General features: G+C 72.9%; 94 protein-coding genes and 1 pseudogene. 42 read left to right on the top strand and 53 right to left on the bottom strand.

Annotated elements, in window-relative coordinates; translation table 11 throughout:
- Window positions 1-826: 826 nt before the first annotated feature.
- Window positions 827-1,078: a hypothetical protein gene (locus ACIPYS_RS26530; RefSeq protein WP_400750333.1), complete on the top strand. Its 252-nt coding sequence runs from the start codon at window positions 827-829 to the stop codon at window positions 1,076-1,078.
- Window positions 1,079-1,199: 121 nt separating this feature from the next.
- On the opposite strand, the gene ACIPYS_RS26525 is transcribed toward ACIPYS_RS26530, so the two are convergent.
- The gene (locus ACIPYS_RS26525) at window positions 1,200-4,706 is read right to left on the bottom strand and encodes a hypothetical protein (RefSeq protein WP_400750331.1); all 3,507 of its coding nucleotides are present in this window, start codon (window positions 4,704-4,706) and stop codon (window positions 1,200-1,202) included.
- Between the two features lie 162 nt (window positions 4,707-4,868).
- On the opposite strand from ACIPYS_RS26525, the gene ACIPYS_RS26520 reads away from it, so the two are divergent.
- From ACIPYS_RS26520 to ACIPYS_RS26510, 3 genes are all read left to right on the top strand, one after another.
- Window positions 4,869-5,006, top strand: coding sequence for a hypothetical protein (locus ACIPYS_RS26520; RefSeq protein ID WP_159425211.1), 138 nt, complete (start codon window positions 4,869-4,871; stop codon window positions 5,004-5,006).
- Between the two features lie 328 nt (window positions 5,007-5,334).
- Window positions 5,335-7,170 (top strand): glycoside hydrolase family 18 chitinase, encoded by a 1,836-nt coding sequence (locus ACIPYS_RS26515; protein WP_173862206.1) that lies wholly within the window; start codon window positions 5,335-5,337, stop codon window positions 7,168-7,170.
- Between the two features lie 579 nt (window positions 7,171-7,749).
- Window positions 7,750-8,076, top strand: a complete 327-nt coding sequence (locus ACIPYS_RS26510; RefSeq protein ID WP_400750471.1) for a beta/gamma crystallin domain-containing protein — start codon at window positions 7,750-7,752, stop codon at window positions 8,074-8,076.
- Window positions 8,077-8,193: 117 nt separating this feature from the next.
- Here ACIPYS_RS26510 and ACIPYS_RS26505 read toward each other — a convergent pair whose 3' ends face one another.
- The gene (locus ACIPYS_RS26505; RefSeq protein ID WP_093864204.1) at window positions 8,194-9,090 is read right to left on the bottom strand and encodes an NADP-dependent oxidoreductase; all 897 of its coding nucleotides are present in this window, start codon (window positions 9,088-9,090) and stop codon (window positions 8,194-8,196) included.
- 70 nt (window positions 9,091-9,160) lie between these two features.
- Between ACIPYS_RS26505 and ACIPYS_RS26500 the strand changes: the two genes are divergently transcribed.
- Together ACIPYS_RS26500 and ACIPYS_RS26495 are read left to right on the top strand one after the other, a co-directional pair.
- Window positions 9,161-9,802 carry a TetR/AcrR family transcriptional regulator gene (locus ACIPYS_RS26500; protein ID WP_400750328.1) on the top strand — a complete coding sequence of 214 codons (642 nt, stop codon included), beginning with the start codon at window positions 9,161-9,163 and terminating at the stop codon, window positions 9,800-9,802.
- A gap of 402 nt (window positions 9,803-10,204) precedes the next feature.
- Window positions 10,205-10,741 (top strand): HAD domain-containing protein, encoded by a 537-nt coding sequence (locus tag ACIPYS_RS26495; RefSeq protein WP_400750325.1) that lies wholly within the window; start codon window positions 10,205-10,207, stop codon window positions 10,739-10,741.
- Window positions 10,742-10,840: 99 nt separating this feature from the next.
- Here ACIPYS_RS26495 and ACIPYS_RS26490 read toward each other — a convergent pair whose 3' ends face one another.
- From ACIPYS_RS26490 to ACIPYS_RS26470, 5 genes are all read right to left on the bottom strand, one after another.
- Window positions 10,841-11,080, bottom strand: a complete 240-nt coding sequence (locus ACIPYS_RS26490; protein ID WP_093864207.1) for a hypothetical protein — start codon at window positions 11,078-11,080, stop codon at window positions 10,841-10,843.
- Window positions 11,073-11,324, bottom strand: coding sequence for a hypothetical protein (locus tag ACIPYS_RS26485; protein ID WP_400750321.1), 252 nt, complete (start codon window positions 11,322-11,324; stop codon window positions 11,073-11,075). Before ACIPYS_RS26485 ends, ACIPYS_RS26490 begins: the two co-directional genes overlap by 8 nt.
- 204 nt (window positions 11,325-11,528) lie before the next feature.
- Window positions 11,529-12,377 (bottom strand): helix-turn-helix domain-containing protein, encoded by an 849-nt coding sequence (locus ACIPYS_RS26480; RefSeq protein ID WP_400750318.1) that lies wholly within the window; start codon window positions 12,375-12,377, stop codon window positions 11,529-11,531.
- 24 nt (window positions 12,378-12,401) lie between these two features.
- A complete protein-coding gene (locus ACIPYS_RS26475; RefSeq protein WP_400750315.1) occupies window positions 12,402-12,926 on the bottom strand; it encodes a DUF6879 family protein in 525 nt (174 codons plus the stop codon).
- Complete coding sequence (locus ACIPYS_RS26470; protein WP_400750312.1) at window positions 12,850-13,161, bottom strand: hypothetical protein; 312 nt, start codon at window positions 13,159-13,161, stop codon at window positions 12,850-12,852. Before ACIPYS_RS26470 ends, ACIPYS_RS26475 begins: the two co-directional genes overlap by 77 nt.
- A 414-nt stretch (window positions 13,162-13,575) precedes the next feature.
- Here ACIPYS_RS26470 and ACIPYS_RS26465 point away from each other — a divergent pair, with 414 nt between their 5' ends.
- A complete protein-coding gene (locus ACIPYS_RS26465; protein WP_400750309.1) occupies window positions 13,576-14,922 on the top strand; it encodes a serine hydrolase domain-containing protein in 1,347 nt (448 codons plus the stop codon).
- 121 nt (window positions 14,923-15,043) lie between these two features.
- On the opposite strand, the gene ACIPYS_RS26460 is transcribed toward ACIPYS_RS26465, so the two are convergent.
- From ACIPYS_RS26460 to ACIPYS_RS26430, 7 genes are all read right to left on the bottom strand, one after another.
- Window positions 15,044-16,120 carry a hypothetical protein gene (locus tag ACIPYS_RS26460; protein WP_400750306.1) on the bottom strand — a complete coding sequence of 359 codons (1,077 nt, stop codon included), beginning with the start codon at window positions 16,118-16,120 and terminating at the stop codon, window positions 15,044-15,046.
- Window positions 16,121-16,169: 49 nt separating this feature from the next.
- Window positions 16,170-16,664, bottom strand: coding sequence for a hypothetical protein (locus tag ACIPYS_RS26455; protein WP_400750303.1), 495 nt, complete (start codon window positions 16,662-16,664; stop codon window positions 16,170-16,172).
- 35 nt (window positions 16,665-16,699) lie between these two features.
- Complete coding sequence (locus ACIPYS_RS26450) at window positions 16,700-17,089, bottom strand: hypothetical protein (RefSeq protein WP_400750300.1); 390 nt, start codon at window positions 17,087-17,089, stop codon at window positions 16,700-16,702.
- Between the two features lie 499 nt (window positions 17,090-17,588).
- The gene (locus ACIPYS_RS26445; protein ID WP_400750297.1) at window positions 17,589-18,428 is read right to left on the bottom strand and encodes a class II fructose-bisphosphate aldolase; all 840 of its coding nucleotides are present in this window, start codon (window positions 18,426-18,428) and stop codon (window positions 17,589-17,591) included.
- A 64-nt stretch (window positions 18,429-18,492) separates the two neighbouring features.
- Window positions 18,493-19,443 (bottom strand): SIS domain-containing protein, encoded by a 951-nt coding sequence (locus ACIPYS_RS26440; protein WP_400750294.1) that lies wholly within the window; start codon window positions 19,441-19,443, stop codon window positions 18,493-18,495.
- Window positions 19,444-19,603: 160 nt separating this feature from the next.
- Window positions 19,604-20,536, bottom strand: a complete 933-nt coding sequence (locus tag ACIPYS_RS26435; RefSeq protein WP_400750292.1) for a 1-phosphofructokinase family hexose kinase — start codon at window positions 20,534-20,536, stop codon at window positions 19,604-19,606.
- On the bottom strand, window positions 20,533-21,624 hold the full coding sequence (locus tag ACIPYS_RS26430; protein WP_093864215.1) for an ROK family protein: 1,092 nt from the start codon (window positions 21,622-21,624) through the stop codon (window positions 20,533-20,535). The genes ACIPYS_RS26435 and ACIPYS_RS26430 overlap by 4 nt, the downstream gene beginning before the upstream one ends.
- Window positions 21,625-21,917: 293 nt before the next feature.
- Here ACIPYS_RS26430 and ACIPYS_RS26425 point away from each other — a divergent pair, with 293 nt between their 5' ends.
- On the top strand, window positions 21,918-22,718 hold the full coding sequence (locus tag ACIPYS_RS26425) for a DeoR/GlpR family DNA-binding transcription regulator (protein WP_093864216.1): 801 nt from the start codon (window positions 21,918-21,920) through the stop codon (window positions 22,716-22,718).
- A gap of 137 nt (window positions 22,719-22,855) precedes the next feature.
- On the top strand, window positions 22,856-23,293 hold the full coding sequence (locus ACIPYS_RS26420; protein ID WP_093865450.1) for a glutaredoxin domain-containing protein: 438 nt from the start codon (window positions 22,856-22,858) through the stop codon (window positions 23,291-23,293).
- Window positions 23,294-23,345: 52 nt separating this feature from the next.
- Here ACIPYS_RS26420 and ACIPYS_RS26415 read toward each other — a convergent pair whose 3' ends face one another.
- Complete coding sequence (locus ACIPYS_RS26415; RefSeq protein ID WP_400750288.1) at window positions 23,346-24,329, bottom strand: GNAT family N-acetyltransferase; 984 nt, start codon at window positions 24,327-24,329, stop codon at window positions 23,346-23,348.
- Between the two features lie 246 nt (window positions 24,330-24,575).
- Here ACIPYS_RS26415 and ACIPYS_RS26410 point away from each other — a divergent pair, with 246 nt between their 5' ends.
- The 5 genes from ACIPYS_RS26410 to ACIPYS_RS26390 all read left to right on the top strand — a co-directional run bounded on the left by ACIPYS_RS26410 (window position 24,576) and on the right by ACIPYS_RS26390 (window position 31,550).
- Complete coding sequence (locus ACIPYS_RS26410) at window positions 24,576-25,091, top strand: RICIN domain-containing protein (protein WP_400750285.1); 516 nt, start codon at window positions 24,576-24,578, stop codon at window positions 25,089-25,091.
- A gap of 294 nt (window positions 25,092-25,385) precedes the next feature.
- Window positions 25,386-25,877, top strand: a complete 492-nt coding sequence (locus tag ACIPYS_RS26405; protein ID WP_400750283.1) for a DUF2975 domain-containing protein — start codon at window positions 25,386-25,388, stop codon at window positions 25,875-25,877.
- Window positions 25,877-26,179, top strand: coding sequence for a helix-turn-helix domain-containing protein (locus ACIPYS_RS26400; RefSeq protein ID WP_400750281.1), 303 nt, complete (start codon window positions 25,877-25,879; stop codon window positions 26,177-26,179). Before ACIPYS_RS26405 ends, ACIPYS_RS26400 begins: the two co-directional genes overlap by 1 nt.
- 219 nt (window positions 26,180-26,398) lie before the next feature.
- On the top strand, window positions 26,399-26,914 hold the full coding sequence (locus ACIPYS_RS26395; RefSeq protein WP_093864220.1) for an RICIN domain-containing protein: 516 nt from the start codon (window positions 26,399-26,401) through the stop codon (window positions 26,912-26,914).
- A gap of 367 nt (window positions 26,915-27,281) precedes the next feature.
- Window positions 27,282-31,550: a hypothetical protein gene (locus ACIPYS_RS26390; protein WP_400750276.1), complete on the top strand. Its 4,269-nt coding sequence runs from the start codon at window positions 27,282-27,284 to the stop codon at window positions 31,548-31,550.
- 113 nt (window positions 31,551-31,663) lie between these two features.
- On the opposite strand, the gene ACIPYS_RS26385 is transcribed toward ACIPYS_RS26390, so the two are convergent.
- Entirely contained in the window at window positions 31,664-32,908 is a 1,245-nt protein-coding gene (locus ACIPYS_RS26385; RefSeq protein WP_400750273.1) for a PP2C family protein-serine/threonine phosphatase, read from the bottom strand.
- Window positions 32,909-33,397: 489 nt separating this feature from the next.
- On the opposite strand from ACIPYS_RS26385, the gene ACIPYS_RS26380 reads away from it, so the two are divergent.
- Complete coding sequence (locus ACIPYS_RS26380; RefSeq protein ID WP_400750270.1) at window positions 33,398-34,642, top strand: alpha/beta hydrolase family protein; 1,245 nt, start codon at window positions 33,398-33,400, stop codon at window positions 34,640-34,642.
- A 179-nt stretch (window positions 34,643-34,821) separates the two neighbouring features.
- On the opposite strand, the gene ACIPYS_RS26375 is transcribed toward ACIPYS_RS26380, so the two are convergent.
- Window positions 34,822-35,478, bottom strand: a complete 657-nt coding sequence (locus ACIPYS_RS26375; RefSeq protein ID WP_400750267.1) for a winged helix-turn-helix transcriptional regulator — start codon at window positions 35,476-35,478, stop codon at window positions 34,822-34,824.
- 87 nt (window positions 35,479-35,565) lie between these two features.
- On the opposite strand from ACIPYS_RS26375, the gene ACIPYS_RS26370 reads away from it, so the two are divergent.
- Window positions 35,566-36,984: an MFS transporter gene (locus ACIPYS_RS26370; protein ID WP_400750264.1), complete on the top strand. Its 1,419-nt coding sequence runs from the start codon at window positions 35,566-35,568 to the stop codon at window positions 36,982-36,984.
- A gap of 216 nt (window positions 36,985-37,200) precedes the next feature.
- The gene (locus tag ACIPYS_RS26365; protein ID WP_400750469.1) at window positions 37,201-38,043 is read left to right on the top strand and encodes an undecaprenyl-diphosphate phosphatase; all 843 of its coding nucleotides are present in this window, start codon (window positions 37,201-37,203) and stop codon (window positions 38,041-38,043) included.
- Between the two features lie 142 nt (window positions 38,044-38,185).
- On the opposite strand, the gene ACIPYS_RS26360 is transcribed toward ACIPYS_RS26365, so the two are convergent.
- Both ACIPYS_RS26360 and ACIPYS_RS26355 read right to left on the bottom strand, forming a co-directional pair.
- The gene (locus ACIPYS_RS26360) at window positions 38,186-38,389 is read right to left on the bottom strand and encodes a DUF397 domain-containing protein (RefSeq protein ID WP_093864226.1); all 204 of its coding nucleotides are present in this window, start codon (window positions 38,387-38,389) and stop codon (window positions 38,186-38,188) included.
- Window positions 38,386-39,072, bottom strand: coding sequence for a DUF5753 domain-containing protein (locus tag ACIPYS_RS26355; RefSeq protein WP_400750260.1), 687 nt, complete (start codon window positions 39,070-39,072; stop codon window positions 38,386-38,388). The genes ACIPYS_RS26360 and ACIPYS_RS26355 overlap by 4 nt, the downstream gene beginning before the upstream one ends.
- Window positions 39,073-39,219: 147 nt before the next feature.
- Between ACIPYS_RS26355 and ACIPYS_RS26350 the strand changes: the two genes are divergently transcribed.
- Together ACIPYS_RS26350 and ACIPYS_RS26345 are read left to right on the top strand one after the other, a co-directional pair.
- Entirely contained in the window at window positions 39,220-39,345 is a 126-nt protein-coding gene (locus tag ACIPYS_RS26350; protein WP_286158608.1) for a hypothetical protein, read from the top strand.
- A gap of 585 nt (window positions 39,346-39,930) precedes the next feature.
- Window positions 39,931-40,719, top strand: coding sequence for a phosphotransferase (locus ACIPYS_RS26345; RefSeq protein ID WP_400750256.1), 789 nt, complete (start codon window positions 39,931-39,933; stop codon window positions 40,717-40,719).
- Window positions 40,720-41,378: 659 nt separating this feature from the next.
- On the opposite strand, the gene ACIPYS_RS26340 is transcribed toward ACIPYS_RS26345, so the two are convergent.
- The 4 genes from ACIPYS_RS26340 to ACIPYS_RS26325 all read right to left on the bottom strand — a co-directional run bounded on the left by ACIPYS_RS26340 (window position 41,379) and on the right by ACIPYS_RS26325 (window position 45,849).
- Window positions 41,379-42,644, bottom strand: coding sequence for a sensor histidine kinase (locus ACIPYS_RS26340; RefSeq protein ID WP_400750254.1), 1,266 nt, complete (start codon window positions 42,642-42,644; stop codon window positions 41,379-41,381).
- 4 nt (window positions 42,645-42,648) lie between these two features.
- Complete coding sequence (locus ACIPYS_RS26335; RefSeq protein WP_400750252.1) at window positions 42,649-43,545, bottom strand: response regulator transcription factor; 897 nt, start codon at window positions 43,543-43,545, stop codon at window positions 42,649-42,651.
- A gap of 88 nt (window positions 43,546-43,633) precedes the next feature.
- Window positions 43,634-44,737, bottom strand: a complete 1,104-nt coding sequence (locus ACIPYS_RS26330) for an endonuclease/exonuclease/phosphatase family protein (RefSeq protein ID WP_400750250.1) — start codon at window positions 44,735-44,737, stop codon at window positions 43,634-43,636.
- Window positions 44,734-45,849, bottom strand: a complete 1,116-nt coding sequence (locus ACIPYS_RS26325) for a D-alanyl-D-alanine carboxypeptidase family protein (protein ID WP_400750247.1) — start codon at window positions 45,847-45,849, stop codon at window positions 44,734-44,736. Before ACIPYS_RS26325 ends, ACIPYS_RS26330 begins: the two co-directional genes overlap by 4 nt.
- A 480-nt stretch (window positions 45,850-46,329) precedes the next feature.
- On the opposite strand from ACIPYS_RS26325, the gene ACIPYS_RS26320 reads away from it, so the two are divergent.
- Window positions 46,330-46,971: a sigma factor-like helix-turn-helix DNA-binding protein gene (locus tag ACIPYS_RS26320; RefSeq protein WP_400750244.1), complete on the top strand. Its 642-nt coding sequence runs from the start codon at window positions 46,330-46,332 to the stop codon at window positions 46,969-46,971.
- Window positions 46,968-47,738, top strand: coding sequence for a hypothetical protein (locus tag ACIPYS_RS26315; RefSeq protein WP_400750241.1), 771 nt, complete (start codon window positions 46,968-46,970; stop codon window positions 47,736-47,738). Before ACIPYS_RS26320 ends, ACIPYS_RS26315 begins: the two co-directional genes overlap by 4 nt.
- 182 nt (window positions 47,739-47,920) lie before the next feature.
- On the opposite strand, the gene ACIPYS_RS26310 is transcribed toward ACIPYS_RS26315, so the two are convergent.
- Entirely contained in the window at window positions 47,921-49,717 is a 1,797-nt protein-coding gene (locus ACIPYS_RS26310) for a hypothetical protein (RefSeq protein WP_400750238.1), read from the bottom strand.
- Window positions 49,714-50,463: an ABC transporter ATP-binding protein gene (locus ACIPYS_RS26305; protein ID WP_400750235.1), complete on the bottom strand. Its 750-nt coding sequence runs from the start codon at window positions 50,461-50,463 to the stop codon at window positions 49,714-49,716. The genes ACIPYS_RS26310 and ACIPYS_RS26305 overlap by 4 nt, the downstream gene beginning before the upstream one ends.
- A gap of 364 nt (window positions 50,464-50,827) precedes the next feature.
- On the opposite strand from ACIPYS_RS26305, the gene ACIPYS_RS26300 reads away from it, so the two are divergent.
- Entirely contained in the window at window positions 50,828-51,763 is a 936-nt protein-coding gene (locus ACIPYS_RS26300; protein WP_400750232.1) for a DMT family transporter, read from the top strand.
- Window positions 51,764-51,857: 94 nt separating this feature from the next.
- On the opposite strand, the gene ACIPYS_RS26295 is transcribed toward ACIPYS_RS26300, so the two are convergent.
- From ACIPYS_RS26295 to ACIPYS_RS26280, 4 genes are all read right to left on the bottom strand, one after another.
- On the bottom strand, window positions 51,858-52,427 hold the full coding sequence (locus tag ACIPYS_RS26295; protein ID WP_400750229.1) for an SMI1/KNR4 family protein: 570 nt from the start codon (window positions 52,425-52,427) through the stop codon (window positions 51,858-51,860).
- Window positions 52,428-52,699: 272 nt separating this feature from the next.
- Window positions 52,700-53,020 carry a hypothetical protein gene (locus ACIPYS_RS26290; protein WP_400750226.1) on the bottom strand — a complete coding sequence of 107 codons (321 nt, stop codon included), beginning with the start codon at window positions 53,018-53,020 and terminating at the stop codon, window positions 52,700-52,702.
- Window positions 53,021-53,096: 76 nt separating this feature from the next.
- Entirely contained in the window at window positions 53,097-53,681 is a 585-nt protein-coding gene (locus tag ACIPYS_RS26285) for a hypothetical protein (RefSeq protein ID WP_093864235.1), read from the bottom strand.
- 149 nt (window positions 53,682-53,830) lie between these two features.
- Entirely contained in the window at window positions 53,831-55,249 is a 1,419-nt protein-coding gene (locus ACIPYS_RS26280) for a PLP-dependent aminotransferase family protein (protein ID WP_400750222.1), read from the bottom strand.
- On the opposite strand from ACIPYS_RS26280, the gene ACIPYS_RS26275 reads away from it, so the two are divergent.
- Together ACIPYS_RS26275 and ACIPYS_RS26270 are read left to right on the top strand one after the other, a co-directional pair.
- Complete coding sequence (locus ACIPYS_RS26275; protein ID WP_400750219.1) at window positions 55,248-56,483, top strand: aminotransferase class V-fold PLP-dependent enzyme; 1,236 nt, start codon at window positions 55,248-55,250, stop codon at window positions 56,481-56,483. The genes ACIPYS_RS26280 and ACIPYS_RS26275 overlap by 2 nt on opposite strands.
- The gene (locus ACIPYS_RS26270; protein ID WP_400750216.1) at window positions 56,480-57,823 is read left to right on the top strand and encodes an MFS transporter; all 1,344 of its coding nucleotides are present in this window, start codon (window positions 56,480-56,482) and stop codon (window positions 57,821-57,823) included. Before ACIPYS_RS26275 ends, ACIPYS_RS26270 begins: the two co-directional genes overlap by 4 nt.
- A 27-nt stretch (window positions 57,824-57,850) precedes the next feature.
- Here the strand turns inward: ACIPYS_RS26270 and ACIPYS_RS26265 are convergent, their stop codons facing one another.
- From ACIPYS_RS26265 to ACIPYS_RS26220, 10 genes are all read right to left on the bottom strand, one after another.
- A complete protein-coding gene (locus ACIPYS_RS26265; protein ID WP_400750213.1) occupies window positions 57,851-58,321 on the bottom strand; it encodes a PH domain-containing protein in 471 nt (156 codons plus the stop codon).
- Between the two features lie 244 nt (window positions 58,322-58,565).
- On the bottom strand, window positions 58,566-61,568 hold the full coding sequence (locus tag ACIPYS_RS26260; RefSeq protein ID WP_400750210.1) for a polysaccharide lyase family 8 super-sandwich domain-containing protein: 3,003 nt from the start codon (window positions 61,566-61,568) through the stop codon (window positions 58,566-58,568).
- A 217-nt stretch (window positions 61,569-61,785) separates the two neighbouring features.
- Window positions 61,786-63,126 (bottom strand): MFS transporter, encoded by a 1,341-nt coding sequence (locus ACIPYS_RS26255; protein WP_400750207.1) that lies wholly within the window; start codon window positions 63,124-63,126, stop codon window positions 61,786-61,788.
- A complete protein-coding gene (locus tag ACIPYS_RS26250) occupies window positions 63,116-64,432 on the bottom strand; it encodes an ATP-grasp domain-containing protein (protein WP_400750204.1) in 1,317 nt (438 codons plus the stop codon). The genes ACIPYS_RS26255 and ACIPYS_RS26250 overlap by 11 nt, the downstream gene beginning before the upstream one ends.
- An 84-nt stretch (window positions 64,433-64,516) precedes the next feature.
- Window positions 64,517-66,121, bottom strand: coding sequence for a class I tRNA ligase family protein (locus tag ACIPYS_RS26245; RefSeq protein WP_400750201.1), 1,605 nt, complete (start codon window positions 66,119-66,121; stop codon window positions 64,517-64,519).
- A 105-nt stretch (window positions 66,122-66,226) separates the two neighbouring features.
- Window positions 66,227-67,378, bottom strand: coding sequence for an FAD-dependent oxidoreductase (locus ACIPYS_RS26240; protein ID WP_400750198.1), 1,152 nt, complete (start codon window positions 67,376-67,378; stop codon window positions 66,227-66,229).
- The gene (locus ACIPYS_RS26235) at window positions 67,375-68,193 is read right to left on the bottom strand and encodes a class I SAM-dependent methyltransferase (protein WP_400750195.1); all 819 of its coding nucleotides are present in this window, start codon (window positions 68,191-68,193) and stop codon (window positions 67,375-67,377) included. The genes ACIPYS_RS26240 and ACIPYS_RS26235 overlap by 4 nt, the downstream gene beginning before the upstream one ends.
- Window positions 68,190-69,527 (bottom strand): ATP-grasp domain-containing protein, encoded by a 1,338-nt coding sequence (locus tag ACIPYS_RS26230; RefSeq protein ID WP_400750192.1) that lies wholly within the window; start codon window positions 69,525-69,527, stop codon window positions 68,190-68,192. Before ACIPYS_RS26230 ends, ACIPYS_RS26235 begins: the two co-directional genes overlap by 4 nt.
- Window positions 69,524-69,865, bottom strand: a complete 342-nt coding sequence (locus tag ACIPYS_RS26225; protein ID WP_093864246.1) for a cupin domain-containing protein — start codon at window positions 69,863-69,865, stop codon at window positions 69,524-69,526. The genes ACIPYS_RS26230 and ACIPYS_RS26225 overlap by 4 nt, the downstream gene beginning before the upstream one ends.
- The gene (locus ACIPYS_RS26220; protein ID WP_400750188.1) at window positions 69,858-71,204 is read right to left on the bottom strand and encodes a lysine N(6)-hydroxylase/L-ornithine N(5)-oxygenase family protein; all 1,347 of its coding nucleotides are present in this window, start codon (window positions 71,202-71,204) and stop codon (window positions 69,858-69,860) included. The genes ACIPYS_RS26225 and ACIPYS_RS26220 overlap by 8 nt, the downstream gene beginning before the upstream one ends.
- Window positions 71,205-71,701: 497 nt before the next feature.
- Here ACIPYS_RS26220 and ACIPYS_RS26215 point away from each other — a divergent pair, with 497 nt between their 5' ends.
- From ACIPYS_RS26215 to ACIPYS_RS26185, 7 genes are all read left to right on the top strand, one after another.
- Window positions 71,702-71,899 carry a hypothetical protein gene (locus tag ACIPYS_RS26215; protein ID WP_093864248.1) on the top strand — a complete coding sequence of 66 codons (198 nt, stop codon included), beginning with the start codon at window positions 71,702-71,704 and terminating at the stop codon, window positions 71,897-71,899.
- Between the two features lie 157 nt (window positions 71,900-72,056).
- Window positions 72,057-73,967 carry a hypothetical protein gene (locus tag ACIPYS_RS26210; RefSeq protein WP_400750184.1) on the top strand — a complete coding sequence of 637 codons (1,911 nt, stop codon included), beginning with the start codon at window positions 72,057-72,059 and terminating at the stop codon, window positions 73,965-73,967.
- A gap of 344 nt (window positions 73,968-74,311) precedes the next feature.
- Complete coding sequence (locus tag ACIPYS_RS26205) at window positions 74,312-75,100, top strand: class I SAM-dependent methyltransferase (RefSeq protein WP_400750181.1); 789 nt, start codon at window positions 74,312-74,314, stop codon at window positions 75,098-75,100.
- Window positions 75,097-76,284, top strand: coding sequence for a hypothetical protein (locus ACIPYS_RS26200; protein ID WP_400750178.1), 1,188 nt, complete (start codon window positions 75,097-75,099; stop codon window positions 76,282-76,284). The genes ACIPYS_RS26205 and ACIPYS_RS26200 overlap by 4 nt, the downstream gene beginning before the upstream one ends.
- 117 nt (window positions 76,285-76,401) lie before the next feature.
- Window positions 76,402-76,761, top strand: a complete 360-nt coding sequence (locus tag ACIPYS_RS26195; RefSeq protein ID WP_400750175.1) for a hypothetical protein — start codon at window positions 76,402-76,404, stop codon at window positions 76,759-76,761.
- Between the two features lie 5 nt (window positions 76,762-76,766).
- On the top strand, window positions 76,767-77,303 hold the full coding sequence (locus tag ACIPYS_RS26190; RefSeq protein WP_400750172.1) for a pyridoxamine 5'-phosphate oxidase family protein: 537 nt from the start codon (window positions 76,767-76,769) through the stop codon (window positions 77,301-77,303).
- Window positions 77,304-77,452: 149 nt separating this feature from the next.
- The gene (locus tag ACIPYS_RS26185) at window positions 77,453-78,523 is read left to right on the top strand and encodes a helix-turn-helix domain-containing protein (protein WP_400750169.1); all 1,071 of its coding nucleotides are present in this window, start codon (window positions 77,453-77,455) and stop codon (window positions 78,521-78,523) included.
- Between the two features lie 62 nt (window positions 78,524-78,585).
- Here the strand turns inward: ACIPYS_RS26185 and ACIPYS_RS26180 are convergent, their stop codons facing one another.
- Window positions 78,586-79,092, bottom strand: coding sequence for a hypothetical protein (locus tag ACIPYS_RS26180; RefSeq protein ID WP_400750166.1), 507 nt, complete (start codon window positions 79,090-79,092; stop codon window positions 78,586-78,588).
- A gap of 181 nt (window positions 79,093-79,273) precedes the next feature.
- Window positions 79,274-80,740 (bottom strand): hypothetical protein, encoded by a 1,467-nt coding sequence (locus ACIPYS_RS26175; protein ID WP_400750163.1) that lies wholly within the window; start codon window positions 80,738-80,740, stop codon window positions 79,274-79,276.
- Between the two features lie 703 nt (window positions 80,741-81,443).
- On the opposite strand from ACIPYS_RS26175, the gene ACIPYS_RS26170 reads away from it, so the two are divergent.
- A complete protein-coding gene (locus tag ACIPYS_RS26170; RefSeq protein ID WP_400750160.1) occupies window positions 81,444-83,675 on the top strand; it encodes a hypothetical protein in 2,232 nt (743 codons plus the stop codon).
- A 634-nt stretch (window positions 83,676-84,309) separates the two neighbouring features.
- On the opposite strand, the gene ACIPYS_RS26165 is transcribed toward ACIPYS_RS26170, so the two are convergent.
- Window positions 84,310-85,416: a response regulator transcription factor gene (locus tag ACIPYS_RS26165; RefSeq protein ID WP_400750157.1), complete on the bottom strand. Its 1,107-nt coding sequence runs from the start codon at window positions 85,414-85,416 to the stop codon at window positions 84,310-84,312.
- A 338-nt stretch (window positions 85,417-85,754) separates the two neighbouring features.
- On the opposite strand from ACIPYS_RS26165, the gene ACIPYS_RS26160 reads away from it, so the two are divergent.
- Window positions 85,755-86,393 (top strand): hypothetical protein, encoded by a 639-nt coding sequence (locus tag ACIPYS_RS26160; RefSeq protein WP_093864259.1) that lies wholly within the window; start codon window positions 85,755-85,757, stop codon window positions 86,391-86,393.
- Window positions 86,394-86,428: 35 nt separating this feature from the next.
- Entirely contained in the window at window positions 86,429-87,040 is a 612-nt protein-coding gene (locus tag ACIPYS_RS26155) for an RICIN domain-containing protein (protein ID WP_093864260.1), read from the top strand.
- 161 nt (window positions 87,041-87,201) lie between these two features.
- Here the strand turns inward: ACIPYS_RS26155 and ACIPYS_RS26150 are convergent, their stop codons facing one another.
- Window positions 87,202-87,939, bottom strand: coding sequence for a DUF5995 family protein (locus ACIPYS_RS26150; protein ID WP_400750152.1), 738 nt, complete (start codon window positions 87,937-87,939; stop codon window positions 87,202-87,204).
- Window positions 87,940-88,278: 339 nt separating this feature from the next.
- Between ACIPYS_RS26150 and ACIPYS_RS26145 the strand changes: the two genes are divergently transcribed.
- Window positions 88,279-89,331 carry a M12 family metallopeptidase gene (locus ACIPYS_RS26145; RefSeq protein ID WP_400750149.1) on the top strand — a complete coding sequence of 351 codons (1,053 nt, stop codon included), beginning with the start codon at window positions 88,279-88,281 and terminating at the stop codon, window positions 89,329-89,331.
- Window positions 89,332-89,454: 123 nt separating this feature from the next.
- On the opposite strand, the gene ACIPYS_RS26140 is transcribed toward ACIPYS_RS26145, so the two are convergent.
- Window positions 89,455-90,051 carry a TetR/AcrR family transcriptional regulator C-terminal ligand-binding domain-containing protein gene (locus ACIPYS_RS26140; RefSeq protein WP_400750146.1) on the bottom strand — a complete coding sequence of 199 codons (597 nt, stop codon included), beginning with the start codon at window positions 90,049-90,051 and terminating at the stop codon, window positions 89,455-89,457.
- Window positions 90,052-90,151: 100 nt separating this feature from the next.
- Here ACIPYS_RS26140 and ACIPYS_RS26135 point away from each other — a divergent pair, with 100 nt between their 5' ends.
- Window positions 90,152-91,372, top strand: a complete 1,221-nt coding sequence (locus tag ACIPYS_RS26135) for an alpha/beta fold hydrolase (protein WP_400750143.1) — start codon at window positions 90,152-90,154, stop codon at window positions 91,370-91,372.
- Between the two features lie 146 nt (window positions 91,373-91,518).
- Here the strand turns inward: ACIPYS_RS26135 and ACIPYS_RS26130 are convergent, their stop codons facing one another.
- Window positions 91,519-92,865 (bottom strand): hypothetical protein, encoded by a 1,347-nt coding sequence (locus ACIPYS_RS26130; protein WP_400750140.1) that lies wholly within the window; start codon window positions 92,863-92,865, stop codon window positions 91,519-91,521.
- Window positions 92,866-93,144: 279 nt separating this feature from the next.
- Between ACIPYS_RS26130 and ACIPYS_RS26125 the strand changes: the two genes are divergently transcribed.
- Together ACIPYS_RS26125 and ACIPYS_RS26120 are read left to right on the top strand one after the other, a co-directional pair.
- Window positions 93,145-93,516: a PadR family transcriptional regulator gene (locus ACIPYS_RS26125; protein WP_093864265.1), complete on the top strand. Its 372-nt coding sequence runs from the start codon at window positions 93,145-93,147 to the stop codon at window positions 93,514-93,516.
- Entirely contained in the window at window positions 93,513-94,079 is a 567-nt protein-coding gene (locus tag ACIPYS_RS26120; protein ID WP_400750137.1) for a hypothetical protein, read from the top strand. The genes ACIPYS_RS26125 and ACIPYS_RS26120 overlap by 4 nt, the downstream gene beginning before the upstream one ends.
- 1,075 nt (window positions 94,080-95,154) lie before the next feature.
- On the opposite strand, the gene ACIPYS_RS26115 is transcribed toward ACIPYS_RS26120, so the two are convergent.
- The 5 genes from ACIPYS_RS26115 to ACIPYS_RS26095 all read right to left on the bottom strand — a co-directional run bounded on the left by ACIPYS_RS26115 (window position 95,155) and on the right by ACIPYS_RS26095 (window position 102,647).
- Window positions 95,155-96,603, bottom strand: a complete 1,449-nt coding sequence (locus ACIPYS_RS26115) for a leucyl aminopeptidase (protein WP_400750135.1) — start codon at window positions 96,601-96,603, stop codon at window positions 95,155-95,157.
- Window positions 96,600-99,230 carry a hypothetical protein gene (locus ACIPYS_RS26110; protein WP_400750132.1) on the bottom strand — a complete coding sequence of 877 codons (2,631 nt, stop codon included), beginning with the start codon at window positions 99,228-99,230 and terminating at the stop codon, window positions 96,600-96,602. Before ACIPYS_RS26110 ends, ACIPYS_RS26115 begins: the two co-directional genes overlap by 4 nt.
- 302 nt (window positions 99,231-99,532) lie before the next feature.
- On the bottom strand, window positions 99,533-100,636 hold the full coding sequence (locus ACIPYS_RS26105) for an aminotransferase class V-fold PLP-dependent enzyme (protein WP_400750130.1): 1,104 nt from the start codon (window positions 100,634-100,636) through the stop codon (window positions 99,533-99,535).
- 146 nt (window positions 100,637-100,782) lie between these two features.
- Window positions 100,783-102,024, bottom strand: coding sequence for an MFS transporter (locus ACIPYS_RS26100; protein ID WP_400750466.1), 1,242 nt, complete (start codon window positions 102,022-102,024; stop codon window positions 100,783-100,785).
- A 158-nt stretch (window positions 102,025-102,182) separates the two neighbouring features.
- The gene (locus ACIPYS_RS26095; RefSeq protein WP_400750127.1) at window positions 102,183-102,647 is read right to left on the bottom strand and encodes a hypothetical protein; all 465 of its coding nucleotides are present in this window, start codon (window positions 102,645-102,647) and stop codon (window positions 102,183-102,185) included.
- A 95-nt stretch (window positions 102,648-102,742) separates the two neighbouring features.
- Between ACIPYS_RS26095 and ACIPYS_RS26090 the strand changes: the two genes are divergently transcribed.
- Complete coding sequence (locus ACIPYS_RS26090) at window positions 102,743-103,102, top strand: MerR family transcriptional regulator (RefSeq protein ID WP_400750124.1); 360 nt, start codon at window positions 102,743-102,745, stop codon at window positions 103,100-103,102.
- Between the two features lie 98 nt (window positions 103,103-103,200).
- On the opposite strand, the gene ACIPYS_RS26085 is transcribed toward ACIPYS_RS26090, so the two are convergent.
- Both ACIPYS_RS26085 and ACIPYS_RS26080 read right to left on the bottom strand, forming a co-directional pair.
- Window positions 103,201-104,241 (bottom strand): hypothetical protein, encoded by a 1,041-nt coding sequence (locus tag ACIPYS_RS26085; RefSeq protein WP_400750121.1) that lies wholly within the window; start codon window positions 104,239-104,241, stop codon window positions 103,201-103,203.
- Window positions 104,241-104,654 carry a hypothetical protein gene (locus ACIPYS_RS26080; protein ID WP_400750118.1) on the bottom strand — a complete coding sequence of 138 codons (414 nt, stop codon included), beginning with the start codon at window positions 104,652-104,654 and terminating at the stop codon, window positions 104,241-104,243. The genes ACIPYS_RS26085 and ACIPYS_RS26080 overlap by 1 nt, the downstream gene beginning before the upstream one ends.
- Before the next feature lie 566 nt (window positions 104,655-105,220).
- Between ACIPYS_RS26080 and ACIPYS_RS26075 the strand changes: the two genes are divergently transcribed.
- Window positions 105,221-105,958: an ATP-grasp domain-containing protein gene (locus ACIPYS_RS26075; RefSeq protein WP_400750464.1), complete on the top strand. Its 738-nt coding sequence runs from the start codon at window positions 105,221-105,223 to the stop codon at window positions 105,956-105,958.
- Between the two features lie 183 nt (window positions 105,959-106,141).
- The gene (locus ACIPYS_RS26070; RefSeq protein WP_093864273.1) at window positions 106,142-106,711 is read left to right on the top strand and encodes an SMI1/KNR4 family protein; all 570 of its coding nucleotides are present in this window, start codon (window positions 106,142-106,144) and stop codon (window positions 106,709-106,711) included.
- Window positions 106,712-106,717: 6 nt separating this feature from the next.
- Here ACIPYS_RS26070 and ACIPYS_RS26065 read toward each other — a convergent pair.
- Window positions 106,718-107,057, bottom strand: a pseudogene (locus ACIPYS_RS26065) (transposase family protein); the annotation flags it as partial.
- Between the two features lie 45 nt (window positions 107,058-107,102).
- Here ACIPYS_RS26065 and ACIPYS_RS26060 point away from each other — a divergent pair.
- Complete coding sequence (locus tag ACIPYS_RS26060) at window positions 107,103-107,780, top strand: hypothetical protein (RefSeq protein WP_400750114.1); 678 nt, start codon at window positions 107,103-107,105, stop codon at window positions 107,778-107,780.
- The last annotated feature ends 254 nt before the right edge of the window (window positions 107,781-108,034 follow it).

Below are 108,034 nucleotides of genomic sequence, written 5' to 3'. Positions count from 1 at the left end.
CCAACTTCACCGACGCCCGCCCCCCCCGCCCACCGCAACGCCTACCCCCCCCCCCCCCCCGGCCCGTCGGGGGGCGGGCCCCCACACTTCCGGACCGGTGGATGTCAGCCTGCCGAGTGTCGGCGTTCGGCCCCGTCGGGCGGCCCCGTCCCGTTGACCGCCGGGCCCGCGCAGGTGCCGCCGGTGCGCCCACACGGGTGAATTCCTGTCACCACCGGGTGAGCCGGGCGTGCTTCGGGGGCGGTCGGAGGAGTTGGCTGGGGCCCACTCCTCGGGAAGGTTCGTCGTATGCGGTGTGCGCCCCGGCACTGGCACTCCGTGGTCCGGTGTGCCGTGACGGCGCTGCTGGGCGCCGCGCTGGTCCTGCTGGGCGGGGCGGATGCCGCCGAGGCCCGGCCGTGGGTGGCCGGTGCGCACTGCGTCACTGTCCAGGAGGCTCCCGTCGGGGGAGCGGATCCGCTGCCGCTGGTCGCCCCGAGCACCGACGAGTGCCCCGAACCCGCCGAGCGTCGTCGGAGCCACGGGACCGTCCCGGTGCACTCCGGTGCCCACCGCGCGGGACCGGCGTGCGTGGCGGGGTGCGGGCAGCCGCCGCTGCCTCCGGGTGAGGCGTTCGCGGGGCACGATCCTGCCCGGACCGCCTCGCCCACGACCAGGTGTTCCGGACGGACCGGGACCGAGGCCATCGGTGCACGAGGTGTGGTCCTGCGCTGCTGAGAGGGCCCGCCGGGCGACTTCGGCTCCACGCGCCGCGCGACACGGCGGTGCGGGGCCCGGCCCGGCTTCCTGCGTCCCCTCTTTCATGCCGTACCGCAGGAGATCCACCATGCCCTTCGACGTCTTCTCCGCCATCGGCGCCATCGTGCGCGCCGAAGCCACCCGGACCACCGAGCACGGTCCGTCGCACCCGTCCGACCTGTCCCACCCGTCGGGCGAGGGCGCTGCCGCCCACCCCGCCGAACTGCGGACGGCCGAGAACCCGGACCCGGAGGCGCTACAGGGGCCCGCCGCCGAACCCGTCCCCCAGGCCGGAGCCCTGCCCCCGGCTGCGCCCCTGCAGCCCGGTCTGACCGCCTGAACACCCTCGGGGTCGGGCGGGCCGGGCTCTCGCGGCCCGCCCGACCCCGAGGTGTCCGGCCGGACGGGGAGAGGGCGGGCGTGCTTCACCGGGCGGCGGGCCTTCGGAGCGCTCGGGTCCGTCACTCCGGTTCGCCGACGGCGCGGCGGAGGTGGTGGTACTGCCACCGGTAGCCCGGTTCCAGGTCGGGGACGGCGGCGCGGACGCACCACAGGACGTCCGAGATCTCCGGGGCGTTCAAGGCGGGGTCCAGGTCGCCGAGCCGGCGGAGCAGCAGCGGATCGGCGGTCAGCAGCAGGTCGAGGGCCGCCTCGTCGTGCTGTTGCCGGTGGTGCAGCAGCCGGACGCGCAGCGCTCCGCAGAGGACGGCGTCGAGGCGGCGGTTCCAACCGGCGCTGTCGATCCGGTCGAGCAGCCCCAGTGCGCCGTTGTCGTCGCCGGCTCGATGGAGGCGGCGGGCGAGCACATGGCGCGCGCCGAGGTCGCCGTCGTCGACGGCCTGCCGCAGTTCGTCGTCCGCGCGGTCCGGGCCGGCGAGTGCGTCGTAGTGGGCGGCGAGCGCGGTCCACATGCCCTGGGTCGATTCCTCCCAACCGGACGCGCGCTTGTCCTCCCAGCGCTCGTTGTGGATGAGCTCGCGGCAGACGGGCTCCATCGCCGGCAGCCGATGGAGCGCCATCAGGGCGGCGGTGACCTGTCCGCAGGGCGGTGGCGCGACCTCGCCGTGGCGGCGGACCAGTCCGATGGCCCGTTCGGTGTCCTCGGTGCGCCCGGTGTCGAGGAGCAGCCGGATCAGCCGGTTGACGGGGCGTCGGGGCGCGGTGCCGATGAGCCGGTGGAGCAGCCGCTGTGCCTGGGCGGGACCGTCGGGCCGGTGGAGGAGCGTCTCGGCCAGTACCGGGCCGAGCGACGACTCGCCCGCCTCGAAGGCGTGGCGTGCGACGGCCTCGGCCTCCGGCCACCGACCGAGCCGGACGTGTGCCAGGACGTGGTAGCCGAGTTCGAGGTGGGGCCACGGCACGATCGTCGGGAAGGGCCGGCAGCGGTCCAGCAGTTCGTGCCACCGGCCGGCCCGGCGGAAGTACTCCAGGACCGGCAGGTCGTGGCCGGTGCGTCGGGCTTCCTGCTCTGCCTCGGCCTCGGTGAAGTCGCGGGCGGCCGGCCCCGGATGCAACTCGTGGAACATCGCGGCCAGGTGCCGGTCGAGCTGTTCGGTGGGCCGTGGGTCGAGGTGCTCGGAGACATTCCCGAACTCCCGTGCGAGTGCGGGGGAGAAGTCCTCGCCGTCGTCGGGGACCGGTGGCAGCACGGGCGCGGCGATGCGGCGGGCGATCGCCCGCCGCCGCTCCAGGACGTCGGCGACTCCCATGGCCCCGTCGGCCAGCGCTTCGTGCAGCAGTGGTTCGAGTTCGTCGCGCCGTCCGTGGGAGGAGAGGAAGAACAGCAGGTGGCTCCAGCCGTACAGGGACCGGCCGTGGTCCCACTCGGCCGCCGACCGAACGAGGCGCTCCTTCTCGGAGGCGAACGGGTCCTGGGCGTCGAGCCGGCCCTCGGCATGCTCCGTCGCGGGCCGCCGGTGCGCCGGCTGGGACAGCGAGGCGATCCGTCGGCGCCACCACTGCCACGACGACGAGCCGTTGGGGGAGGTGTTGCGCAGCACGACAGCCGGGAAGGGGAGGGTGAGCCGCTGCCCGGGATCGCTCCAGCGGAGCCGTTTCACGGCCCGTAGCTCGGCATTCAGCGTTTGCCGGGCCGGGCCGTTCGAGTTCCGCGCGAGGAGCAGACGTTCCAGGTCGGTCCAGCGCGCGCACGCCGTCAGGGCCGCGAAGAGGCCGTCCGGCTCGCGGCGGGGCCCGGTGACGTCGGTGTCCGCGATCCAGCGGTCGAGGACCTCGTCGTACCGGCCGCAGTCGACCAGGTACGCGTTCAGGTCGTCCCGCCATCCGCTCGACCGTTCCGCCCGCCGCAGGACGGCCTCCGCCGGGGAAGCCTCACCCCGGTCCAGGTGGAGCCGGCCGAGCCGCCGCGCCGCGTCGGCGGCGACGTCGGCCACCTCGCTGTCCAGTGCCTTGCGCAGGGCGGCCTCCGCGGCGCTGCCGGCGAGCGCGTTCAGGGCCCGCTCGCCCAGGGTGAGCGCCGTCTCGGGGTCGGCCGCGGGGACCAGGGCGTGCCAGACCGCCTCCGGGACGGCCCGGCCGTGCTGGGCCTGGGCGTCGTCGACCAGGTAGTCGAACGCGCTCAGCGCGCGGCGGTCGTCGACGGAGGGGATCAGCAGTCGGCTGTAGCCGCGCCGGCGACGCGTCGACCAGGCGACGGCGGTGTCGAAGGACTCGGCCGTGACGTCGCCACGCAGTTCGGCGGGCACGTACTGGGGCACGAGCCCGCGCAGCAGTTCGACGGGGACCGGGCGGTTCCAGCCGGCGCGGACGCAGTCGACGGCGGCGTGGACGAGCGCGGCGCCGACGAACTGACCGTCCGCGTCGCCGGTGTGCGCCGCCAGCAGGTCCCGGAGCTCCGGTCCGGCGGCGAGGAGTTCGGCGAGGCCGAACCGGTTCGTCCCGGGAAGGGCGGTGGCGATGCGCGGGTCACCGTCGAGTCGCCCGGCGCGTCCGAGCTCGGCCGCAGTGAACAGCCGTTCCAGCACCACGGTGCGGGCGCGGCCCAGCAGGTCCTGGACCATCGGGAGGTCGCCCGCGGTGGCGACCGCGCGCTGCTGACCGTCGTGCGGTCCGGCCTCCTCGCCGTCGCCGCGCAGGGCGGCCCGCTCGCTGGACCTGATCGTGGCCAGGAGGACCGGGCGGCCCGGGTGGGCGAGCAGCCGGTCGAAGGCGTGCACGTGCGCGCCGCCCGGGCCGAGGTGCAGTTGGAGGTCGCTGAGCCACACCACGGTGCGGGACAGGTCGAACCGGGGATCGGCGAGCGGCGCGAGGTCCGCGGAGACGACGGGGATCAGCAGCTGCCAGCCCGGCAGGCAGCTCCACATGGCCTCCGCCGCCGCCCGGGACTTGCCGGCCGCGGACGGCCCCTGGAGGAGCACGAGTCCGCCGTGGTCGCGCGCACGGCCGAGCTCCGCGCGCAGCTCGAGGTCGCGGTCGCGCTCGACGTAGCTGGGCAGTTCGGGATCCAGGACCACGTCGCCGCGGTACCCGCGCACGGGCGGTGCGGGGTGGATGCGCAGCAGGGCACGGTCCCGGACCGATCCGACCGACGGCAGGTCACCGTCGGCCCCGAGGTGCGCGCGACCCCGCAGCAGCAGATGCCGCCGGGCCAGTTCGGCCGCCGACCGGTGGGTGCCGGTGACCTCGCGGCGTGCGGCGGCCTGCCGGTCGGCCTCCGCGGTCCGCGCCCGGTTCTGCTGGTCGGCGGCCTGCGCCCGGGAACGCATCGTCTGCCACGACCGGTCCGGTGCGATGTCGCAGGCCGTCAGGAGCTTGCCCAGGGTGCCGGTCGTAGGAGCCCGTATGCCCCGCAGCACTTCGCCGACCACCGTCTCGCCGAGTCCGGAGGCGGCGGCGAGCCCGGAGTTGGTCGGGAACCCCGCCGCCTCCGCGACCTCGCGCAACCGCAGCGCCAGCTCGCGCACCGCCGCAGGTGCGGCCGGGTCGACCGCGCGGCGTCGTCGTGGCATCGAGACCCCCGATTCCCCGTGCGGAGAATCCGGTTCCCCGCGTGGACCACCCGTGATTCTCCGCGTATTCCCCGCTCCGTGCCAAGCGGACCGGACGGGGAACGTCCGCGCGGCGAGGCTCCTTTCACGGCCGGACGTTCCTGCCGCGGAAGGGAAGCGAAGATGACCGTCCTCTCCGGACTCGCCCACGACCTGAGTGTGCTCCAGCCCGTGCTCACCCTCCTCCAGATCACCGTCGGCACGGCCAATGTCGTCCTGAGGCTCGTCGCTCTGCGGCGCACGCGGCGCGAGCAGGACTGACCCCCGCTCGGGCGGGTCGGCCCGGGGGCACCCCTCCGCAGGGGCGGGGTGCCCCACCCGGGTGAGTCGTGACCGCCTCCGCGGCCCCGCCCAAGTCGTCCGACGAGGACCCGGCATGACGACTCGTCGAATACGGGCACGTCATCGGGGCTCCGGTCCGGCGTGCCCGGTTTCGGCAAAGAGAAGGTAAAGGAAAAGTGGTCTGAACCTCTTGACTGGTTGGTCTGGACCTTTCTAGTCTCGCCGGAGCACCCTGCGGCGGACGTCGCGCAGTGTGCGGTCACGGACTCCCCCACCCCTGTCCGCCCCCACGTCGAGGAGCCCCCTCTTGCTGACTCGTTCCGTCCTGCCCACAAAGAGGTTGAGGGCCGCCGCAGCCGGCCTGACCGCGCTCGCCCTGCCGCTGGTCGCCGTCGTCGGCCTGTCCACCCCCGCCCAGGCCGCCGCCGCGGCCACCGCCACCTTCGCGAAGGGCTCCGACTGGGGCTCCGGGTTCGACGGCAAGTGGACGGTGAAGAACACCGGTACCACCACGCTCACGTCCTGGACGATCGAGTGGGACTTCCCCGCCGGCACGAGCGTCGCCTCCGCCTGGGACGCCACGGTCACCAGCACCGGCAACCACTGGACCGCCAAGGACAAGGGCTGGAACGGCACCCTCGCCCCCGGTGCCACCGTGACCTTCGGCTTCAACGGCGCGGGCCCCGGCGCGCCCAGCGGCTGCAAGCTCAACGGCGCCTCCTGCGACGGCACCGACCTGCCCGGCAACCAGGCGCCCTCCGCGCCCGGCACCCCGGTCGGCTCCGACATCACCGACACCTCGCTGAAGGTGTCGTGGACCGCGGCCACCGACGACACCGGCGTCAAGAACTACGACGTCCTGCGCAACGGCACCAAGGTCGCCACGGTGACCGGCCTCACCTACAGCGACAGCAACCTCACCGCGGGCACCAGCTACACCTACACCGTCGTCGCCCGCGACACCGCCGACCTGACCGGCCCCGCCAGTGCTCCCGGCACCGTGCGCACCACCGGCGGCGACATCGTCACCGGCGACCAGGTCAAGCTCGGGTACTTCACCAACTGGGGCGTCTACGGCCGCAACTACCACGTGAAGAACCTGGTCACCTCCGGCTCCGCCGCGAAGATCACCCACATCAACTACGCCTTCGGCAACGTCCAGAACGGCAAGTGCACCATCGGCGACGCCTACGCCGACTACGAGCGCGCCTACACCGCCGACCAGTCCGTCGACGGCGTCGCCGACACCTGGGACCAGCCGCTGCGCGGCAGCTTCAACCAGCTGCGCGAACTCAAGCGCCTCTACCCGCACATCAAGGTGATCTGGTCCTTCGGCGGCTGGACCTGGTCCGGCGGCTTCGGCCAGGCCGTGCAGAACCCGGCCGCGTTCGCCAAGTCCTGCCACGACCTGGTCGAGGACCCGCGCTGGGCCGACGTCTTCGACGGCATCGACCTCGACTGGGAGTACCCGAACGCCTGCGGCCTGACCTGCGACACCAGCGGCGCCGACTCGTTCAAGAAGATGGTCCAGGCGATGCGCACCGAGTTCGGCCGCGACCTGGTCACGGTGGCGGTCTCCGCCGACGCCTCGCAGGGCGGCAACATCGACAAGGCCGACTACGCGGCCGGTGCGCCGTACCTCGACTGGATCAACGTCATGACGTACGACTTCTTCGGCGCCTGGGCGGCGAAGGGCCCGACCGCCCCGCACTCCCCGCTCACCGCCTACGACGGCATCCCGAAGGCCGGCTTCAACTCGGCCGATGCCATCGCCAAGTACCGGTCGATCGGCGTGCCCGCCTCCAAGCTGCTGCTGGGCATCGGCTTCTACGGCCGCGGCTGGACCGGCGTGACCCAGTCCGCCCCGGGCGGCACGGCCACCGGCGCGGCGGCCGGCACCTACGAGACCGGCATCGAGGACTACAAGGTCCTCAAGAACACCTGCCCCGCCACCGGCACGGTCGCCGGCACCGCCTACGCCCACTGCGGTACCAACTGGTGGAGCTACGACACCCCGGCGACCATCACCGCCAAGATGGCCTGGGCCAAGGCGCAGAACCTGCGCGGCGCCTTCTTCTGGGAGTTCAGTGGTGACACCGCCAACGGCGAGCTGGTGAACGCGATCCACACCGGCCTCAAGTAGCAGTCGCCGCACCACCTGTACTGCCGGTACCACTACCGGTCGCAGCGGCCCGCCGTCCCCGGCGGGCCGCTGTCGGCGTTCCGGTCCCGCTTCGTGGCACCGCGCCGGTGTCGACGTGGCCGGCGATCGAACCGGTCGACCGACCGCGTGCGCCCCAAAGGTGGTGAAGGATAGACCACGCGCCCCCGGAGCGCCTGCCGGGCGGGAGCGGCACGGCGGGTTCGACCCGGCCGCCGGCACGGCGACGGGTCGGCGCCTGCCTCCGGCGGCCCGCACGGACGTTTTCCCAGGCCGGGGCGGTGACGAGGGGAGCGGTCGGTCCCCGTCCGAGCGGCGTCACCTCCTTCCGGCCGGCGTGTACGCGGGCCTCTGGTGCCCCTGCCGTCCCGCCCGGCACGGCGCGCCTCGGGCGGAAACGGCCGACACGAAGTCGGTGTGCCGGACAAGCAATTGACCGTGACCTCGCCCGACGGGATGCTGATCGGACACGATGCAATCACTGCTGGTCGCTTCGTGCATTTTCGATTCGGTTTTCGATTCGTGCGAGGAGAATTCGTGATCTCGAGGACGAAGAAGCTCATGAGCGTCGCGGCCGCGACGTTCGCCGCCGCGGCCGCGTTCACCGTGGCGGTGCCGAACAACGCGTTCGCCATCGACCACGTCGAGTGCCGGGGAGGCGAGGACTTCCTGAAGATCTGGTCGCACAGTGGCGGCCGGGAGAGCGTGGACTGCTACGCGAACGCCGGGCGGACCGACTTCGGCAACTGGTGGGTCGACCGGATCTCCACCGGGAACAACGACCTCATCTACTACGACGTCAACGGCGACTCGGTGAGGATCAACCGCTGGACGGACATCACGTTCCCGAACCGCCCGCCGCAGGTGAAGTCCATCGAGATCCTGTGACGAGTGTCGGAGCGTGATCATCGCCAGGAATTCGCATTTCCGTCCCACGGCGTGAGCGGCCGTACAGCCGTGCAGCTGTGCATTCGGATGGTGTGAATACGCGGGCGTCGGGCGGGGTTACCGCACCACGAGGACCCGGCGCCCGCGGGTGTGGCCGGCGCGGCTGTCGATGTGGGCCGACGCCGCTTCGGCGAGCGGGTACGACTTCTCGACGGGGATGTGGAGCTTTCCTCGTGAGATGAGGTCCACGGCCGTGGTGAGTGCCTCCGGCACGCTCCCGGCCGTGCCCGAGAACCGGACGCCGTGATCGGGTGCACCGAGATCGGCGATGGAGACCACCTTCCGTGCGTCGCCCGTGAGTTCGACGAGTTCGGGGACCACGCCCGAGCCGGCCAGGTCGAGGGCGGCGTCGACCCGGCCGAGCCCGCGCACCCGGTCGGGCCAGCCCTCGCCGTAGGTCGTGGCGAGGGCGCCCAGGCTCCGCAGGTAGTCCTGGTTGTGGGCTCCGGCCGTGCCGATGACGCGGATGCCGCGGTCGCGGGCGATCTGCAGGACGGCCGAGCCGACGCCGCCCGCCGCGCCACTGACCAGCAGGGTCTGCCCCGGGCGGACGCCCACCTCGGCCAGGATCCGCAGTGCGGTCTCGACCACCGAGGGGTAGCCGGCGGCCTCCTCGAAGGTGAGGCCTGCGGGCATGGCGGTCCAGGCCGTCAGGACGGCGAACTCGGCGTAGGTGTCGATGCCTTCGCCGAACACGTGGTCCCCGACCTGTGTTCCGCGGACGCCCTCCCCGACCGCGTCGACGACCCCGGCGGCGTCCAGGCCCAGTCCCGAGGGCAGTCGGGTGGGGTGGGCGCCGAGGATCTGGCCTTCGCGGATCCGCCAGTCGACGGGGTTCACGCCTGCGGCGCGGACGGCGATGCGTATCCGGCCGGGCCCCGGGCGGGGCTCGTCGGTGTCGAGGAGGTGCAGGACGTCGGGGCCGCCGAACTCGGCGAAGACCATCTTCTTCATGCGGACGACCGTAGCACTAACCGTTAGTGTTTTGTAGTTGTGAGGATTTTGCACCTGATAGCGTGGATGGATGACCGAGAGCACCGGGTCGACCGGGTTGACCGGGCGCCGCGAACGCAAGAAGGCCGCCACCCGTCAGAAGATCGCCGACACCGCACTGCGGCTGTTCCTCGAACGCGGCTACGACGCGGTGGGAATCCGTGACGTGGCCGCCGAGGCCGACGTCGCCGTCACCACCGTCTTCGCCCACTTCGCCTCGAAGGAGGCCCTGGTCTTCGAACAGGACCAGGACTTCGAGCAGCGACTCGTCCACGCGGTCGCCGGCCGGGCCCCGGACGAGGCGCTCGTTCCCGCGCTCCACCGCGAGATCCGGGCCCTGGTGCACCACTGCACCGCCGACGGCGCCGCACCGGTCTGGCACCTGATCGACACCTCGCCCGCCCTGCGGCAGTACGAGGCGACCATGAGGCTGCGCCACGCGGAGTCGCTGGCCGCCGCCATCGCCGCAGGTGACGCCGTCACCGAGGGAACCGGGCCGCGGCACAGCACCACGGCCTGCCGCACGATCGCACGATTCGCGGTCGACGCCTTCACCCTGGCCCGGGAGGCGGCCGATCCGGACGCGGCGCTCGAGGAGATCTTCCGGATGGTCGAGGCCGCCTGGAACGCCGCGGGCGCCGATGGGCGCCCCGCCACCCCGGCGGGCGGCTGACCTCCTCCCTCAGGCCCCTCCTGCAGGCCCGCCGCGCGGCCGACCGCGACCGGTGTCCGTCCGGGGTGGTTTGCGGCGGCGGATCGGGGTGACAAGAGGGTGCGGTGGGCGAGTGCGACGTCCGGACGGCGGACATCCCCCCTTCGCCGTCCGGACTCGTCCACCACGCTCAGAGCCCGGTCACCGTGACGACAGCGCACCGGTGGCCGGGCGCCCGCCGGACCCGTTGGACCCGCCGGACCCGTTGGACCGGCCGTCCGCCGGGCGGGACCGGGCCCGGCGAAAGACCTTCCGGTGCCGCTGTCACATCCGGCCCGACCGCCCCCTCCTCTACCTCGCCCCCGTCGCAATCACTCTCGGCCTCGCCCTGGCCGCCTGACCGGCGAACGCTATCGTGCGTCCATGGCCGGCTCCGCGCAGCGTCCGCTGCTGTTCCTCGACGTCGACGGACCTCTGATCCCGTTCGGCGCGGCACCCGACACGTATCGGAGCTTCGCGACGGGGCCCGACGAACTCGGTGACGACGCGAATCCGCTCCTCGGCAGGATCGATCCCGCGCACGGACCCCGCCTGTTGGCGCTCCCGTGCGACCTCGTGTGGGCCACGACATGGATGGCCGACGCCAACGACTGCATCGCTCCCCGCATCGGCCTTCCCCGCCTCGCGGTGGTCGTCTGGCCGGAGCCGTCCGCCGTCGACCAGCAGGACGAGTGGCACGGACTGCACTGGAAGACCCGCACCCTTGTCTCCCGGGCCGAGGGGCGCCCGTTCGCCTGGGTCGACGACGAGGTGACCGACACCGATCGGGCGTGGGTCGCCGGCCACCACCCGGGACCCGCCCTGCTCCATCGCGTCGACCCCCGCGTCGGTCTGACCGACGCAGACTACGCGGTCCTCGGCTCGTGGCTGCACCGGCAGGTCGGCAGGGGCTCCAGTTGAGCACCGATCGGGGACCGGCGGGCGGCAGGCCGTCCCACGCCCGCCGCCGGCCCGCCCAGAGGCCGCCCATGCCGAACACCGGTGCGGCGCAGGGGTTCATCAGCGCAGCCGGGGGTGGTTGGCCTCGCGCACCCGGGCCAGCAGCCGGGCGCGGCGTACCCTGTCCCCGTCCGACAGCGGCTCTTCCGTCCAGTCCTCCGGCGCCAGGACCGGCCGGGGCCCGGACGTCTCCCTCGCGGGCCACGGGTGGGTGGGCCGCCACGCGAGCGGATCCACCGGCCTCACCAACTCCTCGGCGGTGCAGTCCGGGGCCGCCGGGGCCGCGTCCTGGTCACTCACCGGCCACCTCCGACGCCACGCACTCCCCGTCCTCGAGGTGCCTGGCACGGTTGCGCGCGAGCATGCGCCCGATCGTCGGGTTCACGGCCTTCGGGTACTGGGCCTGGGCCCGGTCGAAGAACGCGCACCCCGGACACTGGTCGGCGTCCGGCGGCACGATGTGCGGGCGGGCAGCGATCTCGCGAAGACTCACCGCATGCCCCTGTCCGGACACACGTCCCTGCCGCAGGAACAGGGCGGCCACTCCCGCAGGATGCTGACCCTGCCCGGGACGGGGGGTCGCAGCAGCTCGAACCTTGTGGGGCCGGTCACGGCCTTGTGGTACTTGCGCTCGGGGTTGCGTCGCGCCATCGGTCTGTCCTCCTTCGCCGAGGCGGTGGGGGTGCGTGATAGACCGTAGGGAGCCGTCTACAGACAGTGCCACCGTCTTGCACCGTCTTGCACGGATTCACCCGAGGGCGTGGATGGCCTGCTCGATCAGGGTCCGGGCCTTGCCGCCGTGCACTGCCATGCCCGAGAGAATTCGGAACGCCTTCGAATACGCGACGACCTCGCCCGGAGTCGTGATCCTGACGATGGCAGTGAGCAGCTCGGCGTCGACCTGCCGGTCGTCGAACATGTAGAAGGCTTCGAGTGGCCACATGGTTCGCGGGGCTCGGAAGGGGATCACCCCGAGGCTCACGCGCGGCAGAGCCATGATGTCCATCAGGTGGTGAAGTTGATCAGCCATGGCTTCGTCGTCGCCCAGAGGGTAGTACAAGACCGTCTCCTCCAGTACGAAGGCGAAGGTGCAGTTCCCCTGGTGGAGATAGCGATCCCGTTGGAGCCGACTTTCGACGGCAGCCTCAACGTCGTTCGGTGTGTTCTGGAACGCCGTGATGGTTCCCATGAGCGCACGGGCATACTGACGACGCTGAACCATCCCAGGCATGACGTTGGAGCAGTACATGCGGATGTGCCGGCTGTTCTCGAACGAGGGCAGGATGGCATCCTGAGCGTGCTTCATCCCGGTTCGATGCAGCCGCTTCCACTGCACGTACATCTCGTCGGCAGCCCGACCGGCGGCTACCAGATCAGCAGCCTCGCCTTCAGCGCCACAGGCAGCGCACCACCGCTGGATGTCATCGGCGGAGGGCGGTGTCTTCGCGCCTGCGATTCGTGAGACTTTGGATTCGCTGAAGCCCGTCCGCAGCGCCAGATCATGCCCTGTCAGGCCGGCATCCTGCTGCAGGTATTTCAATCGTTTGGCGATCGTCTCTCGGGCGCTCTGCGCACTGGACGAGGGAGACAGGGGCATGATCCGGAGGTCCTGTGCAGCAGATCAGACGACGAACTTCTCGTGCTCCGTTCCGCGCTCCCAGACCGCTTCGAAGGCGCTGGCGCACAGCTCGACAACCGCGGGGCCCTCGGAGTACTGGGGGGCCAGCGCCGCCCCGGGGCCGTCGAACAGGTTGAAGCGAACGGCGCGGCCGTCCACGAGCCAGAAGTCGTTGCCCGGCAGGGCGATGCCCGACGCCTCACTGCGGGGCAACCAACGGACCTGCTCGCCGATCGCGAGGTTCACGCTCGTGATGTGGTGTTCGTACCGGACGTAGTCGGTCACCGGCACCGAGACCACGCGGGCCCGGCGCACCTGGACACCTCGGGCGACGGTGCGGCGGACGAGGTTGCTCCACCCGCTCCAGTACTCCGATTCGGGGTCGACGTCGACGGCTTCGCCGCGGTGCCACTTGGCGAGTTCGGAAGCTTCCTCGGCGACGCTGTACTGGTCACGCAGTTCCAGATGAACCGCCGTGCTGGTCGCCGAGTCCAGCATCTCGAAGAAGCTGGGAACGCTCTGCCTCATCACACGCCTTCCTGAGAATCGGCACCATGCGGGCCGGAATCCGAAACACACCCTCGTGCGCCGGGATCGTGTTCTCGTGGTCCGGACCGTGGCCGGCCGCGAGGACACCGTTGACCGACGCTTCGTCGGCCACAAAGGTCTGGACCAGCAAGTCCCCGTTCTCCTCGTCCACCCAGACGGTCGGACTGTTCCCCTGGCCGGTCTCCGGGTCGATACCAACGAACCGTATCGCCATCGCTGCCACTCCTGTCACTTCACTTGCGCGATCTTGCATGGTTGTCGGCGCCGGAACCAGGATCTCCTCCGGGTGCGGCTCCTGTCAGGCATTTCGCCTTCTGGTGAACCGCCGGCTCGGCCCTGGAGCCCGGCCGACGGCGGCACTCCGCAGCTCCAGGGGATGCTGCGGGTCGAGTGGTAGTGGGCATGGGCCTCCTGGGTGGTCGAGGCGGAGTCCGATGCCATCGGTCCTGAGTTCAGCGGGCGTCCCTCCGGCCTCGGGAGGGCCGACACACCCGAGGGCATCCACCTCTGGGTGGACCCGCTGTGCCCTCGGGGTGGACGACTGCTTCGTGTCCACCTGACAACATGTCAATTTCTCACACTTTTCGGGGTGTCGCGGAAGCCGTCGGCACGGACATCAGGAGGACTCATGAGGGTGGTGGAGCACCGGGCCAGGGCACGGACGGCGCCGGCCCGGCGTGGCACGGCCCTGCGGGTCCTCGCGCTCGCGCTGGCCGGCGCGGGCGTGGTGGGCGTGACCGCCCCGGCGGCCGGTGCCCGCGGTACCGAGCGGGCCGGGTGGACCGGGGCCGCGTCCGTCGGCGAGGAGCGGCCCGGGACCGACCCGGAGGCGGCCGCTGGCGGTCCGCACCGGGGTGACGTGGACGCCCGGGCCCTGAACGAGGCGTTGGCGGGCGTGGTCGGCATCGGTGGGGCGTCCAGCTCCCTCGCCCGGGTGACCGAGAACGGGCGCACCGCGTGGAAGGGCGCGGAGGGCGTGGGTGACTTCCCGACCGGCGCCGCGCCGTCGCCGAACGGCCGGTTCCGGATCGCCAGCGTGACCAAGACCTTCGTGGCGACGGTCGTCCTCCAACTGGTCGGTGAGGGGCGGTTCGGGCTGGACGACAGTGTGGAGAGCCTGTTGCCGGGTGCTGTCCCGGGCGGCGCTTCCGTCACCGTGCGCCAACTGCTCGACCACACCAGCGGGCTGTTCGACTACACCGAGGATCCCGCCGTCGGCCTCGACCACGAGACCTGGCTCCGCGAGGGGCGTTGGCGGAGCTGGACGCCTCGGCAACTCCTCGCGGTGGCCAACAGCCACCCGCCGTACTTCCCGCCCGGCACCGGCTGGCACTACGCGAACACCAACTACCTGCTGGCCGGCCTGATCGTCGCCCGTGTCACCGGCCACGACTGGCGCCGGGAGGTGGAGCACCGGATCATCGACCGGCTGGGGCTGACCGGGACGTCGATGCCCGTCCACGCGACGGCGATCCCCGGTCCGCACGCGCACACCTACCTCGATCTGCCCGGCGGCCCGGTGGACGTCTCCGAGATGGAGCCGAGCGAGATGGACGCGGCGGGTGCCGGGATCTCGACCACCGCGGACCTCGCCACCTTCCTCCGGGCCCTGCTCGGTGGGCGGCTGCTCCCCGCTCCGCTGCTCACCGAGATGCTGACGGTCGCCCCGGCCAGCGGCGGTGCCCAGTACGGCCTGGGGATCCACCGGTTGAGCACGCCCTGCGGCGACGTCTGGGGCAACAACGGCACTACTGGCCGTGGGCACAACAGCGCCCTCTACGGCACCCCGGACGGCCGTCGGCTGGTGGCGGTCTCGACCAACGGCTACCGCAGCACCGGCCAGGGCTGGCAGACCTCGCAGAGGCTGCTGGCCACCGCCTTCTGCGGCCGGCAGTCCGCAACCGCGCCGGACGCCGCGTCCACCGACGGAGCACCCGGCGTGATGCCCGGCCGGACCTTTGCCGCTGCACTGTAGGTCGGCGCCGCGCGGGCCGTTGAGCCCCGGCCTTCCCCGATCTCGGTTGGAGAGTACCGAGGTGCCAGGTCGCTGTGAACGTACTGGTAGTTGGGCGCGCGTCGCCGCTAGTGACGAGTAGCTACTGGGAGTCCTCCGGATCTGCTCGACAGACGAGCGGGTCACGTCCCAGCTCAAGGCGCACTTGAGCTCTCAAGGCCTCCCGGGCTTGATTCCGACGCTGGCCCTCGGGCGACCGTCCGATCTCCTCGGCGACGGCATCGGGGGACCACGGGAGATTGCTGCTTAGGTCGATGACCTCCTGGTCGGCCTCGACCGCCTGGAGCCAAAGCTCGTAGACGGTAGCCGACGCCAGCGCCTCGGCTTCGGCGATAAGCTCCGACCGGCGTTTCGCCGTCTCGTAGCTCTCCGTCCGGGCGTCGTCGTCCCAGTCTGATGGGTACCCCTTCGTCCTTGTCGACATGGTTGCAGTGCTGTCTGCCAGCAGCCGGGTATAGAGCTGTTCCTGGGCGCTGGATGCCCGCGGGGGAGTACTCGTCGGGACCCGGTTGTCCTGGGTGAAGTGCTTGCTGTCGATGACTGCCGTGGAGTTGTTGATGTTGTATGTCGGTGCGCTGGCCGCCACACGCCGATGGTCCACGTACGCGGCGACATTGCCGGCCCACCCTTCGACACACAGTTTGCCGTCCGTTGTCGCTGTCGGGTGCTGGATGCTGGAGGTGACACCGATGATTGTCCAGCCGGCCTCTCTTGCCAGCCCCAACTCCCGCAGATCGTCGTAGGCCTCCCGAATCTCGCGGTCGCTGAGCTGAACGCAATCAAGGTAGGACCGCCTGTCGCGGCGGAAGAAGGACAGGTCGTAATAACTGCGCAGGCCCAGACCGCGTTGGCCGGGCTGGTCGTACAGCCACCGTAGGACTGCGTTGCGAGCTTGGCTGCGTCGAAACTGGAGGTCACTCCGTCGGGCCCGCACCTGCTCGATGTGCGTGACGCCTTCAGCGGTCAGCCTCAGCTGGTGCTGGCCAGCACTGCAGCTGACGAGGCCCGCCACGACCAGCTCCTGAACAAGGTCGAATACCTGGCCGGATTCGGTGTCCGCGAGCATCGGCCAGGCCCGCACATCGATGTCGAGTTGGCCGGCGGCGGTCCGACCGGCGGCCCACTCCAAGAGGGCCAGGCGGAGGCAGGCGGCGTCCATGAGCGAAGATCCTTAGGATACGGAGCCGGCAGTCGTGCGCGAAGGGCGATCAGCCGCCGAAGACTGCCTGGTACGCCTGGTTTGCGTTGTCGATGAGCAAGGGCAGCCCAGCCGAGATCTGGGTTACCGAGTTCAGACCAGCGATCACGCGATCGGCGGTCGCACGCAGCCGACCTTGGTCGGGAGCAGCTGCGGTCGCTTCATCATGAAGCAGCTCGGCATCGTGGATCAGTTCGGCTTCCTGGTCGGCCGAAGCACCCAGGGTGGGACCGAACTGGCGCACCAAGTTGGCTAGGGAGGCAAGCTGGCTGACCTCGGCCGGGTTGAAGCCGAAGGTATTGTTCTGGGTGAAGTTGCTGGATCCGAACACCATGCCCTGGCCGTTGGTGATGTTGTAGGTCGGGCCACTCTGGGTGCGGCCGAGGTGGTCAGTCACTGATCCTCCGGAGATTGCGCAGTCGATGCCGTCCGAGGTGAGCGCGATGTGCGCCGGCCCAGTGACGTATTGGTTCAGTCCGCTGGCGGTAACGAGCTGTTTTGTCACCAGGTACCCCAGCGCTTCTTCGATCTCACCCTCGGTCAGGGCATCGCCGACGAAGAGGAGCCTGCGGTGGACAGAAAGGCCCCAATGCTGACAGGACCCGAGCGCCGTAGGGGGAACAGCCAGTTCACAATCGCGTCGCGGCTGTAGCGGACGGGCTGGACGGGATCCTGCTGCGAGGCGCGTAGGCGTCTGGCCTCGGTCAGGCCGGCTTCGGTGAGCAAGATCCCCGGGGTTGTTCTGGCCAGGTTGCGGCTCAGAGCGGCCTGGCCCCGCAACTCCAGGGTGCACGCCAGATCTTCCACAGTAGTCTCGGGCAGCAACTCGACGGCGGCATACCCTGCCGACTCGGCGGTCTCGCCCGGCTGGCGGACGAGTTCGTCGGCCAGCCACAGCAGCAGTCGCTGTAGGTGCGGCTCGGTGTCCATGACGCCACAGACTAGCGCCAATCCGACGAGCCGATCAGCAGCTTGGATCGCTGAGGTCGACTCCGTGAAGTAGCCGTTGAGGTATGGCACTGGCGGTTTTGACGCTCCCCGCTCGTCACCGGCCAGGGTGTGAATCCCGGATTGTGCATGACGGTTGTGCACCAGGGAGGACCTCGACGGGTCAGCCGGGCCCGAGCGTACGCCGGGCGTGGGGTTGCCCGGGCATGCGTGTTCGGCGCCCGGTGGCGGGAGGAGCGGCGTGACCGCTCAGCCACGCAGCACGACGGTGCAGCTCCGGGTGTCACCGGAACGGCCGGACGATGCCGCGTGGGAGGGTGCGAGGGTGTGGACGCCTGGGTCGTGGTAATGCCCCGAGGTGACCGGGCGGCGGTGCTGTCCCGGCGCTTGTCGGTTCGCGATCAGGCGGTGAGGGCTGTGTTGGTGCCTGCCCCCGGGGCGGGGGTGGCCGGGCAGGGGCCTGGCCCCGGGCCCGCAGGGGTCAGTGGGCGGTGGTGAGGATGCCCAGCAGGCGGGTCACCTCGGTGGCCACGGTGTCGCGGGCCGGGCCGAGGTAGGTGCGCGGGTCGGCGGTGTCGGGGGCCGCCCGCAGGCGGTCGGACACGGTGCGGGTGAAGAGCCGGTTGAGGTGGGTGGAGATGTTGATCTTCGTCATGCCGGCGGCGACGGCCTTGGCGAGGCCGGCGTCGCCGACGCCCGAGGAGCCGTGCAGGACGAGCGGCACGTCGAGAGCGCCGCGCAGTCGGGCTATCAGATCGAGGTCCAGGACGGCGTCACGGGTGCGCATCGCGTGGGAGCTGCCGACGGCCACGGCCAGGGCGTCGACGGCGGTGGCCGCGGTGAACGCGCGCGCCTCGTCGGGGTCGGTGCGGACGCCCGGTGCGTGGGCGCCGTCCTTGCCGCCGATCTCGCCGAGTTCGGCCTCGATCCAGACGCCGGCCCGGTGGCAGTGCTCGGCGATCTGCCGGGTGGCGGACACGTTGGCGTCGTAGTCGAGCCGGGACGCGTCGAACATGACGGAGGTGAAGCCCAGCTCGACGGCCTCGTAAACGAGTTCGGGGGTTTCCGCGTGGTCGAGGTGGACGGCCACCGGCACCGCGGCCGTCCGGGCGAGCGAGAGGGAGGCGAGGGCGATCGGGGCGAGCGCGCCGTGGTAGCGGACGGTGTTCTCGCTGATCTGGAGGACGACGGGGCGGCCGGCCCGTTCCGCCCCGGTGACGATGGCCTCGGCGTGTTCGATCTGCACGACGTTGAACGCCCCGACGCCGTGGGCGCCGGTGCGGGCGGGGCCGACGATGTCGCCGGTGGGTGTCAGGGGCATGAGGGTTCTCCGAGGCGGTACGGGCGAGGGCGGTACGAGCGGTGCCGGTGGTACGGGCGGGCGTTCACGCGGTGGCGGGGCCGAGGATCACGGAGCGGGTCAGGTTGCGGGGGCGGTCCGGGTCGTAGCCGCGGGCCTCGGCGAGCAGCACGGCGAGCCGCTGGACGAGGATCAGGTCCGCGAGCGGGTCGAGCGAGCCGGGCTCGGACCCTGAGGCCTGCCGGAAGAGCCCGCCGACCCGGGCGACGTCGTCGGCGAGGCCCTGCGGGGCGGGGCCGAACAACCAGGCGACCCGGCCGGGGCCGGTGATGCTGATCGGGCCGTGGCGGTACTCCATGGCGGGATAGGCCTCGGTCCAGGCGCCGGCGGCCTCGCGCATCTTCAGGCCGGCTTCGAGGGCGAGCCCGTACGTCCATCCCGTGCCGAGGAAGGTGAACTGCTCGGCGCCGATCAGTTCGGGAGGCAGTGGGGTGTCGAGGGCCGGCGCGGCGTCCCTGACGGCTTCGGCCACCGGGCGCACCCCGGCCGGCCGGGCGCCCTCGGCCTCCAGATGGGCGCGCAGCAGGACGAGCGCGGTGGTGGCGAACCGGGTCTGGACGACGGATTCCTCGTCGGCGAAGTCGAGCACGACGGCGTGGTCGGCGGCCGTCATCACGGGGGTCGCCGGGTCGGCGGTGATCGCGGTGGTGGGGACGGTGCCGCGGAGCTCGGCCAGCAGGTCGACGACCTCGGTGGTGGTGCCGGAGCGGGTCAGGGCCACGACACGGTCGTAGCCGCGGCCGAGGGGGAACTCGGAGGCTGCGAAGGCGTCGGTCTCGCCGTGGCCGCCGCTCTCGCGCAGCCGGGCGTAGGCGTGGGCCATGAACCAGGAGGTGCCGCAGCCGACCACGGCGACCCGCTCACCGCGGCGCGGCAGCGCGCCGGTGTACGAGCCGGCGGAGCGGGCCGCTCGCGCCCAGGTCGCGGGCTGCGAGGCGATCTCGACCGAGGTGCGGGAGGTTTCGAAGGCGGTCACGCGGATTCCTTGCCGTGAGAGGGCGGAGGGGGAGGCGATGAGGTTGAAGGTGGTGCCCGGTTGCTCAGCATGCTGTTTCACGAGCACTGTTTCTGTCAAGAACTGCTCGCAATTAGCATCTATCAATCACAATCAAGCAACTGTGGCGGCGTGAACGAAGTCACCGCTCCGGGGCCGCCGGGACCGCCTCGACGACGACCCGGGGGAGCAGCCGCCGGAACACGGCGGAGTCGACCTCGCCGGCGACCGGGCAGGGGACGGCGGCGGCCGACAGGGCCACCGCCGTGCGGAGGATCTCCGGCCAGGCCGAGCCCGCCGCCAGCCCGGCGGCGACCGCGGCCACGCAGGCATCGCCGGCGCCGGTCGGATTTCCGGCCAGCCGTTCGGGCGGCGCGCCCCGCCAGGTGCCGTCCGGGGTGACGGCGTGCAGACCCTCGGCGCCGGCCGAGGCCACCACCGCGCGGGCGCCCAGGGACCGCAGCGCGGCGGCCGCGCGGGCCGGGTCCGTGAGCCCGGTCGCCGCGGCGATCTCCTCGGCGTTGGGCTTGACCACGTCGGGCCCGGCCGCGAGAGCCCGGAGCAGGTCCGGGCCGCTGGTGTCGAGCACCGTGAGCGCACCGGCCGCCGCCGCCGTGCGGACGAGCTGCGCGTAGGCGTCCGCCGGGAGACCCGGCGGGGTGCTGCCGCTGAGGACCACCACGCGTGCCGTCGCGGCCAGGGCGGCGTAGCGCCGGTGGAAGAGCTGCCACTCGGCCGCGGTCACCGTGGGCCCGCGCCCGTTGAACACGGTGGCGTCGCCGTCCGCGCGCGAGACGACGGCGAGGGTCCGGCGCGACTCACCGGCCACCTCGACGAACTCGCCGCGGATCCGGGTGCTGCGCAGGCCGTCGAGGATCCGGCGGCCGGTGGCCCCGCCCACCAGGCCGGTGGCCACCGGGTCGTGGCCGAGGCCGCCGAGCACCCGGGCGACGTTGATCCCCTTGCCGCCTGCCCGTTCCTGCTCGCCGTCGACGCGGTGGGAGGTCCGGGGCCGGAGGCTGTCGACGGTCCAGGTGACGTCGAGCGCGGCGTTGAGGGTGACGGTGAGGATCATCGGCCCGGGACCCCCGCCGGGCCGTCGGCCCCTGCCCGGTCGTCGGCCCCCGTCCGGTCGTCGGCCACGGGACGCCCGGTGGGGGAGCCGGCGGCCACCGGAGCGCCCTCGGCCACGGGGAGCCCTGCCGCCCGCCACGCCGCGAGGCCCGCGCCGAGACAGGCCGCCCGGTCGCCGAGCGCGGCCCGCACCACGACCGGACGGCGCTGGAAGGTCAGACGCTCCGCCAGTGCGCCCCGCACGGGGTCGAGCAGGAGCCGGTCCGCCTCGGCGAGACCGCCGCCGAGCACGATCAGTTCCGGTGCGAGCAGGGTGGTGGCGGTGGCCAGTGCCTCCGCCAGTGCGGTCGCGGCCCGGTGCCAGACCGCGCCTGCCACGGGGTCGCCCTGCGCGGTGAGGGCGGCCACGTCGGCGGCGCCGGACACGGGCCGCCCGGTGCGCGCGGTGTAGGCGGACGCCACGGCGGCGGCGGAGGCCACCGTCTCCAGGCAGCCGGAGCCGCCGCAGGCGCACGTCCCCTCCCCGGACGCGACGGGGATGTGGCCGATCTCGCCCGCGTACCCGCCGGCCAGGACCGGTCGGCCGTCGCAGACGAGGGCCGCGGCGATGCCGGTGCCGATGGCGACGAACAGGACGTCGTCCGCCCCGCGCGCTGCCCCCATCGCGCATTCGGCGACGCCGCCCGCGCGGACGTCGTGGGCCAGGGTGACCGGCAGTCCGGTCCGTTCCTCCAGCAGGGCGGCCAGCGGGAGGTCGCTCCAGCCGAGGTTCACCGACCGGACGGCGCGCCGGCGGGCGTCGTCGACGATGCCGGGGACGGCCACTCCCGTGTGCCGCACCGGCAGGCCGGACCCGGCGGCGGAGCGGTTGAGGTCGAGCAGGGTGTCGGCGACGGCGTCGAGGACGGCGGAGGGCCCGTCGGTGCGCGGGGTGGGCCGGTGCACGGTGTGCAGCGGACGCATGCCGTGGTCGAGCACGGCGCCCTTCATCCCGGTGCCGCCGACGTCGAGTGCGATCACGCAACCTGGCCGGCGGCCGTCGGTGGAGGGTTCGGCCGGGGTCGGTGAGGTGTTGCTGATCAAGGGCATCGAACCATCCTGGATGATCGAAGATGCGCGCTGATGGCGCCAAAGCTGCGAAAACATTCACAGTGGATGAGCGCAGTATCGAGGCCGAAGGCCTGTCGAGTCCAGAGCCCGGCCACCGAATGTCCGGTGACGTGCGCGGCTCGCCCGGGCCACGCATGGCCCGGCGGTGCGGCGATACGATCAACTCCGCGCACACGTCCCGGGGCGGCGGACCGGCCGCCAGGGGCGGCCGAACCGGATCCCGCAGAGGCGCGGCGCGGTGCCGGAGTTCCGTTCGAAGAAGGGTCGCGCGCATGTCCAAGCAGGAGCGGTGGAGCAAGCTGCTCGAACTCCTCGCGGTCGACGGCAAGCTCGACGTCGACGAGGCGGCCGTCTCGGTGGCGGTGTCCCCGGCGACCATCCGGCGCGACCTCGACGAGCTGGCCGAGCAGCGGCTGCTGGTCCGCACGCGCGGCGGGGCGATCGCGCACGGCGTCTCCTACGAGCTCCCGATGCGCTACAAGTCCTCGCGGCGGGTGTCGGACAAGCAGCGCATCGCGACCGCCGTGGCCGAACTCCTGGGCGAGGGCGACGTGGTCGGGCTCAACGGCGGCACCACCACCACCGAGGTGGCGCGGGCACTGGTGCTCCGGGCCGGCGGGGGCCCCGCGGAGCGGGGCGAGGCGGCCTCCCGGCCGGTCTACACCGTCGTCACCAATTCCCTGAACATCGCCGGTGAACTCGCGGTCCGCCCGCAGTTCAAGCTGGTGGTGACCGGTGGCGTGGCGCGGCCGCAGACCTACGAACTGGTCGGGCCGCTGACGGAGGGCGTACTGAACCAGGTGGTCCTCGACGTCGCCGTGCTGGGTGTGGACGGCGTCGACCCGAGACTAGGTGTGATGACGCACCACGAGGACGAGGCCGGCATCAGCCGGCTGCTCGCGGAGCGGGCCCGGAAGGTGATCCTCGCGACGGACTCGTCGAAGATCGGCAGACGCGCCTTCGCCCGGATCTGCGGGCTGGACCGGATCGACGTGCTGGTCACGGATTCCGGTCTGACGCCCGACATGGCGGCGCGGTTCACCGAGGCGGGGATCGAGGTCGTCGCGGTCTGACCCTCCGTCGCCCCGCGCCGCCGACGGTTCGAGGCGCTCCGCCACCCTGAGTCGTTCGCGCGAACAACAGCGGTGGACGTGCCGGCGCCGACGGTCGGAGGCAGGAGCGGGCCGACCCGTTGGTAGCCTGCACCACCGTGATGCGCTCATGGATCCTGTCATTGCTCTTCGCGCTCAGCGGCTCGGCGGTCGCGGCCGGGACGGCCCGCTCGGGGAACCCCGGCGCGGCCGCCGGCGTCCTGGTGGCGTTCCTGGCGCTCGCGGGCGTGAACTCGCCCTTGATCTTTCCGGCGTCGGTCGGCGCGGAGGAGGCGCAGCGCCGCAGCGCGGCCGACGGCCGGCCGGTGATCTACTGGCGGCCGGGCTGCAAGTACTGCATCCGGCTGCGCGTCCGCCTGGGCCGCAGCGCCCGCCGGTTGCACTGGGTCAACATCTGGAGCGACCCGGCGGGCGCCGCGGCCGCTCGGGCGGCCAACGACGGCAACGAGACCGTGCCGACCGTCGTCGTGGCAGGCCGTCCCCGCACCAACCCCGATGCCGAATGGGTGCGCGAACAGCTCTCCCGCACGATGTGATGAGGCACGGTCGGGTCCTGTGGACCGGGCCGGCAGTCCCATGACCGGTCGATCAGGCGAGCGACCTGCGGTATCGGACGTACTCGTTCTGCCGCCGGAACCCCACACTCTCGTAGAGGTCGTAGGACCGGTGCGGATTTGCCGTGCCCGTGAACAGCCGGGCGGTCGTTGCACCCTGCTCGCGAAGGCTCCGCAGCCCGTCCAGCAGCAGGGCCCGGCCGACTCCGAGGCGTCGGTGGTCCGCCCGGACACTCAGCTCTTCCACCTCGCCCACCGTGGGGTCGTGACGACGGACGGAGCAGAGCGCGACACCGACCATGTCCTGCCCGTTCCAGGCGGCCCGCCAGCATGCCGGGTCGGCGGTGTCGACGAAGTCCTGGAAGGGCCATCCTTGGGCAAAGTCGGTGTCCGCGTACGAGTCGACGACCGTCTTCCAGGCCGCACGGTAGTGGCTCGTCCCGATCGGCCCGGTCCGTATCCCGGCCGGCAGTCCGCCGCCCGGCTCGGGCACCTGCCGCAGATCGCCCAGCTCCAGCTCGACCAGGCTGAAGACACGTCGATAGCCGGATGCGCGCAGAAGTGCCGTGGCGTCCGGCTCGGAGACCGTGGCGTTCGCACCGATCACTGCCGTCCGCGCCGTTCCGTGCAGTTCGACGAGCCGGCGGATCCGTTCCTCGGCCCAGCGGAGCATGGCCGAGCCGATGCCCTGACCGCGATGCTCGGGCAGAAGGTGACCTCGGTGCAGGTACAGCCAGGTACCGTCCCGCTCCTGCCACCACCGGATCGTCGAGTAGCCGACGACGACCCCGTCGAGCAGCACCAGGACCTGGTTCTCGGACGGCTCCTCCAGTCCGGCGGAGGTTTCGGCGATCTCGGCCGCCGTGGGGAGCCCTTCCAGCACCGAACGGGCATCGACCCGATCCCGCTCGGCGCAACCCAGCCGCACCGCGGCCATGGCGGCGTGGTCCTCGCCGCCGCGGTACGGCCGGAACCCGAAGCCGGCCGGAAGGTCCTGTCCCGCCCCGCCGTCCGACATGACCTGATGCTCTCGGACTTCGAGGCGGGTCCGCCACCCTGTTTCGCGTCACGGTCGACCGCGTGGTCCACGTGACCACGGTGCCGTGCGGGCCGGATCGCGGCCCGGCCGCGGCGCGGTTTCCGTACGGGACAGAACGACCTTGTGCCTGCTTCGTGAATGGGCATGGACCTGCCATCGATCGTCTGCGACGCTTCTTCTGCTACTCCGGTTCCTCTGTCCTCTCGATCAGAAGGAGCACAGACCGTGGCACGGATCTCCCGCAGGACCTCTGTCGCCGTAGCGGCGGCAGCCATGATCGGCGGTGCGCTGCTCTCCGCGCCCGCCGCCTCGGCCGCCGACCGGGCCGCCCGGGCGGGGCTCGGCTCGTTCCTGCAGAACACCAACAGCGGCAAGTGCCTCAGCCCGGCCGGTGGCGGCGGTGCCAACAACACGCCCACCGTCATCTACAACTGCGACTCCGACCCGTCCCGCCAGTGGTACCTGGTCAACAAGGGCAACAACCTCTGGCAGGTGCTCAACATCAACAGCGGCAAATGTCTGAGCCCGGCCGGCGGCGCGGGCGGCAACAACACCTCCACCGTCATCTACCTCTGCGACGACGACCCGTCGCGGCTGTGGTACTTCAGCGGCAGCTACCTGGTGAACCACAGCAGCGGCAAGTGCCTGAGTCCGGCCGGCGGGGCCGGCACGAACAACACGCCCACCGTCATCTTCAACTGCGACTCGGACCCGTCCCGCGCCTGGCGTTCGGCGTCCTGATTCCGGCCGTCGAAGGCCCGGTCGGGCCGCGGACGCGCGCCCACCGGCGGACCGGCGCTCACTGAGCGCGCCGCGGGGCCGGCACCCGAACGGGTGTCGGCCCCGCGGCGCGGTGGCGGCGGAGACCGAGTGTCGTCGCCCCGCCGTGAACGGCGACGGCCGCGGTGCCGGGCGGTGCCGAGCGGTGCCGCCCGGGGCGGGTCCGGCGGGCTGCTGGGCCGCACCCGGTCCGCCCCTTGCCTCGTCTATCGAAATTCGATAGATTCCCATCGCAACTCGATGGATGGGTGGATCATGGGCAAGCTGACAGTGCGCGCGCTGCGCGCCGTGCTCGTAGTGGTGCTGACCGGCACCGTGTTCGTACAGGCCATGATGGTGTGGGCCCTGGTCGGCGGGAACGATCCGGAGGACGGGACGCTCCCGTTGACGGCGCTGCGCGTGGTGACGGTCCTGGGCATCGGGGCGGCGCAGGTCGCCCTGGTCTGTGTCTGGCGACTGGTGGCGATGGTGCGGCGCGGAACCGTGTTCTCCCACGCGGCCTTCCGCTACGTGGACGGCATCATCGGCGCGATCGTCGCGGCCGCTCTCGTGTGGTTCTCGGTCACGGCCCTGAACGCGCCGGGCCAGCGGGACGACCCTGGCGTCACCCTCATCATGGGCGGGATCGGCCTCGCGATCCTGGGTGTCGCGCTCATCGTGCTCGTGCTGCGGATGCTGCTCGCCCAGGCCGTCGCCCGTGACGTCGAAGCGAACAGGATGCAGGCCGAGTTGAACGAGGTGATCTGATGCCGATCGCGGTCGACATCGACGTGATGCTGGCCCGGCGGAAGATGTCCGTGGGTGAACTCGCGGACCGCATAGGGATCACGCCCGCCAACCTGGCGGTGCTCAAGAACGGCCGCGCCAAGGCGGTGCGATTCTCGACGCTCGCCGCCCTCTGCGAGGTGCTCGACTGCCAGCCGGGCGACCTGCTCCGCTGGGAGGACGAGGAGGGCGAGGAGGGCGAGCGACCCGAACAGGTGGAGCGGTCCGAACGGGCGGAGCGACCCGAACGGGCGGAGGAGCCCGCGCGGCCCGAGGGCGGCTGAGCGACGCCGGTTCGACGGGGCGGCCGATGCCCAGGGGCCCCGTATGCAGAATGACCGGTCCCCGCGCGACAACAGCGCGCGGGGACCGGTCATTTGCGTACTGGTGCGCTGCGCGGACTGTGCAGGATCGCTGCACGCCTCGCACAGTCCGGCTCGCCGGGTGCGGGCTAGATTCGATCCCTGTTGCAGACGACGGCTGTTCCTGATGAAAGGCATGTCATGCGCAAGCCAATAGTGTTCCTGGCGACGGCCCTCCTGGCGGCGGGTTTCCACGCGGCCACGGCTCCGCAGGCCTCGGCGGAAGGCGGTCCCTTCTGGGGCGAGCTCTTCACGCCGGTCGGCCCCGGCACCTGGTACCCCGCGAAGTGCGCCACTCCCAAGGGCAACAGCACGGCGAACGGGACCATCATCACCCTGTGGAACTGCACGGGCGACGAGCTCCAGAAGTGGGACCACGACGGTCACCAGATCTTCCACAAGGCGAGCGGGAAGTGCCTGACCCCGCAGGGCGACGCCTACGGCGTCAACGGTGCGGTGCTCACCCTGTGGCCGTGCGGGGACTACCGCAACACCCCCAGCCAGAACTTCTGGTCCTCGGACTGGTCCATGCACACCAGGTACTCGGACAAGTGCCTGACCAACAAGGGCGGTTCGTCCGGCAACGGCACCTACCTGACCCTGTGGACCTGTGCCGCGGACTTCCCGCCGGAGCAGCACTGGCAGATGCGGTACTGACGGACGGCACCCCGGCGGGCGGGCACCGGACCGGCCTCCGGCCCGGCGGTCCGTCCACCGGGGACCTGCCGGCCGCACCGGATGTGCGGACCGGCCGAGCGGACACCCGCCCCGGCGGGGCACCGGACCTTCAACGTCCCGCCCCGCCGCGGCGAGTGGACCCGGCTGTGCCCGGGCGGGCACAGCCCCCGAACGACGAGATACGGGGACTTCTCTCTTGCGATCCATCCGACGGGCATGCCTGCCGGCCGCCGCGGCGGCCGCCTGCGCGGCCCTGACCGCGGGCCTGCTCCAAGCCCCTCCTGCGGCCGCCGCCGCACCGGCCCCCTCCGCCGGGGCCGTGCCGCCACCCGCCGCCTCCTTACGCGTGGACAGTCCGGACCAGACCCTGGGAAAGGAGTGGAAGGCCTCCGAGGACCGTGCCGTGACCGGCGCGGCCGACGCCGAGGCGTTCAAGATACTCGTCGCCGACGAGGCGGCGGCGTACGAGTGGAGGACGGTCGCCGCGCTCGCGGAGCCCGGGATGCCGGCCGACTCCTGGATCGGCAACCAGTGCGTCATGGACGACTCGCACGTGGCCGCCGTGTACGCCCCGCGCGCCTTCACGAACAAGCCCGACCTGATGCAGGGCGGCGCGTTCACGGCGATCGTCAACACCAGGACGGGCGAGGTGACGAAGCTGCCGTTCACCGCCACGCTCGCCTACTTCGACCCCGCCTGCAACACCACCACGCACACGGCCGCCTTCACCCAGTACCGCGACATGAACGACGCGGCGCAGGTCAAGACCCAGGTCGTCACCGTCGACACGGCGGGCACCGTCGTCACCAGGACGGGCGAGCTGCGGGGGCAGGTGTCGTCGGCGGTGCCGGTGAAGGACGGTGTGGTGGCCGGTCTGGGCCGCGATCTCGTCCGGATCGACGGCAAGGGCACGATCAGCCGGCTCGCCGGGGGCGACAGCATCCCCTTCGACATCCGCCCCATGGCGGACGACCGCGTCGGCTTCGTGGACCGCAAGGACTCGGGGACCGCGCGGGCGAAGGTGTACGGCGGCAGCGGCGACGAGCCGCTCACGGTCGCCACCGGGAACCCCGGCGAGCTGGAGCTGGTGTCCGGCGCGCAGGGGCGCGTCTTCCTCACCGGCCGTCCCCGGACCGTCGACGTGGAGGGGAGCGGAGTCACCCGCCTCGACGCGCCGGCGGGCACCGAGGTCTCCTCCGAGGGCCACCTCGCCGTCGCCCCCGTCCTCACCCCCGGTGTCCGCGCCGGACTGACGCGGATCAAGGCGGCGGGGAAGGGCTTCGACGGGGCGGCCGCCCCCGAGGCGGGTGCCCCCGACCCCTCGGGGACACGTCCCGGGACCCCGGCCCCGGTCGACGGCACCACGACGGTCACCTCGACCGTCACGGCGACGGGCAAGGAGGTCCGGCAGCGGGTCGCCCCGGCGCAGCCGAGCCCCGCCGACGATCCGTCCCCCGCCCTGACCGGCGACGCCGAACCGCGGACGACGCCCCCCACGGCCGCGGCCGCGGGCGCGCCCGACTCCCACGACCCCCGCGACACCGACCGCTGGTGCTCGGTCTCCCGCAACGACATGGGTGTGCAGGCGCTGCAGCCGACGCCCAACCAGGTCGAGTGGGCGGTGGACATGGCCGTCCGCGGCGAGTTGCGCAGCAACTGGATCCGGCAGGGCGACTACCGGGGCCAGGCCGGGCTGCTCACGATCGACCCGCAGGGGCTGTTCCCCCGCCCGGAGCTCAAGGGCGGCGGACGGATCCCCGCCAATGTGCTGCTCGGCATCCTGGCGCAGGAGTCCAACCTGTGGCAGGCCGAGTCCGGCGCGATCCCCGGCCAGACGGGCAGCCCGCTGGCAGCCGTGGACGGGTACTACGGCCACAGCGCGAAGGACACGCTGCTCGGCTACTGGCGCATCAACTGGGACAAGTCCGACTGCGGTTACGGCGTCGGCCAGGTCACCGACGGCATGCGGCTGAAGGGGCACGAGAAGCCCGGCGAGACGAGCCTCGAGCCGGCGCTGCAGAAGGCGATCGCCGTCGACTACGCCACCAACATCGCCGCCTCCATGAAGATCCTCGCCGACAAGTGGAACGAGGTGCACGCCGACGGGCAGCGGATCACGGTCAACAACGACGACCCGTCCCGTCCGGAGAACTGGTTCACGGCGGCCTGGAACTACAACCTCGGCTTCAACCCGAAGTCGGAGGCCGGCCGGAACGGCGGCGCCTGGGGCCTGGGCTGGTACAACAACCCCGCCAACCCGATGTACAAGAAGGGTGCCTGGGACCACCCGTTCATGGATGTGAGCCTCAACCCGAACAACATCCGGGACGCGGCGACCCCGCAGTACTGGCCGTACCAGATGAAGGTGATGGGCTGGTCCGCCTGGTCCATCGACGCCGGCTTCTCCTACGGCACAGACGGACGCCAGGACTGGAAGGGCGAATCGGGCTTCAACTCGGCCGGCTTCAACCCCGCCTGGTGGGCCACCCCCGCCGACCGCTCCCGGGTCAGCCCGCCGATCGGCACCTTCTGCAACACGATGAACAACTGCAACCCCGCCAGCCCGGTGGACTGCCCGGACGAGGCCTGCTACCGCCAGTTCTGGTGGAACCAGGAGAACGCGACCTGGAAGCCCGACTGCAGTCAGACCTGCGGGCACGAGAACATCAAGTACCAGACCCTGCGGGCCGAGCCGGGCCGCGGCTACCGGCTGAAGAACGGCACTCCGGTGTGCGCCGGCGCCCCGGCGGGCTCCGACGTCGTCACCTCGGTCCCCGCCGGCACGCCGACCTGGTCGGCCTGCGGAGCGGCCGCCTCGACGGGCACGTTCCAGTTCACCTTCCACGCCGACATGGACCAGCACTACGAGGCGAAGGCCGATCTGCACTCGATCGGGGGCGGTCACGGCGGCCACTTCTGGTACACCCACACCCGTGACGAGGACCACTACGGCGGCGACGGCAACCGGATGACGATCGTGGGCGAGTGGACGGCGGGCAAGTCGTACGACCTCGCCGCCGTCTACGCCTACGTCCCCGACACCGGGGCGCAGACCAAGGACGCGAAGTACGTCATCAGCGGCGCGGTCGGCGGTCCGTACGAGCGGTACGTCGACCAGAACGCGAACAACGGCCAGTGGGTGTCCCTGGGCGCGTACAGGTTCGGTTCCACGCCGAAGGTGACACTGACGAACTACTCGAAGGCGGGCACCGCCGACCGCGACATCGCGTGGAACTCCGTGGCCTTCAAACCGATCAGGGGCACCTTCGTCCAGCGTTCGCTGACCGCGGCCGCGGTGTTCGACCCGAACCAGGAGCTGAACTCCAACTGGCCGGTGTCGACGGAGATCAACTCGCCCGTGCGGTCCATGAAGGCCCTGTACGACTGGGGGCTGGGCCTGGCCGACCAGGGGCCGCTGTGGAACAACCCGGACGGGGCCGACGCCCACGGTCTGACCTCCGAGGCGCGCTGCCCGACGGCGCAGGCCGTCGGCGAGTGCACGGGGCAGCAGACGTGGGACGTGGCCGACCAGTGGGCGAAGGACATCAGGGCCGGCGGCTGGGCCCCGCGCGCGGACGGTTCCGCCCCCGCGATGTCGATCCCGGTCTGGATGGCGATGTCCAACCTGCGTCCTGATGTCTCCAGGCCCGCTTCCCAGGCCTTCAGCGACCCGAACAGCTACAAGATCAAGTCCGAGGTGAGCGTGACGTTCGTGGTCGGCGAGGACGGGAAGATCGTCGACGGCAGCGCCGGGTCGAACTACCGGGCCCGGGTCGGCAACGCCCACCTGCCCCACTTCGTCACCAGGATCATGAAGACGATCGAGGCGGACTACGGGATCGCGGCACCGGACATCGACTACACCACGCAGGACGCGCTGGAGTACGGCAACGTCCAGATCTCCCACCCCTACACCGACGGTGACACCCCGGGGCAGGCGTACTTCCCGCACTTCCGCGGGGCACGGGTGGACGACGCCAAGCAGTGCGTCGACTTCCGCGCCGTCGGCGGCGGTGTGCACGGCTACCGCGCCATGATCGGCCACAAGTCGGTCAACGACAACGTCAAGGCGTGGGTGGACAAGGTCGACGCGAGCCTGAGGACCAACCACGCGGTGAAGCGGTTCGCCGGCGACGTCTACGCGATGTTCTTCAAGAACACCGGATCCTGGAACAACAACATGGGCGGCTCCATGATCGGCAACGCGCCCCCGATCTGGCAGGACATCGCCGCGGCCTTCTGCGCCGACGGGTCCGTGAAGCCGACGCACTACCAGCGCAACGGCGACGCGACCCCGTCCAACGGGATCGTCTTCCAGTCCTACATGCCCGACCTGTACCTCTACGTCGACGACCGGCTGACCGACAACCTCGGCCGCCCGTCGAACCAGCGAATCAGCGGCGGGGACTGGAGGAACTTCTCCAACTTCCCCGCCACCGCCCCCAACGGCAACGCCTACGGATCCTGCTCGGCCGCCACCCGCGGCAGCGGCGGCAACCCGTGGGCGGTCGACGCCCCGGCTCCGGTCATCGGCGACGGCCCGGGGAACCGGCCGAACAAGGTGGTGCACTGCGACGACGCGGCCAACGAGTTCACCAGCAATCTCACCCGGTGACCGTGTGCGCCGTCGCGTGATGCCGTGACACGACGCGAGGAGAGGGGGAGGCCCGCCACGGGCCTCCCCCTCTCCTCGCGTCGGAGGGACCGGTGGCGTGCGGGCCCCGGCGGTCAGAGGCGCAGGACGATCAGGGCGGTGTCGTCGGTCAGACCGGCCGGCGGGACGAGGTCGGTCAGGAGCGCGTCGGCGAGGGTCTCGGGGTCGGCACGGCGGTGGCGGGAGAGGGAGCGGGCGAGCCGGTCGAGGCCGGTGTCGATGTCCTCGCGCCGGCGTTCGACCAGCCCGTCGGTGTAGAGGACGAGGACGGAGCCCTCGGTGAAGCCGGTCCGGGCCTGGGGGCGCGGGACGTGTTCCGGGCGGGCGCCGAGCGGGGGATCGGTGGCGCGGTCGAGGAAGGCCACGGTTCCGTCGGGGTCGCACAGGGCGGGCGGCGGGTGGCCCGCGCTGCTGTAGGTGAGGGTGTGCCCGGTCCAGTCGACGAAGACCGACACGGCGGTGGCGCTCTCCGCACCGTCGACGAAGCGGGCGTACAGGCCCAGCACGTCCAGGGCGGTGGCGGGACCGCCGGCGACCCGGGAGGCCGCGGACAGGGCGCTGCGCAACTGGCCCATCACACCGGCGGCGCGCAGTCCGTGGCCGACGACGTCGCCGACCGCCAGCGCGACCGTGGTGCGGGCCGTGCCGGGCAGGTCGGCCAGGTCGGCAAGGTCGTACCAGTCGCCGCAGACGTTCAGGGCCCCGGCGGCGGGCCGGTAACGCACGGCCGCCCGGTGGTGGCCGAGCGGGCGCGGCGCGGGGAGCATCGCCTCCTGGAGGTGGAGGGCGACCTCGCGTTCGCGGGCGTGGGCGTCGCGAAGGCGTTCGTTGATCTCCTGCAGCTCCTGGGCACGCGTGTACAGCTCGGCCTCCAGGGCGCGGGTGCGGTCGCCGTCGTGGGAGCCGCGGGCCGTGATCAGGTCCGTGACCTCCTCGACACGGTGCAGCAGCAGGGCCACCGTGCCGTCCGGGGCGAGCACGGGCGCGTTCACGGGGCTCCAGTGCCGCTCGTGCCACACGCCGGGGCGCTCGGGGTCCTGGACGTCGTAGCGCTGCAGGGCCATGGTGTCGCGCTCACCGGTGGCCATGACCCGCTCGAGCGAGGCGTGCAGGTTGCGCACACCGTTCGCCGAGGGGTCGTTGGGGTTGTCGGGGAAGACGTCGAACAGGTAGCGGCCGATGAGCTGCTCGCGGGTGCGTCCGGACACGGCCAGGAAGGCGTCGTTGACGTCCGCGTACACCAGGTCGCGGGTCAGCAGCGCGGCCGGACCCGGCAGCGCCTGGAAGACGGCCTGGTAGTCGATGACGGGTCCGTTCACGATCCACCTGCCCGTGCGGGGGGTCCTTCCACCATAGGAGCGGGCCGCCCGCACGGCACGCTCCCGGGGGCGCGGGGGCGCGGGGGCGCGGCCGCGGGAACGTGCGTCCTGGCGGCTGCGGCGGCGGTCGTGGGCCTGCACGTCGCCCGGACCGCCGCGCGGCCGCGCGGCAGCCGTGAGGACCGCCGCGCGGCCGCGGTCCGGTCAGGGCCCGATGACGTCGATCGTACGGTTGATCGAGGACACCGGCACGAGGATCTTCCTCATACCGAGCAGCCGGGAGTCGCCGCTTCCCGTGGTCCAGCACCGGTCGAACGCCCGGTCCGGCGTCCGGGTGAGGAATTCACGGCCCCGGCTCAGACGGCGGACGGCGGACGGCGGACGGCCGGGGAGGAACCCCCTAGGGGGCGCGAAGGCCCCTTCCCGGAGGGGGCAGGTCCACCGCTGAGCGGACGTCAGTTCCTGTGCCCGCGACCTACCGTCGCCGGTATGAGACGACTTCGCGCCACCGTCGGCGCGGCAGCCCTGCTGCTTGCGCTGCCCCTGTCCGTCGCCGCCGCCGGCCCGGCCCCGGCCGCACCGCCGCCGACCGGATCCGCCGCTGCCTCCTCCGCCGCCCCCGCGTTCGGTGCCGTCCCCGCGTTCGGTGCCGCCGCATCCGGCGGCCCCGCCACGACGAGCGACCCGGCCGCCGTCCGCATCGAACTCCCGCGCCCGACCGGACCGTACGCGGTCGGACGGGAGATCCTGCACCTGGTGGACCAGGACCGTCCGGACCCGTGGGTGCCCGCCGCCGGTCCGCGCCGGCTGATGGTCTCGATGTACTATCCCGCCCACGCCGGCACGGGCGGCCCGGCCCCCTACATGACCGCCGCGGCGGCCCGCGCGATGATGGACACCCGGCTGCCGGGCAACACCCTCCCGACCGAGGTCCTCGCCGGTGTCCGGACCTGGTCGGCGACCGGCGCCCGTCCACAGGGCGGCCAGTACCCGCTGGTGGTGCTGTCACCCGGTTTCGTCGACGCGCGGACGGTCGTCACCGGCCTCGCCGAGGATCTGGCCAGCCGCGGTTACGTCGTCGCGCTGGTCGACCACACCTACGAGAACACCGGCACCACCTTCCCGGACGGGCGGACGCTGCCCTGTGTGATGTGCGGCGTTCCCAAGGACTGGTCGAAGGTGGACGAGAGCCGGGCGAAGGACGTCTCGTTCGTCATCGACCGACTGACCGGCCGCCCTCACCCGGCGTGGCGCTACGCCCGGATGATCGACCGCGACCGGATCGGCATGGCCGGTCACTCCGCCGGTGGCGCGGCCGCCGTCCCGGCCCTGCTCACCGACTGCCGGATCCGGGCCGGGGTGAACCTGGACGGAACCATGGACGTCCTGGTCCCCGCCACCGGGATCGGCGGCAAGCCGTTCCTGATGATCGGACACTCGCTGGACGGCGAGGCCGAGGACGAGAGCTGGGAGAAGAGCTGGCCCCGCCTCGACGGCTGGAAGCGTTGGCTGACCGTCGAGGGCACCGACCACCACAGCTTCACCGACTTCCCGGTGCTCATCGACGGACTGGGCCTGCCCCCGCAGCCCGGCACCACCATCGCGAGCGGGCGCGCCGTCGATCTCACCCGTCGGTACGTCGCCGCCTTCTTCGACCTTCAGCTGAAGGGCGTCCGGCAGCCGCTGCTCGACGGACCGAACGCGGCCGACCCGGAGGTGGGGTTCCACCCCTGACCTCCGGTCCGCGGACATGTCGGTCCGAGCGGCCGGCATGACGATCCGCGGGCGTGCTCGTGCTCGTGCTCGTGCCGATCGCGTGCGGCGACCCGCGGTCCTGATCGCACGACGGGGCGGGGTCGGCCCGGGAGCCCAAGAGCTCCTCGGTGCCGGCCCCGCCCCTTCTCTGCTCCGGTTCATGGTGCGGACGCCGCGGCACTGCCGGGGACGGTGGGACCCCGGTGGTCCCAGCCCGGGGAGCGGACCTCCAGGCTGACGTCCGGGCTGCGCACCTCCACCCCGCAGGTGCGGCAGGTCCAGGCCGCGTCCAACGGGTGGCCGGGGCTGTCCGGGTCGTCCGGGGCGTCCGGGGCGTCCGGGGCGTCCGGGCCGTGCGGGTCGTGCGCGTCGTCCGGGCCACCCGGGTCGTGCCGGTGCTCCGGGTGGCCCGTGTGCTCCGAGCGCCCCGGGTGGTGGTGCAGCACCACGGGCGGCTCGGGCGACAGCCAGCGGTCTCCCCAGGCGAGCAGGGCCTGGGTGAGCGGGGCGAGGTCCCGGCCGGCCTCGGTGAGGTGGTACTCGTAGCGCGGCGGACGCTCGCTGTAGGCGCGGCGTTCGACCACGCCGGCCTCCTCCAGGGCGCGCAGCCGGGCGGTGAGCCGGTCGCGCGGGGCGCCGGTGTTGCGGGCGATCCGGTCGAACCGGTGATTGCCGTAGAAGAGCTCGCGCACGGCGAGCAGCGCCCACTTCTCGCCGAGGACCTGCAGCGCGGCCGCGATGGAGCAGGGGCGGCCCGGCAGGGCGGTGGTGGCGGGGCGGTCGGCCGGTGTGCGGGCATCGGTGTGCGGGGTCACTCCACCAGCCTGCCACAGTGGGTTGCGTATTCAAACTCACTGCCGCTAGCGTTCCGGGCCATGAAGTCAGTTGGAATATCAAACCCAGTGGCTGGGCCGACCGTGCCGACCCTGCCGGCCGACCGGGACCGCCCCCACCGCCGCGCCGTGTTCCTGGTGCTCGCCGCCGCGGTCTTCGTCTCGAACCTCGACCTGTTCATCGTCAACGTCGCCGTCCCGGCGATGCAGCAGCACTTCCACGGCAGCAGCCTGGCCACCCTGTCCTGGGTGCTGAACGGCTACGCCATCGTCTTCGCCGCACTGCTGGTCCCCGCCGGACGGCTGGCCGACCGCATCGGCCACCGGACGGTGTTCCTCGCCGGCCTGGCCGTCTTCACCGCCGCCTCCGCACTCTGCGCCCTCGCCCCGGCCGTCGGCTGGCTCGACGCCGCCCGGGTCCTCCAGGCGGCGGGCGCCGCCGCGCTGATGCCGACCTCACTGGCCCTGCTGCTCGACGCCACACCCGCGGCCGAGCGCCCCGGCGCCATCCGGGCCTGGGCCTCGATCGGCGGGATCGCCGCCGGCCTCGGCCCGGTGCTCGGCGGACTGCTGGTCGAGGCCGACTGGCGGTGGGTGTTCATCGCCAACGTCCCGGTCGGCATCGCCGCCGTCGCCGTCGGTACCCGGGTACTGCCCGGGCTGCGCGCCGAGCGGAACGGGCCGCTGCCGGACCTCTTCGGTGCCGTCCTGCTCACCGCCGCGATCGCCACCCTCACCGTGTCCCTGGTCAAGGCCGACGAGTGGGGCTGGCTCTCGGTCCGGGTCCTGGGCGGCCTGCTCGCTAGCGTCCTGCTGACCGCCTGGTTCCTGCGCCGCTCCGCGCGGCACCACGCCCCGATCGTCGAACTGCCGCTGCTGCGCGTGCCGGTCTTCGCCGCCGCCAACACCTCGGCCCTGCTGTTCACCCTCGCCTTCGCCGGCATGCTGCTGACCTCGGTCCTGTGGTGCCAGCAGGCCTGGGAGTACTCGGCGCTGCGCACCGGACTCGCCATCGCCCCCGGGCCGCTGCTGGTGCCCCCGGTCGCCCTGGGCAGCGCCGTACTGGTGCGCCGGCTCGGCCCCGGACGGGTCGCCGCGCTCGGCACCCTGCTCTTCGCCGCCGGGATCGGCTGGTGGACCGCCGCCGTCGGACTCCGGCCCGGCTACGCCATCGAACTGCTGCCCGGACTGCTGCTCACCGGCCTGGGCGTGGGACTGACCCTGCCCACCCTGATCGGGTCCGCCGCCGCGGCGCTGCCGCCCACCCGTTTCGCCACCGGCTCGGCGATCACCACGATGGCCCGGCAGATCGGCGCGGTGGTGGGCGTGGCGCTGACGGTCGGCCTGATCGGCACCCCGCACGGGCCGCAGGCCGCGCTGGACGGCTTCCGGCGCGGCTGGACGCTGGTGATCGCGGCAGCGCTGCTGGCGTGCGCGGCGGCCCTGGTGCTCGCGGCCGTTCAGCGCCGTGCGGCGGATCGGCGGTAGCGGACCCCCGTCGGCGACCGTGACCTGCGTCTTCAGGAAACGTTCAGCCTGCCTCCGCCATGCTGGCCGCGCCCCCGGGCCACCCGGGAGCGCGAGCGCCGCGCAGCCGGGGGCAGGCAGCCCGTTCCGGGGCCGTCACCCGGGGCTCCTCCTCCGAGCGGAACGGGAAGACACGATGCGAAGCGAACAGCGGGCATGCGCGGCGGGTGTCCGGTGATCGGCTGGTTCCACGCGGCCGTACTCGGCCTGGTCCAGGGGCTCACGGAGTTCCTCCCGGTCTCCTCCAGCGCCCATCTGCGGGTCTTCTCCGCGCTCCTGGGCTGGGACGACCCGGGCGCCGCCTTCACCGCGGTCACCCAACTCGGCACCGAGTCCGCGGTCCTGATCTACTTCCGCAAGGACATCGCCGCGATCGCTTCCACCTGGATCCGTTCGCTGTGGACGCCCGCACTGCGCCGGGACCCGAACGCGCGGACGGGCTGGTTCGTGATCGTCGGCACCCTGCCGATCGCGGTGCTGGGCAAGCTGTTCCAGGACACGATCGAGACCCAGCTGCGGGACCTGCGCATCATCGGTACCACGCTGATCGTCTTCGGCCTGGTCCTGGCGGCCGCGGACCGCAGCAGGGCCGTCCGCAGCGCCCGGCAGATCGACTCGCTGACCTTCCCGCATGCCCTGGTCTACGGCGCAGCCCAGTCACTGGCGCTGATCCCGGGCGTCTCGCGGTCGGGCGGCACGATCAGCGCGGGCCTGTTCCTCGGCTACAGCCGGGAGGCCGCGGCCCGGTACTCCTTCCTGCTGGCGATCCCCGCGGTGCTCGCCTCCGGCACGCTCGAACTGTTCAAGATCGGCGAGGGCCCGGCGCCCGCCTGGGGACCGACCGTCCTCGCCACCCTGATCGCCTTCGCCGTCGGCTACGCGGCGATCGCCTGGTTCCTGAAGTACATCTCGCACCACAGCTTCCTGCCGTTCGTGATCTACCGGATCGCTCTCGGCATCCTGATCATCGCCCTGGTCACCGCCGGCGTGCTCGCCCCGACCGCCGGCACGGTCCACTGACCCGCCGGCCACGGCGGGTTCGCCGCCCTCGCCGCCGCCGTGGTCCGTCCGGACGGACCACGGCGGCGGTGGACGGTGGTCCCGAGGAACCCCGCCGCACTGTTGCGACGGGGTCCGGTCGGCAGGCCTCGAGGAGACACCATCAGACGGCGCCGAACTCCCCATTGCGCACCGCACTGAGGAACGACGAGAACTCGGCAGCCGGGAAGACGAGGGAGGGGCCTTCGGGGTCCTTCGAGTCACGGATCGGCACGATGCCGGCCGAGGTCGCCAGATTCGCTGCAACCTCCACGCAGTTGCCGCCGTTGCTGCTGTACGACGACTTGAACCACTCAGGTTCGCTCACGGCAGGTCCTTCCGTAGATGGCTGATCAGAGCCACAGACTCCACCGGTGAAAGGGCTGCGGCCTGTAGCTGATAGTAGGCCGTCAGAATCGGCACCACGGAGTCACTGTCCCGTTCGAGGTGCCCCTGCTGCGACGACTCGGCGTAGGACATCAGCGACCTGTTCGGCAGCGTGAGAATGTTCACCGGCAGGTCGAAGGCACGGTTCTCGCCTATGGCGTAGGGCGCAACTTGCAGGACTGTATGCGGAAGCGCTGAAAGTTCGGCCAGTAGCTCCAACTGCGCAGCCATGACAGTCGGTCCACCGACGGTCCGACGGACACAGCTCTCGTCCATCACGACGTGCACAAGGGGTGGCGGGTCCCGACGCAGCCGAAGCTGACGGGCCGCGAGGTAGTCCACTCGCTTCTCGGCCTGGTCCTGCGTGACGCTCCCCCGACGCACGGCCCCGGCCGCAATTGCTTCCGCATACTCCTGCGTCTGGAGCAGGCCGGGCACGATCCCGAGATCGAACAAGCGCAGTTCGACGGCCTTCGCCTCCTGGGCTACGTACTCGGCGAACCCTTCCAGCAGTGGAGAGTTCTTGACGTCGTGGGTCTTGCGGGCGAAGACGCCGTCCGTTCCGAAGGCCTTGTCAAGTTTCTTCGAAAAACGTGGAGTTGGCGGCCTCCGATTGGTTTCCACCGCGGAGATGTGCGACGAGGAGTACCCGGACAGTGAGATCGAACCGAACGAGATCGAACGCGAGTTGATAGAGCGGAGCCACGGCTTCGACGAGTGGCACGGCCTGAGTGCGGCAGACCTTCCGTCGTTGGGAAGGGTTCGACAACAATGATCGACTCGCAGGAGGGTACCCCCGCCCCCGGTGAGCCCGACCTCAGCGGTCAGAGCAACGAGCAGTCCGACGACGCCGACGTGCACGATCGTGCCGCCGTCGGGCGCTTCGAGAGCTTCTAGTCCTCCTCGGCCTCGTTCCGTGCGATGCCCGCGTAGGAATGGGGCACCCCCACCTCACCCGAGGAGTCGTCAATGGAGCGGGCCTGCCGGCTCGGCGTCCAAGTTCTCGTCCTGGACCAGAGCGGCACGTCCGTACTGCTGACCTGCTCTCCCGCTTCACCGAGCCGTACATCGAACGTCGTGTCCGGGCGGCCGTCGCGGCTGCGACCCTCGGACACCGGTTTCCGCTGCTCTACCGAGATGAGCCGGTCAATGCGGCGTAGTCCGTCGGTCTGCCCGGCCCGGTCGGTCGCACCATCCCCAGCGCCCGTCCGACCGGGCGTCGTGTGACGGCACCCGGTCGGCGCGGGTTCCGGCCGCCGTTGTCCCGGCGGGCCGTTCGTCACCGATGAGAGAGGACGCACACGCCATGCGAACCAAGATCGCGGGACACACCTCGGAGAACTGCCCCGGGGGCGGGGAGCACTCGTACCAGATGTGGAGTGGCAAGATGCGTTGCGTCAAGTGCGGTCAGACACAGGGCTGATCATGTGATTCGGGGAGGGGTCCCGTTGGGTCCCCTCCCCTCACGGAGAGGGGTCTCGCGTGCCGGATCCGCACGCCGGCTGGGAAGAACTGCCGCAACAGGTGCGGCGGGCGGTGGAGGAGCAGTTCGGTGCGGTGCTGTCCACGCGGACGGTGCCGGAGGGGATCACCTGCCGGACGGCGCTGGTGCTCTCGACCGAGACGCGGACCCTGTTCCTCAAGGGGGTGCCCGTCTCCGATCGGGAGGGCGTGACGGCGCAGCGCACCGAGGTGCAGGTGAACGGGGCGGTGCGGGCGGTGGGGCCGGCGGTGTGCTGGGAGGCTGCTGCGGGCGGTTGGCACCTGGTCGTGTTCGACCACCTGGACGGTCGGCACGCCGATTTCGCGCCCGGAACGGCGGACGCCGGTGTCGTTGCCGATGTCCTGGAGCGTGCTCGGCTGTGCACGGCACCTGTCGGCGTGCAGATCACGCCGTTGGTCGAGCGCTACCGCGCGGTGCTCGGCCCGGGGGACGCCGAACTGCTCTGCGGCTCGGCGCTGTTGCACACGGACACCAACCCGCACAACATCGTGGTCACCGTGAGTGGTGGTCACCTCGTGGACTGGGCGATGCCGGCGGTCGGCCCCGCCTGGGTGGATGCCGCGCAGACCGCTGTCCGGCTGATGGGGTTCGGCTGGCAGCCGAGGGATGCTCTCGGCTGGCTCACTGCGTTCTCCGCGTGGTCTCAAGCCTCTCCGTTGGCCCGCTCCGTGTTCGTGCGTGTGGTGACCAGCGATGCCACAGCCCGGTTCGGTCGGTACGCCGACGGCGAGAACACGCGCTTCCGCGCACTCCTGGCAACCGTCTGACGCCGATGGGCGGAGCCAAGGGTTCATCGGCTCCGTGCGGATCACGAAGCTGCTTTGTGCCGGGAGCAGGTGACCACCGGAGCGTCGGTCCGGAGGTGGGCGCCCGCTTCGCGGGTCGTCCTGCATTCGGCTGTCGTTCGGGAGGGGTGGAAGGGACGGTGTGGCCCAGGCATCGCGGCAGCACCACCCTGTTCGAGTGATCGTTCGCATTAATGTCCCGTGCCTCCGCTGCCGGGCCCGGCAGCTCTCCCATAACGCCCGCTTCAACAACCAGGCGTCCGCGCTGATGCTGAACTGACCGCAGGGACCTGCGCCAGCCCGTCGCCGGTCCGAGCCTCGGTCGGACCGGCGACGCGGCTCGCCCGGCCGGACCGGTCAGAGGAATTCGACGAAGAGCGGGCCTCCATTGACGGGGAAGCTCTTCGTCGTGCAGGTGTCCATGGAGCCGAACACGACGTGGCACCTGTGGGCGCGGTACAGGAAGACGGGGGTGTCCGTATCCCCATGGGCAGGAGTCCGCTGCAGCGGGCTCGTGGTTCGCTGGCCTCGTGGGTGAAGAGGCGCTGGACGAGAAAGGCGGCGTCGCCTTCGTCGGTGGCGAAGATCCAGGTCGCGGTGGCTTCGAGGCGGACCCGACGGCGTTGCCGGGCCGGGCGCGTTCAGCTGTCCGGGAGGTCGAGGGTGGCGAGGGCCCCGCCGTCGGGGGCGTTCGTGAAGGTCAGGCGGGCGTTGAGGACCGCCGCCTGCCCGGTGGCGATGGTGAGGCCGAGGCCGTGTCCCTGGCCGCGTTCGGCGGCGCCGGTGCGGAAGCGCTGCGGTCCGTCGGCGAGGAGGGCGTCCGGGAAACCCGGTCCGTGGTCCCGTACGGTGATCCGGCTGCCGGTGACGGTGACCTCGACGGGGCCGGAGCCGTGCCGGTGGGCGTTGGCGACGAGGTTGGTGAGGATCCGCTCCACGCGGCGCGGGTCGGTGCGGACGGTGGCGGGCGTCGTCAGCCGGAGCCGGACCTCGCCGTCGCCCCTTCTGCTCACCTCGGCGACGAGATCCCGCAGCGGGACTTCGTCGAGTCGGGCGCTCTCGGCGCCGGCGTCGAGGCGGGAGACCTCCAGCAGGTCCTCCACCAGTCCGCGCAGGGTGCGGACCTGGGTGCGGACCAGCTCGGTGGCCTCGTCGCCCTCGGGCAGCAGCCCGGCGGCCGTGACCAGGCCCATCAGCGGGGTGCGGAGTTCGTGGGCGACGTCGGCGGTGAAGCGCTTCTCCGTGGCGAGCCGGCCCTGCAGCGTGGTGGCCATCTCGTCCACGGCGGTGGACATCTCGGTGATCTCGTCCCGGGCGCGGCCCCGGCGGCCGATCCGGGCGTCGAGGTCGCCGTCCGCGATCCGGCGTGCGGTCCGGGACCCGTGGCGCAGGCGCCGGTTCATCCGCTCCGTCGCCAGCACGGTGACGGGGACGACCACGGCCAGGGCGGCGAGGGCGGCCTTGACGATGCTGCGGTCCAGCAGTTGGAGACTGCGCACGGTGGCGCTCATGTCGGTCCTGACGGTGAGCACCCGGCCGTCGTCGACCGGGACGGCCGCCCACATCCAGTACCAGTTCGGTGCTTTGACGTCGTACCAGAGGGAGTACTCGCCCGGAACCTTCGAGTCCTCGACGGCCTGGGCCAGTGGCTGGGGAAGAGCGGCCGGGGACTCGAAGGAGGCGTTGTCGGGGCGCCGGCCGGTGCGGGAGAACTCCTGCTTGGCGGCGGTGAGCTGAACGATCGCCTGATCGCGCCCGGTCCGCTCGCCGCGCTCCGCGGTCGCCCGGTGGACGAGCAGGCCGATCACCAGGGCGACCGCACCGCAGGCGAGTGCGACCAGGGCGGTGATCTTCCAGCGCAGGGAGCGCGGGTCCAGGAGGCGGGGTCCGACGCGTCGTGCGGTCATCGCGTCAGCCCCGCAGGAGCTTGTAGCCGAAGCCGCGGACGGTCTCGATGCGGTCGGCGCCGATCTTCTTGCGCAGCCGGACCACGCACAGGTCGACCACCCGGGTGTCGCCCTCCCAGCCGTAGTCCCACACCTCGCGCAGCAGGTGGCGGCGGTCCAGGACCGTGCCGGGGTTTTCCGCGAAGACCAGCAGCAGGCGCAGTTCGGTGGGCGTGAGGGCGACGGCACGGCCGTCCAGGCTGACGTCCAGGCCGCGCGGGTCGATGGTCAGGCCGCCGAAGGTGAGCAGGTCCGGCACGTTCCCGGTGGGGGAGGGCCGGTGGCGGCCGCCCGGATCGCCCGCCGCGATCCGCTCGTCCCGCAGCGGCTCGTCCCGCACCGGCGCCTCCCGTACGGGCGCCTCCTGCCCGGGAGCGGCTCGCCCGGCCTCCGCCCGTCCGGCGTCCGCCCGCCCGGGCCCCGCGGCCGGGTGGTCGCGGAAGGTGGCGCGGCGCAGCAGGGAGCGGATGCGGGCGACGAGGACGGGGATGTCGACGGGCTTGACCACGTAGTCGTCGGCACCGGCCTCCAGGCCGGACACGACGTCGAGGGCGTCGCCGCGGGCGGACATCATCAGGATGGGGGTGAGGGTCTCGTCGCGGACCCGCCGGCACAGGCTGATGCCGTCGAGGCCGGGCAGCATCACGTCGAGGATCAGGACGTCGTGGGAGCCGGCCCGGACGGCGTCCAGGCCGTCGAGCCCGTCGCCGGTGACGTCGACCCGGTAGCCGTAGCGCTCCAGGGCGAGCTGGACCGAGCGGCGGATGACCGCGTCGTCCTCGACGAGGAGCACGCTGACCGCGTCGGGTACTCGGGTGGCGGACAAGAGCTCTCCGATGTCATGGCCTGGGGGTCGGGTCATCATTTGAGCACGTCCGGGGCCGGTCTTCGGTGTCGGGGGGCTGCTGCGGGGCGCCGGCCACCGGGGGCGGGGCGGGCGGTCAGGGCGGTCACAGCCGCAGGGACGCCGCGACCGGGAGGTGGTCGCTGCCGGTGTCCGGCAGGGTCCACGCGGAGCGCGGGGTGACGCCCTTGACCAGGATCTGGTCGATGCGCACCACCGGGAACGGAGCGGGCCAGGTGAAGCCGAAGCCGTCGCCGGCCTCCTGCTGGGCCGAGCGCAGCGGTCCGGTGAGCGTGCGCAGCGCGGAGTCGTCGAAGGAGCCGTTGAGGTCGCCCAGGACGACGACCCTCGGCAGCGGTTCGCTCCGCACGGCCGCGGCGAGCTTGGCCGCCGCTTCGTTGCGGGCGAAGGTGGTGAACCCCACGTCCAGGCGCACCCGGACCGAGGCGAGGTGCGCCGTGTAGAGGGCGACGGGGCCCTTGGGCGTGAGCACGGTGGCGCGCAGGGCCCGGGTCCACGGCATGATCTCCACCGTCTCCACCCCCTGGAGCGGGTACTTGCTCCAGAGTCCGATGCCGCCGTGCACCTCGGAGTAGGGGTAGGTGGCGGCCAGCTCGCGCCGGTAGGTCTCCTGCGCCCGGCTCGCCAGTTCCTCCACCGCCACGACGTCGGCTCCCGAGGCGGCCAGGGCGAGTGCCGTCCGGCGCGGGTCGGGGTTGTCCTCGTTCACGTTGTGGCTGACGACGACGAGGTCCCCGCCGCCCGCGCGCTTGTCGACCAGGGAGGGTGCGAACAGCACGCTCCAGACCAGGGCGGGCAGCAGGACGGCCACCGCTGCCAGGGCGGAGCGCCGCAGTGCCGCGAGGAGCAGCAGCAGCGCGATGCCCAGGCCCGACCAGGGCAGCACGGTCTGCCAGAGGCTGCCGAGGTTGAACGGGTCGTTCGGCAGCCAGGGGCTCACGACCAGCAGGGCGGCGAGGGCGACGGCGGCGCCTGCGATCAGCCGCCCGCGCTGCCCTGCGGCAGGGCGGGTCGGACGGCTGACGACGCGGTGGAGGCAACGGTGGAGGTGACTGTGGAGACGGCCGTGGACGACCGTCCGGTGGCGGGGCCGGTGCCCGCCGTCCTCGCCGGGTCCGGGGGCCGGTACGGCGGTGTCCGCAGCCGGGGGCGTCGTGGGCGCGGCGCCGGTGTGCGTGCTCGTGCTCATGACCACTCCTGCTGACCGCCGTCGAGCGCCGGCAGGACGGCGGGCAGCTTCTGCCGCAGGGCGTCGACGAGTCGACCGCTGCGCTCCAGGGCGGCCCGCAGGCCGTCGGAGGGGGTGGTGCCGGCGCGCTGGCCGAGCACCACGCCGTAGACGAGCCGCCGCCCCGAGCCGCTCCTGCCGTCGGCGACCTCCAGCGCCCACATCAGGTTCCCGCCGGCCGAGGTGGTCGAACCGGTCTTCAGGCCCACCACCCCGGGCAGGTCGAGCAGTTTGTTGGTGTTGTGCAGCGGTGTGGCGCGGCCCGGGAGCTCGGTGTCGCGCAGGGCCACGGTGGCCCGCAGCGCGGGTTCCTTCATCGCCTCGCGGGCCAGTTTGAGCTGGTCGGCGGCGGTGGACACGGTGCTGGCCTCGAGGCCGCTGGCCCCGGTGTAGGTGGTGCCGCTCATCCCCAGCCGGGCGGCCTCCGCGTTCATCCGGGACACGAACGCCTCCTCGCTGCCCGCGTCCCACCGGGCCAGCAGCCGGGCCACGTTGTTGGCGGAGGGCAGCAGCATCACCTCCAGCAGCTTGCGCTGGCTCAGGCGCTGCCCGGCGGTGACGGGGGCGGTGGACTCGTCCACCGAACCCGCCTCCGCGGCGGCCTGCGCGTCGACCGTGATCGTCGGTCCGTCCTCGCCGTCCTTGAGCGGGTGGTCCCTCAGCACGACGTACGCCGTCATCACCTTGGTGACGCTCGCGATCGGCACCGGCTGCTGCGGTCCCTGGACGCCGAGCACGCCGACCTTGGCCGCCGCGACCGCCGACTGTCCTTCCTCCGGCCACGGGAGGCCGAGGGCGGCGATCGCCTCGGGCGCCGGCAGCACCGGCGCCGCGTTGACGTGAGTGGTGGCGGCGGCGACCGTGTCCCCGTCGTGCCGGGTGGCCAGGGTGGCACCGCCGGCTCCGGCGAGCACGACGAGGGCCAGGATCCCCAGCGTCCTGCGGCGGAGCGGGGGGAGCCGACCGGGCCCGGTACGCCGGTCCCGGTCCTGCTCGCGGTAGTGGCCTCCGTCGCCGTCCCGGCCCGGGTTTCGGTCCTGGTCTCGGTCTTCGGACTGGATGGTGACTGACACGGTGGCGGCCTCCCGGACTCCGAGGGACAAGGTCCCGGGGCGGTCGCCTCCGGGTGTGCCTACAGGCTCGGCGACCGGCACTTCGGCCCGGTCGTGGCGCGGCTTCCGCTGTCGCGCAGTCGTGTATCAGCTGTGTACCGGCCGGCCGGCCCCGGTCGTGGCCGATCGTCCGGCGCCGGTCGTCGACGGTCGTCGCCCGTCGCCGGTCGCCGGTCGCCTGTCGCCCGGCCCCGGTCGCCGCCGCCGGGGAAGCCGTCGACTGCCGACCGCCGACCGCCGACCGGCCTTGACCGGACGCTGACCGAACGATCACGCCGGACGCGGACCGACGGTCGGGCACGCGTGTTCTTCGGACAACTCCGTTCAACCCCGGCCCGGTCCGCAGATGCGAGGCGCCGGGTCGATTGTCTGGTCCCGAGCAGGCCCCGAGGTCCGGACCGACGGTCGGTCCGGCCCCGGAGGCGGGAGGACGGAAGCCCCATGGTCGGCATCGACGGCAGTGGCCGCGCGGATGCGCACGACAACGCCCCGGTCCCCGAGGCCCGCCAGGGACCTCCCGAGCCGACCGCCGGGGCCGAGGTCGGCGGCCTCGCGGCGGACACCTCCCTCCCCGACGACCTGGTGGCCCTGCTGGTGATGTACGGCGAGGCGTACTGGGAGTACGCGCGCCTGCACCTCGGTGACGCCGACGCCGCCGACGCCCTGGTCGACGACGTCTTCGCGGACCTCGCGGCCCACTGGGACGTCGTCCTGCGGCAGGAGAACGTGGAGGAGTTCTGCTGGGGTGTGCTGCGGGCGACGATCGACGACACGCTGGTGCTGCGTGCCCGGCCGTCGGCCTTCACCTCCGCCGCGTTCGCCTTCGCGATGGCCGACGCCAGGGAGGCGTTCCAGGCACTGGAGAGCGGGATCGGCCTGTTCGCGGCGATCGGCGGACTGCCGGAGCGGCAGCACGACGTGGTCGTGCTGACCTATGTGCTCGGCCACCCGGTCGTGACCGCCGCACGGGTCATGGGGATCACCAGGAGCGGGGTGTACAGCCTGCGCCGCGACGCCCGCCGCCGGCTCGCCTCGGCGCTGGGCCTGGACGAACAGGGCGCCGAGAACGCGGAAGAGCAGTGATCGACATCCACCGCGCCGTCGTGGCGCGGTCCGAGGCCGCCCCCGGGGCCACGGAGCCGGGCGCTCCGGCCTGGTCGCCGCTGGCGGAGGTGCGGCTGCCGGAGCCCGTGACCAGGAGCCGGGCCAGCGTCTGGCTCGACGGGGCGCCGGCCAGGATCGCCGCCCGCCTGGCGTGCCGTACGGCGGAGCGCCCCTCACCGTCGGCGGCGGTCCGTCTGGACTGCGGCCGGTTCGAGCTGCTGGCCCTGTGCCACCTCGTGGTCGAGGACGCCCGGGCGGCGGAGTGGATCGCGGCACTGGCGGACACACCGGCGATCGACCCGCGCGGGGCGCTCGTCCTCGGCGCCCTGTGCCACCTGGCGGTCCACGAAGGCGACGGCGAGGACGGCGCGACCACGCGCCGGGCACTGGCGGACGGGCCGCGCACCTGGTGGCAGCTCGCCGCCGGAGCGGGCTGCTTCCAGGCCGCCCACGCCCTCGCCTGCCTCGCCGCCGGCCGGGGCGACCGGCGGGAGGCCGGGCACTGGCAGGACCAGGCCCGCCGACTGGCCGGGCGGCAGGACGTCCGCTCGGCGGCCCTGGCCGCCTTCGAGGGGGTCCGGCCCAGCCACGGACTGTGCGCCGGTGTCCGGGACGCCCTGGCGGCGCTTCCCACCAGCCGAGACCCGGACTTCGGACGCACCCCCGCGATCGCCCCCGGCCCGCTCGCCGCGGCGCTCCGTCGGCACCGGACCGCCGACTGCTGCCGGCCCACGCCGCCGCCGTGACCCGGACCGCGGACGGACACCGCGCCGGGCCGGGGTGACGCCGGTGATCTGAACGGCCCGGGCCGCCCCCTCCCGAGCGACCACGGGCCCGGCCCGCAGGAGTGCGGACCGGGCCCGGGCGGTGGTGCGCCCCGCGCCCCGCGCCCCGGAGCGTCCGGAGCGTCGAGCGTCGCGGTACGGGTCTAGGAAGCGCTCTCCCCGGGGCGGGCCCTGCTCATCTTCGCCGCCCTGGCCTGCGCCCAGCGCAGCAGCAGCACCGCGACCACCACCGCCATCAGGGCGGCCTTGCCGACCTGCACGACCGCCCCGCCGCGCAGCGCCGAGGAGAACATCGGCGTCAGCGCCGCCACGCCCACGGCGGGCCCGGCCGCGTACCAGGCGGCGAACAGCGCCGGGCCGGGACCGCCGCCGGTGCCCTGGGTCGGGGAGAACAGCAGGTCCTTGCGCAGCACCCCGCGGCAGGCGTTCACCAGTCCCGCCGCGACCAGGGCCGGGGCTGCGGCCGGTGCGAGCCAGGCCGCCGGGCCGGTGCCCGCCGCCAGCAGCGCCCCCGTGCAGGCCAGCCCCAGCAGGACCCCGGCCAGCGTCGGAACGACGGCATGGCGCAGCATCAGGGAGGCGAACGGATACGGCGACCAGGAGGCCCGCCGGACGTCGTCCGTCTCGATCCGGGCCGGCTCCAGCAGCTGCGCGACGGCCAGGTAGCCGAAGATCAGCGCGACGGCGGTGGCCAGCCAGGACAGACCGCCCGTCGCGCCGTGCGCGAGGACGGCGCAGAGCAGCGCGGGCACGGTCAGCACCGCCGCGCGGCCCAGCCGGGCGGGGGAGCGGAGCAGGGCGAGGGTGTCCCGCCACGGCACCACCAGCCAGGCCCGCCGGGGCGCGGGCAGCCGGAGCCGGCGTTGCCGGGCGCTGCCGTTGGCGCTGTTCACCGCCAGCCGCGCGCTGCGCAGCTCGACCGTCCGGAGCGCGGCCAGCACCCCGGCGGCGGTCCTGGCCCGCTCCCGCAGCCGGGCCAGCGGCACCGTCGCGGCGGCCCGGTCGGCGAGCACCAGGGCGGCACCGGTCGAGACCAGCAGCAGTGCGGCGGCCACCCAGCCGCCCGCCACGGCGGCCGGGGTCGGCGCCAGCGCGGCGATCGCGGCCCAGCCCCAGGGCCCCGACCACAGTTCGACCAGTTCCAGCCAGCGCACCGGGTGACCGGCGACGGCCAGCGCGCTCTGCCCCGCCAGCGCGATGATCAGCAGCGTCAGACCCGGAGTGAGCCGGCGCACCCAGCGGGCGGCGCGGTCGCTGCGCTCCACCACCAGCGCTGCGCAGGTGGCCAGGAGCGGCACGCAGAGGCCCCCGAGCAGGCACCAGCCGAGCGCGGCCGGCAGTCCGGTCCGGACGGTGAGCCCGAGCGCGACCATGCCTCCGACCGCCGCCACCAGACCGGGGAACGCGGCCACGGCGCAGGACAGCCAGAACCACGGCCGGAGCACCGGGCGGGGCCGGACGGGGTGGATCAGCAGCCAGTCGGCCGCCGCCCGGGGCGGCACCACCGGGCCGCGCCACAGGCCGTCCCGGACCAGCAGCAGGAAGGTGACCAGTCCGATCGCGGTGATACCGGAGGGCATCGCGGCGAGCAGATCGGCGCCGTGGCCGGTGTAGTCGGCGCCCATGGACGCCTGCAGGAACAGGCCGAGGCTGGGCACGCCGCCCCAGATGATCAGGACGAGGATCACGCAGTAGACGGCGAAGCCGACCGACTTGGCGCGGTTGCGCCGGTGGGGGGCGCGCAGGGCGCGGAGCAGGGCGAGAGTTTCGTCGGTCCAGTCGTCGATCGAGTCGTCGTCGATCGGGTCGTCGTCGGAATCGGTGTCGGTCTCGTCACCGACCGTCGAGCCGCTGTCCGTCCCGTCCTCCTCCGTCCGGTCCTCTCCGGTCCGCTCGTCGTCGGTCCCGGCTGCTGCTTCCGGGGCAGGAACGGCGGTCACCGGGTACCCGCCGATCCGGCGGCGGTGCGGGCCGCGAGATCCGCCGCCAGCACCTTGCGGGTGGCGCCCTGCTTGAGGATCCTGCCGTCCTCCAGCACCACCACCCGGTCGGCCACGTCCAGGGCCAGGTCGGTGTGGTGGGTGACCAGCAGCACCGCGACGCCGTCGGCCAGCTCGGCCTTCAGCAGGTCGGCGAGGGCGCGGCGGGCGTCCGGGTCGAGCCGTTGCTCGGGCTCGTCCAGCAGCAGCAGATCGCGCGGGCGCACCAGCGCGCAGGCCAGCAGCAGCGCCTGCATCTGCCCGGAGGAGAGGGCCGAGGGCAGCGCGTCGGCCCGCTCCGTGAGCATCCGGTCCTCCAGCACGTGGGCGACCCAGTCGGGCGCGTCCGCGACCCCGTGCGCGACCGCGACCAGCAGCAGGTGCTCGCGGACGGTCAGGTCGGGGTAGCAGGCGACGGTGTCGCCGACCACCGCGACCCGGGCCCGGACCCGGGGGTCGTTCTCGTCCATCGGGATGCCGTCGAAGACCACGGTGCCCTTGCTGGGAGCGTCCCGTCCGGCCGCGACCCTGAGCAGGGTCGACTTGCCCGATCCGTTGTGTCCGAGCAGCGCCACGCACTCTCCGGCGGCCAGCGACAGGCTCACGGGGTGCAGCACCTCCCGCTCGCCGTAGGAGCGGCTGACGCCGGTCAGCTGCAGCAGGGGCCTGCGGGCTGCGGGGCGTGGTTCGGCGGCGTTCTTGGCCATGGGGGAGGGAACCTCTCAACGCGGTGTCCGGCCACAGTACCGATCCGCCGTCGGCCACCCGGGCGAGGGTGACGGCCGCCGACCCGCGACCGCGTCCCACCGGCCCGGCGCCACCGGGTCCGCCCCGGGAGGACGGGCCCTGCCTGCGGCGTAGGATCGAGCCCATGTGTGCAGCAGTTCTCGCGCCTCCCGTCCGCTGAGGCGGGTCGCGATCGACACCAGCGCGTAGCCAGGCGGCAGGCCACAGTCCACAGGCCGCCGTGACGCGCCGACCGGTTGTGCCCGCGGACGCGACCACGACCACCTGCTCCGTCTGGAGATTCCTTCCGTGTCGAGAACTGCTGTCTCAACAACCCCTGCCCCCGTGACGGCGCCGAGCTCCGTGCGCCGCGGTCTGGCCTGCCTCGCGTTCGCGGGCGTGACCTGGGGCACCACCGGGGCCGCCGTGGACATCGTCTACCGGTCCAGCGACTTCGGGCCCATGGCCGTCTCGTTCTGGCGCTTCCTGACCGGCGTCGCACTGCTGCTCGCGGGGCGCGCCCTTCGCCGGCCCCGCAGGGCGCCGCGGGCGCCGCGGGCACCGAGGCCGATGGGCCGGCGCATGCTGCTGTTCACGGGCACCGGCATCGGTCTGGCGGTCTTCCAGACCGCCTACTTCGCCGCGGTGCGGGACACCGGGCTGGCCGTGGGCACCATCGTCGCCCTGGGGGCGGCCCCCCTGTTCACCGCCGCCGGCGGTCGCCTGTTCCTGGGCGAGCGGGTGGGACGCGGTGGCCTGCTGGCCGTCGGTGGAGCCCTGGCCGGTCTGGCGATCCTGGTCCTGGGCAACCGGGCGGGTGTCGTCCACCCCGTCGGGGTGGGGGCGGCGCTGCTGTCCGCCGCCGGATACGCCGTCTCCACCGTCCTGGGACGCTGGACCGGACGGCACGGCGGGGGAGAGGACCCGTACGCCCTCACGGTGGGGGCGTTCGCCGTCGGCACCGCCGTGATGCTGCCGTTCGCCCGGGGCGAGGGCCTCCTGCCGCACGCCGCCCGCCCCGGCCAGGTCGTCCTGCTGATGCTCTACGTCGCCGTCGTCACGACGGCTCTCGCCTACCCGCTGTACTTCGCCGGAGCGGGCGCCGTCCGGGCGGCCACGGCATCGGTGGTGATGCTGATCGAGCCGGTCAGCGCGGCGGCACTCGCCGTCCTGTTCCTCGGCGAGCGGCTCACCGCAGCGACGGTCGTCGGCACACTGCTGATGCTCGCGGCCATCGCGGGCCTCGCCCTCGCCGAGTCCCGACTCCACGCGACGGACTGACGGAGCAACGAGGCCGGCCGGGTTGTCCGCCAGCCCGGCCGGCCTCCTTCGGACGGACGGCCGAACGGGCTTCACCCCGACGCAGAAGTCCCGTTCAGACACCCCAGGGGAGGCCTGTGGAGGGGTTGAGGCCCTGTTCGACGAGGTGGTCGTGTTCGCGCCAGTGCATGAACTCCAACGTTTCCGCGGCAGTGGTGCACCAAGCTCGCAGGTAGTCGGCGAACCCGCCTCCGTGGACGGTGAACGGGCCGCCGTCCTCCTGGAGTTCGACGATGGGCCAGGCGTCACTGTCCTCGCCTGTCATCAGCCAGAACAAGTGGGCACAGTCCTCGGTGAAACCCCACCGGATCAGCATGTCGGCACTGACGCCGGCGGGCAGCAAGTGGGAGTAGTGCTCGGGGGCCTGTTCCCAGAAGAGTTCGGCCATGCCGACCACACTGTTGCCTCCTGAAGCACTGTACGGGGCGGCAATCAACAGCGAGTCCCCGCCGATCGAGCCGGCTCCGTAGGTCTCCATGAAGGCGATGTAGTCCGAGGGCAGCCGTATCCCGAGCCGCCGTTCGGCTTCCGCCGCTCCGGCCACGTCAAGAGGGGCTCCTTCGCTGCTTCGTCTGCATGGCGCGAGCACGCCCAACAGCGCGCGCACGCCGGGATGGCTGGACACGGATCCTCCGGTTGTTCGGTGTGCCGACCACTCTAGGAGCCCCGTCCGACAGCGAGGACGGAGCCGGAACGGGTGGGTCCGGATGGGGGCCGGTGGGCACGAAGCGGGCAACCCCCGAATCGGGTGCCCGTGGTGACGTCCGCGGTCCGTCGGCCGTCGACGTGCCCCTGTGCACGATCTGGAAGTCGCTGATCCGCAGGTGCAGCGGTGGATGGTGGGGCAGGAAGGCCCCGATGGCGGTACGGAACATGACGTGTTGCGGTGAACACACGTCACATGTCGTAGTGCTCACCGTCCTCGCCCTGGACCCGGGCATTCAGCGCCTTCGCCAAGCGGCACATGGTTGAGACCATGGCATCCGTCGGGTTCTTGGCTTTGATCTGCCCGGCTCTCCACCACAAGGGCTCGCCGGACGACTCCCCGTTCCGCAGTGGTACAAGCTCGGCGACCCTCTCCGGGCAGCCTTCCGGCAGCGGGACCGCCACAATTCCGGAGTCTGCGGCGACTGCCGCTTCCCACTCCGCCGCGTCGATGTCCTCGCCCTCTTCGTCCCACAGGTTCTCACGCCGCGTGATGTACAGGTCGTAGCCCACGGCAGTACACGATAGACGCACGCGGAGCAAGCTGTCGGGCCGACTTCGCAACTCGGTGCGGCCTCCGTTCCGGCACCTACGAGTCGAGCTCCGGCAGGCGCTCACCGGGCGCGGCCGGGCGGCCTTCGGAGAGCCAGAACATGTAGTCGCGAAGGTAGTCCCCAAGACCGTGTTCGATGTGGGCGAGGTACGCCCGTGCCCCAGTAGCGGCGTCCCGGAACGCTCGGTTCTCGGACGTCGCCCACTCGCCCCGTCCCACTCGCAGGGCCCACTCCCGTGCTCTTCCGCGCTCTCTCCACCAGTCCCGGACCAGTTCCGGGGTCCAGTGACGGTCGCCGTCCCCTCCGTAGGCGCCGAAAGGGTCGCACTCCCCGGCGCAGGTCAACTCGTGCACGCCGGCGGCCTCGACCGGCTGACGGTAGACGAACTCGGTGCAGTACTCGTCCTCGTACGCGACGTGCTCCGGCGCGCACTGCCTGCCGGTGAGGCAGTTGTCGGTGCCGGCCGTGTAGAAGGGGCCCGGGACGTTCCGCCAGTCCCGGTTCTCCCAGCCGTCGGGCGCGGGCTCGGACCAGTCGTGCCGCACGATGCCGTGCTGCCACAGCGGGTGGGGTGTGCCTATGAGGAGGCGGACAGCAGGTATCGGATCCCAGTAACTCATGATCCGCAGGATGTCAGATCCTCGGTATGCGGGGCCGCCTCGGCGCGGTCCGTCCCTGCGACCCCTCCGGCCCTGCTCCGGTGAGTTCGGCAGGTCGGCCGACAGGAAGGGGCGAGCAGCGCGAGCAGTGCGCCGGGGCGGTCGTGGTGTCAGCCGGGTGTCGGCGTGCACTGGCGGGCCGCGGTGGCGAGGCGGGCGGCGGCTTCGACGAGGTCGGCGGGTTCGGCCGCGGCGGCGAAGCCGAGACGCAGATGGGCGGCGGGTGGTTCGGCCGGGAAGTGGCGCCCGCCCGGGTCGACGGTCACCCGGTGCGCCGCCGCGGCGTCCGCGACGGCCGCCTCCGTGAGGCCGGGGGGAAGCCGGAACCACAGGTGCAGGCCGCCTTCCGGCAGCTGCGAGAGCGTCCAGTCGGGCACTTCGCGGGCGAGGGCATCGGCGAGGACGGCGCAGCGGTGCCGCAGTGCTGCGGCCAGGCCGCGCAGGTGGCGGTCCCAGGCGGGGGTGCTGAGCAGTTCGACCGCGGCCTCCTGGAGGGGGCGGGCGATGAAGAAGTCGTCGACCCGTCGCATCCCGAGCAGGCGCCGCACGACCGGGCCCCGGGCGACGACGGCGCCGATCCGCAGGCTGGGCGAGGCCGGCTTGGTCAGCGATGTGAGGTGGACGACGGTGCCGTCGCGGTCGTCGGCGACCAGCGGGCGCGGCGCCGGACGGCCGTGGCCCAGGTTCCGGGCGAAGTCGTCCTCGATCAGGAAGGCTCCGGCGGCGCGTGCCACGTCGACGATCCGAGGGCGCCGCTCGGAGGAGAGGACGGTGCCGGTGGGGTTGTGGAAGGTGGGCTGGCAGTAGAGCAGCCGGGCGCCGGTCATGGCGAAGGCGTCGGCGAGCAGATCGGGGCGCAGGCCCTGGTCGTCCATCGGCACGGGCACCGGCTGCAGTCCGGCGGCGCGGGCGGCGGCGAGTGCGCCGGGGTACGTCGGTGACTCGACCAGGACCGGGGCCCCGGGGGCCGCGAGGGCGCGGAACAGCATGGACAGCGCTCCCTGCCCGCCCCCGGTCACCAGAACGTCCTCGGGGCCGACGTCGCCGCCCGCCTGACGGGCGAAGACCGTGCGCAGGGTCGACAGACCGGCCGCCGGGGCGCGGTGCCAGGCGTCCGGGCGGCGGGCGGCCCGGGCGAGGGCGCCGCCGAGCAGCCGGGTGGGCTGGAGGTCCTCGTGCAGGTAGCCGCCGGACAGGGCGACGGTGCCGGCCGCCGGCGCGGCGGACCGCTCGTCGGAGGGGTCCGGAAGGGGCTGGCGGCCGGCCAGGGCGACCGCCTGCCACGAGGTGTCCGGTTCGCCGCCCGCGGTCCGCGGGCGGCGGGCGGCGACGTAGGTCCCGCTCCCCGGCCGGGTGACGACCGCTCCCTCGGCCGACAGGAGCGCGATGGCCCGGGAGACGGTGACCGGTCCGACCCCGTGACGTGCGATCAGATCGCGGCTGCTGGGCAGGCGGTCGCCCGGGGCGAGCCGGGTGATCTCGTTCCGGAGGATCGCCACGAGGGCCTCGGTACTGCTACCGTCATTCATGAGGAATGAGAATAGCGCTTTCAACCACGGTGCGGAACCGCTCCTGGACCTCACCGCCCTCCGGGCCGACACCCCCGGTTGTGAGGCCGTGATCCACTTCAACAACGCCGGTGCCGGGCTGATGCCGCGTCCGGTGCTCGGGGCGATGCTCGACCACCTCCGACTGGAGGCGACCATCGGCGGGTACGAGGCGTCCGCCGCCCGGGCCGCCGAGGTCGAGGACTTCCACGCCTCGCTCGCCGAGCTCCTGGGCACCCGCCCGGGCAACATCGCCTTCGCCGCGAGCGCCACCCACGCCTACGCCAAGGCCCTCTCCGCGATCGACTTCCGCCCCGGGGACGTCATCCTCACCACCCGCAACGACTTCGTCTCCAACCAGATCGCCTTCCTCTCCCTGCGCAGGCGCCACGGTGTCCGCATCGTGCACGCCCCCGACCTCCCGGACGGCGGCGGCGTCGACGTCGACGCCATGGCCGTGCTGATGCGCGCCCACCGCCCGCGCCTGGTCGCCGTCACGCACGTGCCCACCAACTCCGGCCTGGTGCAGCCGGTCGCCGAGGTCGGCCGGCACTGCCGCGAACTCGACCTGCTGTACCTGGTCGACGCCTGCCAGTCGGTCGGCCAGTACCCCGTCGACGTCGACCGGATCGGCTGCGACCTGCTCACCGCCACCTGCCGGAAGTTCCTGCGCGGGCCCCGCGGTTCGGGCTTCCTCTACGTCTCCGACCGGGCCCTCGCCGCCGGGTACGAGCCGCTGCACATCGACATGCACGGCGCGCGCTGGGTCGCCCCCGGCCACTACCGTCCGGTCGCCACCGCGGCCCGGTTCGAGGAGTGGGAGTTCCCCTACGCCACCGTGCTCGGCTGCGCCGCCGCCGTCCGCTACGCGCTGCGGGTCGGCCTCGAACCGATCGCCCGGCGCACCCCGGCCCTGGCCGGACGGCTGCGCGAGCAGCTCGCGGCGGTGCCCGGCGTCCGCACCCTGGACGGCGGGCCGGACCCGGCCGCGCTGGTGACGTTCGCGATCGAGGGGTGGGAGGCCGAGCCGTTCAAGGAAGCACTGGACGCCCGCGGCATCAACTCCGCGCTCAGCTACCGGGAGTTCGCACAGTTCGACTTCGCCGACAAGGAGGTGTCGTGGTGCCTGCGGTTGTCGCCGCACTACTACAACACCGAGGACGAGGTCGACACGGTGGCGGGCGCGGTCGCAGAGCTCGCCGGGAGCATCCGATGATCCGGACCTCGACCGTGCCGGTCGCCACCGACAGCACTGACGCCACAGACACCGCGGCCGCCACGGACACCGCGGCCGCACCGCGCCGGAGCCTCTGGCACAACGCCGACTTCTCGCGGTTCTGGGTGGGCGAGACACTCTCCCTGCTCGGCACCCAGGTGACCGGCCTCGCGCTGCCGCTGACCGCCATCGGCGCGTTCGGCGCGACCGACGAACAGGTCGGGCTGCTGCGCTTCCTGCAGCTGGCCCCCTACCTCGGGCTCGCACTGGTGATCGGCGTCTGGGCGGACCGGTACCGGAGGCGGCCGGTCATGCTCGGCGCGAACCTGGTCAGGCTGGTCCTGCTCGCCCTGATACCGGTGCTGTACTGGTGCGACGCGCTCGACCTGCCCCTGCTGATGGCGATCGCCTGTACGGTCGGCATCGCGTCGGTGGTGTTCGACGTCAGCTGGATGTCGTACGTGCCGGTACTGGTCAAGAGCCCCGAGTACTACGTCGAGGCCAGTGCCCGGCTGAGCACCAGTTCCTCGGCCGCCGACATCGCCGGGCCCGGGCTCGGGGGCGTCCTGGTGTCGGCGGTGGGCGCGCCGGTGGCCCTGCTCGCCAACGCCTGCTCCTACGCGGTGTCCGTCGTCTCGCTGCTGCTGATCCGTACCACCGAGCCGCGCCCGGAACCGGTCGCCGAGCGGCACCTGTGGCGCGAACTCAGGGACGGCATGGGCTGGGTGATGCGCGACGGCGTGCTCCGGTCGCTCGCGCTGATCGGATTCTGCTGCAACTTCTCCATGGTCACGGTGTGGACGATGTTCCTGCTCTACGGCAACCACGACCTCCACCTCGGCTCGGAGACGATCGGCGCGGTCTTCGCGACCGCCTCCGTCGGCGGCCTGATCGGCGCGCTGATCTCGCGGAAGGTGATCGACCGGTTCCCGCTCGGCAAGGTCTACCTGGTCGCCCAGTCCGTTCTGCTGCTCGGACCCTCGCTCGTCCCCGCCGCCACCGGGCCGCGACCGGTGATGATCGGGATGTTCGTTCTGTCCTTCTTCGCCACCTACCTGGGCCTCGGCGTGGCCGGTGTCGTCATCGTCGGCCTGCGCCAGGCCATGACGCCGCAGTCGATGATGGGCAGGATGACCGCCGCGTTCCGGACCCTGCTGTTCGGCGGCGGCTCCCTGGGCGGCCTGTCCGCCGGCCTGCTCACCGGCCAACTCGGGGCCCGAGGAGCCCTGACCGTTGCCGCGGCCGGTTCCGCCGCCGTCGTCATCGGCCTCGTGCTCTCGCCGGTCCGCCGCCTCAGGACCCTGCCGTCCGCCCCCGACCGGGAGGCACCGGCACGCTGAGCGAACGACGCCGGGCCTGCGCCGTGCTCAGTCGGTGTCGCCGCGGCGCTCGGCCAGCAGCGCGTTCAGCCGTTCCACCTCACGGTCCACCAGGACGTGCTTGTCGTCGACGTAGGGGAGGTGGATCTTGCGGCCGTCGGCGCGGAACGCGTAGGTGAGGAACTTGGGTGCGCCCTTGGCGTGCGCGTTCGGGTTGGCGGCCTTGGCGAAGCGGGCGATCTCGGCCCAGCGCAGCTTCCGGCGGCGCACGATCCCGCGGACGGTGATCCCTTCGGCGGTGAGCAGCGTGCCGGCGCGGGCGGCGCCGACGATCACCAGCAGGCAGAAGCCGATCACCAGCAGGGAACCGATCGCCTTGGTGGACGGGGCGAACTCCTTGTCCTTCCAGATCGGCAGCAGCGCCCCGAAGGACAGCAGCAGGATGGTGAACGCGAGCCCCCCGACCCGGTTCGACGCCACCCGGTACTCGTGCGGAACTCTCAGTCCAATGTCGCTCATCCGCCCCAACTCCCGGTCGTCCCCGCCGGTTCGCCGTCATGGTCGGCGGCCGGTCGGACTCGCAGTGTAGGGGCGGGAGTTGATTGCCGACAGGCCATCGGCGGACAGCCGGTGTCCCGGCCGAACAGGTGTACCCGCACACGCTGTCCGGCCGGGACACCGGCGCGCCGCCGCGCCAGCGCGCCGCCCGCAGACCCGAGGCGCCCGCAGGCCCGCGGGCGCCCGCAGGGTGCTCAGGAGGCGATCAGGAGGTGATCAGCTCCAGGTGGGGCCGGAAGGCGGCGTTCTCCCTGCTGTTCAGGTTGACCGCCAGCCCGACCGCGCCGAGCGGCTGCCAGACCGCGAGGGTCACCGTGCCGCCGGTGGCGACGGCGGCGGTGACGTCCAGGCCGACCCAGTCCGCGGCGGTGGAGATCCGGCCGGTGCCGAGCGCTGTGGTGGGGGCGGGGGACCGGTTCCAGGTCACCGCGGTCTCCGTCCAGCCGCCCGCGGTGGTGGCGAAGGCCTGGAGCGAGGTCTCGGTGCCGCCGGAGTCGGCCACCGCCCCGCGCACCCAGAGCACCGCCCGGCGGACCGTCCCGCCCACGCTCGAGGTGTCGAAGCCCAGCAGCGCCCGCCGGCTGAAGCCGCTGCCGCTGGAGTCGGTGTTCTTCACGGTGAGCGTGGTCGCCGTCCCGTAGTTGGTGTCGCCGTACGAGCCGTCCCGGACGTAGGCGTCCTGGGTCGGCGCCAGCCGGGTCGCGGTGGCCGGTGCGGGCGCGGTGCCGGTGGTGCGCAGGGTCACGGTACGGCTCGCGCCCTGGGTGCCGCCCAGCTCGACCAGCAGGGTCACCGAGTCGCCGGTGGTGAGGACGGTGACGCCCGGGGCGGGATCGGCCGTCCGGTAGCCCGGTCGGGCGACGGTGACGTGGACGGTGGAGGCGGTGCGCCCCGGGTCCGCCACGGTGACGGTCATGGTGTCGCCCGACTCGCGGACCAGGACGGAGGCGGGTGCCGACACGGTGACCGGACCGGTGGTGCCGGCGGCGAAGAAGTTGGCGGCGGTGACGCCGGAGGCGCTGTCGGTGATCGCCTGCACGGAGGCGGAGTTGGCCAGGACGGTGACGGTCGGCGCGGTCGAGCGGGCCGCCGCCGCCGTGGCGTCCGCGCCCGGCATCAGCAGGTAGGAGTAGCCGGCGGCGGCCGGGTCGGTGCCGTGGTCGAACCAGAGCGTCAGGTAGCGGCGGGTCAGCGTCTCGCCGGTGCCGCCGGTGTTGATGTCGTGCCAGCTGCCGGTGCGGGCCTCGCGCAGCGCGTCGACCGTCGCGCCGCCGGGGAAGAGGTAGGCGCCGAATCCGGCGATCGCCGCCCAGCGGGCCCCGGTGAAGCGCCGGGACCAGCCGAGGGTGGTCGGCTGCGCCGTGCCGTCCACGGTGAGGGCGTGCTGGCCGGTCTGGCCGAGGTTGCGGTTGTCGACCACGGTCTCCACCGGCACGCCGTCCGCGCAGGTGATCCCCGCGCCCAGGCAGACGATCGAATCGTCGAGCACGAACCAGGACTTGACGCCGCTCAGCGTCGAGGAGAGGCCGCGCACGGCCTGCCCGGCGGCCGCGTAGGTGCCGTCGCAGGCGCCGCCCGCCCAGGTGTTGTCCGGGCGGGCCGCTCCCCAGGTGCCGCCCGCCGCGTCCGCCAGGGGCTTGGTGGAGACGGTGGTCCCCGGCAGCCGGTACGGGTTCACGGTCGGCCAGAAGGCGTCCGAGTACTGGCCGTTGCCGAAGGTCGAACCCCACCACGCGAGCAGGCCGTTGTTGGTGTGCCAGCCGCGCAGGTTCTCGCCGTTGCCGGTCTCGTAGAAGGTGGTGCGGGCCGAGCACATGGCCAGCGAGGCCGCCCAGCCGGGCCGGCGGACGACCGCCCGGTCCATCGCGAAGAGCCGTGCGCCGACCGGCTCGGCGGCCGGTCCGGTGCCGGAGTCGTTCACCAGCGCCTGGGCGCGGGCGAGTTCGGGGACGTCCACGGCGGCGTTGGTGAGGTACGGGCGGTAGGTGTCGCGGGTGATCCAGCCCTTGACCGCCGCCCGCCACGCCGCCGACTGCGTGGCCGGCGCCGCACCGGAGTCGGCGAGCCGCAGGATGTGCCCGATGATCGTGTGCCCGCGACCGTGGTCGTCCTGCTGCAGGTGCAGCGGGTCGCCGCTCTGCAGTCCCCGGCTGGGCGCCCGGCCGCTCACCGAGTCCATCACCAGGCCGTTGTAGAGGAACGGTGCGAACGCGGAGTCCACCGCGTCGAACACGGTCTGCCGCTGCGGGTCGGTCACGGCCCAGGTGGAGCCGGCGAGCAGCCCGAACAGCTTGCTCAGCCCGCCGAGCAGCACCTCGCCGTACGAGCCGGTGTACGGCACCCAGGTGTGCTGCACGAACGAGCCGTCCGGGTAGAGGCCGTCGCCGGTGAGCACGTACGGGAAGACGGGGGAGAGCGCGGAGGAGGCCAGGGCCAGCTTGGCGGAGTTCCGGCCGATCACCCCGCGCAGCGCGAGCACGCGGCAGAGGTCGACCCGGTTCGCGCCGGTGGAGGTGCCGGTGTAGGCGGCCACCTTCGAGTCGGGGACCGAGTGGTCCACGGCCGCGCAGTAGTCGGCGATCCGGGTGGGGCCGAGCAGCGGCTGGACCAGGACGCAGATGTCGAGCAGGGCCTGCGGGCTGCCGATCTGCCAGTCCCACCAGTTGTTGTAGTTGCTCGCGGTGGGGGTGTAGGCGATCGCGTGCAGGTGGTCGAGGCCGGTGGTGACGGCGGTGGCGAGCGCCGGGTCCGCGGTCGAGCCGGTGCCCGGCTGCGCCCAGGCCAGCGCCATGGTGCGCAGCCGCAGGTAGCTGGCGGTGATGTTGCCGGAGACGGTGCCGAGCGGCAGGTCCGGCCAGAGGGAGCCGCCTGTCGGTGCCATCGCCGCCTGCTGGGTGCGGGCGCGGTCGCCGAGGGCGGTGAGGGCGGTGCTGAACGGCTGGGCGGCCGGATCGAAGCCGGTGCCGGTCAGCAGCGCCCGCCAGCGCAGGCGCAGCTCGTCGTACGGGTCGGCGGCCCGGGCCGTCGGCACACCGAGGGCGGACCAGGTGCCTGCGGCGGCCAGGGCGACGGCGGATGCCTGGAGCAGCCGTCGACGGGAGAGCGGGAGGCGGGTGCGGGTGGGGACGTGCGCGGGAAGGGCGGGGACGTGCGCGGGACGGGTGGGGGAGAGCGGGAGGCGGGTGGCGGAGTGCGGCTCGGGGATCAAGAGGGCTCCTTGCCGGGTGCGACGGTGCGACGTTGCGCCGGTGCGACCGTGGGACGGCGCAACCGTGCGGCATGCCGGGTGCGACGTTGCGGCGCACGGCCGCCGGAGCGCCGTGGGGGTCGGCGCGGCAGCACCCGGGCGGCGCCGCACGCACCGGGCGGGAGTGACGGTAAGCGCTTTCCGGTACGGGCGTCAACGGATGGTGCAGACCGCCCCCTCACCCGTCACCGGGAACGCCGGGATCGTGGCCCGCAGCGGCAGCCGCAGCCGCAGCGGTCCGGGCGGTCCGCAGGAGGCGGACGGCCGTGGTCCCCAGGAGCAGGGCCGCGGTGAGTACGGCGAGCGCGGTGTACAGCCGTGCGGTGCCCAGCCCGTCCGCGGTGGCCACCCGCACGCCGCTGAAGCTGCCGACCGCCTCGCCGAGCCCGGTCGCGAGGGCGGCGAGGGAGAAGTGGGCGGCACGGTGGCGCGCGGGGCCGGCCGAGCCGACGAGGACGTCGAGCGCGGGCATCAGCAGCATCTCGGCGAAGGTGACCAGGACGACCCCGGCGAACAGCCATGCCACGGTCCGTCCCGCGCCGAGGCAGGCGAAGGCCGCGGCGAAGCACCCGAAACCGACGGCGCACAGGGTCGTCGGCCGCACGCCCAGGCGGCCGGAGAGCAGGGTCACCGGCAGTTGCAGGGCGATGATCAGGACGCCGTTGACGAGGAACACGGTGCCCAGGGATCCCCCTGCGCCGAGCACCTCCTTCGCGTACAGCGGAAGTGTCGCGAAGAGCTGGGTGTACAGGACGAAACCGAGGGCGGTGAGCGCGAGCGGCATTCTCGGCCCCGGTTCCCGCAGCAGGGCCTTCCACCGCGTCCGCCCGGCGCCGACGGCTGCCCCCGCAGCTTCCCCGGGCGGGCCCGCCAGCATGACGAGGCCGAGCGCCACCACGTGGACGCAGGCCGCGGCTGCGCAGAAGGCGGCGGTGCCGAAACGCTGCTGGAGGGCGACGCCGCCCAGCGGGCCCAGCGCCATGCCGAGGTTGACGGCGACGGCCTGGGAGGCGAAGCCCCTTGCCCGACGCCGGTCCGGGGCGGCGGCGGCGATCAGCTTCAGGGCCATGGCGTTCATGCCGAACCCCAGTCCGAGCACCGGGAGGACGGCCGCCAGGACGACGGCGCTGCCGCCGGTCGCGGCGAGAGCGCCGAACGCGAGCGCGCCGAGGCCCAGCGCGGCGGTGATCGCGGTGCGCGGGCGGAGCCTGCCCAGGGCGGGCCCCGCCAGGATCCGCATCAGGCGCAGGCTGACGACCGCCTCGGTGACCAGGGCCGCCACCGTGCCGGCGCCGTGGTGCCGCTGGGTGAGGTGCAGCGGCAGCACGGTGAGCAGGGCCCAGACGGCGCAGCAGGCCAGTGTCCACTGGGCGAGCAGGGCAGCCCCGGCCGCCGCGCTCCCCGCCCCGGCCGCCGCGCTCCCCGCCCCGGCCGCCGCGCTCCCGGCCCCGGGCGGGGCGGCGGGGTCGGCGGCGGCCGCTGTGCCACCTGCCGTGGCGCCCGCGGCGTCAGCGGGCATGGGCGGCGGGCGCGCTCTGGCTCGGGCCGTGGCTCTCGCCGTGCTCCGGCCCCTGGCCCGGTTCGGCGAAGGCGGGCGCGGCGGCCTGCGCCGCCTGCCGGAGGACCTCGTGCACGGCGGAGTGGCTCGCGCGGCGGGCGATGACGGAGCCGAGGACGCAGCTCATGTAGTCCTCGGGCGGCAGCGCCACGCGGGTGCCGACGGCCTGGTCGAGGGCCACGTGCTCGACTCCGGGCAGCTCGAGGACGGTGTTGAGCCCGGTGAAGCCGGTGAAGGTGCCGGCACGGGGGCTGATGAGCTGGCGGGAGCCCGCGTGGAGGGTGCCGCGCCGCTCGAGGTCGGGCGCGTTGCCCGTGGCGACGGCGATCGCGGCGGCGTAGAAGTCGATCCCGGTGGCGAGGGGGATCAGGTGGGACGTGATGTAGCCGCCGCCGATCCGGCCCGCGATCTCCAGGAGCCGGGCGGTTCCGTCGGGCAGCAGCCGGCACTCCAGGTGGAAGGCGCAGTCGCGCATCCCGGCGGCGCGTACGGTCCGCGCGGCCAGTTCCTCGACGGCGTCCTGCTGTCCCCGGTCGAGGGCTGTCGGATGGATCTGCAGGTATTCGACGGAGTAGGGGGCCGCGACCCACTTGTCGGTGATGCCGACGATGCGGATCTCGTCGCCGACGACGAGCCCCTCGACGCTGTGCTCCGTCCCGCCGAGCAACTCCTCGTAGATGAGCTCGCCGGGCCTGGCCCGGAAGATCGGGTCGCGCTCCGGACGGGTGAAGCTCCGCAGCAGCCCGTACTCGGTGGCCAGGTCGTCCGGTCCGTGGACGCGGTGGATGCCGCGGCTGCCGGAGGCGCCGGTGGGTTTGAGGACGGCGGGGTAGCCGACGTGGGCCGCGGCGCGGCCCAGGGACTCCTCGTCGTGGACGAGCGCGTAGCGGGGCATGAGGTCCGGGCGGCCGGCGGCGGCGAGGGCCTCGCGGGTGAGGAACTTGTTCCGTACGGTGCGGGCGGCCGCGGGCGGAAGGCCGGGCAGGCCGAGTTCAGTGGTGAGTCCGGCGACGAATTCGACGTCGCGGTCGCCCCAGGTGAGGACGCCCCGGACGTCGTGGCGCCGCACCAGCTCGAGCGCGGCCTCGCGTGCGGCGGCGGTGTCGAAGGTGTCCACGATGCGGGTCTCGGCGACGAGTTCACCGGCGAACGGCGGCTGACGGTCCGCCAGGACGAGGACCTCGAACCCGAGTCGGTGGGCGGCCAGGGCGGTGGCGTTGACCTCCAGGGGGGACCTGCGGGTGTTGACGAACAGGACGGACGGCATGCGTACTCCGGGCGGGTCTGGTGGGCGTGGGCGTGGGCGGCACGGCACGTGGGTGGGACGGGGCGTGGGCGGGACGGGGAGCGGTCAGGCGGTGCGGCGGGTCAGCGCCCGGACCTCGGCCGCGTCGACGGGAGCGAAGCGGGGCAGCGAACCGGGGGCGGGGGCGGGGAGGTGGAGCGTGTCCGAGGACAGCAGCCGGCCGGCCGCCGCGAGTGACGGTGTGTCGGGCAGCCGCAGTCGCTCCTGGACCAGGCCGGCCCAGCGGGGCATGAGGGGGGCGGCGAGGGCCGCCAGGACGGCGAGGACGCGGGTGGCGCCCGTCGCCTCGACGGCGTCGGGGGCCAGGGCCAGCCAGTCGTCCACCGCGGCGGCGGCCTGGGCGAGGTCACCGGTGCGCAGCGCCTCGCGGTGCCGGGCCGCGGTGTCCTCGAAGAGGCGATGGACGCAGGCCGGGGCGCTCGCGGCGCGGGTGTGCGGGGCCGGGGTGCCGGCCTCGCACACGTCGAGCAGTCGTGAGAGCCGTCCGGCCAGGGTCTGCGTGATGTCGTCGGCGAAGGACTCCGGGGAGAAGTCGGTGGGCTTCTCCCCGGGGCTGAGCCGGGCGAGGTGGAAGCGGAGCGCGTCGGTGTCCAGCCCGGCCGCCACGTAGTCCAGCACCCGGACGACGTGGTTGCGGCTGGTGGAGAACTTCTGCCCGTCGAGGGTCATGAACCGGTTGAAGCGGTACTCGTCCGGGGCGCACGGCAGCCCGGTGGCTTCCTGGACGGCGAGTTGCATCAGCAGGGGGAGCGCTCCGTCCATGCCGAAGCACAGGGTGAAGCGCGGCCGGTGCGGCCCGCCCGCGAGCAGGGGGTTGTCGGGCAGACCGTGCGCCCGGGCGTGCTCCCGGCCGGCCAGCAGGAACAGCGCGGTGGTGCCGAGGGCGTAGGTCGAGTGGACCTGCCGGGGGGCCAGGGGAGCGGGGGTGGTCCAGGGGACGCCCCAGCCGAGCGGGTGCGACAGCCGCCAGCGGGGTCCGTTGAGTTCGAGGTAGCCGCGAACGAGGTCCAGGTAGTCGCCGGGGACGCGCCGTTCGCGCGCCATGTCGAGGAGGGCCGCTGGGTCCAGGCGCAGGAACGCCGAGGCGGTGTCGGTCGCGGTGACGCGCTCGCGCGGGTGGCGGGGGCGGGGTTCGCGCACGTCGGCGGGCTGGAACCACATGCCGCACGCCTCGCAGGTGTATCCGGCCACCTCCTCCCCGCATGCGGGACAGCGTCCGGCGAGCCAGCAGGCGACGAGTTCCTCACCCGTGCCGGCGTCGGACAGCAGGCGTTCGCGGTGGACCTCGATCCGGCCGCGTTCGGAGAGGCGTTCGGCGAGGGTGTGGTGCCAGCCGCGGTGGTCCGCCTCCGCCGTTTCGTCGTGGACGTCGAGGAGGACGTCGGGCCGGCAGTGGGTCGCGGTCAGTGCCGCCTCGATGCGGGCGTGGTAGTCGCGGGCGGTGGCCTCGGGGGTGCGGCCCTCGCGGCGGGCGGCGTCCAGGACGTAGGACTCCCGGCCGTCGGTGGCCGAGACGGTGGTGACGCGGTGGCCCTCCGCACGCAGGTGGCGGGCGAGCGCGTCGGCGGCCAGGAAGGGGCCGCCGAGGTGTCCGAGGTGGAGTTCACCGTTGGGGGTGGGCAGGGCGGCCAGAATCAGGTGATCGGTCATGCGCGGTCCGTACGTCGGTCGGGCGGAAGGGGCGGAGGTGCGGGCGGAAGGGGAGGAGGCGGGGGCGGGGCTCCGCGTCGTTCACGGTGTCGTTCACGGCGTCGTTCACGGGGCGAGGAGTTCGAGCACCCGGTCCGCGATGCCCCAGCACAGGCGGGCACCGGCGCCGGACGCGGCCGAGGCCCGTGCGACGCCCGGGGCCGGGAGGTCGGTGAGCGGCGTGCGGTCGGGGGTGTAGCCGTCGACGCCCGCCCGTCCCGCACGCGCCGCCGCCAGCAGCCCCGGCAGCCGGCGGCCCAGGACGGCGAGCCCCTCGTCGAGGGTGTGCGGGCCGAAGGTGTCGGGGCCGCCGTCGGCCGTGACGTCCCACTGCTCGCTGCGGAAGCTCACCCACGCTCCACCCGCTGCGGGGGCGCGCCCGGAAGCCCCGCCGCTACCGCCGGGGGCGGGCAGGAGGAACAGGTCGTCGTCGGGGAAGCAGACCATCGGCGCGCCGGCGGGCAGCTCCCGGTCGATGCGCAGCGCCGCCATCCGCTTGGTGCGCCACGGGGTCTGCTCGCCCCGGTCGGTCCGCGTCCCGGACCCGATCGTCGGACTGGGCCACGGGCCGGTCGCCAGTGCGGACCTGCGCGCGGTGACGCTCGATCCGTCGGACAGCAGCAGCCGTTGCGGGCCGGGACGCGCGGTGTCGATCCGTGTCACGCGGGCGCCGGCGCCGGTGCGCAGGTGGCCGCCCGCGTCGACGACCGCGCCGATCAGGGCGGCGGCCGCGGCGGCGGTGTCGATGACCGCGATGCCGCCGTGGACGGTCGCGAGGCCGTCGCCGGGTCGCAGGAGCAGTTCGCCGCAGGCGTCCCGGGCGGCCCGCACCGTCCCGGGGGAGGCGGGTCCCATGGTGGCCCCCACCGTGCATCGGGCGAGCCGTTCCAGGGTGGGGGCGCCGGCGACCACGAGGACGGGCACGCGGCGCAGGTGCGGGCGGACGAGCGCGTGCAGGCGCGGGTCGTGGAACCTGGCGGTGCCGCGCTCCAGCAGGGCCCGCTGGCCCGGTGTGGCGGCCCAGGGGGCGAGCACGCCAAGCGACCGCTCGGTGGCGGTGTTCCTCGCCCCCTGGTCCAGCACGAGGATCCGGCTGCCGGGGCGGTCGGTGAGTGCGCCGAAGGCGATGGCCGCGCCGACGATCCCCGCGCCGACGACCGCCAGGTCCGCCGCCTCGCCGCTCGCGCGGGCGGGTGCTGCGGGCCCGGGGGGTGTCATGGCTGTCCGCCGAGCCTCGCCACGATCTCCGTACGCCGCATCCGGCCCGCCCGGTGCTCGTCCCGCAGCACCTGCACCTCGGCCAGGTACCGTTCGCCGGGTGCGTCGCCCAGCTGAGCGCGCAGCGCGGGCAGTCGGCTGGCGAGCGCCGCGTACAGGCGCTCCACGCACTGGGCGTCCGGTTCGGTGAGGTCCCGCACCTCGATCTCGAAGCCGGCCGCGCGCAGTGCCGCCTCCCAGTCCGGGTGCGGCGCGAACAGCCCTTCCTGCAACGTCAGTTCGACGTCGTACGGGGTCTGGGGGCGCAGGATGCGGCTGATCACGACGACCACCGCGGGCCGCTCGCCGCGCAGCAGGGTCCGCCAGTGCCCGACGGTGGTGGCGGGGTCGGACCAGTACCCGGAGCCGATCGCGAGCACGGCGTCGAAGGAGCCGGGCGGAAGGGCCGGGTCTCCCATGTCGCCGACGGCGTAGGTGACGCGGTCGGCCTCCGGGCGGTCCGCCAGGCGGGTGCGTGCGACGCGTACCGCGGCCGGGCTGGCGTCCAGGCCCACCGCCGTGCAGCCGGTGCGGGCGGAGAGCGCGGCGGTGAGGCCGCCGGTACCGCAGCCGGCGTCCAGGACCCGCGTGTGCGGGTTCCAGCCGAGGCGGGCGGCCAGGTCTTCCAGGTAGCGCGGGGTGGCGCCGCTGAACTGGCCCGCGAACTGGTCGCCGAGGGCTTCGGCGTAGGCCTCGTCGATGGCGGGGACCTCCTGGTAGGAGTCCCATTCCTCGGCGATCTGCGCCATGCTGGCGGCGGGCGGTGTGCTGGTCATCGGGGGTCCTTGTGGTCGGGGGCGTCCGCGGTGCGGGCGGCGTCGTGCGGGGCGGTGTCGTGCGGGGCGGCGTCGTACCGGTCCGCTTCGTCCCCGTCCGCCCGCCGGGGGGCGGTGTGCACCTTCAGGCCCGCGAGCAGCGCCTCGACGCCGTCCGCCGCGGCCCGGGCGCTGTCGGCGCCCAGGCAGACGGTTCCGGCCCGGTCGGCGGAGGACCGCGGGGGAGCGACGACGTCCCCGGGCGTCACCGCCAGCTCGGCGTGGATGAGCCGCTGGTCGGCCGAGAGCGCGTCCCAGCCCTCCACGGCGGTGACGAGACCTGCCTCGGGCAGGACGAAGCGGACGGCCGCGCCGCGTGCCGGGCGGGTGGGCAGCGTGACCGGGAGTCCGAGCAGGTCGTCGTGGAGGCCGCCGAGGAGCTCGAACCCGGGGTGGGACCACTCGACCATCGCGTGGAGCCAGTCCCCGCCCGGCCGCACGTGCACCTCGCCGAGGACCGGGCCCTCGGCGGTGAGCCAGCATTCGACGTGGAAGATCCCGTACCTCAGCCCGAGTGCCTCCAGGGCCCGGGTGGCCTCGAGGGCGATGTCCCGGTGGCGTCCGTCGGGGAGTTCGACGGGTGTGACGTGTCCGGCCTCGACGAAGGTGCCGGGGGCGAGGATCTTGCGAGTGACGGCCAGCGCGTGGGGGATGCCACCGGTGAAGAGGCCCTCCACGCTGTACTCGGGGCCGGTCACGAACTCCTCGACGAGCACCGGGCCGGGGCCCGCGCCGGCCCGCGCCCGCTCGAAGGCCCGGGCCGCCCCGTCCGGCGCGTCCACCCGTACGACGCCCTCGCTGCCCGCCGCGTCGCGCGGCTTGACCACCACGGGGCCGCCGTGGCGGGCGAGGAAGTCCGCGACGTCCTGCGGGGTCGAGCACAGGGCGGTGGCGGGCTGGCGGAAGCCGAGGTCGCGCAGCGCGCGCCGGCACAGGTCCTTGGTGCGTACGGTGCGGACGAGTTCGGGCCGGTTGCCGGACAGCCGGAGTGCGGCGGCCACCTCCGCGACCGCGACCACGGAGTACTCGCGGAAGCCCGTCACCGCGTCCACCGGGTGGTGCGCCCGTCGGGCCAGCGCCCACCGCACGCAGGCCGCGGGGTCGGTGTGGTCGAGGACGTGGGTCTCGTCCGCGAGCGCGGCGTACTCGGGGGCGGCGGCGAGGGCGGCGGCGGTGTCGGTGACGACGACGCGGCTGCCGCGGGCCTTGAACTGCGTCAGCGCGCGCAGGCTCAGGTCGCGGCCGTGCCCGGCGTCGGCGGGTGCGGCCCCGCCCAGGACCAGGACGGTGTTCACGCCGACCACCACACGGAGAAGACGGTCAGCGCGGTGGTTCCGGTGTTGCGCACGCGGTGCGGGCGCCGTCCGGCGAAGTGGAAGCAGTCGCCGGTGGCCACCGGACGGGTGGCTCCGCCGTACTCCACGTGTCCCTGGCCGGCCGCGACGAACCAGGTCTCCAGCACGTCGTGGACGTCGGGGTCGGTCACGGCGCCGGGCGGCAGGACGAACACCGAGGAGGAGAACGGGGCCGGGATGCCGGTCAGATCGTGCTCGCGCAGCACGATACCGTCCGGCCCGGGGACCGGCGCGAGGCAGCCCACGGGGCCGCCGGGGTGGGCGGGTACGTCAGACACGGGCGGTCCTCTCCTGGGGGCTGGTGGTGTGCGGGGCCGGCGCGGGGGACCAGGCGACGGTGCTGCTGTCCCGGTCCGTGCGGTAGAGGGCGCGCCCGGCGACGGCGTTCGCGATCACGGCGTTGCGCCAGGCCATCAGGCTGAGGTTGGCGTCGGCCACGCCGTGGGTGTGGCCGGCGGCGCCCTGGACGAAGATCCGGCAGCCGGGCGGGCCGTCGAGCTGGACGGAGTAGTCCGCCCGGACGCGGAAGGCGCCGTCCTCGTCGAGCGGGATCAGCTCGCGCAGGGGCTCCAGGTAGGCGGGGGTGTGGTTGCGGTACCCGGTCGCCAGGACGACGACGTCCACGTGTTCGCGGTGGACGCTGTCGGTGTCGATGTCCCGGGTGACGACGTCGATCGGTGCGTCGTCGGCCCCGCCGTCGACGGCGAGCAGCTCCTGCCCCGGGCTCAGGCGGTAGGCGCACTGTCCGGGCCGCAGGGCGTCGAGGCGGTAGAGCTGCGCGTGGATCGCGTCGAGGAGGTCCGCCGACACGCCGTCGCTCGTCAGGCGCTGCGTGCGCAGCAGGTCGGCGCGGCGTTTCGCGGAAAGGCGCGTGAAGTGCCGTACGTAGCCGGGGAAGTACCACTCGTTGCTGAAGGCGGAGTCGTCCAGCGGCAGGAAGCCGTCGCGCCGGGTCGACCACACGAGGAAGGAGGGCAGCACGTCCTTGTCGCCGAGGAGCCAGTGCACGATCTCGGCGCCGGACTGGCCTCCGCCGATGACGGCCACACGCTTGCCGAGGGTCTCGGGGCGCCGGTGCATGATCTCGGCGGCGTGCAGGACGCGCGCCCCGCGGGCGGTGACGCAGCGCGGCACGTGCGGCCGGCGGCCGCTGCCGAGGACGAGGTTGCGGGTCCTCGTGACGGCGCCGGTGGCGTCGTGGACGCTGAACCCGTTCTCCTCGGCGCGGACTTCGGTGATCTCGGTGCCGAAGGTGAGCTGGGGCATCAGGTCGGCGGCCCAGCGGTAGTACTGCTCGAACTCCTCGCGCGGTGTTCCGCTCCGCGAGGCGATCAAGTGCCGGTAGAGGCGGCCCTGTTCGGCGAGGAAGTTGAGGAAGGAGAAGCGGGAGGTCGGATCGACGAGGGTGACCAGGTCCTTCAGCGGAGGCACCTGGAGGGCCGCCGCCGGGAGCATCGCCCCGTCGTGCCAGGCGAAGCGGCTCCTTCGTTCGAAGAACCTTGCGGTGAGGGCGGGTTGGGGATCGAGGAGGGCGGACAGCCCCAGATTGGCGGGCCCGATGCCGATGCCGACGAGGTCGGGCCCGGCCGCGCGGCCGTCCTTCATTGTTCCGGTCATGACAGCCGCTACCCCCGCGACCGTTTCGTGATCGTGCTCATACTTGCCGGTTCCCCCTGGTGACTACGGTTTCCGGGCTTCGATCGTCCGTGTGCAACTCGCGGCGTGGGGACAGTCAACAGAGATCGACCACGCCGCCGCCCCCGCCGAACCGGAGCACTTCGCGCTCGTCTTCAGGCACAACGGCGCATTGACGACTGCCGGACGTCGCGCCCGCCCGTGGCTCCGTGCCCACGGCCCGGATCGGTTCCGGGCAGGGCGAGTTGTCGTCCCGTCAGGTCGCTCCGGTGCCCTCCCGAAGTCCTCCGGGAGGGCGGCCCCGGGTCCGCAGGACCGGCAAGGCACGGGGAGCACGAAGCGGCAGCGCCGTTCCCGATCTCCTCCTCCGACCTCCCCCGGAACGCGCCGCCGTCCCGGTCGAAGGCGCCCGTCGGGGTGCGGTACGGGCGGGGGAGGACCAGGATGGAGGTTCGAGCGAGTTGTCCAGGAGGTGTGCGATGGATGGAGACCCGGGATCCGGTCCGGAGCAGGGGACCCAGCGGTCGGTCCAGCTGTTCACGGGTTCGGAGCGGCCGTTCGACGCGGAGGACCTGGTGATGGCCAGTGGCCGTGAGCCGACTCCCGAGCGCCTGGAGCGGGCGCGGCTGCTGATCGAGAAGGAGGGCGCGCGGGCCCTGGAGCGCTACCTCCCCTGAAAGCGCTGCCTCCCCCGAATTCGGGGAGCGGTCGGGCGGGCGCCCCGGGCAGGCGCCGGCCCGGACCGGTGCCGACCCCCCGGACGGCGCAACCATCACATGATCGACTCGTTGGACCGTCCGCCACGACAGCACCGACGAATCCGGGGAGGGCCCGTTGGCAGGACGGACGATGGACCTGGCGGCGCCCGCCCGGGGGGCCGCCGCCCGCCCGCTGCTCCAGGCCGAGGCGGCCCTGGTGCGCCACTACCGCAGGCTGGTCCGGCTCGCGTACCTGGTGCTGCCCGCGGACCGGGACCGGCACAGCCGCGTCATCGCCGCCCACGCGGCCGCCCAGCGCGCCCTGCCCTCCCGCTGGACGCGCCGGGCCGACCCGGCTCCGGGCGACGAGGACCCCGTGTACGCCGCACTGCGCCTGCGGGTGCTGCGCGACGTGCTGCGCCCCCGCCCCGCCCGCCTGCCGCTGGCGCCCCGGGTCTGGGGCCTGCGGCTGTTCACCCCGCACGGTGGTGAGCAGGACACCGCGCTGGAGCAGGCGCTCGCGGCGCTCGACGCGCCGGCCCGGGCCGCGTTCGCGCTCCGCGCCCTGGAGGACCTCTCCGTCGCGGAGGCCGCCGAGGTCCTGCGGCACGCCGGGGTCGAGCAGGTCCAACGGGCGCTCGACGCGGCGGCCGGTGCCGGCGCGGGGACGGCGGCGGACCTGTCGGTCTTCGACCTGTCCGCCGTCGACCTGTCCGCCTTCGACCCGTGCGCCGTCCGGGTCCAGCCCACCGATCTGCTGCGTCGCCGCCGGGCGCTGACCGCCGGGTTGCTGGCCGGTGCGCTGGGCCTGACCGCCGCGGCCGTCGCGCTCGCCGACACCGGCCCGACCGCGACGACCTCCTCCTCCACCACCACCAGGCCGGCGCCTCCACCACCGGTCGACGCCGGGGCCGCTCCGGCGGGACTGGTCCGGGCGCCCGCCGACCTCTGGCAGCACACGGCGCGGGTCGACTTCACCGCCTGGCCGGCCCGCGGCGACCGCACCGACGACGCCGCGCTGCTCGGCCGCGCGCTGACCGCCTGGGAGCGCCCCGGCCCGCGGACCCGCGCCGAACCGGGCACCGACACCGCGCCGCCGCTCGCCGCGCCCCGGCTGCTCTACGCCGGCACGGTGGACGGCGCCGCCGTGGTCCTGCTGTACGACGGGCAGCGGCTGGCCCGCTACACCGACGGGCCCGGCGGCGGCCTCGACCTCGCCCGCGCCGACGACTCGGACGTGACGACGGCCGGAGCGGTGGTGCTGCACCGTCAGGGCGACTCCGTGCGCTACCTGCTGGCCCCCTGGGTGGAAACCGCCGAGACCCGCCGGATCGACCGGCCCGACACCGCCGCCCGCCCCCTCGAGCATCCCGGGGGCCTCACCCCGGCGGCACCGGGCGGCGCGCCGACGGACTGCCGGGGAGCCACCGTGCTCCAGCTCCGCTCCTCCTCCCTCATCGCAGAGAAGCACGCCTTCCTGCTGGCCGACCTCGGCGGGCTCGTCCCCGCCCACCTCACCTACACGCCGCCCCCGGACCGGAGCCAGCCGGCGCGCGCGCCGCGCGAGGCGACCGGCCCGGACGCGCTGCAGGCCTGGGCCCGGGCGGGCTGCGCGGCCCCGGACGGCACGCCCGGTGTCAAGCAGCTCAACCTGTGGGCGTTCGCGGTGCAGCCGCTGCCGCAGAACGCGGGCTCGGCGTCCTGGGTCTGCCTGCGCGCCGACCGCTGGACGGGCGAGGGCAGCGCCGCCACCGCCGTACTGCTGCCCGCCGCCCCGGGGCCGCAGCGTACCGGCGGCGGTCCGGGCCGGTCGTGCAGCCGGTTCCAGCAGGACACCATGGGCTGGACCTGGTGGCGTTCCCCGCAGGGCACCGAGTTCCTGTTGGCGGCGGGCAGCCGGCGGGTCGCCCGGCTCACCGCCAAGGGCCCGGACTGGTCGGTCGACCGGCCGGTACCGGACCACACCCTGGCCGTGGAACGCCCGGCCAGGGGCAGCGTCCAGGTGGGGGGCGTACTGGACGGCGGAACCCGGATCGGCCCGCAGTAGGGGGACGGCGGGGACGGCGGGGACACGGCAGTGCCGGTGTGGCGGGCGTGCCGGGATCGACCTCGTGGGAAATTACAAGCCTATTGTATGAATTGGAATATCCGGGTCGCGGGTCTGGCCATATCCGGCTGCCCGGGAATAACCTCTAGCGCGAGAGTCGCAGTCGTCCGGCGGTGACGGATCGAGCCCCGCCCACGGACTCTCCTCCGCAGATCGTTCCCATGCCCGTCACTTCGTGGCGGCCCCCATGCGCGCGGAACGGACCAGGTCAGGGAGACCCTGCCCCTCGGCCCTGCCGCGGCATGCCCGACCGACAGCACGGACCAAGAATCAAATGAGGCGACATGAGCAGTCAATTCGACGGCCTGGCGCAGATGTACGAGGACATGTTCGCCCTGCCGTGGCGGAAGGACCTGGAATCCCACAGCGTACTGGCGGCCCTGGGCCGCGTCCGAGGTGAACGCGTTCTGGACATCGGGTGCGGTACCGGCCTCTATTCGCGCCTGCTGAAGGCGCAGGGGGCGGACCTGGTGATGGGTCAGGACGTCTCGGAAGGCATGCTCTCCTACGCGAGAGCACAGGAACCCGCGGACCGGCGGGGCATCGAGTACGTCCGCACCCTGCCGTCCGCCCTCGAGGGGACCTTCGACGCCGCGCTCGGCGTCTACGTCCTGCCCTACGCCGAACAGTACGCGGAACTGGTGGAGTTGTGCGGCCTGGCGGCGCGGGCGCTGAAGCCCGGCGGCCGGTTCGTCACCCTGCCGGTCAACCCCGACTACGACGGCGGGCGCGAGTACTACCGGCGTTACGGGCTTCGACTGTTCGACGCCGAGCCGCGGTTCGACGCCTCGAAGGTGACCCTGGAGCTGGAGTTCGGGCCCTACCAGGAGACGATCACGGCCCGGTACTGGAGCCGCCGGGCGCTCGAGCGCGCGCTGACCGAGGTGGGCTTCACCGACATCGGCTGGCCCCCGTTCCGGGTCTCGGACCAGGGGATGCGCGAGCACGGCGCGAGCTTCTGGGAGCCGTACCTGCGCTCGCCGCACGCCTCGCTGATCACGTGCGTCAAGGGCCCGTCCACCCCCGGTACGGCCGCCCGCGACACGTCCGTTCCTCCCCCGTCCACCCCGTGAACGCGCTCCGCACGTCGACCGCGGGGGCGATCGCCACCCGGGTCCTCCCCGACGCCCACGGCATCGACTCCGCCGCCTGGGACCGCCTGGTCGGGGCCGACAACTTCTACGGCAGCCACCGTTGGGTGCGTTCCACCCACCTGGCCTCCGGCGCGGATCCGGTCGTCACGGCCTCCGTCTCCGGCGACCTGCTCGGCGTGCTGCCGACCTGGCCCGGCGAGGGCGGCGAGGACGCGATGTTCTCCCTGTCCGGCATCCTGCCCGAAATTCCGCCGGGTACGGTCGCCGGCCGCGGCGAGCACCTCTGGCTCGGCACCCGGCGCGCGGTCTGCAACGAACTGGTGTGCGTCCGCGGACCGCAGCGGCGCCCTGTCCTGAGGGCACTCCTCAACCGCGCGCTGGACCTCGCCGCCGACCGGGGCGCCGACGGAGTCGTGATGCCCTACCTCGCCGGCGCCGACGCCCTGGAGCTGGCGGCCGCCCACCCGCGCGCCCGCGCCCTGCTGCACTCGGCCGACACGTACCTGCCCGTACCGCCCGGCGGCGCCGGAGAGCTGACGGCCCGCGCCGACCAGCACAGCCGCACCCGGCGCAGGAGCGAGATGCGCGCCTTCCAGCGCACCGGAACGGTCATCAAGACCGTCCGGCCGACCGAGGACATCGTCGCCCGCATCGCGTACCTGATCGCCCAGAACCGTGCCCGGCACGGCGGTTCCGGAGGGCCGCAGGTGGTGCTCGACGCCCTGAACGCCCAGCGCGCCACCGGTCTGCTCGACGACGCCGTGGCGTTCCTGGGCCTGCGCGGGACCGAGCTGGTGGCCGCCACCGTCTGCTACGAGCACGGGGACCGGCTGTACGCCCGCTACTTCGGCTACGACTACGCGCGGACCGCGCCCACGAACGAGTACTTCCTGCTGACCTACCACGCACCGCTCGACTACGCCGCGGAGTGCGGCTTCCGGCGCTACCGGACGGCGATCTCCGCGTGGGACGTCAAGGTGCGCCGCGGTGCCCGCCTCACCCCGCTCGCCGCCGTGGTCCTCCCGGTGCACGGTGCCGTCTGCACCCCCGCCCGTCAGCGCGAGCACAACATCGCCGCCGCCGGGCGCTGGCGGGAGCTGGCCCGGACCCACCCCCTGGCCATGGGGCCGGAGTGGGCCTGCTGGGACTCACCGCTGCCCTGACCCGGGAACCCCGACCCGAGAGCCCTGATCCGACAACCCTGATCCGGGAACCCTGATCCGGGAACCCCGACCCGACAACCCCGACCCGAGGATCCCGATCGAGGGAAGGAAACGACCATGCTCCACCTCCACTACCGGCTCGAGCTGACGGAGGCCGCCGAGGCGGACCCGGCCGGGTTCTGGGCCTGGGCCGCCGAACGCGAGAAGTGGTTCTACGAAGGACTCGACACCGTGCTGGCCACCCGCTGGTACGTGCGGACCGTCGGCACCCATGTGCACGCCCTCGAACACCTCGTCACCTTCGCCGACGAGGCAGCCTGGGGCACCTACCGCCGACAGGTCTCCGCCCGCGGCCGCGACCGCGCCTGGGAGCAGCGCCGCACCGAGCAGAGCCACTGGTGGCGGCTCGCCGAGGCCGCCCTGCTCAACGACCCGCCGGTGGCGATGGGCAGCGACCCCACCCCGCCGAGCCGGTGACCGCCGTGAGCACCGTGACCACCGGTTCCGAGTACGCCGACCACGTCGCCCGCAGTACGCACCTGCTGGACCACGGACGCTTCGCCACCCTCGCCACCGTCGGCGAGGACGGTCCCTGGGCCTCCACCGTGAACTTCGTCGCCCTCCGCGATCCGCTCCGTCTCCTCTACTACTCCCTCCACCGGTCCCGCCACTCCCGCAACATCGACGCGCGGCCCGACATCGCCGGCTCGGTCCACCTGCTCGGCACCCCCGGATTCGGACTGGACGGCGCCCAGTTCACCGGCCGCTGCGAGGCGGTGCCGGCCGCCGAGGTCCCGTGGCACCGACAGGTGTACTACGAGCTGAACCATCCCGACCCGGAGGTCCGCGCGGCCTGGCTCCTCCCGGAGCCGGAGTTCACCGGTGACGGGCCGCGCCGCTTCTACGTGGTGCACGTGCGCCGGTGGTGGCTCCTGGACATCGACCGCTGGCTGGCCGACAAGCACGACACCCGCGTCGAGGTCGACCTCGCCCGACTCGCCACCGCGGCCCGCCGGTGACCACGCCGCGTCACCGGCGCCCACGAGCGGACCGTGGGCGCCGTCGAGGTCCCGGGGCGCGGCGCGACCCTGACGGACAGTCGTAAGGGGGGCGGACGGGAGTAGACTCCCCTCGCTCGACACGCGTACGAACCATCGAGGGGTTGGGCATGACCTCTTTCGGGCGGACCCTGCGGCTGCTGCGCCGCCGCGCGGGCATCTCCCAGCCGGCCCTGGCGGCGACGGTGTTCGTGTCCCAGCCGACGATCAGCCGCTTCGAGTCGGGTGCCCGGACGCCGGATCCGGCCCTGGCCCGCCTGCTCGACGAGGCGGTCGGTGCCGGTGGCGCACTGGCGGGTCTGCTCCCGGCCGACGCGGACCGGGCGGAGTTCCAGGCCCGCAGGCCGGGGCTGGTGGACCGGCAGACGGTCCTCGACATGGAGTCGGGCCTCCTGCGGCTGCGGGTGCTGGAGGACGCGACCTCCTCGGCGGGCGTCATGCCCATGGTCGCCGCGCGGGCCGAGATGTCCCTCCGGACGGCCTACGACGCGCCGTACGCCCTGCGGGCCGCGGCGATCGGGGTGGCCGCCATGGGCGTCACCTACCTCGGCTGGTGCCACGTCCTGGCCGGGCGCCACGAAGCAGCGGCGCAGCTGCTCGACCGGGCGGTGGCCTGCGCCTACGAGTCGCAGGATCCCGAGCGCCTGGAGCGCACCATGAGCTACCGGGGCGTCCTGGAGCTGGTGTGGGGGAACCCTGCCGCCGCGGCCTGCATGTTCGCCGCGTCCCGTCACGACACCCGCACCCACCCGGTGCTGCGGGCCTACGACACCGGACAGCACGCGCGGGCACTCGCCCACGCGGGGGAGGCCAGGGCGGCCGACCGGTTGCTGCTGGAGGCCGACCGGCTGGCCGAGGGCGTCGACCACGCCGACGTGCCGGAGGGTGCCTACTGGTACACCCCGGGATGGCTGGCCCTCCAGCGCGGCGTCGCGATGCTCGCCCAGGGCCGCCCGGCCCGGGCGCGGCACGAGATCGAACAGGGTTACGCCGCCATGCCGGTGGAGCATCAGCAGGCGCACTGGGCACGGCAGTGGATCGAGGCGGTCAGTGTCGACGGGGCACCGTCCGATCTGGTGCTGCCCCGGCACCGGCGCGGCAAGGACGGCGCGGGCGGTGCGTCCGGCGCGTCCGGGCGCGGGACGGAGGCTCGGACCGGCGGGCGGACCGGCGCTTCCTGACCGCGGAACGACCGGTCCGCCCGCCCGGCACCTGGTGCCCGGTGCCCGGTCGGTGCCGGGACCTACCGGCGCCAGTACGGGGGCCTGGCGCCGTAGACGGGGCCGGTCGTGGCGCGGTCGCGGACGAGGACGACGAACTGCTGCGCCCAGGGCTGCGCCGCGCAGGCGGCCTGCAGCGCCGCGAAGGAACGGTCGTCCAGGTGGCGCGAGTTGACGCACACGCCGGCCGCCTGGCGGGTCTTTCTCTGGATTCCGTCGATGACGCTCTGGGTGCTCTGCCGTTCCGGAGTGTAGACGTCGAGGGTGCCCAACTGCTCGGCGTCCGGGTCCCGTACCCATTTCGACGCGAGCACCGGGATGCCGTCGGGGCCCGCGGGGCCGATGTCGTGGGCGGCGATGTTCTTGTAGACGACGATGTCCGAGGTGGCGCCCCCGCTCCCGCCGCTCGGCCGCCGCAGGACGACGAAGCGTCGCTCGGCCGTGTCGGGGATGTCGGGCGCGACGGCCAGGGCCGCGGCCCTCTCGTCGGCGTTCGGTGCGGCGTCGTGGGTCATGACTGTCATCGCCATGGTGGTGTCTCCGTTTCGTCGGGGTGGGGGTCGGCGGAAGCCGGTGCTGGGGGGCGGTGGGCCGGTGGGGGTCGGATCGGAGTCGGGAGGGAGGGGCCGGACAGGCCGGCCGCGGGCCGTTGTCGGCGGCGCCGGGCCCGGCCTGTCCGTCGCACGGGTCGTGTCGTGCCGGGCGGTCCGGTTACGCGCCCCTGACCGTCGAGGCGTCCACGTAGGCGACGTGGACACTCCAGTTGGTACCGCGGTCGTACTTGCCTTCGACGTACACGGCGGCCACGGTGTCGAGCAGGACGGTGTCGACCTCCTTGGCCCAGAACCCGTCGGAGCCGTCGGTCCAGTGGGCGACGACCTCCCACCCGATTACCACGTACGCGCCGCGGGAGTCGAAGGTGAAGGTGTGGCTCCGGTGACCGATCCCGGAGCCCTGGTGGTAGCTGTCGTCCCAGGTGTGCACGGTCAGGCCGAGGTCCGCCGGGGCGCTCTGGTAGCCGTAGTTCCACGTGCCGAGGCCGTTGCCGGCGTTCTGGTGACGGTCCTTGCCGGGCTCGGTGGCGGCCGCCTCCCGGACGTCCAGGAAGAAGTCCAGGACCTTGGCGTCCGTGAGGTACTGGCGTCGCTCGGTCTCGTCGGTGGCCAGCTCGCCCTGGTGGGAGGTGATGCCCGACTCCAGCCGGTGGTACCGGTCCTTGAGGAGCGGCGCCGGAGCCGACAGGTAGCGGGAACTGACGTCCCAGTACAGCGCGTACAGCTGCCGGAGTTCGTCGAACACGTCCGGGGGCACGTCGACCGTCAGCGGGTAGTCGGGGTCGATGTAGCTGTAGTGCCGCAGCAGCGCCTCGATGTAGTGCTCGTCGCTGGTGTTGTTCTTGAACCCGTCCAGGGCCGCCACGATCTGGCTCGGGTCCAGCGCACCGCTCGGCGGCGCCCAGCCCGGCGTGTACCCCTCGGCGAAGACCGCGCAGGTGGTGGTGACGTGATGGTCGGCGGCGGCCTTCGAGAACGTGATCGCCCCGCTGCTCTCGAACACCTTGTCCATGGACGCGCCGATCGCATTCTTGAAGGCCGTCATGTCCTCCTCGGACTCGGCCTCGCAGACGTAGGTCGCCACGAAGCGTGCGCCACGGCGTCCGCCGGCGACGAAGTAGTCGCCGTACTGCTCGCGGAAGCGGTCCCGGTCGTGGATCCGCTGCTCGGCGTCCTCGGTGAGCCGGTAGCCCCCGGCGGGCGCGGCGTCGTAGTCGTCGAGCTGCATCTCGTACTCCGCGACCAGGGTCGTGGACTTCGCGGAGTACTTGACGGTCGCCAGGTATTCCGTGGAGCCGGTGACGGTGACGCCCTGGATGTTGTACTTGCCGCGCGCGGACGTGTCGACCTGCTTCTCGAGGGTGCTGTCGTCCGTGACGAGCCGGAACGACGAATTGCTGCTCCGGCTCGTGGGCTTGTCCACGGTGTAGGGCTCGACGGCGGTGTTCTTGGTCTTTCCGGTGACGGCGTCGATACCGTCGCCGCGGCCCATCAGGTAGTCCGCCTCCCACGGGATTCCGGCGATCGAGGCGTCGAGCGTCGTGCCGCCGCCTTCCCGGACGTCACGGTCGCCGGCTCCGCTCCTTCCGGCCGACCCGTCCACGGTCTTGGTCCCGCTGCTCATGGGGTACCGCCTTTCGATTTCGCGATGATTCGGCCAGGAAACATGGCGGGGTTCCATCGACTGGAATTCCGACGGGAATGCGGGGCTCCGCCGGAATTTCCGCGGTGCCGTTTCCTTGCTCTCCCGGCCGCTGATTTCACTGTAGGCACGGGCTTCGGAAACGGCGGCCCGGGAAAGGCGGAATACTATTCCGTTTTCCATTCCCCGACGAGGGCGGGGAATCGGGCCCGTGGGATTCCGGGTGCCGGGCGGCCGCGGGACGGGGTGCGGCCGGAGCGGTGGCCGCCTGTGGTTCCGCCCGTCCGTGTCTCGGTCCGACCGCGGTGCCGCCCCTCCGTGGTGCCGCCCCTCTGTGGTGCCGCCCGTCCGTGCTTCCGCTCGACCGCGGTGGCGCCCGACCGGATGCGCGGTCCCGGGGGAGCGGCGATCCGCGGCAACCCGCTGGCTCGAACCGTCACTCCATGTTTTGATTCGATCACCTTCGGTCACACGATGTGATCGCGTCCGTGCTCGGTTCGAAAGGAGCGAGGGATGCTCCTCCTGACGCGGCCCCAGGTCAGCGCGTCTGCGGACCCGTTCCGGTCGGCCGCGCCCGCGCCTCGACGACAGGGACGAGCCGCAGCCCCGCCACCTCGAGGAGGCCCCCGGCCCCGCCCCGCCGGCACGGACCCCGTCCCCGCCCGAGAGAAAGTGATCCGTTCCCATGGTCCAGAACAGCCGTCCGTCCCCGCGGCGCCCGCTCGTCGTCGCCGCCGTGGGTCTCGTGCTGGCGGTCAGCGGTCCGACGCCCGTCCTCGCCCAGGGCGTCCCCGTCCCGGCTCACCCGGTGTCGGCCGCGGAGCCCCGGGCGGTGCGGGCGGACTGCCCGCCCGTGCCGTTGTGGGCGAACACCGGGGGAGCGACCAGGACGCTCATCGAGTACGACTCCACCGGCGCCGTCCTCTTCACCGCGCCGCTCGCCCGCGACTACGGCGACATCGCGTTCAGCCCCGACGGCTCCAAGCTCTACGGCGCCAGCTTCCCCGACGAACCGTCGCTCTACACGATCGACCCGGCGACCGGTGCCGAGACCGCGACCGTGGCGGTGACCGGCCCGCTCGCGACCGTGACGGCCGTCAACGGGCTGACCGCCGCGGCGAACGGCATGCTGATCGTCGGGGCGTTCACCACCGGCCAGATCTTCCTGCTCGACCCGGCCACCGGTGTCAGCACGCTGGCCCCCTACGCGTTCCCCGCGGGGGTCGTGTCGGCGGGCGACTTCCTCACCCTCGCCGACGGCGACATCCTCGCCTTCGGCAACCCGGCCGGCGCCGTGTTCGGTGACCCCTCGCCGGTGTTCCGGATCCACCCGGACAACACCGTCACCCAGATCGGCACCGCCCCGCAGACCTTCGGCGCCGCGCAGTCGGGCGGCAGCGTCTACGCGTTCGCCTCCGACGGGACGATCAACCGGCTCAACAGCGTCCCGACCGCCGCCTCGACGGACCCGCTGCCGGTGACGGCCGTCGTCGCCACCGGTGCCGGCTTCTACGGAGCCACCGCCCCCCAGGACTCCGGCACCTGCGCCACACCCACGTACACCGTCGCCAAGGGTGCCTCCCCCTCGGGCCCGGTCGACGAGGGCGGCACGATCACGTACACGGTGAACGTCACCAACACCGGCACCGTCCCCGCGAACGCCGACTTCACCGACGACCTGGGCGCCGTCCTGGACGACGCCACCCTGGTGCCCGGCTCCGTCACCGCGACCACCGGCAGCGCCTCCGTGACCGGCAGCACCCTCACCTACACCGGCGTCCTCAGCCCCGGCGGCACCGCGACCGTCACCTACCGGGTCGCGGTGAACACCCCGGACACCGGCGACCGGGCGCTGACGAACAGCGCGACCCCCACCGGCCAGGGCGGCACCTGCGCCACCGCGGGCGGCTGCACCACCACCGTCCCGGTCAACGCCCCGACCCGCGGTGTCACCGTCGTGAAGTCCGCCGGCGAGCCGGCCTTCACCGGGCCCGGGCAGGTCCTGCACTACAGCTACGTGGTGACGAACACCGGCTCCCAGCCGCTGACGAACGTCGCCGTCACCGACCAGGGGCCCGGCACACCGACCGTGACCTGTCCCGTCACGGTCCTCGCCGCGGGCGCCTCGACCACCTGCACCGCCACCTACACCACCACCGACGCCGACGTGGCCGACCGGAAGGTCGTCAACACCGCGACCGCCACCGGCACCGCGCCGGGCGGTGGCACGGTGACCGGCCCGAGCAATCCGGTCACCGTGCCCTACGCCGGTCTGAAGGTCGAGAAGCGGGCGCAGGAAACCGCGTTCTCCGCCGCCGGACAGACGATCCACTACACCTTCACGGTCACCAACACCGGCGCCGCGCCCGTCACGAACCTGCACGTCGACGACATCGGCCCCGGCACACCGCAGGTGACCTGTCCCGTAGCGGTCCTCGCCGCGGGCGCCTCCACCACCTGCACCGCCGAGTACACCACCACGACCGACGACCTCAGGGCGGGCCGGATCACCGACCGGGCGACCGTCACCGGCAGCGGCCCCGGTGGCACCCCCGTGACCGCCACCAGCAACACCGTGACCGTCCCGTCGTGCCGGCCCTGCGAGGACCACGACCACGGCCACGGTCACGACGACTGCGACGACGACCACCCGGGCGGCGGCCACGGACACCACCCCGGACACCCCGGGTACGGCGACGCCGCGTGGACGCCCGGTGACGGCGGCGACCAGGCCTCCGTCCAGCCGGCCGAGCACACGAACGGTCGTGTGAGCGCCGACGGCCTGCCCGCCACCCTCGCTGCCACGGGCACCGACACCACCCCCGCCGCCGCCCTCGCGGGGGGCCTCCTGTTCCCCCTGGGGTTCGGCACCCTGCTGACCCTCCGCGGCAGGGCCCGCAGGGCGGGCGGCAAGTAGCGGTCCGAGGCGTCCGGGCGGGATGCGCCGGGGGGGGGCGGGGGCCCCGGGCCCGGCCCCCCCCCCCCCCGCCCCACCCCGGGCCGCCGTCCCCCCGGCCGTCGGCCGGCACCCGCCCGCCGCCGGACACCCGGTGCCGAGGCGCCCGGCCGACCGGTCCGGGGGAGTGGGGGCAGTCCGGGACCGGACCGACGGGCGCGCCGGTCCGGGTGCCGTGGCGGCGGGCCATTGGCGTGGAAGGGGTGGGAGGAGGCAGGGTGTCACCATGTCCGAACGCCGCGACCGTCGTCGTCTTCACGCACGAGCCCGATCCCTCGGGGTGTCCATCGAGCAGGCCGTCCGTCGGCCGGCTCGTCCCCGCCGCGGGCGGCCGGTGGTCGAGCCGGAGTGGCCGCGCACGGCGCTGCCGGACCGGGACGAGGCCCCTCCGGTCCTCGTCCGGGCGGTGCCTGCGGCGGCGCCGGTGTGCTGCACGGTCTCGCGCGAGCGGCAGGTCACGGACGGCGGGACCGTGTTCGTGCTGACCCGCCACGCGGCAGACTGTCCGGTCTGGTCCGCCCGCTGACCGCAGGGCCGCGCTGACACCCCCGCACCGACACGCCCCGCCCGGATCCCCGCTACGCCCGGATCCCCGCTACGCCCCCGGGGGCAGGGAGAGCGTCGGCAGGTGGTCGGCGGTCAGGACGGCGACGAGCTCCCGGCGGTTGCGCACGCCCGTCTTGTGGAGGATCGCCGTGACGTGCTGCTGGACCGTGGGCACCGTCAGATGGAGCAGCGCGGCGATGTCCTTGGTGCTGCTGCCGCGCAGCGCGTGCAGGGCGACCTGGCGTTCGCGCGGGGACAGGCCGTGCGCGAGGATCGCGACCGGCAGGCGGTGCAGGGGCGAGGCCGGCGAGATGACGACGGCGACGTCGCCGCGCCCGCCGTCCAGCGGGGACGCGTGCAGCGCGAACCACTGGCCGTCCGGGGTGCACATCCGCACCTCCGAGGTGCCGGTGTCGTGTGCGGCCCGGCAGGCGACGGTGAGGAAGCAGGTGGGAACCGCGCAGACGTGGGCGATGGGTTCGGCCAGCCGCCGGATCAGCTCGCGGGTTCCCGCGTCGGCGGAGCGAAGCCGCCCCCGCGCGTCCAGGATCGCGACGGTCGGCGGTCCGCTCTGCCCGGACGGGTCGGTGCTCTGCCCGGACGGCTCGGAACGTGCCCGGCGCAGCGTCCTCAGGTGGGCGTCGCGCAGCGCGGCGCCGACGGGCGTGATGATGCGTTCGGCCAGCCGCACCTCGGCCGGACCGAAGCGGCCGCGCCGGTGTTCGCGCATGAAGGCGGCACTGGCCCAGCGGCCGCCGCCGACGTCGAAGTTGATGCGCAGTTCGTCCCCGTAGCCGCACGGCCGGAGCAGTTCCCGGTAGCGGATGCTGCTCTCGGGGCGGCCGCCGGTGGCGCGGTCGAGGGTCTGCACGCGGTGCCCGGCGGCGCGGATGGCGGCGAAGTTGGTGCTGTCGTCGCCGAACATCTCCAGGTGCACGGCCTGTTCGAACCGGCCGGGGTCGAGCCCGTCGGCGACCGTGGAGGTGGGGAAGCCGGTGAGCGGGTCGGTGCCGTGCCAGCAGCCGCCGTCGAACCCGAGCGGGCCTGCCAGCAGGGTGTGGAGACCGCGGAACAGCTCGCCGGTGGACGGTCGGCAGGCCGACAACTCCGCTATGGCTCCCAGGACTTCCCGCTCGATGTCGCGTCGATTGGCCACGGACGAAATCCTACGGAAGCCGCGGCGTTGTCCGCCAGGGTGCCGGGTTCGGCCACCGTCCGGGACGGTCCTCCGGGCCGCGTCCGGGTCGCCTTCGAGCCGCCTTCGAGCCGCATCCGAACCGCGTTCGAGCCGCTCCGGGCCGATCGGGCGATCTGCTCCCCGGCCGCCGCTCCCGGTGCCGGGTGCGGGACACCCCCGAGAAAACTCGGATACCGGCGGTCCCGGCGCATCGACAAGGATGCGTACGCACTTGCAGTCCGTACACGCCTGTGCGCGAGGCGTGCGCGCGCAGCGCATGCCTCTTCCCAAGCTTCCGTGACGCTGGAGGAGCTCAGATGACCACCACCCGCAGGACGCGCCGACGCGCCCTCGCCGCCTCGGCCACCACCGCCGTCGCGGTGGGCCTGCTGAGCTTCGGCGCCGCCCCCGCGGCCCATGCCGACACTCTCCCGACCTTCTGCAACCCCACCGTGGACCGCGCCACCACCGAGCCCTTCAATGTGCAGATCACCCCTCTCGTCACCGACTTCCTGATCTACAACGTCGCCGCCGGGACCACCGGGCAGCACACCGACACCCTGAACCGGATCAGCTCGGTGACCACCACCGTCGACAACAGGACCGAGATCACCGCCACCGCCAGCGCCCTGTTCGCCAAGGTCGAGGTCAAGGTCGGTTTCTCGGTCCAGAAGGTCACCTCCAGCACCACCAGCACCACCGTCAGCGACACCTGGAACCTCAACGCTCCCGGTCGCTACGGCCTCTACCGCGGTACCCGGGTCGTCACCGGCCAGTACGTCAACCGCGTCTGCGCCCAGACCGGCGCCACCACCGGCCTCTGGGTCACCACCTCGCCGAGCCCCGGCACCTTCACCACCTACGAGGCTCCGGAGGTCGGCTCCGTGGGCTGCGCACCCGCCCAGCCGGCCGGCACCGTGCGCCGGGCCGCCCAGCTCCTGATCAGCAGCTGCTGACCGCGCCCACCGACCCGACGACGACGGAGGACACCGTGACGAACCGCCCGCGCCGCACCACCCGCCGGGGCACCGCACTGCGCGCCCTCGGCGCCGCCGCCCTCGCCTCCCTGGCGGGCCTCACCCTGCTCGCCGCCCCCGCCTCGGCCACGCCCCAGGGCCTGGCCTCCAGCGACTGGCACGGCTACGTCTGCGACGACGGCTACTACCGGATCAGGACGCCGTTCAACCAGCTCGTGGAGCGCAACATGTCCAGCCTCTGGGGGCAGGCGATCCAGAACCCCGACTCCGGCGGCTACCACCAGCAGTGGAAGGTGTGCCACTACAACTCCGACAACCAGTCCTTCATCATCCGCAGCCGCCGCCACGAAGGCGAGTGCCTGGGCATCTGGAAGCAGAACCCGCAGGACGGCGCCACCGGGGGCGAGGGCGCCAACTTCAACGTGTTCGACTGCGAGGGATGGATCTACGGCAACCAGATCTTCCACTTCCTCTACCCCAACCCCGCCAACAGCAACCAGGTGGTCCTCCAGATCGGCCACAGCCGTTTCTTCGCGGCCCTCGGCGAGCCGAGCAGCAGCGCCGGCACGGCCGTGGCCCAGTTCTCCGACCGGATGACCGTGTTCACCTTCGAGCACCTCGTCTGACGCATCGTCAGCCTGTCCTGCCCGGGGCGGGCCCGTCCGCACCGCCGGACGGGCCCGGCCTCCGGGCAGGACGGGGCAAGCCGTCGCTGACCGGCGCCGTCACCGGTCCGTCGGCGCCGCCGCCCGCCACGCGGAGGAGGCGGGCGGTCCCGTGCGCTCGATCAGTCGACCGGCGGCACCACGGGGGCCAGCAGCGCCAGTGCGGTGAGTCCCACGGAGGCGGCCAGGGCCTGGCACGAGGGTCCGAAACCGGGGATCGCGATCGGGTCCTTCTTCTGCGCCCAGAGTCCCTGCACAGCGATCCAGGCTGCGTCCCGCGCGGCCTCCATGCTGAAGCTCGCGAGCAGGTGCTTGAGCGCCTCGGCGTCGGCGGTGGCGAGCTTGAGCAGCTCGGGCTCGAAGGCCGCCCGCACCTCCGCCTCCACCTGGGAGAGCAGCTGGTTCACCTTCTGGTAGTCGGCGTGCACGGGTGGGGTGTTGGGCTTGGTGTGCCGTTCCTCGCAGGTGAGGATCACGGCGAGGGCCAGGTCGTGGCCGATGTGCGCGGTCATGCCGGCGAAGGCGAACTGGATGGGCCAGATCGCGTCGCCCCGGTGCCGCGCGTCGATGAGGGGCTGCCAGGCGGGGTTCACCGGACGCCCGGCCTTGGCCGCGTCGACGTTGCGGAGGAACAGGCCCGCGAAGATCACGTCCATCCGCTCGATGAACGCGGAATCCTGGAAGAATCCGTCGGTGAGCTTGGCGCCCACCAGTTCGGTGACTCTGAGGTACATGCGGTTGAAGGCGGCGACGCCGTCCCGGGCGTCCAGTTCCGCGTCCAGTTGCTTCATCCGCTGGATCGCACCGTTGACGCTGTCGGGGAGTTGGCCGATCGGAGCGGGGGCGGGTTCGGTGCCCATGGGTGACCTCCTGGAGCGAGGGGACGTCGCACGGCGACTACCGTACGTGACTGGTTTGAGCGTACAGCGACATAGTGCGTAAGACGTGAACGAACCAATCCGGCGCGTCGCCCACCCGCGCCCATCCGTGCCCGTCCGCGTGCCCGTCCGCGTGCACCCGCGCGCACCCGCGCCCACCCGTACCCGTCCTTGCCCAAGTGCCCCGTGTCGCGGTGCGGGGTGCTTCGCCCGCGCGCTCACTATGTACACGACCGGTCTTCGGTGCGGACCCGGGCGAGGGTGCCCGGCCCCGCACCGCCCGGGTACCCGCCGACCGCGAACGAGGGACACCGAACATCCATGGCCATCCGCCGCTCCTCCGCCCGCCTCGCCGTCTCCGTCCTGCTGCTCGCGGCCGCCGCCGGGCCGCTGGGCCCCGCGGCCCGCGCCGACGACAGCGATCCGAACGCCCCCGAAGGCACGGTCGTGCTGGAGAGCCTGACCTACCAGGCGCCCGACCTCGTCACCGCCGAGATCTCCTACAGCTGCGAACCCGACACCGCGCACTCGCTGTTCGTCGGCTTCGAGCAGGAGCTCGACTTCGAGGAGGAGGCCGCCGGCAGCGCGGAGATCGAGGACATCACCTGCGACGGCACCACCTACACCGTCACGGTCGACGTCCCCGCCGTCGAGGGCGGCGCGGACTTCGAGGAGCCCCTCGCCGGTCAGGTCGTCATCGCCCTGACCGGGGACGACCTGCCGGTCGTCGAGGACGCGTTCGACGTCGACCCGTCCGAGCGCCCGCGCTCCCTGGGCCGGAAGGACAAGAAGTTCCGCTGGAAGGAGGCGACCGTCCCGTATGTCGTCAACTCCAAGCTCAGCAAGGACCAGAAGGCCGACGTCAAGGCCGCCATCGACCACTGGCAGCAGAACACCCCCGTCAAGTTCGTCGTCCGGACCGCCGCGAACGCCAGGAGCTACCCGGACTACGTGGAGTTCCAGCCCAGCAAGGACGGCGGCTGCAATTCCGAGGTCGGCCGCGTCGGCGGACGACAGACCGTCAACATCGTCGACGACGCCTCGTGCGACGCCGTCGAGCTCGTCCACGAGATCGGACACGCGGTCGGCCTCTACCACGAGCAGGAGCGCCCCGACCGGGACACGTACGTCAAGGTCTCGTTCGAGAACATCGAGCCGGCCGACAAGCACAACTTCCAGATCCAGAAGGGCGAGAGCACCTTCGGCACGGCCTACGACTACGCCTCGATCATGCACTACGGGCCCAAGTCGTACTCCAAGAACGGCAAGGACACCATCACCCCGAAGCAGAAGCTCCCCGCCGGGGTCGTCCTGGGCGAGGCCACGGAGCTGTCCGCAGGAGACATCGCCGCCGTCAAGGCCATGTACAAGTGACCCGGGCGCGGTGCGGGTCGGCACCGTCGTCGCGGCTGCTCCGCCGTCCGCCTGCCTGCCCGCTCGCCCGTCCATCCGGACGGGCGAGCGGGCGGGCGGGCCGGTGTCCGCGCCGGTGCCGTGTCAGCCGCCGGCGGGGTCGTTGCCCGTACCGCCGAGCAGCCTGTTGACGAGCAGTTCGGGGTAGCCGCTGGCCGGCGGGTCGATGCCGAAGATCGCCCGGAGGTAGAACGGCGCGACGAGCTGGTCGAGGATCTGTTCCAGGGGTGGCGGGTGCTCGCCCCGGGCCGTGGCCCGCCGGCGGATCTGTTCGATGGAGTCCATCCGTCGTCGGAAGTGCTGCGCCCGCTCGTCCTGGTCCTGGGGGTGGCTCGGCATGGACAGGATGACGGCGCGCACGAGGGCGCGGCCTTCGGGCGTGCGGATGCTCGCGGCGCTGGTCTCGGCCCAGGCGAGGAGGTCGCCGCGCAGGCTGCCGGTGTCGCCGAGGGGCGAGTCGCGTTCGAGGCGGGTGGTGACCACGTCCGCCAGGAGGGTGTCCAGGCTGCCCCAGCGCCGGTAGACGCTGGTGTGGTTGACGCCGGCGCGCTGTGCGATCGCGGGGATGTTGAGGTCTTCGCCCTCCGGGTCGCAGAGCAGGTCGACGACCGCCTGGTGGACGGCGGCGCGGACCTGTTCGGGGCTCCGGCGGAGGCGTGCGGTCGGTTGTTTCGTAGTCACCCCCACATCGTAAGCACAGATGTTTGCTTCAAGCACTCGGAGGGGCTACTGTTCTCGTCGTAAGCACAGATCAGTGCTTAACGGCATCGAGGAGCGAACGATGAAGCAGCTGCTGTTCCCGAACAACATCCAGTTCTGGTACGAGACCCTGCGTTCGATGAGCCACATCGCCTACGGCGGCGCCGACTTCGGGGAGGTCGTCTCGACCGGCGAGCGCATCGTCGAGGGCGACTACGCCAGCTGGTACACCGAGTGGACGGCCACCGCCGACCGGGTGTCCGGCCAGGCCGAGAAGGCACTGGCCGCCGGTCACCGGGTGAGTGCCCGGGACGGGTTCCTGCGGGCCTCGAACTACTACCGGTCGGCCGAGTTCTTCCTGCACGGCCACCCCTGCGACCCGCGCCACGACCACGCCTACGACCGCAGTGTGGAGTGCTTCCGGGCGGCGGCCGCGCTGTTCACCCCGATCATCGAGCCGGTCGAGATCCCCTACGAGGGCACCACCCTCCCCGGCTACCTGTACCGCGTCGACGACTCCGGGACGCCGCGCCCGACGCTGATCATGCACAACGGCTTCGACGGCACCGCGGAGGAACTGCACTTCTTCGGGGCGATGGCCGGAGTCGAACGCGGCTACACCGTGCTGGTCTTCGACGGCCCCGGCATGCCCGGGCCGCGCCACCACCAGGGCATGGTCTTCCGCCCCGACTGGGAGAACGTCATCACCCCGGTGGTGGACTTCGCCGAGACCCTCCCGGACGTCGACAACAGCCGGATCGCGTTGGTCGGGATCAGCATGGGCGGCATCCTCGCCCCCAGGGCCGCCGCGTTCGAGCACCGGCTGGCCGCGCTGGTCGCCGTCGACGGCCTCTACGACCTCGGCCAGACCTCGGTGCGCAACATCCCCGGCACCCGCGAGGAGGCCGAGCGGCTCCTGCGCGCGCAGTCCGCCCCCGAGCTCGACGCCGCCTTCGAACAGATCATGGGCAAGGACCCGATCGCCCGTTGGGCGATCAACCACGGCATGTACGTGATGGGCGTCGACACCCCGCGGGCGTTCAACGCCTCGTACCTCGACTACACCCTCGCCGGCGGCATCGCCGAGCGGATCCAGTGTCCGACGCTGGTCTGCGACGCCGAGGAGGACATGTTCTTCAAGGGGCAGCCCGAGCAGCTCTACGACCACCTCACCTGCCCCAGGACCCTCATGGTCTTCACCACCGAGGAGGGCGCCGGCGCCCACTGCCACCCCGGCGCCATGCGCCTGACCCAGGCCCGGATCTACGACTGGCTCGACGACACCCTCAAGGTGAGCGCCTGAGGAGCCGACGGCCCGCCCCGGTGCCGCCGCCGCTGCCGGGCCCCGTCCGCCGAGCGCACCCCAGGGTCACGGCGGACCCCACCGTCACGGCGGGCCCCACCGTCACGGCGGACGGCGCCGTGACGGTGGGGTACCGGGAGGTGCTGTCACGGAGCCTTGGTGTCGGGGATGCGGACGCCCTCGCCGAGGCAGTCGCGGAACTCGTACCACGGGGCCGGGCCGCTCCAGCGCAGGGCGAGGGCAGCGGTACTGGCGTCGGCGAACCGGCAGCCGTCGTAGAGCACCTTGCCGGCGGTGGTCGCGGTGGCCGTCGTCACCTGGTGGGAGCCGAGCAGCGCGCAGTCCTGGTAGCGGATCATCGGCCCGCGCGAGGGGTTGACGGCGTTGAAGCGGTAGACGTGCGGGACGGCGTCGGTGGCGAAGGCCTTGAAGGAGTTCGCGGTGTCGTCGCAGGAGACGAAGGTGATGGTGCCCTTGTACCAGGCCGAGTCGATCACCTTGTGGTCCTTGCCGCGGACCTCGAAGCGGATGCCCTGCGCGTACAGCCGCATCACCGAGTCGTTGCGCGGGCTGTTGGCGTTGAGCTTGAAGAAGGTGCCGGTCGAGTTCTCGTCCACGAGGATGTACGAGCCGCCGATGAAGTTCATCGACCCGCCGCGCTCGTTGCGCACGAAGACGCCGGACTGGAACTCGACCTTGCAGTCACGGAACCAGTAGTTGAGGAACTGGTCCTGCTGGTTCTCGGTCGGCTTGCCGCCCATCACCAGGAAGGCGTCGGCGTAGGAACCGCTGATCTGACAGTGGTCCCAGCCCATCTCGCTGTTGAGGTTGGACGTCCCGGCCGGTCCGTCCAGGACGATGCCGTTCTTCCAGGTGCCGTGCCACTCGACATCGGTGTACCAGGTGTCCTGGACGCCCTTGCCCACACCGGAGATCGCGAGGTTGAAGGTGGCGGTGGCGTCGCGGCTCTCGAAGGTCAGGCCGCTGAGCCGGATGTTCTTGTAGCGGCCGTCGTTGGTCCACAGGACCGTGTCCGGGGCGGTCGGCGTGTAGACGATGCGCGAGATCCGCTTGCCGTACCCGCTGATGGAGATGCCGTCGATCACGCCCGGGTTGTCGGTGCCGTGGGTGATGGGCAGCAGCGAGTCGGGCTGGGTCAGCAGGTACGTGCCCGGCGGGACGAGCAGCACCTTCTTGGGGGTGTAGCCGGTCTTGGGGGCGCCGCCGAGCAGTTCCAGGGCGGCCCTGCGGAACGCGTCGTCGCTCGGCGTGCGGCCGGTCGCGTCGGCGCCCTTGGCGACGACGTCGACCACGTAGTCCGCCGGGCCGGCGGTGACCGCCGCGGGCGCCGCCGAGGCGGCCCGGCCGCCGAGGGCGATGCTGCCCGCGAGCGCCCCTGCCCCGGTCATACCGGCGAGCAGCGCCCGTCGGCCGGGCCGGCGGGCGCTCTGGTCGGCACCGTCGTCGTGCGTGCCGTCTGCGTACGTGGTCATCGGTACCCCCGGTGGGAAGAGATCGGATCGCTCCCCGTGACCGAGCAGATGTCGATCATGGTGAGCCGGCCCGATCCTCCGTCATGCCCGCCCTCCGCCGCAAGGCTCGACGGGGACGGGGACGGGGACGGGGACGGGGACCCGGGACCGGGACCGTGGCCGTGACCGTGACCGCTCCCGCGATGTCGCCCCGGCCGTGTGGGCTCCGCGCGATGCTGCCGTGTTGGGCGCCCTGCACTTTCTTGCGGAGCAAGACAGTTCCTGACTATCTTGTACCGCATGACAAAGGAGGCGTCCGCCCACGACCAGCGGCGCAGCCAGCTCCTGCGCGGCGTGCTGGATCTGTGCCTGCTCGCGCTGATCGCGGAAAGACCGCGCTACGGCTTCGAGTTCGCGCAGGGCCTGGCCGAGGGCGGGCTGGAGCTGGTGAGCGACGGCAGCATCTATCCGCTCCTGGCACGGATGGAGCGCGCGGGCCTCATCGCCGCGTTCCGCGCTCCGTCCCCGAGCGGGGGAGCCCCCCGCAAGTACTACCGGCTGACCGAGGCCGGCCACGCGGAACTCTCCGCCGGCCGGTCGGACTGGCGCGCCTTCGCCGGCCACGTCGGCCGGATCCTCGACGACACCGACTCCAAGGGGGACGACACATGACGACCGAGCGGGTGCTCGCGGCCTGCCGCAGCAACTGGGAATACCGCGGAATCGACGAAGCATCCGTCCGGGAGATGCTCGACGAGCTCGAGGCGCACCTGCAGGACGCCGCGGCCGCCGGGCGGAGCGCCCAGGACGTCGTGGGCAAGGACGTCAGGACCTTCGCCGCCGCCTGGGCCAGGGCACGCGCCCCGCTCTCGCGCCGGGTGCTGCGGATGGCGGGCTCGGTGTCCTACGTTCTCGGCGTCCTCCTGCTGTTCGCCCACCTGATCGGGCGCAGCACCGAGCTGGACGTCACCGCGGACCGGATCGTGTACTGGGCCGTCCTCGCGGCGGTCACCGTGTTCTGGCAACTGCGCCGGGGCCGTCTCGGTCTGCGCCGCAGCTGGGGTGTCGCGCTGCTCGCCGGACTGCCGGCCCTCCTTCTCACCCGCCACTTCGTCGGTGATCAGCCGCTGCTCACCCTGCCGCTGTGGGTCGCTCCGCTCCTGCTGCTGCCCGGTCTGCCGTTCATCCTGGCGGACGTCCGGGCCAAGAGGGCCAAGCCCCCCGTCGGGCACTGATCCGTTTCCTGCGGCCCGGCTCGCGAACGATTCGGGACTCGCCATCGCCCACGTGAACAGCTTCGTCTGCACGGAAAGTCGGCGCTGCCGACTTCCTGCTCCCGCTCGGCCCGCGGTTCAGCGGTGCGGGCGGTGCGGAACCCGGCGATCGCCGCGCACCCGGGGGCTTCGGGAGTGCGGGAGCGGTTCTGCTCGGCGTGCCGGAGGCGGCGTGGTCGTTGCGCGGGAAGTCGACGGGGCCGACTTCCCGCGCGGTGGGGTGGTTGTGGTGTCCGGGTGCGGGTGCGGGTGCGGGTGCGGGTGCGGGTGCGGGTGCGGGCTGCGGGCCATGGGTGCTTCGGGGGTCGGGCGGGATGTGCGGGAAGTCGAGCGGGTGGACTTTCTGTGCGGAGGCGGGGCCGTTCGTCGGGTGTGGGGGTAGGGCTGTCTTGGCGGGGTGGGGCGATCGCCGGCGTAGGTGCTCCGGGGCTGCAGGAACGCTTCTGCTCGAAGTGCCGAGGGTCACGCGTATGGCGCGTGGGGTGCGTGAGAAGTCGGGTGGCTCGACTTTTGGTTTCCGGGCGGAGGAGAAAGGTTTCTGCTTCGCGGCATGTTGCGTGGGAAGTCGGAGGTGTCGGCTTCCTGCTCCTGGTGGTGGGTCGTCGCTGGGTGGGGGAGAGGCCGGCCCGGCGAGGGGGTGAGGGTGGGAGGAGGAAGTCGACGGGGCCGACTTCCTGTGCGGAGGCGGGGCCGTTGAGGGGTTGGGGCGGGTCCGGCCGGTGCGGGGCGAGGGTGCGGCGTAGGAAGTCGGACGGGTCGACTTCCTACGCGGGTCGGTCCGGGGCACGGTGTTGCAGGAACGCTGCTGCTCGAAGCGCCAAAGGCTGGCGCGTGGGGTGCGCGGGAAGTCGACGTGGTCGACTTCCCGCGCGGTGGGGAGGTGCTGCTGGTGTGCGGTGCCGGCCCGGGGGGCGGGGCGCGTGGGAAGTCGGGTGGGTCGACTTTGGTGTCTGGGCGCGGGAGAAAGGTTTCTGCTTCGCGGCATGTTGCGCGGGAAGTCGGAGGTGTCGACTTCCCGCGTGCCGGCTGGGTGGTCTCAGGCGGGCGGACGGCGCGCAGACGGGCCGGTGAGGAACTCGGCGAGTGCGCGGACGCCGAAACCGGTGGCGCCGGGGACCCGTTCGGCGTCCGTCCCGTCGGAGAGGGCGGTGCCCTGGATGTCCAGGTGGGCCCAGGGGATGCCGGGCGGGACGAACTCGCGGAGGAAATGGCCGGCGAGCAGTGCGGTGCCGTGCCGGGTGCCGAGGGTGTAATTGACCAGGTCCGCTACCCGGGAACGGAGCTGGGGCCGGTAGGCGTCGGGGAGCGGCAGTGGCCAGAGCGGCTCGCCGGCCCGGGTCCCGGCAGCGCGCAGGCGGTCCAGCAGGGCGTCGTCGGTGCCCATGAGCGCGGCGACCCGGCGGCCCAGCGCGACCGCGGCGGCGTCGGTGAGGGTGGCGATGTCGATGATCGCCTGCGGTCCGGTCTCGCCGGCCAGGACCAGCGCGTCGGCCATGATCAGCCGTCCCTCGGCGTCGGCGTGGCAGATTTCCACGGTGGTGCCGTTGCGCATCACCAGGACGTCGCCGATCCGGATCGGGTCGGCGTTGGGCATGTTCTCGGTGAGCGGCAGCCAGGCGTCCACCGCGACCCGGCAGTCCAGCGCGCCGAGGACGGACATCGCGCCGAGGACGGCGGCCGCTCCGGCCATGTCGGCCTTCATCCCGGTCAGGTGGGCGTTGGGCTTCAGGGACAGTCCGCCGGCGTCGAAGGTGACGCCCTTGCCGACCAGCGCGATCCGTTCGGTCTCGTCGCTCCGGTGCTCGGGCCGGTAGGAGAGCTTGACCAGCCGGGGCGGCACCAGGGAGCCCCGGCTGACCCCGAGCAGTCCGCCGAGCCGCTCGTCGGCGATCCGCCGACCGTCCCAGACCTCGCACTCCAACCCGGTCGCCGCGGCGACCGCGACCGAGCGGTCGGCGAACGCCGACGGCGTGAGGGCCTCGCCCGGTTCGTTGACCAGGTCCCGTGCCAGCAGCACGGCCTCGCCCAGCCGGCGGCCCTCGGACAGACCGCGGGCGGTGTCCGGTGTCTCGGCGACGAGGAGTTCGACGAGCTGGTCGGGGGAGGGGCTCGCGTCGCTGAGGTACCGGGTGAAGCGGTATCCGCCGAGCAGGTAGCCCTCGACCAGTGGCCGCAGGTCCGGGCCCGGCGGGTGGACGGCCAGTCGCCGGTAGGCGCGGACGGCCCGGGCCAGTTCGGCCGCGGCGGCCCGGGTCGCGTCCCGGGTCGCGTCCCCGTCCGTCCGGGCGGCCCGCGGTCCGACACCCAGCAGCACGGTCACGGGGGTGCCGGGCAACTGCAGCACCTGGCCCACCTCGCCGCCGAATCCGGTACCGGCGAGGAAGGCGGTGGACAGTCCGGGGGGCGGCTCACCGGCCCACACCGGCCGTACGACCGCCTCGGTCCCGGGGCCGGGCTCCGGGCGCAGCGACCAGGTGACGCTCACCCCCGCGCCTTCCGGGCGGCACGCCGGGCCGCTCCCCAGGACTCCAGGTCGGCGAGGTACCCGCGGGCCAGCTCGGCCATGCCACCGGCGGTGTCGGTGTCGTCGGCCGCCGCGCCGACCGTGCCCCCGCCTTCGGCGACCGCAGCCCAGCCGCGCGCCGCGGAGATCGCGTACGGGTCCAGCCGGAGGGCCTGGACGTAGCAGTCCTCGGCCAGGACCGGTTGTCCGGCCCGCCGGAAGCACTCGGCCGCGGACGCGTACCCGAACGCGGTGGAGACCGGCCCGAGCCGGGCGGTCCGCAGGAAGCTGTCGGCCGCCTCCCGGGGACGCTCGCGCCGCAGCAGGCCCTCCGCCGCCTCGATGTGCGTCTTCGGCTCGTACGGGTCCAGGGCGAGCGCCTCCGCGACCAGGAGGTCGCCGCGTTCGTCCTCGCCGAACGCGTAGCACTCCTTGGACCGGCTCTCCACGCAGGCCCGCAGGTTCTCCCGCTTGAGGAACTCCTGGTAGGCCCCGTCGGCGGGTACCGCCCGGGCCAGCTCCTCGGCGCGGTCCATGTCGCGCGCCAGCCACTCCCGGTCCCTGGCCATGAACGGGACGAAGCTGACGCTGCGGTAGAACCGGCTCTCCAGCATCGCTTTCTCGAACGCCGGGCGGTCCGGGTCCGCCAACAGCTCCTCCAGCGCCCGCGCGCCGATCTCCCGCCAGCGCGTCGCCTCCTCGAGCGAACGCGTCTCGCGGGCGTGGAACACCACCGCCACCACGGCGATGACGAACCGCAGGTGGGTCGGGCAGGCGGGATTGTCCGCGATGGCGAAGGAGGTCTCCGGTGCGGCCACCGTGCCGCCGACCGAGGAGACGTACCGCACCAGGTCGCGCCAGTGGTGCAGCCGCAGTTCGGCGGGGGTGCGGAGCCGCTCGGCCGGGACGGCCGGGACGAGTTCCAGGACCAGCTTGATGAAGCCGAGGCGGTACAGCACCATGGCGATCTGCTGCTGGCGTTCGGTGTCGCAGTCGTCGAAGTCGTCCAGCCATGCGCAGAGTCGGTTCCAACGCGGGGTGCGCAGGGGCTCGGGCAGGTCGGCGGGGTGGTCGACGGCGAACTCGGTCAGCCCGGACTCGCGGATCAGGTTTCCCCGGAAGGCGGGCGGCATGAGGCGCTGCCAGTTGACGTCCTCCCGCGCGGCTCCGTGCCCGTCCCTGTGTTCCTCCCCGTGCCCGTCACCGCGCCCGTCCCCACGCCCGTGCCCGCGTTCGGTGAACTCGTAGGCCAGGCTGGGAAGTCGGGCGTACAGCCCGGGGGACTCGGACTCGCCCAGGTTGAAGTACGCGGCGTACATCCGGTAGTGCCAGTTGTTGGCGTAGGGCCGCTCCGGGTCCCGGACGGCGGCGCGCTCGGTCAGTTCGGCCAGGGGCAGGTCGCCGTCGTCACGGCAGGCGGTCAGCAGCGCGTCCCGGGTGGCGCCGGCCCGCGGTGCGGCGCGGAAGGCCCGTTCGTTCAGCACCCGGGCGAACTCGCCGTGTCCGAGGTGGCGGGCGCGTTCGGCGGCGCGCAGCAGCGCGAAGGCGGTGCCGAACGGGCCGAGCCGGGCGGCGTGCAGATAGCCGGCCAGGGCCTGCTCGTGCTCCCCGGCACGCTCGTGGGCCTGTGCCGCCTGCATCCGGATCTTCACGTCCCACGGATCGAGGGCCAGGCCCTCCTCGACGGCGGCGCGTTCGGCCTCGGCGTCGCCCGCCCGCACCACGATCTCCAGGTGCCGGTCCAGCAGCCGTCGGCGGGTCTCCAGCAGGACCAGTTCGTCGTCCCGGTCGGGTGCGGTCAGTTCGGCGATGCCCGCCCGGACGTCGGCCAGCAGTGCCCGGGCGCCGCCGAAGTCCCGCTGCCGCTCGGCGTACATCACCTCGCGCAGCGCCAGCCGGGCGCTCAGGACGTCGTGGGTGAAGGGGGTGAGCTCGCCCGCGATCTCCTTGAGCAGCTCCCGGGCGCGGCCGAGGAAGAACGGCGCGGCGGAGTCGTCCCCGGCGTGCCGCGCGAGCAGATAGCCCCAGGCGGCCACCGCCTGGACGTGCGCGACGGTGGGTGCGGGGTGGTCGGCCAGGACCCGGTAGGCCGCGGTGGTCCGCCCGGACAGGCCCTCGGAACCGAACAGGGTGGCCGCGCGGGCGGACTGGAGCCCGGCCGCCACCTGGTCCCGGCAGGCGTCCGGGTCGAGGTCCTCCGGGACGACCCGCAGCACCGCGGCGGGGAGGCAGACCGCGACCAGCCAGTGCGCGAGCCCGGCCCGGTCCACCCCGTCCAGCTCCGGGTGCCGCCGGAAGGCCGCGCTCATCCGCCGCCAGGCGGGCGAGGCCAGCTCGTCGGGCAGGTCGGTCGGCAGCGCCGCCCGGTAGGCGGTCAGCCGGGACTCCTGCACCAGCAGCCGGCGGTAGCTCGCGGGCATCGTCATGCCGAACCGCAGCGCGCCCGGGGAGGGGTTCTCGAAACGTCGGGCGGCCAGGATCGCGGACCGTGCCTGGACGGCGGTGGCCGGCGACTCGGCGCCGTCGAAGTACGGGCGGTGCACCTCGAAGGTGAGCCAACTCGGCGCGTTGACACCGACGATTCCGTGACTGAATTCCCAGCGGTTCACGCGGCACATTCCTCTGCTCTGCGGACGATGCTTCCGGGCGATCGGCGACATGCCCCGCGGTGCAATCCGGGTTTTCCGGAATTGACATCGCGGGGCATGCGTGGATTACCGGTGTCAGACGCCGCCGTCGTCGATCAGGCAGGTCCAGCAGTCCGCCGCACCAGTGCTGATCTCGACCTCGTCCTCCAGGGACTCCCAGGTCTCGTACGCCATTTCACAACCCCTCTCTTTTCCGGGCCGGTCCTGATATCCGGGCCGGCGAAGCGGTCGATCGATATTCTTCGGGAACCGGAACAGCACCGTCAAGGCTTGTGCACGGCAAGCTCCGAGAGGATCTCCGCCACTTCCTCGTCGGTGGTCCAGAAATGCGGGGAGACCCGGACCAGGCCGTCCGGAACGGAAACGTGTATTCCGGCCGACGACAGTCTCCGGACGATCTCCGCGCCTTCCGTCCGGCGGCTGGTGAAGCACACCAGGCCCGAGTTCCCGGCACCGCCCGAGCTCCCGTCACCGCCCGGGTGCCCGTCGTCGTTCGGGTGCCCGGCGCCGTCCGGGGGGAGCGCCAGGTCGTAACCGAGTGCGGCGATGCCGGTGCGCAGCCGGTCGGCCAGGCTGCGCACCCGCCCGGCGACCGCGGCGATGCCGGTCTGCTCCAGCTCGGCCAGCGCGGCGGCGAGTCCGGCCGTGCCGACCAGGTCGTACATCCCGCCCTCGACCCGGGCGGCCTCGGCGCGTTCGGGCAGGTCGTAGCGCAGGTGGCCCGGCCCCTTCGTCACCTCGGCGGCGCCCACGTGGCCGAACCAGCCGGTGGGGGTGCTGCGCAGCAGTTCCAGCCGGTCGGCGCGGCAGTAGAACACCCCGGTGCCCGGTGGTCCGCAGAGCCACTTGTGCGCGCCCGCCGCCAGGAAGTCCACCGGGGTGTCGGCCACCGACAACGGCAGCGCGCCGAGGCTCTGCACCGCGTCCACGCACACCAGCGCCCCGGCCTCGGCGGCCAGCGCGCAGATCCGGTCGAGGTCGTTGCGGAAGCCGGTGGCGAAGTTGACGTGGCTCACCGCCACGAGACGGGTGGCCGGTCCGATGGCCGCCGCCACGTCCTCGATCCGGTGACCGCCGTCCCGCATCGGCACCCAGACCGGCTCGACGCCGTGACGCCGCAGCCGCAGCCACGGCCGGACGTTGGCCGGGAAGTCCCGGTCGAACAGCACGATCCGGTCGCCCGGGCGCCAGTCCAGGCCGTCGGCGACCAGGTGGATGCCGGTCGAGGTGTTGGGGACGAGGGCGACCTCCGCGGGCGTGCAGTCGAGCAGCCGGGCGAGTGACCGCCGGGCGGCGGCGCGGGCGCCGAAGAGCGGACCGAGGGCGGCGCTGCCGTACGGAAGCACCTCGTCGACGGCGGTGCGCATCGCGGCGACGGCGGCGGGCCGGAGCCGGCCGAACCCGGCGTAGTCGAGGTAGGCGCCACCGCTGGGGGAGCCGTCCGGTCGGCCCGGCCCGTCCGGTCGGTGGGGCCTGTCCGCTCGGTGGGGCCCGTCCGCTCGGTGCGGCCCGCTCACGAGACCGCCCCGGCGGAGCGCAGCGCCCGGGTGGCGGTGACCGCCATCCAGCCGGCCACCAGCAGCGGCACGCCGTGCAGCAGCAGCACCCACGGCGCCACCCAGTCCGGCCGCAGCACCAGGCTCGTGACGAGCAGTCCGGACATGAAGCCCGCGTTGACCGTGATCTGGGACAGCCCGAACACCCCGCCCCTGCGCCCGTCGGGCAGCCGCTGCAGCGACTGCTTGTAGGTGATCTCGCTCAGCGCGTCGCCCAGTCCGGCCCCGGCCGCCGCCAGCAGCCGCGGCCACCAGCCGTCCAGCCAGAAGACACCGATGAAGCCCAGCGACATCACGATCGTGGCCAGGCAGTACACCGGGGCCGGTGCGCGTTCGACGAGGCGCTTGGCCAGGGGCCGCAGCACGAAGCCGGCCACCAGCAGCCCGGCCGCCCAACTGCCCCACACCGCACCGGAGACCACGGCCGGCTGGCTCGGGTGCAGCTCGGTGCCCAGCAGCGGCAGTCCGACGTGCTGGGAGGAACTGCCGAAGGCGTCCAGTCCGCGCAGCACGACCAGCCCGGCCAGGCCGGAGGTCACCAGCAGCGGCCAGGCGCCGGAGCGGTCCCGGTCCCCGGCGGCCCGGCCGCCCGGGTCCCGCATCCGCAGGCGCAGCGCCAGCAGGACCGCCGCCGAGAGCGCGTAGCTGCCCGCGTCCAGGGCGAACACCCAGCGGTACCCGGCCACGGGGACCAGGACCGTGGCGAGGCCCATGCCGACCATGAACGCCACCCCCCTGAGTCCGGCCAGCGCGCTGTTCACCGACGCGGTGCGCGGTCCGGCCATGACGGGGGTGGCGGCGGAGAGCGTGGCCTCGAAGACCGACCGCCCGGTGCCGACCACCATCACCGCCGGGTACAGCCACCAGTTCTGCGCGCCCGTCGGCAGGGCGGCCAGCAGGGCCAGCGTGAGCGCCCGGGCGAGGTCGGCGCCGATCATCATCCGGCGGCGGTCCCAGCGGTCCCCGAAGCGGTGCCCGAGCCGACCGCCCGCGATCGCGCCGGCGTACAGCGCCACGCTGACCAGCCCGGTGTGCAGGGCCGAGCGGCTGTGTTCCCAGACGAAGACGGACAGGCAGATGAAGTCGAGCGCGTAGCCGATGTCCGAGATCGTCTTGGCGGTCAGCAGGACCGCGAGCTGACGGCGACTCGCCGAGGCGGCCCGCCCTGCCGTGCCGGTGCCGACGACCACGGCGCCCATGAGGCTCAACTCCCCGGTTGTGTGAGGGCTGTCATGATTCCCTCACCAACTCCCCACGTGCAAGAGGTCGTTCCGTACGAACGTCCGCGCGTGCGGCGGGGTCGTTCCCGTCGTCGGGCCACCGGTGTGCGGACTGCCCGCGCCCCACGGCCCGGCGGTCATCGACCCGCCGCACCGACCGGGCCGGCGTGGTGGTCCACCGGGCCGGCGTGCCCGGTCCGCAGCCACGGCAGGAGCTGGACGACGCCCCAGGCGATCTCGAGGGTGAGGAACGGCCACAGGATCCGCGGGGCGCCGTGGGCCAGCGCATAGGCCATCCACGACGAGAACAGGACGCGCGCGATCCCGTCCAGCAGTCCGTGCAACGGCAGCGCCCGCAGGATGCGCAGGGCCGCCCAGACGGTGACGACGGAGCCCATCAGGTTGGCGAACAGGGTCTGCCACGTGTCGGGCGCGGGCAGCGGGCCCAGTCCGAGGTGCTCGCCCAGGGAGGAGAGCGCGTGGTGCACCAGCGTGTAGGTCCACGGCGTCGCGAATCCGGCGGTGACGGCGAGGTCGTACCAGGCGCTCGCCCGCACGACGCGGAGATACGCGGGGCGCGCGGGGGTGAGGGGGCGGCTCATGACGGGGCTCCGGTCGGTCGGGGTCGGTGGAGCCTCACGCTAAACAGTGGAGTACGGTCCAGGGTCAAGTCCACTGTCCGGAGGGGGTCTGGCACATGCGCATCGGAGAGCTGGCCGCGCGGACGGGGCTGAGCAGGGACACCGTCCGGTTCTACGAGAAGGTCGGCCTGGTCGAGTCCCGGCGTTCGGCCAACGGCTACCGCGACTTCCCGCCCGGAGCGGTGGAGTGGCTGCACTACGTGCGCACCGCGCAGACGCTCGGGTTCTCCCTGGCGGAGATCGCACGCACCGGCGAGGAACTGCGCGGAGCACCGGACACCGCCGAAGCGCTGTCCGCCCTGTTCGAGGAGAAGATCCGCGTCGTGGACGCCCGCATGGCCGAACTCGCCGCCCTGCGCGCCGACCTCGCCGAACGCGTCGGCACCGGCTGCCCGTTGGCGGCGGCCGGCCGATGACGACGAGCGGGCGGGCCACTCCGGGGATCCGGGTGACCCGCCCGCCGCATGAGGTGGTCGAGGACAGCGCCTTGGTGCTCGAACGCCCGCCCCGAGCTTCAGAGGATCGTGTAGACGTTGGGGTCTACAAGAGGCCCGTCATCAGCGCCCTGTCCGGTCGGCGGGTTCTTGGTGGGGTCCGCGGGCGGGAACGGTGGTGGCACGTCCGCTTCGGGCTGCCCGGTGGGCGACGCCTTGAAGTTCCGGAGGGCGCGGTCCAAACCGGAAACCTCCCTCGATACGACAAGGTTCGGTGTTTTCAACACATCGGAGACCAGCTTGATGTTCTCGTCGATGCACCCATCGGTGGGCTTGTCGGGGATCTTCCACTTGTCGTCGGCAGGGTAGAACTCGGAGTTGGCGCCGGTGTCCACGAGCGCGATGGGGCCGATCCTGAGCTGTTGGCCGCCGTCGTGCTCAAGGACGACATCGACCACGGCCAGCCACGGCGACTTGCCGAACGGGATAGTGGGCACTCCCACCGTGAGCATGACGCGGTCGTGCTTGTTGGCAGCCACCTCGTAGCTGATCGCCTTCGTGAGCGTGAAGGGCTTGGCCGGCGGTACCGGCTGTTGGTTATCGGGAATCTTGAACTGGTAGTTCTCCGAGACGACTATCGGCCCGCCGACAGCAGCGCACGATCTCAGGGTCTGGAAGCGGTTGAACGTGATGCTGGCCTTCGTGACCAACGAGGTGCCGTTGGCGATGTTTCCCAGGGTGATGTCGATGTGGGGGCCGCGGAGTTCCAGCTTCGTTCGCGCCGCATTCTGAACGGACGCGTCGTACTCCTCGCCGTCGATGCCGCCCTTGATGTAGGCCGAGACCTGCGACACTGCGAGATTGGACTTCAACTCCGGACCGCTCCGGGCCAGGTCGTTCGAGGTCTCCGACTCCCGCTCGATCCGGAGGACGACGAATCCCACCGTCACCGCGGTAGCCAGGCCCAGAGCGATGCCGATCCTCACGAACCGGTTGTGCTTCGCCCGGCGTCTGGCTTCCTCGGGTGAGTCCAGAACGATGTCGCCGCTCTGGGTGATGTTCTGTGTGGCGTTGCCGTAGGCATTGTTGGCCTGGGAACGCGGCTGGTCGGGATCGCCCATCACCGGGACTGGGGCTTGTTGCCGAACACGATGTCACCGCTCTGGGTGATGTTCTGCGTGGCGTTGCCGTAGGCGTTGTTGGTCTGGACGAATGACTGTTGCGCCGCAGGGACGGCGGCGCGGACCTCCTCGACCAGGGACCGGAGGTCGGCTTCGAGGTCCGGATGCTCCTCCAGGAGCTCGGCGAGCTTCTCTGTCCATCGGTTCTCGAGGGACACCCGGACCCGCTCCTGCTGCGGTTCGGCCGCCTGGGCGAGCTCCAGCGGGATGCGATCGAGCTGCACCGAAACGCGCTGCTCGTCCCGGTCATCGCCTCGGCCGAACAGCCGGGCGACCCTGCCCCTGGTGCCCTGCCAGATGTCCGTTGCGGCCGAGCTGACGACCGCGGTTCCGCCCGCTGCTGCCAGCTCCATCAGTGCGTCCGTCAACACCGCTGGTCTCCCACTCCGTTGAGGGATGTGCAGGCACTTCCGGCCTGCCAAGGGCAATAAGGTAACGCATGGTCAGATCACGGAGGAGCGGAAGCCCGAAGCAGAAACCGCGCGCACCGCCGCAGCGCGACCGCCCTGAACTTCGGTGCGCCCGCGGACAGGACGTCGCCCACCCTCGGGCGTCGTTGGGACGCCGAACGTGAGGATCCGACCGTCTGCCCCCGGTGGTCGCCTCCGACGGCCGCAGGTTGTGTCAGGCGGAGCTCGCCGAGGACGGAACCTTCCTGAGGAGTGGCCCCGACCATTGGCCGCGGGACTGGACCCGGGTTCCCCGGCGGGCGATCTCGACCGATCGACAAGTGAACTTCAACGGCGCCGGGTTCCCGTCGTGCGCCCCTGAGCCGTGTCCTGCCGTGCCTGGCCGGTCCGTGGGTCCGGGGTGGGGGATTCTCAGGTGCGGTGGTGCGCTCGGTGGGGCTAGCGTGGCGCTTTTGCGATGCCGAGAGGGGTGCGTGGTGCTGGTCATGCCGGGGAGGCGGACGTCGACGATGGAGCTGCTGGCCGTCGAGGCGGCCGCCCGGGGGATGTCGGTCGGGTCGGCGGAGGAGTCGGGCCTGGCGGGCCCCGCGTACTGGTACGGCGGGCCGGTGGCGGGCGCGCGGTTGGCGGGCCGGCTCGGGTTCGCGCTGCTGGAGCCGACGGACGGGTGGCTCGCCGAGCTGCCGGAGGAGTTCACCGGCCGTGAGGTCCGGTCGGGGACCGTCGCGGACGCCTGGGCGATCGACCGGCCGACGTTCGTCAAGCCGCCCCGTGACAAGTCCTTCCCGGCCGACGTCTACACCGACGGCTCGCACCTGCCGACCGGCCTGGACCCGGCGGCACCGGTACTGCTGTCCGATGTGGTGACCTTCGCGGCCGAGTACCGGCTGTTCCTGCTGGACGGCCGGATCGCCGCGGCGAGCCGGTACGCGGTGTTCGGCCGGCTCGACCCCCGCCCGCTCGGTGCTGACCGGGCGGACCGGGCCGTCGCCGCGGAGCTGGCCGAGTTCGTCGACCGGCTCGGCGCCGCGGCCGGGCACACGCTGCCGAGCGCCGTCGTCGTGGACGTCGGGCAACTGCTCGACCCGTACCGCCCGGGCCACCGCTGGGCCGTGGTGGAGGCCAACATGGCGTGGTTCTCGCACGCCTACGCGGCGGACCCGGCGCGGGTCCTGGACGTGGTCCTGCGGGCGGCGGGGCCGCGCGAGCACCTGCGGGCGCGGGATTCGGCCTTCGAACGGCAGTGAGAAGCACCGTTCCCGGTTGTGGGTTGTCTGTGGAACGTCGCGGGCGGTCACTTCGCCGAGGGGCCGGCCCTGCGCGGTACTTCCCGACCTCCGCAGTGGCGTGGGCGGACGGAAACATCCCTGTAGAGAAGTCAGAAGTCAGAAGTCAGAAGTCAGTGGGCAGTTGGCAGAGAGCAGAGAGCGATGGGTGTGGCTGAGAGTTGGTCGCGTGTGATGAGTCTCCTTCGGGAGCACGCGCCGGCCGATCACGCGGAGCTGCCAGGGCCCGCTACGGAGCAGATGCTCGCGGCGGCCGAGGAACGGATGGGGATCTCTCTGCACGGGGACCTGCGGACCTGGCTGTTGCAGAACAATCCGGATCTGCCGGAGGAGGACGTCGACGACGACGCGATGTGCTGCGGCTTCGACGGGTTCCCCGACGAGGGGAGCTTCTTCCTGGGCATCCGGGCCATGGAGAGGCTCTACGCGAGCCGTTCCACGTCCTGCGGATTCGACCCTCCGGACCAGCCGGACGATCCGTTCTGGCGCAACGAGTGGATCCCGTTCCTGTCGGACCAGGACGGCTGGACGGGAAAGTTCGTCGATGTGCGGGACGGACGCGTCGGCCGCTGGTTCGTGAGCGGCCCCACGGTCACGGGCGAGTACGCATCGATGGCGCACTATTTCGACTCCGTGGCGGAGACGCTGACGAGGATCGCCGATGGAAGCTCCCCGGTCTGTCGGTTCACCGAAGGTCGACTTGCCTGGTCGTGAGACGGTGTCCAACCCGAGGACGGCTGCGGCGAGGACGGTCGTCCGGTCGGGACTGCAGCTGGCCCGGCGGAAGATCTGCCAGGCCTTCAGGCGTGCGATGCTTCGTTCGACCGGTGCTCGTGCCGCTGACAGGGCTCGGTTGATTGTCTGCTGGGTTGCGGTGAGGTCCTGGCCGGGAGGCCGTCTGACGGGAGCGGTCACCCAGGGGCCGGCTCCGAGCAGGCGCGGTCGGCGAGCACGGAGACGCCCCGGCGTTCCCAGGTCCGCAGGATACGGTGGGTGCGGGCTGCGGTCAGGTCGTGGGCGCGGCCGGGCAGCGCGGTGAGATCCGCAGCAGCTCGCGTGTGGTTGATCGTTGCCAGTCCTTTGGAGGCACTGGGACACTGCCAGTATGGCTCTTGACGTTTCGCCGCAGGCCCGAGCACAACGCCCAGTACCTGCGGTGTCCCTGCCGGAGCGGGTCGGCAGGGACGGTGAAGGGCTGCTGCTGGAGGAGTTCAACCAGGCAGTGCGTCGGCCTGATGAATTCGGCGGTCTGTCGGTGGTGGCGCGTCTCCTCGACCGGATCGCCGAAGGTGAGCAGCGGACCACGGGTTCGGTGTGGATTCCCGATACGAATGCCCGTCTCGCCCCATCGGCGATGCTGCGGGGTGCTTTCCCCGACTCCGACGTCTCTGTGATTGCATCCCAGTACGGTGAGGACGCACATCGCCGAGGCTGGCTCCGGCTCGACCGCGACCTGACGCCCGCTGAGCACGCCGGGGTCGTCGACAGGGCTGTGGCTTGGTCGGAGTCCGACCGCTCTCTGGGTGACATCCTGGCCGAATTCGGTCCGCCGTCGGTCACCTTCGGTCCACAGGACCCGCATCGACCCAAGACCCTCAGCTATGCCACCGACGATCCCATGGCTCCTGTCGTCGCTTTTCACCTCGGTTCGGCGCGGGCCGATTCGGACCCGGGTGCGGGAGATCCGGAATCGACAGGAGCGGTCCTGCTCGCGGTGCGGGTCCGCGACGATTTTTTCGACGGGTGGGAACTCACACCGTCCGGCCTGGGCCGCTTCCACTGAAAGGCGGCGCGGAAGACCCAGCCGAAGCCCATCTCCGGCGGTAGTAGCTGCGACTCTGTGCGACGAAGATGGTCAGGTCAGGGTCGGTAGGCTCGTGAAGAGTCGGTAGCAGATCCCGCACCCCGTAGCAGCTGAGGTGGTGGGGGCGGGGTTTGCCGCGCCCCCCCCACAAGCAGGCCGTGGGGGGAAGGGAAACCGGGGTGGGTCGGCCGGCGGGTGGGGGAGTCAAAAGGGAAGAGTATGGCCGAGCGGCG

It is taken from the genome of Kitasatospora sp. NPDC089913 (genome assembly GCF_044748625.1).
GTDB lineage: Bacteria > Actinomycetota > Actinomycetes > Streptomycetales > Streptomycetaceae > Kitasatospora.
The sequence above is the reverse complement of the archived record's forward strand: the minus strand, read 5'-3'. Positions and strand labels throughout refer to the sequence as shown.

What these genes read in the sequence shown, in the direction of transcription:
- ACIPYS_RS26530 (WP_400750333.1), top strand. Translation starts at nt 827, where the DNA reads ATGCCCTTCGACGTCTTCTCCGCCATCGGCGCCATCGTGCGCGCCGAA.
- ACIPYS_RS26525 (WP_400750331.1), bottom strand. Translation starts at nt 4,706, where the DNA reads ATGCCACGACGACGCCGCGCGGTCGACCCGGCCGCACCTGCGGCGGTG.
- ACIPYS_RS26520 (WP_159425211.1), top strand. Translation starts at nt 4,869, where the DNA reads ATGACCGTCCTCTCCGGACTCGCCCACGACCTGAGTGTGCTCCAGCCC.
- ACIPYS_RS26510 (WP_400750471.1), top strand. Translation starts at nt 7,750, where the DNA reads ATGAGCGTCGCGGCCGCGACGTTCGCCGCCGCGGCCGCGTTCACCGTG.
- ACIPYS_RS26505 (WP_093864204.1), bottom strand. Translation starts at nt 9,090, where the DNA reads ATGAAGAAGATGGTCTTCGCCGAGTTCGGCGGCCCCGACGTCCTGCAC.
- ACIPYS_RS26500 (WP_400750328.1), top strand. Translation starts at nt 9,161, where the DNA reads ATGACCGAGAGCACCGGGTCGACCGGGTTGACCGGGCGCCGCGAACGC.
- ACIPYS_RS26495 (WP_400750325.1), top strand. Translation starts at nt 10,205, where the DNA reads ATGGCCGGCTCCGCGCAGCGTCCGCTGCTGTTCCTCGACGTCGACGGA.
- ACIPYS_RS26480 (WP_400750318.1), bottom strand. Translation starts at nt 12,377, where the DNA reads ATGCCCCTGTCTCCCTCGTCCAGTGCGCAGAGCGCCCGAGAGACGATC.
- ACIPYS_RS26475 (WP_400750315.1), bottom strand. Translation starts at nt 12,926, where the DNA reads ATGAGGCAGAGCGTTCCCAGCTTCTTCGAGATGCTGGACTCGGCGACC.
- ACIPYS_RS26470 (WP_400750312.1), bottom strand. Translation starts at nt 13,161, where the DNA reads ATGGCGATACGGTTCGTTGGTATCGACCCGGAGACCGGCCAGGGGAAC.
- ACIPYS_RS26465 (WP_400750309.1), top strand. Translation starts at nt 13,576, where the DNA reads ATGAGGGTGGTGGAGCACCGGGCCAGGGCACGGACGGCGCCGGCCCGG.
- ACIPYS_RS26460 (WP_400750306.1), bottom strand. Translation starts at nt 16,120, where the DNA reads ATGGACGCCGCCTGCCTCCGCCTGGCCCTCTTGGAGTGGGCCGCCGGT.
- ACIPYS_RS26450 (WP_400750300.1), bottom strand. Translation starts at nt 17,089, where the DNA reads ATGGACACCGAGCCGCACCTACAGCGACTGCTGCTGTGGCTGGCCGAC.
- ACIPYS_RS26445 (WP_400750297.1), bottom strand. Translation starts at nt 18,428, where the DNA reads ATGCCCCTGACACCCACCGGCGACATCGTCGGCCCCGCCCGCACCGGC.
- ACIPYS_RS26435 (WP_400750292.1), bottom strand. Translation starts at nt 20,536, where the DNA reads ATGATCCTCACCGTCACCCTCAACGCCGCGCTCGACGTCACCTGGACC.
- ACIPYS_RS26430 (WP_093864215.1), bottom strand. Translation starts at nt 21,624, where the DNA reads ATGCCCTTGATCAGCAACACCTCACCGACCCCGGCCGAACCCTCCACC.
- ACIPYS_RS26425 (WP_093864216.1), top strand. Translation starts at nt 21,918, where the DNA reads ATGTCCAAGCAGGAGCGGTGGAGCAAGCTGCTCGAACTCCTCGCGGTC.
- ACIPYS_RS26415 (WP_400750288.1), bottom strand. Translation starts at nt 24,329, where the DNA reads ATGTCGGACGGCGGGGCGGGACAGGACCTTCCGGCCGGCTTCGGGTTC.
- ACIPYS_RS26405 (WP_400750283.1), top strand. Translation starts at nt 25,386, where the DNA reads ATGGGCAAGCTGACAGTGCGCGCGCTGCGCGCCGTGCTCGTAGTGGTG.
- ACIPYS_RS26400 (WP_400750281.1), top strand. Translation starts at nt 25,877, where the DNA reads ATGCCGATCGCGGTCGACATCGACGTGATGCTGGCCCGGCGGAAGATG.
- ACIPYS_RS26395 (WP_093864220.1), top strand. Translation starts at nt 26,399, where the DNA reads ATGCGCAAGCCAATAGTGTTCCTGGCGACGGCCCTCCTGGCGGCGGGT.
- ACIPYS_RS26380 (WP_400750270.1), top strand. Translation starts at nt 33,398, where the DNA reads ATGAGACGACTTCGCGCCACCGTCGGCGCGGCAGCCCTGCTGCTTGCG.
- ACIPYS_RS26350 (WP_286158608.1), top strand. Translation starts at nt 39,220, where the DNA reads ATGATCGACTCGCAGGAGGGTACCCCCGCCCCCGGTGAGCCCGACCTC.
- ACIPYS_RS26340 (WP_400750254.1), bottom strand. Translation starts at nt 42,644, where the DNA reads ATGACCGCACGACGCGTCGGACCCCGCCTCCTGGACCCGCGCTCCCTG.
- ACIPYS_RS26335 (WP_400750252.1), bottom strand. Translation starts at nt 43,545, where the DNA reads ATGACCCGACCCCCAGGCCATGACATCGGAGAGCTCTTGTCCGCCACC.
- ACIPYS_RS26330 (WP_400750250.1), bottom strand. Translation starts at nt 44,737, where the DNA reads ATGAGCACGAGCACGCACACCGGCGCCGCGCCCACGACGCCCCCGGCT.
- ACIPYS_RS26320 (WP_400750244.1), top strand. Translation starts at nt 46,330, where the DNA reads ATGGTCGGCATCGACGGCAGTGGCCGCGCGGATGCGCACGACAACGCC.
- ACIPYS_RS26305 (WP_400750235.1), bottom strand. Translation starts at nt 50,463, where the DNA reads ATGGCCAAGAACGCCGCCGAACCACGCCCCGCAGCCCGCAGGCCCCTG.
- ACIPYS_RS26285 (WP_093864235.1), bottom strand. Translation starts at nt 53,681, where the DNA reads ATGAGTTACTGGGATCCGATACCTGCTGTCCGCCTCCTCATAGGCACA.
- ACIPYS_RS26275 (WP_400750219.1), top strand. Translation starts at nt 55,248, where the DNA reads ATGAGGAATGAGAATAGCGCTTTCAACCACGGTGCGGAACCGCTCCTG.
- ACIPYS_RS26280 (WP_400750222.1), bottom strand. Translation starts at nt 55,249, where the DNA reads ATGAATGACGGTAGCAGTACCGAGGCCCTCGTGGCGATCCTCCGGAAC.
- ACIPYS_RS26270 (WP_400750216.1), top strand. Translation starts at nt 56,480, where the DNA reads ATGATCCGGACCTCGACCGTGCCGGTCGCCACCGACAGCACTGACGCC.
- ACIPYS_RS26265 (WP_400750213.1), bottom strand. Translation starts at nt 58,321, where the DNA reads ATGAGCGACATTGGACTGAGAGTTCCGCACGAGTACCGGGTGGCGTCG.
- ACIPYS_RS26255 (WP_400750207.1), bottom strand. Translation starts at nt 63,126, where the DNA reads ATGCCCGCTGACGCCGCGGGCGCCACGGCAGGTGGCACAGCGGCCGCC.
- ACIPYS_RS26250 (WP_400750204.1), bottom strand. Translation starts at nt 64,432, where the DNA reads ATGCCGTCCGTCCTGTTCGTCAACACCCGCAGGTCCCCCCTGGAGGTC.
- ACIPYS_RS26245 (WP_400750201.1), bottom strand. Translation starts at nt 66,121, where the DNA reads ATGACCGATCACCTGATTCTGGCCGCCCTGCCCACCCCCAACGGTGAA.
- ACIPYS_RS26240 (WP_400750198.1), bottom strand. Translation starts at nt 67,378, where the DNA reads ATGACACCCCCCGGGCCCGCAGCACCCGCCCGCGCGAGCGGCGAGGCG.
- ACIPYS_RS26235 (WP_400750195.1), bottom strand. Translation starts at nt 68,193, where the DNA reads ATGACCAGCACACCGCCCGCCGCCAGCATGGCGCAGATCGCCGAGGAA.
- ACIPYS_RS26220 (WP_400750188.1), bottom strand. Translation starts at nt 71,204, where the DNA reads ATGACCGGAACAATGAAGGACGGCCGCGCGGCCGGGCCCGACCTCGTC.
- ACIPYS_RS26215 (WP_093864248.1), top strand. Translation starts at nt 71,702, where the DNA reads ATGGATGGAGACCCGGGATCCGGTCCGGAGCAGGGGACCCAGCGGTCG.
- ACIPYS_RS26205 (WP_400750181.1), top strand. Translation starts at nt 74,312, where the DNA reads ATGAGCAGTCAATTCGACGGCCTGGCGCAGATGTACGAGGACATGTTC.
- ACIPYS_RS26195 (WP_400750175.1), top strand. Translation starts at nt 76,402, where the DNA reads ATGCTCCACCTCCACTACCGGCTCGAGCTGACGGAGGCCGCCGAGGCG.
- ACIPYS_RS26185 (WP_400750169.1), top strand. Translation starts at nt 77,453, where the DNA reads ATGACCTCTTTCGGGCGGACCCTGCGGCTGCTGCGCCGCCGCGCGGGC.
- ACIPYS_RS26180 (WP_400750166.1), bottom strand. Translation starts at nt 79,092, where the DNA reads ATGGCGATGACAGTCATGACCCACGACGCCGCACCGAACGCCGACGAG.
- ACIPYS_RS26175 (WP_400750163.1), bottom strand. Translation starts at nt 80,740, where the DNA reads ATGAGCAGCGGGACCAAGACCGTGGACGGGTCGGCCGGAAGGAGCGGA.
- ACIPYS_RS26170 (WP_400750160.1), top strand. Translation starts at nt 81,444, where the DNA reads ATGGTCCAGAACAGCCGTCCGTCCCCGCGGCGCCCGCTCGTCGTCGCC.
- ACIPYS_RS26160 (WP_093864259.1), top strand. Translation starts at nt 85,755, where the DNA reads ATGACCACCACCCGCAGGACGCGCCGACGCGCCCTCGCCGCCTCGGCC.
- ACIPYS_RS26150 (WP_400750152.1), bottom strand. Translation starts at nt 87,939, where the DNA reads ATGGGCACCGAACCCGCCCCCGCTCCGATCGGCCAACTCCCCGACAGC.
- ACIPYS_RS26145 (WP_400750149.1), top strand. Translation starts at nt 88,279, where the DNA reads ATGGCCATCCGCCGCTCCTCCGCCCGCCTCGCCGTCTCCGTCCTGCTG.
- ACIPYS_RS26135 (WP_400750143.1), top strand. Translation starts at nt 90,152, where the DNA reads ATGAAGCAGCTGCTGTTCCCGAACAACATCCAGTTCTGGTACGAGACC.
- ACIPYS_RS26130 (WP_400750140.1), bottom strand. Translation starts at nt 92,865, where the DNA reads ATGACCACGTACGCAGACGGCACGCACGACGACGGTGCCGACCAGAGC.
- ACIPYS_RS26125 (WP_093864265.1), top strand. Translation starts at nt 93,145, where the DNA reads ATGACAAAGGAGGCGTCCGCCCACGACCAGCGGCGCAGCCAGCTCCTG.
- ACIPYS_RS26120 (WP_400750137.1), top strand. Translation starts at nt 93,513, where the DNA reads ATGACGACCGAGCGGGTGCTCGCGGCCTGCCGCAGCAACTGGGAATAC.
- ACIPYS_RS26105 (WP_400750130.1), bottom strand. Translation starts at nt 100,636, where the DNA reads ATGCGCACCGCCGTCGACGAGGTGCTTCCGTACGGCAGCGCCGCCCTC.
- ACIPYS_RS26100 (WP_400750466.1), bottom strand. Translation starts at nt 102,024, where the DNA reads ATGGGCGCCGTGGTCGTCGGCACCGGCACGGCAGGGCGGGCCGCCTCG.
- ACIPYS_RS26095 (WP_400750127.1), bottom strand. Translation starts at nt 102,647, where the DNA reads ATGAGCCGCCCCCTCACCCCCGCGCGCCCCGCGTATCTCCGCGTCGTG.
- ACIPYS_RS26090 (WP_400750124.1), top strand. Translation starts at nt 102,743, where the DNA reads ATGCGCATCGGAGAGCTGGCCGCGCGGACGGGGCTGAGCAGGGACACC.
- ACIPYS_RS26085 (WP_400750121.1), bottom strand. Translation starts at nt 104,241, where the DNA reads ATGGGCGATCCCGACCAGCCGCGTTCCCAGGCCAACAATGCCTACGGC.
- ACIPYS_RS26080 (WP_400750118.1), bottom strand. Translation starts at nt 104,654, where the DNA reads ATGGAGCTGGCAGCAGCGGGCGGAACCGCGGTCGTCAGCTCGGCCGCA.
- ACIPYS_RS26075 (WP_400750464.1), top strand. Translation starts at nt 105,221, where the DNA reads ATGGAGCTGCTGGCCGTCGAGGCGGCCGCCCGGGGGATGTCGGTCGGG.
- ACIPYS_RS26070 (WP_093864273.1), top strand. Translation starts at nt 106,142, where the DNA reads ATGGGTGTGGCTGAGAGTTGGTCGCGTGTGATGAGTCTCCTTCGGGAG.
- ACIPYS_RS26060 (WP_400750114.1), top strand. Translation starts at nt 107,103, where the DNA reads ATGGCTCTTGACGTTTCGCCGCAGGCCCGAGCACAACGCCCAGTACCT.